We start from the raw sequence: 112,268 nt of genomic DNA, 5'->3' as shown, positions 1-112,268 counted from the left end.
GGCCAACCCCAGCCATTTGGAGGGGGCACTGACCGACCTGCGCCGGGCCTGCCGGAGGGTGTCCCTGAGGCAGGGCCCGGACCGGCGCACCGGGCGCCCTCCCTCGAAGCGGTGGGTCAAGGCCAACCGGGCCCGCAACAGGGTGCACCACCGGGTGGCCAACCTGCGCACCGACGCGCTGCACCACCTGACCACTGCGTTGGCGGGCGAGTACGGCACTCTGGTGGTGGAGGATCTGAACGTGGCCGGGATGGTGAAGAACCGGCGTCTGGCCCGGCGTATCGCTGATGCGGGGTTCGGGCAGATCCGCCGCCAGCTGGACTACAAAACCACCTGGAATGGCGGGCGCTTGGTGGTGGCCGACCGGTGGTTCGCCAGTAGTAAGACCTGCTCGGGGTGCGGGGCGACGAAAGCCAAGTTGGCGGTGCACGTGCGGGTGTTCGACTGCGATGAGTGTCCCCTGGTGTTGGATCGGGACGTCAACGCAGCGCGCAACCTCGCCGCCTTGGCGGCGCAGGTGGGCAGTACCGGTACCGGAGTGGCCGGGGACCGGGGAGCGAGGGCTCTGAAGGCCCGTGGAGCCGACCGTAGGACCCGCACTACCCGCACCCGCCGCGGGGCGGGTGCGGGGCGGGCCGGTGGCGCAAGACCGCGAAGGCGGAAGGAATCGGGACACCGTCGTCAGGACACCCAGCTGAGGTTGTGGTGACACCGTCACGGACCTTTCGTGCACACATGCACGGGATGCTGATGTTTGCCTAAGACATCAGCAACGGTATGGAGCTGGTCGAGCCGGGTGTGGTGCCCGCGCTGGAGTGGCGCCGGGGCACCATCGACGTCTGCACGGGGGACGGGGTGCCCACCGCCGCCGACGAGTACTGCGGACTGGCCCGCACGCGTTAAACGCGGCGTGGGGTCATGGTCGATGGTTCGGCGCCCATGACCCCTGGACCGGGCTGGGGCCCCGACGGCCGGGCATGCCTGTCGGGACGCTCGCGGCGTCTCAGCGCTCGGTGGGTTCTCGTGCGGCTGCCGCGGCCCCCTTCTCCGAGCCGGGCTCGTCGCCCACTTGGCCCGGCTCCGGCTCCTCTACCGGGTTCTCCGTCGGCGCGGGGAAGGCCAGGAACCTGGTCAGCACTACCCGAGCACCCTCGGAGGCCTCTTCCGCAGGGCGGTCATAGGACTGCATGAGGGCGATGTAGTCCTCGAAGAACGCCAGCAACTCCTCGGGGTTGACCCTGATCTGCCCGCGCGAGTAGGGGAAGGCATCCGTCCAGAACCCCGGCCCCTGGGCTTCCCGCTGGGCGCGGCGGAACTGCTCGATGTCGTACTCGTAGGCGATGTCCTCGATCGCGTCCATCGCCGCACGCATGCCCTCGTCCTGCTCACTGCGCAGCGGGAAGCGGATGTCTTGGTGGGCAACGCGCCACCAGCGCTCACGGCCGTGTGCGTGTTCGGGGGCCTCGACGACGAAACCGTGCCTGGCCAGCTCACGCAGGTGGTAGCTCGTGGCCCCGGTGTTCAGGTCCAGGTCCCGGGCCAGGCGCGCCGATGTCGCCGGCCCGTTGCGGCCCAGGTGGTCGATGATGCGTTGCCGACGCGGGTGGGCCAGTGCCTTGAGGGCCGCCAAGTCGGTGACCTTATGCGGTCCGAGCGATTCCATGGCGTAACGCTAGGTCTCGGCCGGTAGGGCAAGCAACTCCGCTCCGGGTGGTGCAGGCACGCCTCCTCGGCCATGACCGGGAAACCCGCTTGCACAAAAAACTGTGCACAGATTATTGTGCACACATTGGACCCGACCTGGAGCCCCCCATGCAGCAGCAGACGCACCCACCCGGACTCAGAGCCAGCGCCCTCGTCGCCCTGGCACTCATCGCCGCCCTGATCGCCGGCGCGGTCATCACCCACCGCCCACCGCCCGAACCCGCCACACCCACCGCCGACGCCTTCGACACCCAGCGCGCCATGGACCACCTGGACGAGATCGCCCAGGAGGCCAGCCCCATCGGCAGCGCCGCCAACGACCGCAACCGCGACTACCTGCAACGGCAACTCCAGGAACTGGGTCTGGAGACCGAGGTCCACAGCGCCGTGGGCGCCCGCGCCTTCGGTGATCAGGTCGTCTCCGGCCTGGCCCACAACGTCGTCGCCACCGTCCCGGGCACCGACCCCACCGGGCAGCTCGTGCTTGCCGCGCACTACGACTCCACACCCACCACCCCCGGAGCCAGCGACGACAAGATGAGCGTCGCGGTCATCCTGGAGATCGCCCGCCACCTGGCCGAGGGCGCACCGCCCCGCAACGACATCGTGCTCCTGCTCAGCGACGGCGAGGAACCCGGACTCATCGGGGCCGAGGCCTTCGCCGAGCACCACCCCGCCACCGAACAAGGTGGTGTCCTCATCAACCTGGAGGGCCCCGGCAACTCCGGCCCCTCCGTCCTGTACAACACCTCAGCCGACAACGCCGCCCTGGTCGACCTGCACGCCAGTGCCGCACCCCACCCCGCCGGCGAATCGGCCATGGCCAGTGTGTACGAGCTCATGCCCGCCAACAGCGACTTCACCACGCTGACCGAACACGGGTTCACCGGACTGGAGTACGGCCCCCTGGACGGGCGCGTGTACTACCACCACCCGCGCGACACCGTCGAGGCCCTGGACCGCGACACCCTCCACCAGCACGGAGCCAACACCCTGGCCCTGACCCGCGAACTCGTGGACACCGACCTGGCCCGATCGAAAGCCGACACCAGCGCCACCTACTTCACCGTGGCCGGAACAGTCGTGCACTACCCGGGCACACTGGTCTGGCCGCTGGCCCTGATCGCCACCCTGGCCGTGGCCGCACTGGGCCTGATGAGCCGCCTCACCGGCACCGCGACCACACCCCGCCTGCTGGCGGCCGCCGCCACCGGCATCGTTCCCCTACTCGGTGCCCTCGGGGCGGGGTGGGCGCTCTGGCAGGCCCTGACCCTGATCCGCCCCGAGTACGGCGACCTTCTGCCCGCCGACCCCTCCTACCGGCCCGAGCTCTACCGCTTCGCCGTGCTCGCGGTCGTCGTGGCCGTGGTCTGGGCCTGGCACCTGCTGGCCCGGCGCTGGTTCGGCGCTCAGGCGAGCGCGGTGGGTGTCCTGTTCTGGCCCGCCCTGTTCGGTGTGGCCATGGCCGCCCTGGCCCCCGGCGCCGCCTACGTGGGTACCCTGCCCGCCCTCGCAGCAGCCCTTGCGGGGATGGCCGCCCTGGCCATCGGTCCGGCACGCCCCAGGTGGCGGCTGGCGGCCCTGGCCACGGGCATCGTGCCCGGCGCGGCCCTGGCCGCCCTCACCGGCTACCTGTTCGCCGCTGCCGTGGGCATGGACATGGGTACCCCCATCGCCGCACTGGGTTTCAGCATGGCCGCGGTGCTCACCCTGCCCTTGCTGGAGGCGGCCCTGCCCGGCCCCGGCGCTCGCGCACGAAAGCGCGTGCTGGCGCCGCTGACCGCACTGGCCACCGCCGCCGCACTGGCCGCAACGGGCCTGGTCGTGGACCGTTACGACGACGACCACCCGCGCATGGCACACCTGGTACACATCACCGACGCCGACACCGGCACCGCCCAGTGGGCCAGCTACAACACCGCCCCCAGCGCGTGGGTGCAGGACTACGTCTCCCAGGAACAGACCCACGAGGACAGCGGCCTCACCGTGCCGCGCGGAGTCTGGTTCGAACAGGTGGGCCCGGCACCCGACCTCCAGGAGCCAGCACCGGAGATCGAAGTGGACGAGGTGCGCACCCAGGACGGCGACACCGTCATGGACCTGACCCTGCGCTCGCACCGCGACGCCTTCGCCCTGGTCCTGCACCTGGACCGCAGGATCACCGACGGCACGCTCCAGGTCCCCGACCTGCCCCAGAGCCAACTGCCCGCGCTGGAGCCCACCGACGACACCCAGGACCTGCCCTACGAGGTCCACTTCTACAACCCACCCGAGGAGGGCCTGGCCATGACCGTGCACGTGGAGGGCACCGACCGGCCCGAGCTCGCCGTCTCCGACGCCACGCTGGGTCTGGAGGACATCCCCGGCTTCGAGCCCCGACCCTACGACGTCGACCTCGCACCCTCCCTCGGCGTCATCGGCAGCGACACCGCAGTCATCACCCGCGCCCACCACTGGTAGAGCCCGCTGGCAGAACGGTCCCGGCCAGGTGTGCGGCCCGCGCGCACCCGGCCGGGACCGCCCCTGGCGCGTGCCGAGGGCCCTGAGGCCTGGGCCCCCGACGAAGGTCGCACCCACCGCGGCCTCGCCACCGACCTTCGTCGTGAACCACCCCCGCGCACGCACCCGCCGCCCTAGGCTGAATCCCATGCGACTCGGCCTGCCCCCTCCCGACCGGCACACCCTGCTTGACCTGTTCACCGTCGGCGTCAGTGCCCTGATGGGAGTCGCTCTGGCCCTGGCCGTGCCCCACGACGCACCCGTGACGGCCGAAGCGCTCCTCACCGCCTGCCTGCTGCTCTCCGCAACCCTGCTGTGGCGGCGCACCGCACCCCTGACCGTTCTGTGGATCACCACCGCCGCGGGCCTGCTCGCCATCGCCACCGCCCTGACCGCCGGTCCCCTCTTCGGCACCGAAGGCGCAGCCCACACCGTGGCCTGGTTCCCGCCCACAGCACCCTTCGCCGCCTACGCCGCCGCCACACGCCGCCCACTCGACCCCGTCTTCTGGATCTCGCTGTCCGCCCTGTCCCTGGCCTGCCTCCTGGCCGCCGACCCCACCACCATCAGCGGCACCGGGGTACGCACCCTCCTGTTCGCGGACCTGGCCGCCACCCTCGGCCTGTACCTGGCCACCCACCAACGCCTGGTCGCGGCCCTGCGCGAACGGGCCCAGCGCGCCGAGAACGAACAGCACCTGATGGCCGAGCGCGCCCGCGGGGAAGAACGCGCGCGCCTGGCCACCGAGATGCACGACATCGTCTCCCACCGGGTCAGCCTCATGGTGCTCCAGGCCGGGGCCCTGCGCGTGACCGCCCCCGACGACACCGTCCGCTCCACAGCCGAGGAACTTCGCGCCACCGGCCACCGCGCCTTGGGCGAACTCCGCGACCTCACCGGTGTCCTCTCCCAAGGCGGCGACCTCGACCCCCTCACCGACCCCGACCCCCTCCCCCTGGTCGAGGACGCCCGCGCCACAGGAACCCCCGTCGACCTCGACACCCAGGGCGACCCCGCACTGGCCTCACCCCTGGTCGCCGCCACCGTGGCCCGCGTCCTCCAAGAAGCCCTGACCAACACCCGCAAACACGCACCCGGGGCGCGGGTTCGGGTACAACTCAGCTACACGCCCACCGCGATCCACGTCCGGGTCCACAACGGCGCACCCACCGGCGCACCCGACCCCGACCTGGTCGCCTCCGGATCAAGCTGCGGCCTGGACGGTCTGCGCCGCCGGGCCGAACTCCTGGGCGGCGCCCTGACCGCCCGCCCCACCGACACAGGAGGGTTCGAGACCGCCGCCACACTCCCCAGCCACGTCCCCGTCACCGAAAGAACCGGCCGTTGACCACCGAACCCGCACACCCGCTCCGCGTCCTGGTCGTGGACGACGACCCCCTGGTCTGCGCCCACTTGCGCACCATCCTGGGCGCGGACCCCCACGTCACCGTCGTCGACCAGGCCCACGACGGACAGGCCGCCGTCGAGGCGGCCCGCAGCCACACACCCGACCTCGTCCTGATGGACCTGCGCATGCCCGTCCGCGACGGCATCAGCGCGACGGAGGAGATCGCCACCCTGCCCCACCCACCCGTCGTGGTCGCCCTGACCACCTTCGACGCCGACGAGTACGTCCTTCGTGCCCTGCGCGCCGGCGCGGCCGGGTTCCTCCTCAAATCCACACCCCCCGAAGAGCTCACCTCGCTGCTCCGGGTCGCCGCCCTCGGCCACACGGTGATGTCGCCCGAGGCCACCCGCCGCCTGCTCACCCACGCCCACACCGACCACAGCGCCCGACTGGACCGCGACACCCTCGTCGCTGGACTCACCGAACGCGAAACCGAGGTCCTGGCCTGCCTGGGAGCGGGCATGAGCAACAGCCAGACCGCCCGACAGCTCTTCCTGAGCGAGGCCACCGTCAAGGGCCACGTCTCCCGACTGTTGGACAAACTCAGCTGCGACAACCGCACCCAGGCCGGGCTCCTCGCTCACGAGGCGGGTCTGGACCGGAAGTCAACGTGACCCGGCCCTACACGAAGACCTTGCCCGGGTTGAAGATGCCCCGCGGGTCCAACGCCCCCTTGACCGCCCGGTGCATCTGGAGCACCTGCGGGCCCAGCTCATCGGCGGCGCCGCGCATCTTGAGCAAACCCACCCCGTGCTCGCCGGTCACCGTGCCGCCCATCGCCAGCGCCTCGTCCACGATCGCCTCGAAGGCCTGCTTGGCCCGCTTCTTGGCCGCCTCGTCACCGGCGGGCACGATGAACAGCGGGTGCAGGTTGCCGTCACCGGCGTGCGCGATATTGCCGATCTTGGTCTCGAAGCGCTCCCCCGCCGCCTCGATCGCCGCCAACATCTCCGGCACTCTGCCCTTGGGCACGCACACGTCCTCGGTCAGCAACGGACCCAGGCGCTCCAGCGCCGGGTAGGCCAGGCGGCGCGCCTGGAAAAGGGCCTCGGCCTCCTCACCGTCGGTGGAGCGCACCGCGTACACCGCCTTCTCCTGCTCGAAGCACTCCAGGATCCGGTCGGCCTCCTCCTGGCCCGAAGCACCCGGCGAGTCGCTCCTAGCCAACAACAGCACCTCGCCCTCCGCGGACAGGCCCATGTTCTTCCACTCGTCCACAGCCAGCAGACAGAACCGGTCGATGAGTTCCAGGGCCGAGGGAACGATGCCCGCGGCCGAGACCGCGGCGACAGCGCGCCCCGCGTCCAGCAACGAGTCGAAATAGCCCACCACGGTGTGCTCCACGCCCCTGCGCAGCGGCACCAACCGCAAGGTCACCTCGGTGACCAGGCCCAACGTTCCCTCCGAACCCACCATGAGCCCGGCCAAGTCGTAGCCGGTCACACCTTTGGCGGTGGTCTTGCCCAGGCGCACCACCTCGCCGGAACCCACGACCGCCTCCATGCCCAGCACGTAGTCACGGGTGACCCCGTACTTGACGCAGCACAGCCCACCGGCGTTGGTGGCCACGTTCCCGCCGATGGTCGACCACGGCGCCGAGGCCGGGTCCGGCGGGTACCACAGCCCGTCCTGGGCGACCCGCTCACGCAGGTCGTCATTGACCACGCCCGGCTGCACCGTCACGGTCTGCTGCACGGGGTCGACCTCCAGGACGCGGTCCATCCGCTCGAAGGAGACCACCACCCACCCCGACTCGGAGTTGGCCGCACCCGACAGTCCCGTCCCGGCACCCCGCCCCACCACGGGCACGCCCCGATCGGCGCAGATCCGCACCACCTCGGCCACGTCGGCGGTCCCGCGAGGACGCACCACCGCGGCCGGTCCACCGTAGGGCGCCCACTCGGCCTCGTCGTGGGCGTAGCCCTCCGTCACGGCGGAATCGGTAACCACCTGATCCGCACCGATCGCGACCCTCAACTCCTCGGCGACCCCGGACATGGACGACTCCTCCCTCACCGGCACCGACAGCCCGTTGCGTCCGTGCTGCCAGCACACTAAACCCGGGCCTTCACCACGCACACACCCGAGTCGGACAAAACAGCATTTCCGGGGCGCGCGATGTTAGCGTAAACCCTGGTCATCGGCCAAAGCGGCCTCGGAGGTGGACATGAGCACGATCCTGGTCACCGGCGCCACCGGCACCCTCGGCAGACCCCTCGTCGAACAACTACGCCGAACCAACCACCACATCCACACCCTCAGCCGCCACCCCGCAAGCCTGGCCGACACCGCACACCCCGTCGACCTGCGCAACGGATCCGGCCTGGACCACGCACTCCACGGCGTCAACACCATCGTCCACTGCGCCAGCACCCCCACCGGCGGAGACATCGGCTCCGCCACCCACCTCATCCGCGCCGCCCGCGCGGCCGACGTCTCCCACCTGGTCTACGTCTCCATCGTCGGCACCAACCAGATCCCCCTGGCCTACTACCGCACCAAACACACCGTCGAAGAGGCACTCCTGGCCTCCGGCCTGGGCGTCACCATCCTGCGCACCACCCAGTTCCACACCCTGGTCCAGAGCATCTGCGCCCGCCTGGCCCTCGCACCCGCCATGCCCTACCCCGACATCGACGTCCAGCCCATCGACCCCGCCGAAGTCGCCCTGCGCCTGACCCGACTTGCCCAGGAAGAACCCGCCGGACGCGTCCCCGACCTGGGCGGCCCCCAAGTGGAACCCTTCCACGACCTGGCCCGCGCCTATCTGGACGCCACCCACACCCGCCGCCTCCTGTGGCCCCTGCACCTGCCCGGTCCCACCTTCGCCGCCTACCGCTCCGGCGCCCACCTGGCACCCGACCGCGCAGTGGGCCGCACCACCTTCGCCCAGTACCTCACCCGCACCTGACCGCAGCCGCGCTCTTGCACCTGACACCGTGTCAACCCCTGTACTGGGAAGCGCCATGTTGAGCATCGGAGAGTTCGCCAAACACGGAGGGGTGTCGGTGCGCATGCTCCGGCACTACGACTCCACCGGTCTGCTGCGCCCAGCCCGCACCGACCCCTTCACCGGCCACCGCCACTACGAGGCGGCCCAACTGGCCCGCCTCAACCGGGTGATCGCGCTCAAGGACCTGGGCTTCAACCTGGAACAGGTCGCCGCCGTCCTCGACGAACGCGTCAGCGCCACCGAACTGCGCGGCATGCTGCGCCTGCGCCGCGCCGAGCTCGCCGAGGCCGCAACCGCAGCCGAGACCCGCCTGGCCCAGGTCGAGGCACGACTGCGCATCATCGAAAGCGAGGGCACCATGCCCACCGAAGACGTCGTCACCAAGCCACTGCCCGCCGTCCACCTGGCCGAACTGACCGGCACCGCCGCCACGTTCGTGCCCGCCGACATCGGCCCGGTCATCGGCCCCCTCTTCGAGCAACTGTGCCAGCGCCTGGAAGCAGCGCACACCACCCCGGTCGGACCGGGCCATGCCCGCTACGAGGAAGCACCCGACGGAGGCATCCTCGTACACGCCGCCATGCCGGTGCCCGCCGACGTCCACCACATCGAGGGCCTCCAGATCGTCGACCTGCCCGCCGTGGAACAGGCCGCCACCATCGTGCACCGCGGCCCCATGGCCGAGGTCCTGCCCACGGTCCAAGCCCTGGCCCACTGGATCGAGGACAACGGCCACACCACCGATGGCTATACCCGGGAAGTCACCCTAGCCGCACCGGAGAACCTCCAGGAGTGGGTGACCGAGATCCAGGCCCCGCTGACCAATCGCTGACCCACGACCGCACCTGGAAGGGCGGGCCCACCCCACCCACCCCTTCCGGGCACCTCCCCTCAGCACCCAACACACAACAGGGACAATCGACGGGTGCCCACTCGTCGCCTGCGTTCCCTGGCCGTCCTGGAACACCTCAACATCGCCCTGTACGCCGCGATCCTCTTCGGGGTCCTCGGCATGCCCGCCACCCCCGCCAACCTGGCCGGGTTCGGGCTCTTCGCCCTGCTCCTCCTCCAGGGCGGCGCCTACTGGTGGCTCAAGCTCCGCCAGCTCAGGAACCGCACACCCCACCCTCCCGGGATCGGCATCCTCGCCCGGTGCCAACCCCTCAACCTGGCCCTCTTCACCCTGGGCGGAACCGTCATCGCCTGGGCCGCGGCCACGGGAGCCACCGGCACGCACCTGTGGCCCGGCCTGGCCCTGTGGGCGTTCGCGGCCTTGGAACACGTCAACTACTTCCACCTACAGCTCTCCCACGACAACCGCGCCGACCTGGCACGCCTGTGCCACACCCGCCGACTGCACCGCTCACACCTGGCCCGCGACCTGCAAAGGCACCGCGCTCAGCGGCTCAACCTGCGGTAACGCCCCAGAGCCAACGGCACGAACACCGCCAACAGCACCAGCGGCCACACCACCGCCATCAACAGCGCGTTCTGCGCCACCCACGACTCACCCACCACCATGGTGTTTCCGAACAGCTCACGGCAGGCCAACACCGTCGCCGACAGCGGGTTCCACTCGGCAACCGGCGCCAACCACCCCGGGATCATCTCGGTGGGCACGAACGTCTCGGCCACCATCGCCAGCGGAAACACCAGCGAGAAGAACTTCATCGCCGCCTCAGGGCTGCGCACCAACAACCCCAGGTAGATCCCGATCCAGGTGAACGCCAACCGCAACAACAGCAACAACCCCAGTGCCGCCAACGCCGCCACGGGCCCGTTGTGCCACTGCCACCCGATCAGCAGGCCCATCCCCACCAGGACCGCCAGGTCCACCACCGCCGAGACCACGTCGGCCATGCTGCGCCCCACCAAAAGCGCCGACGGCGCCATCGGCAGGGTCCGGAACCGGTCCACCACCCCGCGGCCCACATCCGCAACCACGGCGATGGTCGTGTTCCCGATCCCGAAGGCCATGGTCAGCGCGAACAAGCCCGGCAGGAGGAAGTCGCGGTAGTCATCGCCGCCCAACCCCATGGCCGCGCCCATCGCCTCACCGAAGACGAAACCGAACAACAGCACCGCCAGCACCGGGATCAGCAGCGTGCCGACCACCTCGTCGGGCTTGTGCACCAGGTGCGACAGGTAGCGCCGCGCCACCACCGCCGAATCGGCCACCGCCCACCCGGCACGCCCAACCCACGCGCCCACCCCCGCGGGCCCGCCCTCCCACTCGCCCTCGACGGCCCCGCCAGGAGACCTGTCCGCAACCGGTTCGGTGACCGTCATGACCGCGCTCCGTCCCGCTGCCCGTCCTCCTGCCGACCACCGCACTGGTGCCCGGTCAGGCTCAAGAACACGTCGTCCAACGTCGGGCGGCGCAACGCGATGTCCTCCACGTCCAACCCCGCCTCGTCCAGGGCCCGCACCACCTTGGTCAGCGCAGCACCCCGCCCACCGAGCGAGACCCGAACACTCAGCGCTTCCCGGTCGACCTCCGGCGGCGCCCCCGCCATACGGCCCAGCACGTCCGTGGCCACCGGCAGCTCCGCCGCGTCAGAGACCACGACCTCCACGCGGCCGCCGCCCACCCGCGACTTCAGCTCCTCCGGGCTGCCCTCGGCGATCACCCGACCGGCATCGATCACCGACACCCGGTCGGCCAACCGGTCGGCCTCCTCCAGGTACTGGGTGGTCAACAGCACTGTGGTGCCCGCCGCGACCAGCTCCCGCACGGCACCCCACACCTCCTGGCGGCTGCGCGGATCCAACCCCGTGGTCGGCTCGTCCAGGAACAGCACCCTCGGGTCCAGCACCAATCCGGCAGCCAGGTCCAGCCGGCGGCGCATCCCACCCGAGTACGTGCGCACCGACCGGTCCGCAGCACCCGTGAGGTCGAAACGCTCCAACAGCTCTTCGGCCCGCTGCTTCGAACGCCGCCGACCCAGGTGGTAGAGCCTGCCGAACATCTCCAGGTTGCGCCGCCCGGTCAGGAGCTCGTCGACCGCGGCGTACTGGCCCACGAACCCGATCCGCCTGCGCACCCACCTCGCCTGGGTCGCCACGTCGGCCCCGGCCACCCGGGCCCGGCCCCCGTCGAAACGCAGCAGTGTGGCCAGTACCCGCACCATCGTGGTCTTTCCGGCCCCGTTGGGCCCCAAGAGCCCGTGTACCGTCCCCGGCGCCACCGCCAGGTCCACCCCGGCCAACGCCACCTTGCCGTTCGGGTAGTGCTTGCGCAGCCCCTGGGCCAGGATCACCGGTGCGCCGCTCATGAGACCACCGCCTCCTTGACCCCCGCTTCCCCGGGACCACGCGGTGCGGGCACCATCGCGCGCACCGTGCTCACCTGCTCATAGCGACCCACGGCGATCCGCGCGACATTGCGCACCGACTCACTGCCCTCCCGGTAATAGGCGCAGTGCCCCGGAATGTCCCCGGTGGCGAAGACCCGCGCACCGAAACCCCGCCGCAGCGGCGAAGGGCCGTGCCCGATCTCGCCCACATGCCCCCGCGGGAAGAACCGGATCCAGTCAGCAGGGCCCAACCCGGCCCACAGGTTCCCGGAAAAACCCAGTTCAGTGCGGCTGCGCACCCCCATCCCGGGGCTGCCCAACGCCACGCAGTCACTGACCCGGGCCCGCCGCAGGGCCAGACCGCACACCACCGTGCCGTAGCTGTGCCCCACCAGTGTCACCCGCGCCGACCGCGGCAGGAACTCCGTCAACCGGGCCAGGTCCGCGGCACCCTCCAGCGCCGGGCGGCGCGACACCGCCTCACCGAATCCGCGCGGGGTCCGGTACCCCACCCACACCACCACCGCCACACGCTCGCCCGGAGCGACCTGCCCCATCGTGCGCAGCAGCGTCGCACCGTTGGCACGCGGCCGGGTGGCGCGCTGCTGGTTGAAGTAGTTGCCCAGGTAGTTGTCATTGCCCGGGACCAGGACCGCGATGTGTTCCGCGGTGGCCGCGTCCCCCAACTCCTCCACGATCCGGCCGTCCTCGCGCCCGTCACAGGCCAGCACACGAACACCGAACCTTCGCGCGCGCTCATAGTGCAGGGGATCGGTGACCGAAACGCTGGTTGGGCCCGCCGTGACCATGACTTCCCCCGAAAATCCCCGTACCGCAGCTTCTCTGACCCATTCCACGCTAGACAGGGGCGACTGTCGCCGCGATGACGCTGACACCCGCTTCCCAGTCCAGCCGCACCCACCAACGGCAGTGGTGTCAGCACTACCTCCCACCGGACCTACCGGACCTGAACAGGGAAAATCGACTTGCCCACCGCAATCGCCCCTGGGAGCATGCGCTCCATGCAGATCGTGCCCCTGGCCCAGCGGCCCCACCTCGCCGAGGTCCTGGACAACCCCGAACTCATGTTCCACGACACGGTGGCCCAGGCCCTGTGCCGGACCGCGCCGAGCACGGCCTGAGCACGCTCGCCGCACCCCTGCGCCCCACCCTCAAACACCGGTACCCGCTGCCCTGACCACCCGCGCCAGTGCGACTACGACAACGGACCTCGACCCGACCACCCGACCGCAGGAGCACCTCCATGACGCCGCCGCCCCATCCCCAGGGCCTGCACCCCGACGGCACCATCGCCCGCGAAGGCGCACTCGCCCGGATTCCCGCGGCCTTCACCCCCGTCGTGGACGCTCTACGCACCCGCTTGCCCGAGGTCTTCGGCCCCCGCCTGCACAGCGCCTATCTGTACGGCAGCATCCCCCGCGGCACCGCCCGACCCGGCATCTCGGACCTGGACGCCCTCGCCGTCCTGCACACCCACCCCGACCGCGCCGAACGAGAACGCACCCGCGCCCTGGAACGCGAACTCGACACCGCCTTCGCCCAGATCGACGGCGGCGGCATCCTGCTCGACAGCGTCCCCACCCTGACCAGCGCACTCGAACGCCACGACGGCGGGTTCTTCGTCGCCTGCCTGTGCACCCCGCTGCACGGCCCCGACCTGGCCGAACACCTCCCCGCCTACCGGCCCACCACCCTGCTGGCCCGCGAGACCAACGGCGACCTGCACCTGGCCATCCCCCACTGGCGCACCCGCATCGCCCACGCCACCACCGAGGCCGAACGCCTACGCCTGTGCCGCAGCGTCTCCCGCCGCCTCACCCGAGCGGCCTTCACCCTGGTCATGCCCTCCTGGGGCGGCTGGACCAGCGACCTGGACCTGGCCGCCGACATCTTCGGGCACTACCACCCCCAGCACCACCACCAGGTGCACGCGGCCGCCCACACCGCACACCACCCCACGCCCGACCCCGACCACCTGCACGAACTCGTCGAGGACCTGGCGCCCTGGCTGGCCGCCGAGTACACCGTCACCCACGGGACCAAGACGCCCCGACCCGAACACACCAGCCCTTGAACGACCCGGCTCAGACCCGCTCCAGGGGTACGTGCGCGCCACCGGGCTCACGCACACCGACCGTCATCCCGGGCTCCACCACCCCGCCGTCCAACACCACACCCATGATCCCGGCCCGGCGCACCAACCCACCCAGCTCGTCCCGGTACACCATCTGCTTGAGCAGCCCCTGGGAGAGCCCGTCGATCTGCGCACACGGGTTACGCAACCCGGTGACCTCCACGCGCGCCCGCCCGAAGCTCAGCACCGTGCCCGTGGACAGTCCCAACAGGTCCACGCCCCGGGTCAGGACGTTCTCGCCCAACTGCCCCGGCCTCACCGAGTACCCGGCCAGGGCCACCTCCTCGAAGAGTTCGGCGTGGATCAGGTGCACCTGGCGCAGGTTGGGCTGGGTGGGGTCGGCCGCCACCCGCGAACGGTGCTTGACCCTCCGGCCCAGGTGCGCGTCCCCCTCCACCCCCAGCCCGGCCACCAGGCGGATCCGAGGCCGGACCGGCTTGCTGAACGTGTGCTCGGGGCTGCTGCTGACCGACTCCACGACGGGGGCCATCGCCGTCCTCCACAACTGATCGCGCAATGGACGACCCCAGCATAGAGACCGCGATTCCGGTGATCCGCGCCCGGGCCCCCGGGGCAGGCGCGGTTCGGCCTTCGAAGGCTAGGGGCGTGTTCGGTGGATGCTGCCCGTCGCGAGCGGCGTATCCAGTGGTGCTGGCACAAGGCCGAAGAAGGAGTTCCCCTACTGTGCGCTGCCTCGCAAGCTCGGCAGCATCGCACAGCGGGGGCCCGCCCGGGTTTGGCTGTCGACTGAGAGATGCGCAGTGCAAGTGCCGCTGGGGCGACGCGCAGCAGGGTATGTGTCCGCCGAACATGCCCTAGGTGCCCACCGCTCGCAACCCGGTCCGGTTCAGCCGGTCCAGCGCCGCGGCGGCCGCCTCGTCGGCGGGCAGGTAGACCACCAGATACTGGCCCTGGGCATCCAAGCGCTCATAGGACAACCGCAGCTCACCCACCTCCGGGTGGGCCAACCGCTCCACACCGGTACTCGACGGAGCCGCCGGAGCGGCCGCCATCCGCCCGGTGAACTCCTCCGCGCCCACGATCGACAACTCCTCCACCAGATGGGCCAGGTGCGGATCCTCCGGGGCCGCCTCCGCCCGCAACTCCGCCAACCGCGCCTCGGCCACCGCCGCCCAGTCCGGATAGGCCGACCGTGCCCGGTCATCGGCGAAGACGAACCACACCCGGTTCGCGGGCTGGTCGTCCTCCACGTCCAACAACCCCAACGGACCCACCAGACGTTCATAACCCGACGTGTGGGCGAGCGTCTCACCCAACCGGTTGAACAGCGCCGCCGGAGCCGGCTCCAAACGGTCCAGCAGCGCCCGCATCGTCGCACGCACCTCACGCTCGGGCGGCATCCCGCCCGGACACAGCGCACCGGCCCCCGACGCCACCTTCGACAGGTTGCGCAACCTCACCCGATCGCCCACCGACAACCCCAACGCGTCGGCCAACGCCACCAGCACCTGCGGCGAGGGGTTGCGGTCACGCCCCTGCTCCAACCGGGTCAGGTAGTCCACACTCACACCCGACAGCGTGGCCAGCTCGGCCCGGCGCAGCCCCGGGGTGCGGCGGCGCGCCCCCACCGGCAGACCCACCCGCTCCGGCGGGGTCGACTCACGACACTCACGCAGGAACGCGCCCATTCCGGTTTCGTCCATGCGTATGAGTCTACGAGCCGGAGCCCCCTCTCATCCTGGCCCTGTCAGGGCCAGCCCCCACGCGGCCTTCCCCCGCACCGGGGCACGCAGCACACTGACACCCATGACCACACACACCACCGGAAGGACCACCTGATGCGCTATCAGATCCTCGGGCCCTCGGGCCTGCGCGTGTCCCAACTCTTCCTGGGCGCGATGACCTTCGCCGACCGCGACGAGGCACGCCGCATGATCGACGTCTACCGGGACGCGGGCGGCAACACCATCGACACCGCCTCCGCCTACGGCGACAGCGAGGAGATCCTCGGCGGCATCCTCCACAACCACCGCGACCGGTTCGTCCTGGCCACCAAATACACGCTGCCCCGCGACCCCACCGACCCCAACACCGGGGGCAGCCACCGCAAGAACCTCGCACTCACCCTGGACCGGAGCCTGCGACGGCTGCGCACCGACCACGTCGACCTGCTGTGGGTGCACTCCTGGGACGAGCACACCCCGATCGATGCCACCATGCGGGCCCTGGACGACGTCGTCCGCGCGGGCAAGGCCCTGAGCCTGGGCGCCTCCAACATGCCCGCATGGGTCGTCGCCGAAGCCAACACCCTGGCCCGGCACCACGGGTGGACGCCGTTCGCCGCCCTCCAGGTGCCCTACAACCCGCTGCGACGCGACATCGAACGCGAACTCCTGCCCATGGCCCGCTCCCACGGTCTGAGCCTGGCCACCTACAACGGTCTGGCCGCCGGGGTCCTCTCGGGCCGCTTCACCGGCCCCCGCGCCGAGGGGGCCAGCCACCGCGTGGACCCCGCCTCCCTCACCGAACGCGAGCACAGGGCCGCCCGCGTGATCCAACAGGTCGCCGAGGAACTGGACGCCACCCCCGCCACGGTCGCCATCGCCTGGGCCCTGCAGCGCTCACCCCGCATCCACCCGATCATCGGCGCCAGCAGCGCACGACAGCTCAAGGACAACCTGGGGGCCGCGGACCTGTCCCTACCACCAGGGGCCGTGGAGCGCCTGGACGCAGTGGCCGACTTCGACATCGGTTACCCCGGCGACCAGCACGCACAGACGCAGGCCTGGTTCGACGGCCACCACCCAGTAGAACAGCCCACCCGGGAGCGCCCTTTCGGTCACCCGCCAGGGCGCGCTTAGGCGGCCTCGGGCTGATCGCACGATCGGTCCCGACCCCGGCCTGATCGGGACCGCACCCCCTTCACCCGTCCGCGGGGGTGGGGGGGACCAGATCCTTCACTACTCGGGTGGGCTTTCCGGAGATCTGCGTCGCCACCAGCCGGTCCACCCCCGGTAGGGACGCCAGGCGCAAAAACATCCGCCGCAACCGCAGCCGGCCGGGGGTCGAGGGCAGGAACCAGGAGGTCCCGGTACGGGCCGCACGCTGGCGTTCCTCCACGACCGGCCGCCACCGGTCCTCGTACCTCTGAAGCCCAGCCCCGACGCTGTCGCCCCGCGCTAGTTCCTCCCCCAGGACGAAGGCACCGCCCACTCCCATCGAGGCGCCCTGGCCCGCCAGCAAAGACACCGCCTGGCAGGCGTCACCGAGCAGCACTGTGCGCCCCCGGCTCCAGCGCCCCATCCGGATCTGGGCGACGTGGTCGTAGTAAACCTGCTCGGACGGCGGACAGAGCTCCAAGGCCCGGGGTACCACCCAGCCCAGCCCTGCGTAGGCGCCGCGCATCACGGCCCGCGGATCCTGCGGCAGGCGCGTGTCCTCGGTGCGGTGCACAGTGAAGGCCGCCACCCGGTCACCCTCCAGCGCGTAAAGTCCCATCTGCGCCCCCAAACTGTCGGTAAGCAGGAAGCGCCCCTGAGTCTCCGCGTGTACACGGGCGTCGTTGAAGGTATAGGCAGCGGTGTGAAAGCCCAGGTGGTGCAAGTACTGCTCCTCCGGGCCGAACACCAGGCGGCGCACGGTGGAGTGGATGCCGTCGGCCCCCGCCAGCAGGTCGGCCTCCACCACCTGGCCGTCTGCCAGGCGCACCCGAACCCCGTCGGCGTGTTCGTGGATCTCCTCCGGAGCGCTGTTGTAGCGCAACTCCACCCGGTGGGGCAGCGACTCGCGCAGGGCCAGTTCCAGGTCGGGGCGCATGAGGGAGACCAAGGACCCGCCCAGTGACCGGGCGAAGCGCTCGAACCCCACCGCTGCTGTCCTGCGGCCGCGCTCGTCGACCAAGACCGCTTCGGTGAAGTGGTGGCCCAGTTCCCTCAGCCGACCCATGAGCCCCATGGCCTCGGCGGCGTCGTAACCGGGCCCGAAGAAGTCGATCATGTAGCCCTGCGGGCGCGGCCCTGGGGCCCGCTCCAGCACGGTCACCTCCCACCCGTGGTGGGACAGGCGCTGGGCCAGGGCCAGCCCGGCGATCCCAGCGCCCACGATCACCGCGCGCATCGGCCTGTGAGAGGGCGCGCGGCTGGTCCCGCTTGAGGGTGTGGTGCTCACGCCTGCCCCCGGGCGGTGTCCAGGACGCGGCGCAGGACGGGTGCGACCTCCTGCGAGGTGAGGCCGGGGTCCAGCGGTCGATGGAGCATGATGCCGTCCGCGGCCGATGCCAGCACCCGGGCCGTGGCTTCGGGTTCGGCGATCCCGCACGAGCGCAACCAGTCGGCCAGTGATGCGCGGAATCGCTCCAGGACCTGGGTGATACCTCGGCGCAGGTGTTCGTCGCGCCCGGCCGCCAGGTAGGCCTCTATGAACAGCGCCGAGTCGGGGTCGTCACCGGGGTAGGCGTCCAATGCGCCCAGCATCAAATCCAGCCCTTGCTCGGGGCCGGTTCCCTCAAGGTGGGCGGCGGCCTGGTCGGCCACCTGCACCATCGCACCCAGGGCGGCTTCGTTGAGCAGGGAGTCCAGCGAAGGGAAATGGTAGTGCACGAGCCCGGGCCCGACCCCCGCCCGCTCGGCCACGGCCCGTGTGCTCACTGCGGACCAGCCCCGTTCGGCGATGAGCTCTGTGGCCGCTCCGAGTAGGCGCTCGCGCACCTGCCGTCCCCGTTCCGTCGTCATTCCGCCCCCTTGTTGGCCCACCCGAACCACGCGGTCGGCCGATCGACTTGGGCATTCGCATTGGACGACCGCCCAAAAACAAGGATGGCACGGATCAGGGACCGCTGTACACGCCCAAGGATCGGACCCCTCAGAGAAAGCCGGAGCCCGCAAGCGCCAGAGGCGCCCTTACCCGGCCCACAGCAGGAAACTGACGTCGGTCTCCTCGGGCCCGGCAGGACCTCCGTCGGGACCGGTCACCGAGGCCACCCGCAGGCCCGCCCGGCCGACCAGGTGTTCGAACCCGGCGCGCGTGTACCAGTGCAGCACCCAGGGCTGCTCCTGCACGGTGCGCTCACCATCGCGAAGGCGCTCGTAGCGCAGCGTGCTGCGCTGGACGCGCGCGTGCTCGTCGCGCTCCTCAGCCACCACCGACACCCGCAGCTCAGCACCATCGACACCGGCCACCCGCGCCTGTCCGATCCGCTCGGCCGGGGTGGGTTCGGGAACGGCCAGGGGCACCAGTGCCATCCCGCCCTCGCGCAGGTGGGCGCGGATACGGCGCAGTGCGGCCAAGGCGGTGGCGTCGTCGGCCAGCAGCGTGAAGGTGGGCCCGGCCAGGAAGATCGAGGCGTAGCGGCGCGGCAGGTCCAGCTCCTCCATGCGCTGGCAGTGCACGCGCACCTCCACCCCCGCCTGGTCGGCCCGCCGGCGGCAGCGCTCGAGCATGTCCGCCGAGGAGTCCACGCCTTCCACGTTCAGCCCGCGCTGCCGCAGTTCGATCAACGGGTCTCCGTCCCCGCACCCCAACTCCAGCGCGGGCTCGCCCCGCTCCCGGACGAAGGCCGCATAGGGCTCCGGATCATAGGAGGCGCCCTTCAACGGGCTGTAGAGGTCGGCGACGAGTCCGGTGTAGAAGTCCGCAGGCTGCATGGCGAGCACCCTAGGGTTCGCGCGAGCGCGACCGCCACTCAATTTATCGGCGCGCACCCCGACCGCGCTACGCAGGCCGGGCGGGACGGGCAGGGGCACAAGCACGTGACCGTGGAACGAAAAAATCGCCCACCGGAGGCGGGCGACCGCAGGGGCAGGAGGGTTTTGGTAACTCTCCGCCACTCTTAATTTATAGCGCACCCCCGGGCTTGCGGCAAGACCCGGGTCATGGCGGACAATCATCGATCGTGAACACCCAACGCCACACGGGAGACGCCGTGAAACCCACCGCCACCAGCGCGTTCGCCCTCCCGGAGCACCTTGCCGCCAAGGCCGAACCGGACCTGATCGCCAACGACGAGCGCCACTTCGCCGCCATCGCCACCACCCTCGAACAGACCATCGCCGACCTGTCCGACCGCCTCGACACCGAGCGTCAGACCACCGGGGGTAACATCCGCGAAGTGGTCGAGCGCGACCAGGAGGTCCGTCGCCTCTCCGCCCGACTGCGCACCCTGCGCCGCTTCAGCCTGGACCTGTGCCTGGGACACATCGTCCACGACAACGACCCCGAGCCCGTCTACATCGGCCGACTCGGCCTGACCGACAGCGACGGCAACCGCCTGCTGGTCGACTGGCGATCCCCCGCTGCCGAACCGTTCTTCGCCGCCACCCACGCCCACCCCATGGGGCTGACCAGCCGCCGCAGGTACCGCTGGAACCAAGGCCGCATCAGCGACTACTGGGACGAGGTCTTCACCGAGGACGGGTTCGAAGGCCACGCCGCCCTCGACGACCAGTCCGCCTTCATCGCCAGCCTGGGCGCCCACCGTTCCGACCGCATGCGCGACGTGCTCGGCACCATCCAGGCCGACCAAGACGCCATCATCCGCACGGGATCACGCGGAGCCCTCGTGGTCGACGGCGGCCCCGGCACCGGCAAGACCGTCGTGGCCCTGCACCGCACCGCCCACCTGCTCTACTCCGACCCGCGCCTGGGACACCGCCGCGGCGGCGTGCTCTTCATCGGCCCGCACCAGCCCTACCTGGCCTACGTCGCCGACGTCCTGCCCAGCCTCGGAGAGGAGGGCGTACAAACCTGCACCCTGCGCGACCTGGTCCCCGAGGGCGCCACAGCAGCGCCCGACACCGACCCGCACACCGCCCGCCTCAAAGCGTCGGCCCGCCCGGACCAGGTGATCGAGGCTGCCGTGCGCTTCTACGAGAAACCGCCCAAACAGGGCATGACCGTCGCCACACCCTGGTTCGACCTGCACCTGAGCGCCCAGGACTGGGCCGAGGCCTTCAGCTCCGTCGACGCAGGCACCCCCCACAACGAAGCCCGCGAACACCTCCTGGAGGAGCTGACCGCGATCCTGTCCGACCAGCACGACGATGAAGAGGTCTCAACCGAGATGCTCCACGCCGCACTGGCCCAGGACCGCGAGCTCCTGGAAACGCTCTACCGCTCCTGGCCGATCCTGGAGCCGACCGACCTGGTCGGTGACCTGTGGTCGGTGCCCGCCTACCTGCGCCTGTGCGCCCCCTGGCTCCACCCCGACGACATCCACCGGCTCCAACGTCACGACGCCCACGCCTGGACCGTCTCCGACCTGCCGTTCCTGGACGCCGCACGCCTGCGCCTGGGCGACCCGCACGCCTCCCGGCGCAAACGCCACTACAACGCCTCGGCCGCCGCCGAACGCGAGCGCATGTCCACCGTCATCGACAACCTCCTGGCCGCCGACGACGACGGCGAGGGCTTGGTGACGATGCTGCACCAAGAGGACCTGCGCGAGGACCTGGTCGACGAGGCCGCCCTGCCCACCGCCGAACGCGACCGCCTGGCCGGGACCTTCGCGCACATCGTCGTGGACGAGGCCCAGGAACTGACCGATGCCGAGTGGCAGATGCTCCTGCAGCGCTGCCCCTCCCGGAGCATGACCATCGTCGGGGACCGCGCACAGGCCCGGCACGGCTTCACCGAGTCCTGGCACGAGCGGCTCAAGCGGGTCGGGTTCGACCAGGTCGACCTGGCCTCCCTGAGCGTCAACTACCGCACCCCAGAAGAGGTCATGGCCGAGGCCGAGCCCGTCATCAGGGCCGCGCTGCCCGACGCCAACGTGCCCACCTCCATCCGCAGCGGCGGTGTGCCCGTCCTGCACCAATCCACCGGACAGCTCGACTCGATCCTGACGACCTGGCTGGCCGAGAACACCGAAGGCAGCGCCTGCGTCATCGGCGACCCGGCCTTCGAGGAGCGGCCGCGCGTGCGCTCGCTCACTCCGAGCCTGGCCAAGGGGCTCGAGTTCGACCTGGTCGTCCTCGTGGACCCGCAGGGGTTCGGCGAAGGCGTCGAGGGGGCCGTGGACCGCTACGTCGCGATGACCCGGGCCACGCAGCAGCTCGTCATCCTCAGCGGGAGCGGCCGTCGGTGAAGGCGCCGTCGGCGAACGGCATCGCGCGCCAGTGCTCGACCGCGGGTGTCAGGTAGTCCATCAGCTCGGGCAGTTGCGGTACCAGCGCCAGGGTGGTGACGGCGCGCAGCATCCCGACGCTGTTCACGAAGCGCAGGACACCGGCGTCCAGCTCCCGCAGGCCCGCCCGGCGGGCACCGCGGTTGTAGGCGGCCTCGTGCTCGGGGCCAAGGGCTGCCAGGTCCCACTCCACGGGGCCCAACGAGACCAGTTCGAAGTCGGAGTACAGGTCGCCGGCCACCCCGGAGAAGATGTTCGCGGGAGGGGAGTCGCCGTGGACGGGCTGCAGGCCGGTGCCGGGGAAGGCGGCCTCGAAGGCCGTACGTGAGCTCACCAGGGGTTCCAGGACCTGCCATTGACGGCGCGCACGGTCCACATCGGCTGCGGCGATGAGGTCGGGACGGTCGGCGAGCAGTACCAGGTCCTGGGACAGGCCACGGGGTTCGGCCGCGCCCAGGAACGACAGGCGGCCCGGGTAGGTGCGCATCGCGGCGTGCAGGTCGGCGGTGCTCTCGGCGTTGGCGACGTAGTCGGGCTCTGTGCCGTGGTCCTCCTCGACGAACTGCCAGAAGGTGATCGAGAACCCGTCGCGCTGGACGGGCTCGCGCGGAACGAGGGGGCTGGGTGCGATCACGGGGGTGCCCTGGTCGGCGAGCCAGCGCGTGACGTCCAGTTCCGCCTGCTGGCGCAGTGCCAGGGAACCCGGGTCCTGGGAGTGGGACAGGACCGTGGGGATGCGGGCCACGACCGGTGCGGGCGCCAGGTGGACCACGACCGAGAACAGGTCGTGGAGCACGGAGGCGTCGGTGACGGTGAGGCCGAGGTCGCGCCCTGCCCCCACGGCGGCGTCGAGCGCTGCGCGGGTGCGGGAATTGCGCTGTTGTGGTGTCAGGAAGTCGTTCACCGGTCGATCATGGCACGTCAGGCGGTATCGGACGGGGCGGCGTGTGTGCTGTGTCGCGGCCCTGACGGTGGTGGCCGGGGCGGTGCGCGCCGCCCCGGCCACCGGGTGAGGGTTGCGGTCACACCACGACGAAGTTGAAATCCCGCGTGGTCCTGCGCTTCAGCGGGATGTCGATCTTGATTCGCCGGGCGACTTCACTGCGGCTGATCCCCAGCCCATGGGCGATGAGCTGTTCGGGGCGCACCGGCACGGGTGCGTCGAAGGACACGCTGACCGGCAGGGGCCACGGGTCCTCGGGAACCGGGGGTGCGTGGAGTTGCCAGCACCCGTCCCAGTCGAGCGCGAACCGGTTGCGGCGGGACAGCACGGGGTTGAGGAGGGTGTCGGCGATCAGGTCGGGGGCGTTGGCGGTGTAGTCGGCCAGGAGCTGGGCTGGCAGGGAGCGCACGGGGACTCGGTGGTGGACGGTGAGCTTGCTGGTCCGGTCACAGCCAACGCAGTTGACCAGGAGCCAGACGTCGAGAAGCTTGCCGTTGGCGTTGACGCGGAACCTGCCGTCGCCGGTGGTGGCGTGCCCGCAAGGGCAGTCCACGCAGGGGAAAGCGAGCAGGGGCAGACGGGTGCGTCGCACGGCCCAGGGCAGCACGAAAGAAAGCGCAGACATAATCTCTCTGAAGATCTGACGCAGAGCACGGGGAAGAGAGCCGACGGCGACGTCGGCTGACCGATGCGTAGGAAAGTCAGATCTACAGAGCGGGGGGCGTCATGTGCGCGCGTGATCCTCTCGTGGGGTGCGGAGTCAATCTAGAACTCCGCGCCCCGGGGGCGCCACTCATTTTTCACGCGCCGCTTCGGCGTCAGCTCGGGGTGAGGACGCAGAATTCGTTGCCTTCGGGGTCGGCCAGGACCGTCCAGGGCACGTCGCCCTGGCCGATGTCGACAGGGGTGGCACCGAGGGTGCGCAGTCGGGCCACTTCCGCCGCTGGGTCGCCGCCGGGGTAGGGCCGCAGGTCCAGGTGGAGGCGGTTCTTCGCGGTCTTCGCCTCGGGGGTTCGGACGAACTCCAGGTAGGGGCCGACGCCTGCGGAAGAGCGCAGCACCGCGTGGTCGTCGGTCACCTCGTGCAGGGTCCAGTCCATCGCCTGGTCCCAGAACCGGGCCATGGCCCGCGGGTCGCTGCAGTCGACCACCGCGGCGGCCATGGGCCCGGTGTCGATGTAGGCGGGGCGGGGCTCCAGCACGCAGAATTCGTTGCCTTCGGGGTCGGCCAGGACCGTCCAGGGCACGTCGCCCTGGCCGATGTCGACGGGAACGGCGCCCAGATCCTTCAGGCGCGCGACCAACTCGGCCTGGTGGGCCGCGGAGGTGGTGGCCAGGTCGAGGTGTACACGGTTCTTGACCGTCTTGGCTTCGGGGACGGCAACGATGTCCACGCAGAGTGCGGTCGGGTCCGGGTAGTCGAAGTTCTCGGGTTCCAGGTTGGTCACGCTTGGGCCCTCGCTGTGGGTACTCCAGCCGAGCACCTGTGCCCAGAACCGTCCGAGCGCGGAGTCGTCCAGGGCGCTCATGTGGATTTGCACCAGTCGAGTCGTCATGGCGGAAACCCTATGCCTGTTGGCCTCCCGGGCCTACGGCTTTTCCGTGTCGGCACATCCTTCCTAGATAACGTTTGGTTTGTAACGTTACTGGAAAACGTTAATCATTCTATGCAACGAAACGAATCCCGCGAGGGGCGGAAACCCTGACTTCCGATAAGTCAACCTTCTAGGAAGCCAGACCCTCAGGGGTGCCTGAAGCCCCTCCGCCGCCGCCACAGAGCCCGCCAACGTTATTGCGCCCGCTCGTCGGCCCCCGAAAACGAGACGGATACACCCACTGCTGTATGGTCCAGCGGTCGGATCTGAAGGGATTCCGCCCGGTCAGACACCGCACTGACAAACGCGCCCTGTGCGCGGGCGCCGGTAGCGTGCTTGCGCCCACGGGTACGTCTTCCCACCCCGGCACCGGAGGAGGCACGGCCATGGGTTCGGTCCACACGCGCACCCCGCTACGACGGGCTACGTCCCTGGCCCTGCTGACCGCATGCGCCGGCGGCATGGACCTGCTCTCCATCGCGGTCCTGGGCGGGGTCTTCAGCGGCATCATCACTGGCAACCTGGTGCACGCTGGCCAGAACCTGGGCTCGGGCCACTGGCTCGTGGCGGCCACAGCCCTGGCGGCCGTGGCCGCCTTCGGAGCGGGGGTGTGGGTGTGGGCCCGCCTCCTGGGGCCAGCCGACCGGGTCAACCCCCGCCGCGAGAGCGCCCTGTTGGCCACCGAGGTGGCACTGCTCACCGTCTTCACCACCGCCTGGATCCTGCTCGCGGGCGCACCGCCCCACCACACGGCGGCCACGGCCCTGCTGGTTCTGGCCGCTTTCTGCATGGGCGCCCAGAGCGCCTGGGCCCGCACCACGGGCACCTCCACCACCTACCTGACCGGAACCCTGACCGCAGCCTTGGCCGGGTGGGCGACCGGGGATCCCTTGCGCGCCCACCGGGCGGCCATCACCCGGTTGAGTACCTTGTTCGTCGGCGCGCTGGCCACCATGCTCGTGTTGCTCACCTGGCCCTGGGCCGCCGCCCTGCCGCCCCTGGGGTGTGCGCTCACCGCCCTGGCCCTGTGGCGGTCCCCGTGACGGAGCCCCAGCCCCGTGCCCGTGCCTGCTCGCGGGCCGAAAAGCAGCGGCGGCCCCGCATCGGTCCGTGCCATCATCGCCACCCATGGAACCGACCGACACCGCCCGCGCGCTCGCTGCCCGCCACGGGCTCTCACCCGAACACGTGCACCCGCTGCCCCAAGGCGTAGCCAACCACGTGTTGGCCTTGGGCCCAGGCCTGGTCCTGCGCATCCCCCGCTCCCCCGGCTTCGCCGAGGATCTGCGCAAGGAAGCGGCGCTGATCCCCCTCGCCCACCGTGCCGGGGTGCGCACCCCCGCCCTGGTCGACTTCGCCGATCCTCACGGCGGTCTGCCTTACCTGCTGTTGGAGCGCCTGCCCGGCACCGATCTGGCCGACCACGAACCTCCGCCTCGGACCCTGGTGGAGCTGGGCCGACAGCTGGCCCGCGTGCACCGCATCCCCACCGCGGGACTGCCCGAACTCCCCCTGGACCACGGTGTCAGCGACACCGCGCCCCTGCTGGAGCGTTTGCACCACCAGGGCCGCATCGACGCCGGGTCCGCCGACTGGCTGCGGTCCTGGTGCGAACACCTGGCCGCCCGCGTCCCCGCGACCGTCACCCCCACGCTGGTGCACGGCGACGTGGCCCCGCAGAACCTCGTGGTCACCGCCACCGGTGACCTGGGCGGGATCGTGGACTGGGGTGACGCCGCTCTGGCCGATGCGGCCACCGACTTCGCCAAGCTCCCGCCGCACTGGCTGCCCCCGGTCCTGGAGGGCTACCGCAGCGAACGCGGCGAGTCGGCCGCTCATCCGTGGGAGGCCCGCATCCTGTGGCACCACCTGACCTGGGCGCTGGGCAGGTTGGCCGACCCCTCACCCCAGCCCGGTCTGCGCCACTGGACCGCTCCGCCCGCCAGTCGGCTGCTCGGTCTGCTGCGCCTGTTCTCCTCGCGCCCGCCCGCCCCGTGGCCCGACTTGGCGCCGCCCGCCTCTCCCGGCCGGTGAGCGCCGGGGGTCAGTGGGCCGGGTGACCGTAGCGGTCCAGTAGCGCGCGGGAGTGGTCCAGGATCCCGTGTGCGTCGGTGCGTACCGGGCCCGCTCCGTCGCGCAGGAAGGCGTCGGCGCGTTCGGTGAGCTGCTGGTCGAGCCACCGGCCCGCCGGGCCCGGATCGACCAGGGCCTGGTCCAGCCCCTGCCCCCACAACTGCCACCGGGACCGGTAGTAGCCGCCCACCAGCCCCGACCAGAGCCTTCCGGCGTAGTCGTGCAGGAAAGGGCTGTCGGGGGTGTCCCACACCGTGATGATGCGCCGGGCGTTGTCGGCCAGCACGTGGTGTTCTTCGGTGCTGGTGGCCCAGGAGGTCGCCTTGTGCTCCCAGTTCTGGAAGCGGTACTCGGGTCGGGTGGCCAGCAGGGCGTCCAGGTCCTCGAACAGGCCCAGGAAGTACTCGAGCGACTGGGGGCGGTGGGCGCCTTCGCTCACGGCCTCCTGCACCAATGTCAGGTAGGAGTGGTCGGCCACCCGGGCCATCACGGCCATGGCCACGTCGGCCAGGTCGCGGCCCAGCGGCCCCTGGACGAGTTCGGGGCGGCGCTCGCCCGCACTGACCAGGTCCTGCCAGGCCCGCACCAGGACCGGCCAGTCGTACCAGACCAGCGCGCTGGCCTCGGTGCGCAGCCGCTCGGTTTCGGCCAGGTCGCGGTAGTGGGGCTTGGTGGTGATGATGCCGTTGAACTGTTCGGGGAAGATCCGCACCCCCGAGGCGCCGTAGATCGTGGCCAGCAGTCCCCGCCACCCGCGCAGGAGGGCCGGGTCCGCGCCGGGTCCGTAGCGTTGGGCTACGAACGCGGGCAGCCAGTCGCCTGCGACGTCCTCCACCCGGTTCCAGGCCTGGTCGGCCACCAGCTCGAAGAAGGCGGGGTTGTTTCCGGTGGCCTCCATGGCCAGGCCCAGGCCCACCGGCGGGGCTTCGGTGTCCTTGGCCTTGTTGATCGCCTCGGTGGTGCCCTGCAGGTCGCCGAGGGGGTCGGTTCTGCCGCCGAAGTTCAACAGCGCGCACCACACCCAGGGTGTGCCGCCGAAGGAGTCGAAGCGGCTCCACTGCGGGTCGTGTTCGGCCCACAGGTCCAACACGAGCAGGCGCTGGTCCTCGATGGCGCCCAGGAACGCGGTGACGCGCTCGGTGGTCCAGAAGTGGCTCTGGTAGGAGAAGGGCCAGGCCTGCATGACCCACACGGCTTCGGGGTCGGTGCGCCTCAGCCCGTCCAGGGTCGCTTGGGCCACCGCGCCGGGAAAGGCGGGGTCGGCCTCGACCGGCGGCATCTCGATGAAGGGGTCGATCGCGTACAGGTGGTCGGTGCCCAGCAGGTCCTGTTGGGCGGCGGTGATCTGGGCGCCCACGTGGGCGTAGAGCGCGTCGTGGGGGTCCAGGACGTGGGTGGTGAACCCCTGCCAGGGGCGCGGAGTGACCTGGTCGGGGGCCAGCACGCGGGGCACGTGGCCGGTGAATCCGGGCAGCACGGGCCGCATCCCGAAGGAGCGCTGCCGGTCCAGGACGCGGCGGGCCAGTTCCAGGTGGCCCTCGATCCAGGCCTGGGGAAGGGGGCCGACGAAGGAGTCCAGGTTGCCCATGTACTGCCAGGGCAGGTAGCCGGGCCCGCCCAGGAAGGTGCGGATCACGTCGTCGTCCAGGCCCAGGCCGGTGTAGGCCCGGTGCAGGACCGCTTCGTGGCCCAGGATCGTCAGCGGCATGGTGACGCCGTGCAGCGCCATCCAGTCGCACTCGCGTTCCCAGTCGTCCCAGTCCCAGTAGGGCGCCGTGTAGCCCTGGGTGCAGAAGTTGAGGTAGTAGCTCTGGTCGACCTCGGCGGTGCGGTGGGTGGTGGGTGCGTCGGCAAAGGCGGTCACCGGCAGGGGCAGGCGGGTGTCCCAGGCCACCATCACCCCGCAGGCCCGGCGCAGGTAGGTGTGCAGTCCCACGGCCGCGGCCACCCCGTCGGTGGCTCCGAGGGTGAGCACGCCCTGGTCGGCCCGGTACTCGAAGGATCTCCTATCGTGGGAGAGCTGGCTCAGGCGCAGTGGCGGGTGCGTGCGCCCCAGGATTCTGCGGGCCAGGCCGCGCACCGTGGCCCCCCAGTCGGGTTCGCCTCGGGTCCGTGCCGCCATCGGGTCTCCCCTGCTTGCCTGGGCGCCAATTAGTTCCGTACAGTACATAACTAATTTGGTTTCGGGCAAGACCCGCACGAGCACAGAGGAGGGCGCGTGAGCGCACCGGTCGCCGCCGACACACGGCTCATGCGCGAGATCAACGCGACCGCGGTCCTGACCCAACTTCGCCAGGTCGACCACACCAGCGTGCCCGCCCTGGCCAAGGCCACCGGACTGTCCCGCCAGGCCATCACCCGCTCCCTGACCACCCTGGAGGAGACCGGTCTGGTCCAACTCCTCGAACCCGCACGCACCAGCGGCCGGTCAGGTCGTCCCGCCCAACGCGTGCGCTTCCGCGCCGAGGCCGGCCACATCCTGGGCCTGTCGGTCACCCCCACCGAGGTCAGAGTCGCCCTGGCCGACCTGGCCGGCACCACCCTGGCCACCACCGCCACCCCCCTGACCGCACCCCACACACCCCTGATCACCCAGGCCCTGACCACCACCGTGCACCAAGCCCTGCGCGAGGCGGACTCGGCACCCGACCGCATCTGGCACGCCGCCATCGGCGCACCCGGCATCGTCGACCCCCACACCCAGCACGTGCAGTTCACCGCCAGCATGCCCGACATCACCGGCGACGTCCTGGTCACAACCCTGGGCGATCTCCTGCCCTGCGACATCTACCTCGACAACGACGTCAAACTCGCCACCGAAGGCGAACGCTGGCGCGGCAGCCCCCACCACGAAGAGTCCATGGTCCTCATCCACTGGGGAGAGCGTGTGGGCGCCGGGGTGGTGGTCGGCGGCCAACTCCACCGAGGCGCCTCCAACGACGCCGGAGACCTGGGCTTCCTCGACCTGTTCGCCGAAGAACCCACCGACCACCCGCCCACCGACCCACCCCAACTGGGGCGTTTCGAAGCCTGGGTGGGCTCGGCCGAACTGCACCGCCTCACCCGCCAAGCCGCCCACCGCCAGGGCGAGCACGACCTGCACCAACGCCTGGGCCACACCCCCGACCTGACCGCACTGGCCCAGGCCGTCCACGACCGCGCCCCCGCGGCGCTGGAAGGCCTCCAGGAGATCACCCGCCGGTTCGCCCACGGCATCGGTGCCATTCGCGCACTCCTGGACCCCCAGGTCGTGGTCATCGGCGGCCCGATGTCCCGGTGCGGCCCCGCCCTGCTGGAGGCCCTGGAAGGCCACCTGGAGCACCAACGCCTGACCCCGCCCGCGTTGGAGTTGGCCCGCCTGGGTGAGGACGCCATCGTCCAAGGCGCACTCCACCACTGCCTGAGTGCGGTGGAAGCCACCCGGTTGCGGATCCCGCCGACCCGCGCCTGAAGGCCTACGCCCCCAACCGCACCGGCCCGCGAGCGTTACAGGCCGATGCCCTGGCCGGCCAGGGCATCGGCGCGCGTACTCCGCGAACTCGCCGGCCCGCGGGTGCCAGGAGTCGGTGGGAAGCACCACGGAGACGGTGACCGGCTTGTCGGCGCCGTCGGCGACGAATCCTCCCGACACCTCGCCCAGGGCGCCGCCGAGGACCCGCGCCGAAGACGTGCGGCCACTTACACCTGGGCGTATCCGCCGTCGGCGTGGAACTCGGCACCGTTGATGTAGCTCGACGCGTCTGAGGCGAGGAACGTCGTCAGGGCGGCGATCTCCTCGGGCTCGGCGAGCCGACCGAGGGGAACGTCGGCTTCGGCCTGGGCGAGCATTTCGGGTGGGACAAGCTCCAACATACCCGCGGTGCGTGTACCACCAGGGGATACGACGTTGACACGGAAGCCATGTGCGCGCGCGCTGAGGGCCCAACCGCGAGCGAGGGTGCGAACCGCGGCTTTTGAGGCCGCGTAGATCTCAAGTCCCTGGTTGGGCCGGGTCGAGGCGGTCGAGCCTGTCAGGACCACCGAAGCGTTCTTGCTGAGCAGCGGTAGCGCCTGCTGGAACGTGAACACCGTTCCCTTGAAATTGGTGGCGAATACCGAGTCGATCAGCTCCTCGGTCACCTCGCCGAACGGAGCCGCAGTGCCCACGCCAGCGTTGGCGACCAACACGTCGATACGTCCGGCCTGGTCCCGCACGGTGCTGTAGAACGCGTCGAGTTCGGAGGACACCGAAACGTCACAGATGACGCCTGTGACGCGGTCGCCGAGCTCGGCGACCGCGGCGTCGAGCACGTGCTTGCGGCGACCGGTGATGAACACCGTGGCGCCCGCGTCGCGGAATGCGCGAGCGGTCGCAAACCCGATGCCCGTGCCCGCCCCGGTAACGACCGCGACCTTACCTTCCAAGACGGCCATGCCGCCCTCCTCTTAATTATGGACTGATACGTCAAGAATCATAGCCGTCTTATGGACCGGTCGGTCCAATTTGGATCGTCCAAGTATCCCGGCTCCGCACTCGGGCTCACCCCGTCTCCGGCAGCGGCATCCCGAAGCTACCGGTCACCGATCGGGCCGACCGGCAACCGGCAGCACACAGGGGGTCTGCAGCCCGACCGTGTTCCCCTGGAAGCAGCGGCGCGCAGCTTGAGGGCGCGCCGCAGGGCGCCAGGCCGACCGCGGACTGCGACGGTAGGGCGCGGCCGGTGGCTACTGCACGGGTGTGGGCAGCAGTCGTGCCAGAGTGGAGTGAGCAACCGTGGTCAGCGCGCCGATATCCATGCCGGTGCGCCCAAGGGAGATGAGACCGAGCTGCGCGACAAGGGCCGCACGGGCGGTCTCGGAAGGATCGGCACCGGGATCGAGGTCGCCTTCGCTCCGGGCGCGCTCCAGCGCCGCGGTGAGGACGACGGTGATCTCCTCGTAGCTGCGGCGGACCTCAGCAGCGACATCCGGGGTGCTAGCGGCAAGCTCGGCGTTGCTGTTGGCTAGCAGGCAGCCCCGGCGAGCAACCGCCCCGGTCGGGTCACCGGTCAGGCCGAGGACGAACTCGCGCACCACGTCGACCCCCTTCGCCGCACAAGCCAGACGCTCGCGCAGTGCCAGCAGGTTCGCGTCGTCGTACTCCCGCAGCACCCGAAGAAACAAGCTCCGCTTATCCCCGAACGCCCCGTAGAGGCTGCCCTTGCCCAGCCCGCTCACGCGCAGCAGGTCGTCCATCGACGTCGCCGCGTACCCCTTGTCCCAGAACTCGTCGCGGACAGCGAGAAGCACGCGCTTTTCGTCGAACTCACGAGGTCGCGCCATCCGCCCAGCCTACTGGTTCTGGACTATGCGGACCACAGCGCGGCTCCGCCTCGGCGAACGCCCCTCCATCGAGGGCGCCCCCACCGTGGCCAGGCCCACGTCCCCTGACCGCCAAGGCCGCATACGCTGCTCACACGTAAGCCAGGACCCGCCCCAAGTGGTGCTCGGCGATCTGCAGCATCACCTCGCGGTCCGGGAAATCACCGTCCAACAACCGCAGCGGGCCCGCCACCAGCGACAGGTGCTGGCCCAGCAGGTACAGATCCGTGCGGGCCTGGTCCAGGCCCGCAACGGCCAAACGCCCATACAGCCCGCCGAAGCGCAGGCGCAGGAACGCGTGCTCCCACTCGGCGTCGAAGTACATCAGCCCCTCGATGTCGATGAGCACCGGGGTCCCGCCCTGTCCCACCAGGACGTGGTCGGGGCCCAGCTCACCGTGGACCAGCCCGTGCCCGGAACGCGGCCGGACCCGCCGCGCCAGTTCGTGCAACCGCTCGACCACACGGTCCGCGGCCCGAGCCAGCTCCACCCGCCGCTGGGCCCCCTCGGCCACGTCGTTCAGCGCCCGCTCCAGCACCAGGTCCTGACACGTACGGTCCCGCACCAGGGGCCGCGACACCTTGCCCAGCCCCGTCTCGGCCCGGGTGGCCATAGCACCCAGCGCCGCACCCAACTTCTCCAGCACACCGTCCACCCACACCGGGGCACTGTGGGCGATGTGCTCCTCCAACGTGGGACCGCGCACGTCCTCCACGATCGCCACGTCGGCGTCCAACTCCCGCCGCTCACGGTCGACCAGGTGCACCCGCGGGGTGCGCACCCCCACCTGCGCCAACGACGCGGCGGCGCCCACGAACAGCTCCAGGCCGTCGGCGTCGGCGAAGGGGTCCTGCTCTTCGCGGCCCCCGGTACGGGGGCGTTCGGGCCAGAAGTTCTCCGCCGCGGCCCACACGTAGGCGACCACGGCGGGCCCCTCGTTCAGGTGCAACCGGTAGACGCCCTTCTTGGTGCCTCCGGGCAACCGCTCCACTCCCCTTACGCGCACGTGCGGGCCCAGGGCGCGGCGCGCCAAGCTCTCCAACGGTCGGATCTGGGCGAACTCACGCGGCACGGTCACCGGGGCTCCAAAAGGTGGAAGAGGCGGTGGGCTGGGCCAGCCTAAGCCCGGACGGCCCCGGCCTCATGGGCCGACGGCCACCGCCACCCACACCGGGACGGGACGGGACCTGCCCGAACCGCCGGGCACGGCCGCGATCACACCAGCGCCCCGTGCTGTTAGCGTCAGAGGCCCGACCCTGCCCCGCCACTGCCACCCCCTCCGGGAGACGGCGATGCCCCGACCAGGACCACCGGCCACCCCACCCCTGATCCGTTCGCTGGCCCTGGTCCTGGGCCCGGCACTGCTGACCGTGACGGCCCTGATCCACCCCACCGGCACCGACCTGGTCCACATGGCCACCCACCAACCACAGCTGTGGTTGACCGTGCACGTCATCCAACTGCCCTTGTTCGGCCTGGTGGCGGTGTCCCTGTTCCTGTTGTCCCGCTCCGGGAGCGGGTGGGCGCGCGCCGTCAACCTGGTGGGGCTGTGGCTGTTCGTGGTCTTCTACACGGCGATGGACACCCTGGCAGGGATCGCCAGCGGCCTGCTGGCCCTGCACTCCCAAGACCTACCTGCCGACGAACGCCGGGCGGTCCTGGACCAGATCAGCGCCTTCAGCGCCGACTTCTCCGCCCCACTGGCCAACGCGGGCTGGGCGGCCTTCACCCTGACCCTGCTGGGCGGTCTGGGGTGGGTGGCCGCCACCCTGGGCGCCGCCGTGTGCCTGTGGCGCTCCCCCGTCCACAACGGGGCGGCGGTCCTGGTGGCGCTGAGCGCGATCTACTTCGTGCACGACGCCCCCACCGCACCTGCGGCGATGGCGCTGCTCACCGCGGGGGCCGTGTGGGCGGCACTGTCCCCACACGACCCCACCAACCCCGGCCCCGCCGGGCCACCCTCCGGCCAGACCGGGACCTGAGCAAGGACCCTCAGGCGGAAACGGACCCGGCCTCGGAGACGGCCCGCTCGGCCTCGGTGAAGACCAGGTCGGCGTTGATCGCCGCCCCGGCCCGACCACCCGCGGCAGCCGACCCCACCACCTGCTCCGACACCGAGGCGATGTTGCCCGCCACCCACACCCCGGGCACCCCCGTGGCGCCCATGGGCCCCGACTCCACATAAGTGCCCATCACGTGCTCACCCATCCTCTGCTCGACCACCTCAAGCCCCAGGCCCACCAGCAGATCCGCGCGCGCACGCATGAACGTGGGCACCACCACCGCACGCACCGCCACCACCGACCCAACGGCGGTGCGCACCCCGCTCACCCCAAAATCGTCGGACTCCACCGCCACCACCGGCTCGTCCACCACGGTGATCCCTCGCGCGGCCAGCTTGGCCCGGTCCTGGGCGCCCACGTCCTGTCCGGGGTGGGCGAACACCGTCACCTGCTCGGTCCACTGCCGCCACATCAGGCCCGCGTGCACGGCCACGGGACCACTGGCCAGCACCCCCACGCTCTGGTCGCGCACCTCCCACCCGTGGCAGTAGGGGCAGTGCAACACCCCGCTGCCCCAGTGCTCGGCCAGCCCGGGAACGTCGGGCAACTCGTCGACCAGCCCGGTGGTGACCAGCAACCGCTGGGCCGCCACCACCGCACCGTTCTCACACTCGATCCGAAAACCCTCCCCAGCCCCTGCGGGGGCGCGCTCGACGGCCACCACGCGGCCGTGCTCGACCACACCCCCGTAGGACTCGACCTCCGCACGCCCCCGCGCCACCAGTTCCGTCGGCGCAATGCCCTCGTTGCCCAGGCAGGCGTGTACTCCTTGGGCGGGGGCGTTGCGCGGCTGGCCCGCGTCGAAGACCAGCACCGAACGCCGCGCCCGGGCCAGGGTCAGCGCCCCGCTCAACCCGGCGGCGCCGCCGCCGACGACCACGACCTCGAATGCGCGTGTGGGCTCGTTCATGGGTGTCCTCCCTTGTTCGTGCCCCCATCCTGCGCACCACCCCACCAACTGACAATCAATGTTGCCAATCCAGCAAAACCCGCGCCGGAGCAGCACCCCCACCCTCCTCTACCGTCGGCACCCGCCCCAGCCCAGCACCGGCCGCTAGGCTCCCCAACCATGAACCACCTGTTCAACACCGACACCGTCTGGCTCAACACCGCCCAATACGGCATCCCACCCACCACCGCCCACCAGGCCCTGACCGACGCCCTCCACAGCTGGCACCACGCCACCGGCGACCCCCGCCACTGGTTCGAAGCCGTCGAAGCCACCCGCACCCGCTTCGCCCACCTGCTCAACGCCCCCACAGACGACATCACCCTGGGCGCCACCACCGCCCAGATCATCGGCACCATCGCCGCCTCCCTCCCCCACGGCGCCCACATCCTGGTCCCCGAAGGCGAATACACCTCCGCCACCTTCCCCTTCCACGCCCAAACCGACCGCGACATCACCGTGCACACCGCACCCCTGCACGCCCTGGCCGACCACATCACCCCCACCACCCACCTCGTGGCCTTCAGCCCGGTACAGTCCGCCAACGGCGCCCTGGCCCCCACCGACCAGATCCTGACCGCCGCCCGCACCCACCACACCCTCGTCGTGGCCGACGCCACCCAAGCCGCGGGCTGGCACCCCCTGGACGCCACCCGCTTCGACGCCCTGGTCTGCTCGGCCTACAAATGGCTCATGGCACCCCGCGGCCTGGCCCTGGCCTACCTCGCCCCCACCCTGCGCACCCACCTGCGCCCCACCAACGCCGGACCCATGGCCGACGCCACACCCGCCACCGCCTTCTACCGCGACCACTTCCAGGCCGCACCCACCGCCCGCGCCTTCGACCTGTCACCCAACTGGTTCGCCGCCGTGGCCGCCGCACCCTCCCTACAGGTACTCCTGGACCAAGGTGTGGAACACATCCACACCCACAACACCCGCCTGGCCGACCGCCTGCGCGCCCACCTGGACCAGCCCCCGGCCCACTCGGCCATCACCACCGTGGACACCCCCGGCGCCCTCGACAAGCTGCACCAAGCAGGCATCACGGCCACCGAACGCGGCGGCCGCACCCGCCTGGCCTTCCACCTGTACAACACCGAAGCCGACGCCGACCTGGCCGCCAAGGCCCTCACCGGATGACCCCCGCAGCCCCTCCACAGGGCAACCCTGGGCCCAGCACACACCAGCGGGGGCTGGTGTGCCCCGAACACGCCAACCCCCGCGGCCCCGGGCGGAACCAGTCCCCCGCTGTCAGGGAATGATCCCCTCACTCTCGGGGCGCACGTTGCCCAGCACCCGCTTGACGGCGATCTCGATCACCACCCGGTCCGGGTTGGGGCGCGGCTGCCGGTACCGCTCGGCATAGCGGCGCACCGCCTCGGCCACCGCACCCTCCTCGTGGGAAACCGAAGCCTCACCCTCCAGGGTCGACCACCGCCCCCGGTCCACCTGGCACACCGACACCCGCGTACCCGGGCGCGCACCCAGGTTGCGTGCCTTGAAACTGGAGGCGAAGGTGATCACCCGCGCCAGATGCCGCTCAGGGTCATAGGTCACCCCCACCGGAACCTGGTGGATGCTGCCGTCCGGACGCGGCGAAGCCAACGTACACAGGTGGTACTCACCCCAAAACGCCAGAAAGGGGTCTCGGGGCCCGGGCCCTTCGGTCGACGAACCGGGCTCCGGGGGAACTGTCTGGTCGGGCACAGGGACTCTTCTCCATGATCAGCGGGCATGCCAGAACACCAGCTTCCCAGCCCCCTCCGCCGAAGCTATTTCGACCAAGGCAGAAACGGGGCGAATCGAGACCAATCGCCCCGCTTTTCGACGCCGCCGCGCTCACGCACCGCCTACGCCACGTGGGTGACCGGGTTGAGCTGCACCACCACCTCCAGCCACCGGGGCAGGGTCTGCGCGAGCACGAACACGCTGCTCAGGAAGATCAGCGAGAACAGCAGCGACGTCACGCAGGGGCGCCGAGCGGCGGGCGCTCGAGCACGCGTGGCTTGTACTCGACCAGCTGGATGCGGCCGTCGAAGGTCCGGTGCTCGATCATCTCCAGAGCGACGTCCGGGTAGCCGTCGTAGATGCGTTCTGCGCCCGTGGCCCCGGTGATCACCGGGAACATCACGACTCGGAAGCGGTCGACGAGTCCAGCCCGTAGCAGGGACCGGCACAGGCTGAGGCTTCCGATCGTGCTGAGGAGCCCCGAGCCACCCGACTTCATGGCGCGGACCGTCTCGACGGCGTCGTCGCGGACGAGCGTGGAGTTGGCCCACGTCAGAGGCTCCTCGAGCGAGGAGGAGAACACCACCTTGGACGCTTGAGTGAGCTCGTCGACAGACGCCTCCTCTTCGGGCCTGAATTCGTCTTGGCCAGGGGGGACCTCGCCGGCGGCAAAGCCGGACATCAGGCGGTAGGTGTTCGCTCCCATGAGGTGGGTGACCTCGGGCTGCTCGCCGAGCCAAGCGAGGTACTCCGGACCCTCGAGGCCCCAGAACCCGGGCCACCCCTCTCCCGATGCGTTGCCGTCGAGGGAGGTGATGAAGTCAACGAGAAGCTCTGACATGGCGGTGTCCTTTCCTCGGGTGTCACTTACTGAGACCGGCCGCGGGCCATGAACTCATCGGGTCCGTTCGGTTGTTTCGATGAATTCTCCTCAACTTGCCCTTGGTGGCCCCGAGGCGTTGACGGACAGGACGACAGCGGTCGACCTGCACACACCACTCGACCTACCGGTAGGTAGAGAAAAAATCGGAACCACGGCCACTCACCCCACACCTCAGGCCCCCGCACACCCAGCCCGCCACCCCCACCACAGGCAGACCGGGCTCACAAGCGCGGCTCGGCCACCCGCGAGACCAGATCCACCCACCCCCGGTACCCCGACGGCGAACCGCAGTACACCCGACCCCGCGGATTCAACCGCCCGTCCCGCCAAAACCACTCCGCCAACGCCTCCTCCGCACCCCCATCCCCCGCATCCGCGCCCACCACCAACCCCGCCACCTCATCGGTCAACTCGTTCTCACCCCACCGACCCATCGCACCCCACTGGTCCCACAACAACGTCTCCACACCCAGCCGATGCGCCACCTCCAACCACACGTAGTCACGCACCAACCACCCACCCCGCAGCATCGGCAACTCCGGAGCCACCCCGAAATCGGACCCGTCCACCTCACCGGAACGCACCGCCAACCACACCGCCGACGCCCCCGAGAACGCCACCTGACCCACCGCACCCTCATGCGACAGATCCAACACGTCCACACCCCACCCACCAGCCGGATCCAACTGGGTGTCCACCCACACCCACCGCCGCCCGTCCCAGTACTCCACCACCACGTGATCAGTACCAAAACCCGCGTTCAGATACGACGCGAACCCCACCCGCGTCCGTGCCGCCACCCCGTGCTCACGCAACGCCGCCACCGTCACCAACGCAAAATCCCGACAACACCCCACCAGCGGCACCGACCGCCCCACCGACCAAGCCCGCCCGCCGCGCACCGCGTCGGTGGCCAACATCGCCTCCACCCACCGAAGGTCGATCTCCTCCCACCGCTCACCCACACCCACCCGGCCCCCGTACACGTAATGCGTCAACACCCCACGCAACCGCGCACCGATCCCCGCCACATCCCCCGGCAGGGCCGCCAACACCTCCCGATAGGCACCCGGGTCGGTAAAGGGCGTGTGCGCACGCCACCGCTCCACACCCACACCGTCAACCGGCCCGTCACCGCTCATCCCGCCACCTCCACCGGCCGCGCCACCCACGCAAACGTCTCCCGCTCACCCACCCGCTCGAAGGGACGCAGATACACCTCCCGAAACACCTCCACCGGCCGCAACCCCCGCTCCCCCACACCCCGCTCCACAGCCGCATACGCCCCCATAATCCGCGGATAGAAACAATCCCGCCGCTCCACCGCGGCCACCAACCACACCCCACCCGGCTCCCACCGCAACGACACCCGCCCCTCCGGCCACGCCACCCCCGCATACGGCACCGCCACCTCGATCAACGCCGCCCCATCCGGCGACGGCGTCCCGTGAAACAGCACCCACGTGGCCTCACCGGCCCGCGCACCCTGCCGCGCCAACACCCGCCGCACCCCAGCGGCCAACCCCAGGTAGGTCTCCACCAGGTCCTGCACACCCACATACGCCCGCGCGCACGCCACCCTCTCCCCGGGCACCGACTCCACCGACGTCTGCCAGGCCGGACCACCCCCACCAAGGTCACCCGAACCGCCGGGGCCCTGCAGACCCTGCTCGCCGCCCACCAGAGCACACACCCCTTCCACCATGGCTTCTCGCGAACGCTCCACCTCCCGGCGCACCCGCCACCAGGCCCGCACCAACCCCACGGCCTCCTCGGGCGGGGCGGCCACCACCTCGGCCACCGTCGACAACGGCATGTCCATCCGCCGCAGCGCACGCACCCGCACCGCCACCTCCAACTGCTCGGGCAGGTAGCGCCGGTACCCGTTGTCGGGATCCACCCGGTGCGGCACCAACAACCCCGACCGCTCATACAGCCGCAACGCCTTGGGCGACAGACCACTGCGCCGAGAGAACTCGCCCCGCGAGAGCCCCGACCTCTCCTGTGCCTCGTCCATGGCCCCGAGTCTGGCCCCTGCCCCAAGGGCACGGTCAAGGCACCCAACCGTTTCCCGCACTCACCGCCACACCCCCGGGCGCCGCCCACATAGGGAGTGGGAACGCCAAGCACCCGCCGATAGCATCGGGGGCCAACCCGACCGGCCCCGGGCCCCGCACCAAGGCCGCGCCAGCACGGCGCCCGAACGGATGGCGGGCCAGTTCCGGATCGACGCCCCAGCACCGCCGCGGCCCCGCACCAGGGCCGCCCCATCACCCTGCCCACCACACGCCGAACAGGAGCCCCCACCATGTACCCCGCCAACACCCCCCACACCAGCGGCTACCTGCCCCGCCCCGACGGCCACCGCCTGTTCTGGCAAGAATGCGGAAACCCCCACGGCACCCCCGTCCTGGCCGTCCACGGCGGCCCCGGCTCCGGATCCCACCCCCAGTGGTCACGCTTCACCGACCCCGACCACTACCGCATGATCCTGCTCGACCAACGCGGCACCGGCCACAGCACCCCCAACGCCGGTGAACACACCACCGACCTGTCCACCAACACCACCCCCCACCTCATCGACGACTTCGAAGCCCTACGCACCCACCTGGGCATCGACCGCTGGCACGTCCTCGGGGCCTCCTGGGGCTCCTGCCTGGGCCTGGCCTACGCCCAAGCCCACCCCGACCACGTCATCTCCCTGGTGCTGTTCGCCGTCACCGCCGGCACTCGCCGCGAGATCACCTGGATCACCCACGACATGCGCCGCATCTTCCCCGAAGCCTGGGAAAGCTTCCGCGCCGACGCCGGCCCCGACGCCGACCCCCACCACCTGCCCGCCGCCTACGCCCGGCTCCTGGCCGGCCCCGACCCCAAGGTGCGCCACGACGCCGCCCAAGCCTGGTGCCGGTGGGAGGACACCCACGTGGCCACCGTCCCCGGCTTCACCCCCAACCCCCGCTTCGAGGACCCCGACTTCCGCCTGACCTTCGCCCGCACCGTCACCCACTACTGGGCCAACGACTGCTTCCTGGCCCCCCACCAACTCCTGGACCACATCCCGCGCGTGGCCCACATCCCCGCCGCCCTCATCACCGGCCGCCTGGACATCAGCGGCCCCAGCGACACCGCCTACGACCTGGCCCGCCACTGGACCGCCGCCGAACTCGTCATCGTCGACGACGCCGCCCACACCGCCAACACCTCCGGGATCGGCGCCTCCGTCGTGGCCGCCACCGACCGCTTCACCCACCTGCACTAGCCCGCGAACCACCGCGGGCCAGCGGGGCGGCGCGCCCGATCCGGCCACCGCCCCGCGGGGTTGAGGCGCACGGGTCAGGCCAGCTCGGCCACCAACCCCGCCAACACGTCCACTTCCTCCTCGGTGTTGTAGTAGTGCACCGAAGCACGCACCACCGCACGTGCGGGCCCACCCCACCCGTCCCACACCTGCGCCCCCGGGTGCGAGACCGTCGTGCTCACCCCGCGCTCACGCAACGCCTTCGACACCCGCACCGCCTCACGCCCGGTCACCGCGAACGTCACGATCCCTGACAGCTCACGCCCCCGGTCACACACCTGCACACCCGCGACCCGCCCCAGCGCCGAACGCAGCCGGTGCGACAACACCCCGATCCGCTCACGCGCCCACCCCATCCCCACCTGGCGGGCGTACCGGGCGGCCACCCCCAACCCGATCTGGGCCGCCGCCGCGTGCTCGAAGGACGCAAAACCCGCCGCGCCGGGCAGCACCCGGTACTGCCCCGGCCCGGTCCACTCACCCCCGATGTGGTTGACCAGCAACGGCTCACCCAACCGGGCCCCCGACCGCACATACAAAAACCCCGACCCGCGCGGGCCTCGCAGGAACTTGCGGCCGGTCGCCGAGAGCAGATCACACCCGATCCGCTCCACGTCCACCTCCCACTGGCCCACCGACTGGCACGCGTCCAGCAGATAGGTCACACCGAACCGCCCACAAACCGCCCCCACCTGCTCGGCCGGGTTCACCAACCCGTTGTGCGTGGGCATGTGGTTGATCGCCACCAACCCCACATCCCCGCGCCCCAGCTCCTCCTCCAAGGCGCCCACGTCCAGCACCCCGTCGGCGTCATCGGACACCACCTCCACCCGCACCCCGCGCAGAGCCGCCGCCCGCAACAACCCCACCCCGTTGCTGGCGTACTCGCTGGTGGTCGTCAGCACCCGCTGGCCCGGCGCCAACTCCACCGCACCCAGGGCCTGCGACCACGCCTGGGAAGCCCCCTCGAAGAACACCACCTCCTCCGGCGCGGCCCCGATCAGGCCCGCCACCTGCCCCATACCCTCCTCCAGCTGGGCCTGCGCCAGGTCCATGGCCTCATAACCACCCACCCGCGCCTCCAACTCCAAGTGCGCCACCATCGCCTCGGTCACCTGCCGGGGCACCAACGCCGCACCCGCGTTGTCGAAGAACGCCAGCTCCGCACACCCCGGAGTGTGCGCACGCAACCCGGCCACATCCACACCCACCACAGCACTCCCCCATCTCTGAGCGGCCCAGGACAGCCACCAACGCGAAGCACTCTGCCACCACACCCCACGCTCACACCGGAGCGGCCCCACCACCCGCACACCCCTCAGCCCGATGTGGCACACATCAACCCCACCACCGCCCCACCCACCCCCTCCCATCAGCCACAATGGCCACCAACCCACACACATCCCACGAAAGGGCGCCCGGCTGCCATGGCCATCCCCAAAGCCGAACTCCACCTGCACATCGAAGGCACCCTGGAGCCCGAACTCGCCTTCCACCTCGCCGAGCGCAACAACATCACCCTCCCCCACCCCGACATCGCCGCCCTACGCGCCGCCTACTCCTTCACCGACCTCCAATCCTTCCTCGACCTCTACTACGCCCTCATGGACGTCCTACGCACCGAGGACGACTTCCGCGACCTGACCGAGGCCTACCTGACCCGCGCCGCAGCCCAAGGGGTCCGCCACGCCGAGATCTTCTTCGACCCCCAAGCCCACACCAGCCGCGGCATCCCCCTGGACACCGTCATCAACGGCCTCACCACCGCCCTGGACACCAGCCTGGCGCGCCACAACATCTCCACCAGCCTCATCCTGTGCTTCCTGCGCGACCGCCCCGCCACCGAAGCCATGAACACCCTGGCCGCCGCCCGCCCCCACCTGGACCGCATCACCGCCGTCGGACTCGACTCCGCCGAAGTCGGCAACCCACCCGAGAAGTTCACCGAGGTCTTCACCGCCGCCGCCCAGCTCGGCCTGCGCCGCGTCGCCCACGCCGGAGAAGAAGGCCCCGCCGACTACATCTGGCAAGCCCTCAACCTCCTGGGCGCCGAACGCATCGACCACGGCATCCGCGCCCTGGACGACCCCGCCCTGATCACCCACCTGGCCACCACACAGACCCCCCTGACCGTGTGCCCCTTCTCCAACGTGCGCCTGCGCGCCGTCCCCGCCCTGGCCGACCACCCCCTGCCCGCCCTCATGGACGCCGGACTCCTGGTCACCGTCAACTCCGACGACCCCTCCTACTTCGGCGGCTACGTCCACGACAACTACCGGGGCCTCCAAGAGCACCTGGGCCTGACCAACGAACAGCTGCGCACCCTGGCCCGCAACTCCTTCACCGCCTCCTTCCTCACCCCCCAACGCCGCGACGCACTCCTGGCCCAGGTCGACGCCCACACCTTCTAACCCACACACAAAGAAGGGGGCTGCGCACCTGAGTGCCAACCCCCCACGTGTTCTCCGGATGTCCTACCGCCACGTCAACGACTGGCCGTGCTCACCCGCATACGCCACCACACGACCATCCACACCCACCGTGAAATCGGTCTCCACCTCCGGCCGCGCATACTCCCAGTCCGGGAAGGACCGCCACCCCTCATTCGACACCCAGTGCCCCGGCAACCCCCGCACCAGCTCAGCGAACCGAACCCGCTGCGCCGCCGACAGATACGACACCACCGCACTGTGGAACACCACCAGCGTGGCCCCCCGCGGCGCCTGCCCCGCCAACCGAGGCAACTCCTCCATCAGGTCCCCCGACACCAACCGCGCCGGATCGGCCGCGACCACCGACGCCGCCGCCCGCAACCGCTCCACCCGCACCCGCTGAGTGCGCCCCGGCCACACCAACGACTCCAACCACCGCACATCACCCTCATCACCCGCATCCAGCGGGTTCAGATCGACCCCCGCCCGCCACACCACCTCGGGCGGCGCCCCCGGAACCGGCACCCCGCCCCGGGTGGAACACTCCAACAGCACCGGGCTGCCCACAGGCCCGATCGGCCCCGCCCCGTCAAAGGAATACCGGTACCGGTCCGGATACAGGCACAACCCCGCCGACGCCCCCACCTCGATCAGCGCCAAAGGCCCCTCGAACCGCGCCAGCACCGGCAACAGCGTCGCACACCGCCGCACCTCGTTGGTCTGGGTCATGCGCTCCGACACCACCTGGCGCACCGCATCCCAGTGCCCCACCAACCAGCCCCGAAACCCCTCCCAGGAGTCGGTGGGCCCGCCCAAGTACCGCACCGCTCCCAACAACAGGTTGGGCTGGCGCTTATTGCCCTCGGGCAACGACAACACCAGGTCCAGCACCCGCTCGTCCCCGGCCAACCCCAGAGCGATCCGCTCATAGTCCGCCGAACCACCGCGGGCGAAATTCACCGCGAACCGCCGATACCGCTCAGCGATCCGCTCCCGCTCCGCACCCGGCTCCACAGTCACGTCCACAGACAACCCTCCACACACGAACACGTGTGCGGCAACCTACCCGCCGCTCCCCCGGCCAGCCGAGCCCGCCCCCACCCGAAACCGCTCCCGGTACTCGGCCGGAGCACACCCCAGCGTGCGCACGAACGCCCGCCGCATCGCCTCGGCCGTACCGAACCCGCACCCGCGCGCGATCGCCACCACCGGAGCCGACCCCTCCTCCAACCGGCGCCGCGCCCACTCCACACGCACCCGCTCCACATACCGGCCAGGCGTGGCCCCCACCTGCTCGGCGAACACCCTCGAGAACTGGCGCACCGACAATCCCGCCCGCTCAGCCAACACCGCCAACGACCACCCCCGACCCGGGTCGGCATCCACCAGGTGCTGCACCGCACGCACCTCGGCCCGCTCAGCCCGCTGGGTGGCCAACTGGGTGGAGAACTGCGCCTGACCACCCGGGCGGGCCAGGAACACCACCAGGTTGCGCGCCAACGACAACGCCACCTCACGGCCCAGGTCCTCCTCCACCACCGCCAACGCCAGATCGATCCCCGACGTCACCCCCGCCGACGTCCACACCCGCCCCGAACGCACGAACACCGGGTCCCGCTCCACCCGCACGCCCGGAAACTCCGCCGCCAACCGGTCGCAGTGCCGCCAGTGCGTGGTCACCACCAACCCCTCCAGCAGCCCCGCATGGGCCAACACGAACGCCCCCGAACACACCGACGCCACCCGGCCCGACCGCCCGGCCACCTGGCGCACCACCTCCACCAGCGCCGGATCCGGGTCGTGGGCGCCCTGCCCGCCGGCCACCACCAAAGTGTCCACCCACCCCAGGTCCTCCAACGCCACCGACGGCACCAACCCCACCCCGCTGGAGGCATGCGCCACCGCCCCGCCCAACGAGGCCGTACGCACCCGGTACCGCGACCCCCGCGCCCGAGCCGCCCCGGCGAACACCTCCAACGGACCCGTCGCATCCAGACTCTGCACACCGTCGAAGACGACGATGACCACCTCATGATGTGTGCTCTGCTCCATACACCCCACCCAACCGGGCACCGCACACGGCCACAAGGTCACACACCCCACCCATCCAGCCACCCACCCATCCAGCCACCCACCCACCGCCACCACCCCTCACCCACAGTGCACCCAACCTGACACCATTCTGATCCGCCCGCGCCTACCCTGGACCAACGAGACCAAGGACACGAACAGATAACGAGAACTCTCACACGCCCGGGACAATCCCAGGCAGGTGACGACCACTCACACGAACGGACACCCGTGAGGCTCTCCCACCGCCAACACCTGCGCCACAGCACCACACCCACCCACACACCGGCCCCACCGCTCGTCGAGCTGCACGACGTGTCCCTCACCCACGCCCACCACACCCTCCTCCACCACCTCGACCTCACCATCCGCCCCGGCCAACACATCGCCCTCGTCGGCCTGCCCCCCACCGCCGCCACCGCACTCGCCGACCTCCTCACCGGCCACACCCACCCCACCCACGGTCACATCACCACCCACACACCCATCCACACCACCCACCCCGACCCCACCCTCGCCCAAGCCATCACCGGCCACACCCACCCCACCCCCCACGACCCCCACCTCACCCACGCCCTCACCACCACCGGACTGAACACCCACGCCCACCACACCCCCCTAGCCGACCTCGACCCCGCACTCACCCCCCACATCCACCACGCCCGCACCCTCTACACCCACCACACCGGAGCCCACCTCCTCCTCATCAACCAACCCACCACACCCACCCCCAACCCCACACCCGACACCGCCCACCTCACCCTCACCAACCAACCCACCCTCGCCCGCACCGCCCACCGCATCCTCCTCTTCCACCACGGACACCCCACCGAAACCGGCACCCACCACCAACTCCTCATCCGCGGCGGCGCCTACGCACGCCTCTACGCCCTCCAAACCAACCGGAACACCACCCCCACCAGGCCCTAGGATGGGCACCGTGCCGCCCATCACCAAGGAACTCACCGTCGGACAGGTCGCCGAACGCGCCGGGGTCGCCGTCTCCGCCCTGCACTTCTACGAGCGCCAAGGCCTCATCCACAGCCGCCGCACCACCGGCAACCAACGCCGCTACCGCCGCGACACCCTGCGCCGCGTCTCCTTCATCCGCATCTCCCAGCGAGTCGGCATCCCCCTCGCCCGCATCCGCCAGGCCCTCGACCAACTCCCCGAGAACCGCACTCCCACCCGCAACGACTGGGCCAACGTCTCCGCCCAATGGCGCGACGAACTCGACGCACGCATCTCCCAGCTCATCCGCCTGCGCGACGACCTCACCGGATGCATCGGCTGCGGCTGCCTGTCCCTGGACACCTGCGTGCTCTCCAACCCCGAAGACGAACTCGCCACCGCCGGCCCCGGCCCCCGCCGCCTCCTCGTCGACCCCTTCAAAGACGAAGACCACAACTAGTCCCCCACACAGGGGAGCCACACCCCACCCCAGAGGGAAGCCCCACCCGCCCGGCCACCCCCACGCTGGGACCATGCCCACCACCGCCGCAGCACCCAGCACCGCCACACCCCACACCCTGGCCCGCCTCACCCTGACCTGGGCCGCCCTCCACACCGCCCTACGCCTGTACTGGACCCTCACCGACACCCGCCCCCACCTGCCACCCATGGGCGACGACCTCCTCATCGCCTCCGACTGGGGCATCATCACCCTGGGCGCCGCCACCCTCCTACTCACCCCCGCCCTGGCCCGCACCCACCCACCACGCACCCCCCGCCTCCTGCTGGCCACCGCGGCCACCACCGCCGCCCTGACCACCGCCACCGCCGTCCTCCTCCTACTGGACGTCGTCGGACTCCTCCTCCTGGGCACCTCCGGCATCCCCCTGCACCCCCTGGCCATCACCACCCGCCTCGGCGCCCTCACCCTGGCCCTCCTCCTAGCCGCCACCACCCGCGCCGCCCACCACCGCTGGATCGCCCTCTGCACCACCTGCGGACGCACCCCCCGCACCCGCCCCGCCCTGGACACCACACCCACCTGGGCCTACGCCGCCGCCTACCTCACCGCCACCGCCTGCCTGACCCGACTGGCCGCCCAAGCCGCCACCACCGGAACCGACAGCCCCCTCAGCCCCAACGACCCCCTCGGCGCCGCCGCCGTCATGACCGCACTCGTCCTCCTCCTCAGCACCGCAGGCATCCTGCTCCCACTGGCCCTGGTCCACCGCTTCGGACGCACCTGGCCCGCAGGGATCCCCCACCTGGCCCACCGCACCGTCCCCCGCATGCTCGTCCTCGGCCCCGCCCTCTTCGCCGCCATCGGCATGAACCTCTACTTCGGCCTCAACCTCGCCGGCCTCCTCCTGCACGGCACCGCCGCTTACGGCCCCGGCTACCCCGACTGGTTCTACTGGGTCAGCGTCGGCGCCTACGTCACCTGGGGCGCCGGACTATCCCTGACCACCGCCGCCTACGCCCGCCTGACCCGACCCACCTGCCCCGCGTGCCACCACCGCTAGGCAGCACGAAGCGGCGGCACCCCACCGGGTACCGCCGCCACCCCCCACACCCGCCCGCCGAACCCGAGCGGCACCGGAGGCGCTCTAAAGCCCGCCGGCCTCGTCGCGGCCGCGCCGGGCCAGCTCGTCGGCGCGGTCGTTGCCCTCGTCGCCGCTGTGCCCGCGCACCCACTTCCACTCGACGTCGTAACGCGAGGCCACCTCGTCCAGGCGCTGCCACAGGTCCACGTTCTTGACGGGTTTCTTGTCGGCGGTCTTCCAGCCGCGCTTCTTCCACCCGTGCACCCAGGAGGTGATGCCGTTGCGCACGTAGGAGGAGTCGGTGTGCAACAACACCGGCACGTCCCGCTTCAGGCTCTCCAGTGCCTGGATGGCCGCCATCAGCTCCATCCGGTTGTTGGTGGTCTGCTCCTCACCGCCGAACAGCTCGCGTTCGTGTTCCTTGTAGCGCAACCACACCCCCCAGCCCCCCGGGCCGGGGTTGCCGCTGCACGCCCCGTCGGTGTAGATGACCACGCGTTCCGTCGACTGCTGGTCGACCTCTTCCCCGTTGTCCATGCGGGGCAATCTACCGCTCTGGCGGGTCACGAAAAGGCCACAGCGATCAGATGAAGGTCCAGATCCAGGGCCAATAAACACCAATGGCGCCACCAAACCGACCATTTCGGACTACAGGACCGACCAAAGGCACCCCCACACCTCCACCCCACCAGCCAGGAAACCCGCACCCCGAACCACCACCCACGGTAAAACCCTGAGTACACAACGACGGGGGCGCACCGGAAAAACCAGTACGCCCCCGCACACGACCGCGAAACGGCCCTAGCCCGCCAGCTCGCGCTCCAACTCCTCAGCACGCTCCTCCCGGCGGGCGAACACGTCGTCAGCCATCTCGTTCATCTTCTTCAGCACCCGCTTGCGCTCCCGCTTGGAGAGCCGATCCACATACACCCGGCCGAAGGTGTGGTCGGTCTCATGCTGCAGACACCGCGCGAAATAACCGCTCCCGGTCAACACGACCTCATGGCCGTCCTTGTCCACCCCGCGCACCGTGGCGTGCTCAGCACGCCCCAACTCCGCGTGCGGCCCCGGCACCGACAAGCACCCCTCGTTCTCCACCACCACCGGATCATCCAGGTCACGCTCGTCCAGCACCGGATTGATCACGTGCCCCACATGCCGCACCCCGTCATCGTCAGGGCAGTCATAGACGAACAACCGCAGATCCACACCGATCTGGTTGCCGGCCAGGCCCACACCCTCAGCCGCATACATCGTCACGAACAAGTCATCCACCAGCTGCGCCAGCTCCGCACTGCCCAGCATCGACTCCGCGACATCGGCATTGACCCGGTGCAGAACCTCCTCACCGGTCACCGTGACCCTCCGGACACGACCCCGAGCGGCCTCAGGCGCCAACTCAGGAAAATCCGACACCGCCCGACCCTGGACATAGGTAACGGGCACGGGCATGGGCTGCTCCGACATGGTCCTTCTCTCAAGGCGGGCTCAAGGGGAAACGGCGGCACCAACACCACCGACCACGAAAAATAGCACGACCGGCCAGCTCACCCCGGCACTAACGGAACCACGCGTTGCCCTGGATGAAACACCGCGCCAGATAGTCACGCAACGACACCACCACCAGCCGCCGCCGGTCACTCTCATGATCCCACACCACGATCCCCGGACCGTAGTCCGTGTGCACGTAGGCGAACTGCGGCCCCATATCCGAGTCACCGAAGAAGATCATCTCACCGAACGGCGCGTACAACTCCCGATAGTCCGGCTCCCCACGCATCGCCAGGTTGTCCTCCACCAACCGGCGCGCACTCCACACCACCGCATCCCCGTACTCATTGGTCACCCCGTCCGTCTCCCGCAACAGAGAAGCCAACTCGAACGGCAAAGGCAGCATCAATAGCTTCTCGACCTCGGCAAGGGTCGCCTCATCGGCCGGATCACTCAGATCGGCCTCGGGGTACATCTCCAGGATCAGTTCACGCCACACACACACGATCATCACAGGTCGTGGCAAGACACGGGAAATCGCGGTCGGCGAGTTGCCCCGAAAATCCACCCCACCACGCCACACACCCCACCACCACACCCACCCCAAAACCCCAAAAACACCTCAAAAGACACCCCGCGTGTCCACCCCACCACCAAAAGCACACACCCCAGACAGACCCAACCCACACCCCACCACCCCAAACCGGGGAGCCACCACCACCGCAACCACCCACCACCACACCCCAAAATAGAAACGAGGAGACCACACCCACAGGAAGAGACCCACCATGGCCACCCCCAACCCACACAAAACAGGCCCCCTCACCACACTCGCCTACCTCTTCCTCCTCGTCTCCCAAAACATCGCCGCCCTACTCCTCCTCCCCCTCGTCATCGCCTCCGCCGTCCTCACCCTCATCTGGATCGGCCTCCCCTTCACCATCCTCACCGCCACCACCCTCCGCACCATCGCCAACGCCCAACGCACCACCCTCGGCCACCTCCTCCCCAACGGACCCGTCCCCACCGCCTACCGCCCCATACCCCCCACCGGCGTCCACGCCCGCGTCCGCGTCATCCTCACCGACCCCGCCACCTGGCGTGACCTCCTCTGGCTCACCAGCGCACCCCTCCTCATCACCCTCGGCCTCATCGGCTACACCCTCTACGCCCACGCCCTCTTCCAAACCACCTACGCCCTCATCCTCTGGCGCACCCTCCCCGACCTCTACGGATTCATCACCCCCACCACCCAAGGCCAAGCCCTCCTCATCCTCATCCCCGCCGCCATCACCCTCCTCATCGCCCACACCCTCACCCCCCTCGCCACCAACGCCTACACACACCTCAACCGACTCATCCTCGCCCCCTCCGAAAAAGCCCGACTCACCGCACGCGTCGCCCACCTCGCCACCACCCGCGCCGACACCATCGACACCCAAGCCGCCGAAATCCGCCGCATCGAACGCGACCTCCACGACGGCGCCCAAGCCCGCCTCGTCGCCCTCGGCATGAACCTCGGCATGGCCGAACAAATCGTCGAAACCAACCCCACCAACGCCAAAAACATGCTCGCCGAAGCCCGCGAAACCACCCGCCACGCCCTCACCGAACTCCGCGACCTCGTCCGAGGCATCCACCCACCCGTCCTCGTCGAACGCGGACTCGACGGAGCCGTCCACGCCCTCGCCCTCACCCACCACCTCCCCATCACCGTCACCACCCACCTCCAAGGCCGCCCCGGCGACCCCGTCGAATCCGCCGCCTACTTCGCCATCGCCGAACTCCTCACCAACTCCGCCAAACACGCCCAAGCAACCCACGCCTGGGTCCACATCAACCACGGCCGCCAACGCCTCGTCATCACCATCACCGACAACGGAAAAGGCGGCGCCCACCCCACCCCCGAAAGCGGACTCTCCGGCATCGCACGCCGACTCGACGCATTCGATGGCACGATGAACATCACCAGCCCACCGGGCGGACCCACCATCGTGACCCTGGAGATCCCGTGCGCGTTGTCATCGCCGAAGACCTTGCCCTCCTCCGCGACGGACTGATCCGGCTCCTCGAAGCCCACAACTTCACCGTCGTAGCCGCCGTCGACAACGGCCCCGACCTCCACACCGCCCTCACCGAACACAAACCCGACGTCGCCGTCGTCGACGTCCGCCTACCCCCCACCTTCACCGACGAAGGCCTCCAAGCAGCCATAGGAGCCCGCACCCACGTCCCCGGCCTCCCCATCCTCGTGCTCTCCCAGCACGTCGAACAGCTCTACGCCCGCGAACTCCTCTCCGACGACGTCGGCGCCGTCGGATACCTCCTCAAAGACCGCGTCTTCGACATAGGCCAGTTCATCGAAGCCATCCGCCGCGTCGCCGACGGCGGCACCGCCATGGACCCCGCCGTCATCTCCCAGCTCCTGGCCCGCCAAGACCAGAGCGGCCCCCTCGCCGAACTCACCCCCCGAGAACGCGAAGTCCTCGCCGAAATGGCCGAAGGCCGCTCCAACTCCGCCATCGCCGGACGCCTCTACATCACCGAAAAAGCCGTCAGCAAACACATCAACAACATCTTCACCAAACTCGAACTCCCACCCTCCTCCGACGACAGCCGCCGCGTCCTCGCCGTCCTCGCCTACCTCAACGGCGAGCACTAAGCACGAGCAACAACAAAGGCCGCGACCCCACAGGGACCGCGGCCACCACCACAAAACCTCAACAACTACTCACGACGCACCCGGTACAGGCCGTCGATCTCCTCGGAGAACGCCCTCAGCACCGCCTCACGCCGCAACTCCCCCGACCCGTGCACCAAACCCGACTGCACCGTGAACTCCTCCGCCAACACGTGGAACGACCGCACCGCCAAATGCCTCGGCACACTCCGATTGGCCTCGTACACCAACCCCTGCACCTCACGCAGCAGATCACGATCCCCCGCGATCTCCTCCGGCGCCATCGACAACGGCCGCCCGTTCACCAACCGCCAGTACTCCAACTGGTCACGCACCAGCGTCACCAACGCACTCGCGAACGGACGCCCCTCCACGATCACCAACACCTGACTGATCAACGGATGAGCCCGCAACCGTGCCTCGAACTCCGCCACCACATCGATATCCCGAGGCCGCTCCGGACCTGACGGCACCGCAACGAACTCACCGGCACCCGACCTCGTCTCCGGAGCCCCCGCCACGGGAGCCTCAGCGGCTTCCAGGGCCTCGGAAGGCCCCTGCTCCACCGGAGTAGGAACAACAGGCGGGGCCGCACGCTCCACCTCGGACGGTGCGGCCGCCAACTCAGGCACAGCCCGCTCCAACACAGGAGCCGAACCCCGGGGCACGAACCGTCCCGGCACCTCAGCAAGGGACGCCTGCGGCCGTGAGCGGCCACGCACCCGCACGAAACCCTCGTCGTCCACGTGGGCCACAACGCCGGTCGCCAACCAGCCCTGACGGAACGCCGCCTGCGCCCCCTCACCGTCGGCCCAGTAACCCGAGAACACCGCACCACCGCGCACGTACAGCTCACCCTCGGACGAAGCCCACACCTCGCGTCCCGGCATCGCCCGACCCACCGTGCCCGGCGAACGGTCACCGACCGCGTTGGCTGTGAACACCCCGGCCGTCTCCGGAATGCCGAACACCTGCATCACCGGCACACCCACACCGCCGAAGTAGCTGTCCAACCGTTCTGAAAGCCCACCGCCCCAGCACACCGCCAGGTGCACGCGACCACCCAGCATGTCCCGCACCTTCGCGAACGACCAGTCGTACATCGAGCGCGACAGCCGCCGCCAGGCACCCTTCTTAGGCGCCTGGTCGAACTGCACCGCGGCGTCCATCGCCGCGTTGAACGTGCCCACCGAGTCCCAGTCCGTGGAGTGGGCGCTCTCGCGCTCCGAACCGTGAACCCGTTCGAACAGCTTCGGCGTGCATACCAGCACCGTCGGCCGGAACCGCTCCAGTTCACGCAATAGGGAACCCGGGGCCGTCATCCCCACCCGGACCCGGCCCACCACGCAGGCCACCAGCGTGGCCAACCCGGGCAGCTCCGACAGGTGCTGGTCCAACACCGTGCTCGCCCGGTTCGCGTCCAGCTCCGACAGCCGTGGCCACATTCGGTCAACCAGGTCGGCAGCGGCGGTCAGAAGCGCACCGTGCGAGAGCACCACACCCCGAGTCCTCCTCGAGACCGTGCTCATCGGGTACAGGATCACCGCCGGGTCCTCGGAGACCACCTCGTCCCGTCGGAACCGCACCGCCGATGCGTCCATGTACGCACCCAGGCTCACGATGTCGGGCAGCCCCTCCTCCAGGCGCCACACGCGGCCCATGTCCGGCAGCTCGCGCTGCAATGCCGTCACGGTGCGGTGCTGCCGCTCTCCCTGCACCACAGCGGCCGCTGGACGGATCTGGCGCACCACGTGTGACACCCGCTCCGCCGAGGCGAACTCGGGCAGAGGCACCAGCACCGCTCTGACCGACCACACGGCGTAGGCCACCCGCACCCAGTCATGGTGCGAGCCGGCCACCAACAATACCCGGTCGCCCTCGGTCACACCGGCTGCAACCAGTCCCTTGGCCAGGGACGTCACCTCGGTGGCGAACTCGCCGGCCGTCAGGCGCTCCCAGCCTCCACTCCCCAGGACCGAGAACACGTGCGCGTGCGCGTCGGAGGTCGCCACCTCATAGACCACATCGCTCAACCCGGAGTGCCCTCGAGCCAACGAACCGGGTGTCTCGCCCATACCCACTCATCCTCTGCCGCATCAGAAGGCGGGCACGGCACGATTCCTACCCGCCTCAAACTGGGAATCGTGCCCTACTGTGCCCATTTCCCCACGGAAGGGCAACCTCAGGATTTCGGACGAAAGTCCAGCACACCTGGACTCATCGGACCTTAGAACGAGCCGACCACACGAAAGCCACCATGGACAGTGCCGCCACCGACACCATCACCACGGCCATACTCACCAACGAGGCCTCACCCGAAGGCGTCAGCCCGGCCATCGCGGCCACCGAACCGCCCAAAGCGAACTGCAACGAACCCATCAGAGCCGAAGCCGTCCCCGCCACAGCCACCGGCTGACCGTCCAGGGCCGACACCGTCGCGTTCGGCATGATGAACCCGACGCTGAACATCATCACAGCCAGCAGAGCGGACACCATCCACAGCTGAGCGACCCCGGCCAACGCCAACACCAGCAGCACGAGCACCGCTGCCAGCGCCAGGACCAACCCCATGAACAACCGCCGAGGGGTGTCGATCCGGCCCACCAGCAGGCCGTTGCCCTGGGTGCCCGCCATCGAAGCCAAGGCGTTCAGCGCGAACAGCCACGCGTACGTCTGGGGCGACACGCCGAACTCCTGCTGGGACACGAACGAGAACGCCGACACGTACGTGAACAGCATCCCGAAGCTCAGCCCGAGTGTCAGAACCGGCCCCACGAACCTCGGGTTGCGCACCAGCGCCAGCACGGTCGTCGCCAGCTGACGCGGCCCCTGACTCCGACGGGCCTCCCGCGGCAGGCTCTCCGGCAGCCACAGCAGAACCAGCACGAAACTCAGCGCCGACATCGCGGCCAGCACCCAGAAACTCAACTGCCACGGGCCCACCAGCAACAACTGCGCACCCACCAGGGGCGCCAGCAGTGGAGCCAGCATCATCACGAGCGCCAGCCGGGAGAAGAACCGCACCGCGTCGTCACCCTGGAACAGGTCGCGCACCACGGCTCGAGCCACCACAGCACCCGCGGCCCCGGCCACACCCTGCACGAACCGCAGCACGACGAACACTGTCACGTTCGGCACGAACACACACAGCACCGACGTGACCGTGAACAGCGCGACACCCACGAGCAGGGGGCCGCGACGGCCCCAAGCATCGCTCATCGGACCGATGATCAGCTGACCGACCGCCAGCCCCAGCATGATCGCGGTCAGGGTCAGCCCGATCTGCCCCTCGGTCGCCCCCAGCTCCTGCGTGATCTGCGGGAAGGCCGGGAGGTACATGTCGGTCGCCAACGGCCCGGTGGCCGTCAGTACACCGAGGACCAGCACCAACAGCGCGATCGACTTACGCGACCGCAGAGGGTTCGGGCCTACCCCTTGCGCGGAGGCGGTGGACGGGGACGGAGGGGACTGCACAGGTACTCCAGTTCAAAAAGACGGGTGGGTGGGAGCGCGCCCAGCGGCACGGACCACTCCATACCAACACCGGAAGGGGACGATTCGCTCCCCACCCAACCATCCGAATTCCTGTGATGTCGCTTACGTTGGGGCCCGGTTCACTGCACCAAGCGGTCCAGCAACCTCTCCACCTCGGCCTCGGGGTCCCCCGTCAGTCCGCCGTGGATCGGCCCCGGTTGCACGATCGTGCTCCTCGGAGCGGTCAACCACCGGAAACGCTGTCCCTGCCGCTCACGGCCGGCGAATCCGGCCTCGGAGCCGCCACGGCACATCACCTCGATCGTCTCCAGGGCCCGCCGGACCCCCTCGACGTCCACCTGCGGGTCCACGGCCAGCAGACGGGACTCGTCCAAGGCCGTACGGCACGCCAGGAAGGCCCGCTCCTGGCAGTACAGGATCACCCCGGCGTTCATGCACTCACCGCGCTCCAACCGCGGGATCACCCGCAACAGTGCGTACTCGAACACCGCGCGCTCACGCTCCACACCCACCTGCCCGGTGGTCACTGTGGTGTACCGCTGGGTCACGCCCCCACCTCCGGCAGCCAGGAACGGTCGGCCATCCTGGCGACCAAGTGCTTCACGTAGGCCTCACGCACGTCCTCCGCCGAGGCGAACCCCGGCTCGTCCGCCAGCCACTCGTCGGGCACCAGCGCGACCACGCCACGCAGCAGGCCCTCGTCCACCAACGGCGCGAAGGCGGCGTCGGCCGCCGCCAGGTCAGGGGAGGACGCCGACAGGACGTGGTCGGAGGCGTCGTAGAGGCGCCTCACGAACCTGTCCGCGTGTGACCAGCTGTGGTGGAAGATCAGCGTCGCACCGTGATCGATCAGGTACGGCTGCCCATGCCACAGGAGCATGTTCGGATTGCGCCAGGAACGGTCCACGTTCCCGGTCAACGCGTCCAGCCACAGCACCCGGCCGGCGAACCCCGGGTCCACTTCGAACGCCAGCGGGTCGAACCCCAGTGAACCCGGCAGGAAGTCCATCCCGAGGTTCAGACCTCCGCTGGCCTTGAGCAGCTCCTGGACCTCCTGATCCGGTTCACCGCGGGCGATGACCGCGTCGAACTCGACCAGGGCCAACTCGGGAACCGGCAGCCCCAAGGCCCGGGCGAGCTCACCGGTAATGACCTCCGACACCAGAGTCTTGCGCCCCTGACCGGCACCGATGAACTTGACCACGTACATTCCCAGGTCGTCGGCCTCGACCAATCCCGGGAGCGAACCTCCTTCGCGCAGCGGCAGTACGTACCGCGTCGCGACCACGTTTTTCAGCACGCTGGCCAGCATAGGCACCGATCCGCGGGGCTGTGCTCGGCGGACACTCCCGAGCGGGCTCGAAGCTGACCGTGGACCGGCGCGCTGAAGCGGACGCAGCGGCCCGCGTTCCTCCGGGCAGCGGGGCGGCCAACACCGCATGCTCCCGACTCGGCTAAACGAGGCTGAACACGTTCTAGATACCGGCAGCCGCCGGGCACGACACGCCGAATCGACCCGCCACGAAATGGGAGGGAACGGGCGGCGTAGCCGCGCGAATACTTTTTGGTTGAACGTGGTTCTACAGAAGCGCTACACCACCTTTACGACGTAGATTTTAGACAGAGAAGCCATCAGAACCCGAATCCGGAGGTTCACCTTCGCCCCAAAGCACGTGCCGAGGGCAGGGCCGCGCTTGCCGGCCCTCCCCTCCTCCCCGTCACTCTCCCTCGCGTGCCCGCACTCCCCTACCCCACAGGGGCTGTCCCCCTGTGGGGACGCTCCCCCGCCGGCGTCCCCGGGCATCGGCCCTGCTGGCAGACCCCGCTCCCCTGGTCCCTGCTTTTTGAATCATTCCGCGCGCCTGCGGGCCCGCACCACGGCATCGACGATCGTCAGCTCCTCGCCGCCATGGCGGTGCACCGCACGGGAACGGTCCTCGGCAACCAGGACCTCCCACCGTTCCGGATCCAGGTCCCCCGCCACCTCCTCCGCCGTGAAGTGCACTTCCGGATCCGAACCGTGCGCGTGCGTGCTGTGCCCGTCCCCCGGGTGGTGACCGACGATGACCAGTGTTCCGCCCGGTGCGACCGCCGAGGCCAACCTCCCGAACAGCTCCCGGCGCGGACCCGTCGTGTGCACGTACTGGGTGGAGACCAGGTCGTACTGCCCCTCAGGCGCAGACCAGACGGTCAAGTCGGCCCGCTCCCACTCGATCCGGTCCGCGACGCCGTCGCCGAGGCCGCGTGCCCGCTCGCGCCCCTGGTCCAGGGCGGTGGCCGAGACGTCCACCGCGTGCACCCGCCAGCCGCGCGAGGCCAGCCATACGGCGTCGCCGCCACGACCGCATCCCGCGTCCAACGCCGTGCCCGGCTCCAGGTCGGCGGCCTCCGCGGCCAACTGTGGACTGGCCCACCGGTCCAGGGACGGTCCGCCTTCACCGCGGTCCTGGTACCGCTCCTCCCAGTACTCCCTGCCGAACGTCTTGGCCACCGCATCCCCCTTGTTCACCATGAACACCTCCGCCGAGAGCATGCGCCACGGGCCGCCCCTGAGGCAATCTCTGTTGCCATTCTGGCAAGCTGGGGGCATGGACGAAGCCCTCGACGACACCCTGTCCGCGGTCGGCCCCCGGCTGCGTGCTCTACGCGGCCAACGCGGGACCACACTGGCCGACCTGTCCACCGCGACCGGTATCTCGGTGAGCACCCTGTCCCGGCTGGAGTCCGGCGCCCGCAAGCCCACACTCGAGCTCCTGCTCCCCCTGGCCAAGGCGCACGGCGTCACGCTCGACGAACTCGTCGACGCCCCGCCCACGGGGGATCCGCGCATCCACATGCGCCCGGTCACCCGGCACGGCATGACCATGGTGCCCCTCACCCGCAGGGCGGGCGGGATCCAGGCCTACAAGCTCGTAATCCCCGCGGAGAGCCACCGCAAGGAACCCGCCCCCCAGACCCACGAGGGCTACGAGTGGCTCTACGTCCTCAACGGACGTCTCCGCTGCGTGCTCGGCACGCACGACCTGGTGCTCGTCCCCGGGGAGGCCGCGGAGATCGACACGCGTCTCCCCCACTGGTTCGGGGCCGCCGACCACGAGGCGGTCGAGTTCCTCAGCCTGTTCGGCCGCCAGGGCGAACGAGCCCACCTGCGCGCCCGACCCAAGCAGAGGCACTCCCACAAGGACAGCGCACCGGAAACCTAGAGGTTGTCCTCGGGCAGCTCGCCCCAGCCCTCGCCCCCGTCCTCACCGGGGCTCGGGACGGAGGGCACCGGGGTGCTCGGGTCGTCTTCGTCCTCGCCCGGGGAAGGGCTCGGCTCGGTCTCGTCGGCCGGTTCGGACTGCTCGAAGTCCGGCTGGCCGGTCGTGGGCATCTCCGGGGGCGGGAACTGCAGCATCCACATGTACAGCAGGAACACCAGTAGCAAGAGCAGCGCCAACACGACGCCGAGGGCGCCGATCAACCACCAGTTGGCATCCCCCGAGGCCACCGCGCTGTCCCTGCGAACGGACCAGGGTGTCCAGCGCACCGCCGAACCGCCGCGCTCCCCCGCCCAGTGCGGCATCACCAAGGGGCCCTGTGCGACCACCGGACCGCCGCGCCCGGCCTCTTCCAGGAAGTGGGCCGCGCCGGAGCCGCCGCCCCCGTAGGGCACCGCCACCCACAGCGCCGAACGCCCGCTGGTCCGCGCGGCGGCCACACCCTCACCGTCGCGCACCGCCCGCGCGAACCGCTCACGGGTCGGCTCGTCGATACCGGAGGCGTCGTTGAGCATCGCCACGCTCATCCGCTCACCGGACGCGTCCTTGCCGAGGTAGACCACGCCGAGCCGGGACTCGTTCAACCGCCCCAGCAGCCGGTACCCCCCGAGCTGGGGAGGGTCGACCTCCTGCAGCCCCCTCGTGGGAACCGTCATGAAACTTCGCCCCCTTGCCGACTCGTCCCCGTGCCCCTGTCGCGTCGTCTACCGAACCGCGGGCGCCGGAACGGGTAGTGTCGCCAACAGGTGATCCACAACCTATCTCCTACCGGTGCCACGCACGGGGCACCCAATCTGGGAAGGCGGGACATGGCAGATACCTCACCTGGTAACGGCTCCGCTCCCTCGTCCGGGTCGGAGAGCAGTCCGGGCGAGCCGACCCGGTTGCTGCGCGCGGCTCTGCACGAGGTCTCGACGGTCATCGTCGGCCAGGAGCGGATGGTGGAGCGTTCACTCATCGCCTTGGTGGCCCAGGGGCACTGCCTCATCGAGGGGGTCCCCGGAATCGCCAAGACCCTGGCGGTGTCGACCTTGGCCAAGGTCACCGGAGGGTCCTTCTCCCGGGTGCAGTTCACCCCGGACCTGGTGCCCTCCGACATCGTCGGCACGCGCATCTACCACCCCTCCACCGAGCGGTTCGACGTGGAGCTCGGACCGGTCTTCGCCAACTTCGTGCTCGCCGACGAGATCAACCGCGCCCCCGCCAAGGTGCAGTCGGCCCTCCTCGAGGTCATGGCCGAACGGCAGGTGTCCATCGGCGGGACCACCTACCCGCTCCCATCCCCCTTCATCGTCATCGCCACACAGAACCCGGTGGAGTCCGAGGGGGTCTACCCGCTCCCGGAAGCCCAGCGCGACCGCTTTCTGATGAAGGTCAACGTGGGCCATCCCCAGGCACACGAGGAGATGGAGATCCTCCGTCGGATGAGCTCCACTCCGCCGACCGCGCACCAGATCCTGGACCCGGTCACCCTCAGCGAGCTCCAGGCCGACGCCGAACGCGTGCACGTCCACCAGCTCATCGCCGACTACGTCGTGCGCCTGGTCATGGCCACACGGGAGCCGCAGGAATACCAGATGCCGGACCTGCGCGAGGCCCTGGAGGTCGGTGCCAGTCCACGCGCCACGCTCGGCCTGGTGTCGTCGGCCCGGGCGCTGGCGCTGCTGCGCGGGCGCGACTACGTGCTGCCGGACGACGTCCGAGTCCTCGCCCACGACGTCATCGCGCACCGTCTGGTGCTCACCTTCGACGCCTTGGCCGACGGGATCACCCCTGACCAGGTGGTCGACCGCATCCTTTCCACCGTCCCGGCCCCCCGGGTGATCTGGGACGAACCGCCAAGCGGCGAGACCGCATCCTTCGCTGCGCAGAGTTGATCTTGTGAACACACCCGCCATCGGTACCGATCCCCGTCTTCGCGCGGCGCTAAGGCGGCTGGATCTACGCATCGTGCACCGGTTGGACGGCCTGCTGCACGGCGAACACCTGGGGCTGCGTCTGGGGCCCGGCTCCGAGGCGGCCGAGGCCCGCCTGTACCAGCCGGGCGAGGACGACGTCCGCCACATGGACTGGGCGGTCACCGCCCGCACCGACACCCCTCACGTGCGAGACCTGGTCGCCGACCGGGAATTGGAGAGCTGGACGCTGCTGGACCTGTCTCCGAGCATGGACTTCGGCACGGGGCTGCGCTCGAAGCGCGACGTGGCGGTGGGTTCGCTGGTGGCCGCCAACGTGCTCACCCAGCGGGTGGGCGACCGGTTCGGTGCCCACTTCCTGCACCAGGGGCGCGTCCGGCGCTGGCCGGCGCGGTCGGGCAAGGAGGCCCTCCTGGCTTTGCTGGCGACAGTGGCCGCCGCGCCCCAAGGCGACCAGCGTGTGCCGGACCCGGAGCGCGCCAGCCTGGCCGACGCGATCAGCGACCTGGTGCGCACCCGGCGCCGGCGCGGACTGCGTGTCGTCATCTCCGACTTCCTTGACACACCCGCATTCGGCGGCGAGGTCACCTGGGAGCGTCCTCTGCGCCAACTGGCCTCGCGGCACCAAGTACTGGTGGTGGAGGTCCTGGACCCGCTTGAGCTGGACGTGCCCGACGTCGGCGACGTGACCCTGCGCGACCCCTCCTCAGGACGGATCCGCGACGTGCGCCTGACCCGTGCGGTGCGGGAACGCTACCGAAAGGCAGCCGACAGCCAACGGTCCGCCATCCGATCCTCCCTACGCCGCTGCGGGGTCCACCACCTGGTGTTGCGCACAGACCGGGACTGGGTACTGGATACCGCGCGGTTCGTGATCAATCAGCGCCGGACGGCGCACCACATGGCCCGGCACACCCCGGGGGTGCCGAGGTGACCGGGGCGGCGGCAACGGCGGCAGCGACGGCGACCAGAACGCGGGCGGTTCCCGCGGCACGACTGGCACGGGGGACGTGAGACCACCATGACCTTCACCTTCCTTGAACCCCACCGGCTGTGGTTGCTGCTGCTCATCCTGCTCTTGGTGGGCGCCTACGTCTTCGCGCAGAGGCAGCGGCGCCAGTACTCGATGCGCTTCACCAACTTGGAGCTGCTGAACCAGGTTGCGCCGCACCGGCCGGACATCCGCAGGCACACCCCCGCGGCGCTGTTCACCCTCACCCTGGCGGTACTCATCGCCGCGCTGGCGGTGCCCGCCATGCCGGTGGAGTCGCCACGGGAACGGGCCACGATCATGGTGGCGGTGGACGTGTCGCTGTCGATGGCCGCCACCGACATCGAGCCGGACCGGCTGCAGGCGGCCAAAGACTCCGCCCAAGGCTTCGTGGAGACGCTCCCCGAGCGGTTCAACGTGGGGTTGGTGTCGTTCTCCTCCACTGCGACGGTGGTGGCCCCGCCGACGCAGGACCACGAGTCCGTGATCGCATCCATCGAGAACCTGCGGCTGGGGCCGGGGACCGCGATCGGTGAGGGGGTGTTCGCGTCCATGGAGGCCATCCGCAGCTTCGACGAGGACGCTGAGGAGGACCCGCCGCCGTCAGCGATCGTGCTGCTCTCCGACGGTGAGAACACCAGTGGGCGCGACATCCCACAGGCCTCAGCCGTGGCCGCGGAAGAGGAGGTGCCGGTGTCCACGATCGCCTTCGGCACCGGGGCGGCGATGATCGAGATCGACGGCTACCAGGTGCCGGCCGATATCGACAAGGAAGCGCTGAACGGGCTGGCCGAGGACACCGGGGGGAACTTCTACGAGGCCGAAAGCGACACCGAGCTCGACGAGGTCTACAACGACATCGGGTCCTCACTCGGCACGGAGTACGTGCATGAGGAGATCGTCACCCGGTTCGTCATGGTGGCGATCGTCCTGGCGGTGGCAACCGCATTGACCTCACTACTGTGGTTCCAGCGCCTTCCCTGAGGACAGGTGACCCAATCCCCCCTATTAGTGACTTTGGTCACACCCCTTAAGTCGGGGTTTACACCTTTTCCGACATGGTCACCAGTTAGCGTTGGCATGTTTGTCATGCCCATCTACATCGAGGAACGATGCCGAATACACCCGCACCCCCGGCCGCGATCTGCTTCGACCTGGACGACACCCTCATCGACGACGTCGCCGCGTCGTCCTCGGGGTTGCAGGCTGTCATGGAGCGGATCGGCCACACCGACTTCGGCGCCGCCCGCGCACTCTGGGCCACACAGACCGAGATCTCCTTCGGCGCCTACCTGCGCGGCCAGCTCAACCTTGAGGAGCAGCGCCGCGAGCGCATCCGCGCCCTGGCCGTCCAAGCCGGCCACAACGACATCGCAGACCAGCACTGCGACGAGCTCTACCAGCTCTACCTGGACGGGCACCGCACAGGCTGGCAGGTCTTCCCCGAGACCTTCCCGGTGCTGAGCGCCCTGGGTTCGGCCGGCTACCGCCTGGCGATCCTCACCAACGGTGTGGAGGCACTCCAGCACGCCAAGCTCCAGGCCCTGGAACTGACGCCCTACTTCCACGCCGTGGTCTGCGCCGACACCGCCGGTGCCGGCAAGCCGGAACCGCGCATCTTCCAGATCACCGCCCAGCGCCTGGGCGTCGAGCCCGGTGCCTGCTGGCACGTGGGCGACCAGGTCCAGGCCGACGGCGTCGGGGCCGCGAGCTCGGGCATGCGTCCGATCATTGTCGACCGGCGGGCCCGCCAGCCCGTGGACGGCATCACCACACTGCCCGACCTGGACGGACTTCTGGGGATGGTGGGCCTGCCCAGTGCGGCAACCACAGGCACGCTGTGACCCCGGCCGACGACTGGATGGTCCGTCGGGTCACCGCGCACCTGATCACCTCCGGCCCTGAGGGGCCGACCCTGCTCGGCGCCCGTGTGCTGTTCGGCGAGGATCCCGAGGACGTGGCACGCGGCCTGGGACGGTTGGCGCCGGACGCGCCGCTGGTGGCCGTGGACGTGCTCACCGAGGTCGTGAGCCTGCACCGGGGCCGAGCACTGCACGTGGACCGCCTGGTCTTCGCCGAACCCCGCCTGGCGTCCGCCTGGCCCGGGGTCGTACCCGCCGAGGGCCTGACTCCCGTGGTGCCCGCACTGGTGGACGAGGAGGAGGCCCCGCCACCGGACACGGCCCCCCGCATGCGCCGGTTCGCCTCCTACGGGATCGTCACCGACCCCGCCGGGCGCGTGCTGCTGACCCAGATCGCCGAGGGCTTCCCCGCGGCCGGAACCTGGCACCTGCCCGGCGGCGGTGTGGACACAGGTGAGGACGTGCGTGCCGCGCTGCGGCGCGAGGTACTCGAGGAGACCGGTCAGTACGGCGTGGTCGGTGAGCTCATCACCGTGGCCAGCCACCGCCGGACCCAGAGCTCGGGTACCGACATCTACTCGGTATGGGTGTTCTCCCACGTTCACGTGGGAGAACCAAGCCCACCCCACGTGACCGAGGTGGACGGTTCCACCGCCGACTGCGGCTGGTTCAGCCCGGTCGAGCTGACCGAACTGCGGCTGTCCACCACCGCCAGGCGCGGCCTGGACTTCCTGGTGCGGCACAACCAGCGCTGAGCGCTCTCGCGCGGCGGGTAGGGCCTTGGGCGCCGCCGGTGATTGCTACGGGGCCGTGCGGTCTAGACACCGGTGCGGTGGCGCAACCACCACAGGCCCGCACCCATGCCCAGGACCAGCACGCCGGTGCCGACCACGGGCAGGGGCAGGCTGGTCGCCAGGACCACGCACCCGACCAGGCCGGTGATCGGGGCGAGGATCGGCGGACGGTTCTCCTCGGGGCCCAGCCGCAGCGCCGAGGCGTTGGTGATGGCGTAGTAGACCAGGACACCGAAGGCGGAGAACGCGATCGCCCCGTGGAGGTCGGCGACCAGGATCAGGGCAATCACCACGGCGGCCACCACGGCCTCGGCCCGGTGGGGTACGCCGTAGCGCTCGTGCACGGTGGCCAGCGGGCGCGGCAGGTGTCCGTCGGCGGCCATGGCCGCGGTGGTCCGGGAGATACCCATCAGCAGGGAAACCAAGGCGCCAAGGCTGGCGATGGCCGCACCCGCCACCACGAACGGCACCATCATGGGGAACCCGGCGACCTGGACGGCGTCGACCAAAGGGGCGGTGCTGCCGGTCAGGCGCTCACGCCCCAACACGATGAGCAGGGCGGTACCGATCGCCAGGTAGAGGCACAGGACCACGCTCAGGGAGAGGGTGATCGCCCGGGGGATCGTGGTCGTCGGGTCGCGGACCTCGCCGCCCAACGTGGCGATCCTGGCGTAACCCGCGAAGGCGAAGAAGATCATCCCGGCAGCACCGAGCACCCCGAAGGAGCCGGGCCACGGCCCCAGGCCCTCGACCTCGACGACCGCGGACAGGCGCCCGCTGAGGACCATCGCGGCGAACACCGCGGCCAGGACGGCCAGGACCAGGAGGAGCAGGACCTTGATGACGAAGGTCGACCTGCGCACGCCCCGGTAGTTCACCGCGGCCAGGACCACGACCGCGGCGACGGCTATCGGCTTCTCCCAGCCCGGGAGCGTGTACGCGGCGAAGGTCAGGGCCATCGCCGCACACGAAGCGACCTTGCCGACGACGAAGGACAAGCCCGCCAAGTACCCCCAGAGTTCACCCAGGCGTTCGCGCCCGTAGATGTAGGTTCCGCCGTTCTCGGGGTGGCGGGCGGCCAATCGGGCGGAGGACACGGCGTTGCAGTAGGCGACCAGTCCCGCGATGAGAATGGCGACGGGCAGCCAGGCCCCAGCGCCCACCGCCGCCGGGGCGAAGACCGAGAACACGCCGGCGCCGAGCATCGCCGCGGCACCGATGGCGGCCGCGTCCACGGTGGTCAGCATCCGGGCGGGTCTGGCCTGCGGTCCGGAAGAAGTGGCCAACGGGTCTCCTTGAGTGAGTGCCTCCGACCCGGGTCGCGTCATCCTGGAACACCACAGGTTCGGTGTACGCGCCCCTCCCGGTCACCTCCGGCACGGGTCAAGGGCCGCCGGGACCGGGAGACCCGCCGGAGCGGGACGAAAGTCGAGTCCGACTTCCGAGTGTGCCCGATCCGGGTGACCGTCGGACGCGAACCCCCCTTCACGGAGTGTCCGGTAGCGGACGCGCGGAGATCAACTCGGCGCGGGAAGGGGTCGAAAAGGGGGCGGCAGCGGAGAACACAGCGAGGCCCCCGGCCGAAGCCGAGGGCCTGCTTGTCGTGGCCCATATCTCATGTGATCCGTCCGGCACGCTTCATCAGGTTGGGCGCCATGGTGTTCCGGTGTTGTCGTTGATGTCCTCCGCGGCCACCTGGCGCAGCTGCCGTGAGAGGTCGGACAGTGCCCGGGAGACGGCGAGCTCCTCGCCGATCTCCGGCACGTCCAGGTCAGACGGGTGTTTGCGGGCCATACCGTGGCCGCGCAGGGCCGTGCCGTCGTCGGCCATCATGCCCACTTCGGCCCAGGTGCGCGCGGTGTCCCCGTCACTCTCCTCCGCCACGACCAGGTCGACGTTCCACCGCTTCATCGTCTGCATGGCATCCGTTCCCTCTCCGTCCGCGCCCGGGCCGGGCGGGTGTTCGATGTGCGCGTCGGGCCCCGGGTAGACCAGGGCGTCGCGTCCCTGCTCTCTACCGAGCCAGTGCACTTGGTAGGGCGGTGTCCCCTCCGCACCCCGGACTTCGGTAACCACCCCCGTGCGTCGGTGGGTGTCGGCGCTCGGACTCTCGACGACCAGTCGGTCTCCTACCTCAGCTCGCATGGGTCCCCCACAAACCTCGCTTATGTCCATCATCCGCACTCCCCAGTGCTCCGACAGTGGCTTGGGCGTTTCGTTTCCCGTGTTATGCGAGGTTTTTGCCGGCCCGACCCGCAGAAGGGCCCTGGTAGCGTCACGGCGTGGCCCAGCACTACTTCGACTCCGATCCAGGCGCCGCCAGTCGGCCCTCCAGCGCCGACTTGGTCCTGCCCGACCTGCACCTGCGCCTGCACACCGACCGCGGCGTCTTCTCACCCGACAAGGTCGACCTCGGCACGCGGGTCCTGTTGGAGAGCGTCCCGGCACCACCTGCCGAGGGGCGCCTGCTCGACCTGGGATGCGGTTACGGGCCCATCTCCCTGACGATGGCCGCACGCGCCCCCGACGCCCAGGTCCTCGGCGTGGACGTCAACGCCCGGGCCGTGGGCCTGGCCCGCCGCAACGCCGCCGAGCACGATCTGGCGCACACGAGGTTCGCCGTGGTCTCCCCCGAGGGCGGCTTGGCCGTGGAACAGGGTGACGGGGGCGCACCCGCGACCCAGGACCTGCTGGGACCCTTCGACGCGATCTGGTCCAACCCGCCCATCCGCGTGGGCAAGATCGTGCTGCACTCGATGCTGCGTATCTGGCTCCACCGCCTCACCCCCACAGGCGTCGCCCACTTGGTGGTCCAGCGCCACCTCGGATCGGATTCACTGCAGAAGTGGCTCACGGACCAAGGCCTGCCGACCGAGCGGGCGGCCTCCCGCGCGGGCTTCCGTGTCCTGGCCGTGCGCCGGTCGCAGGGCACATGACTTCCAACGTGTCACAGGTCACGCGTGCGCGCGCGACCCCCGACCGGTAATCTGTACCGACCACCGCCGGAACCCCCGGCCCACACCACGAGGAACACACCGCAGTTGAGCACGCAGTTGCGTCCCACGGACGTCAAACGCCTGAACCGCCAGTGGCGCAGGCGCACCGAGGGGCGTCTGGCCCTTCTCGTCGAGTCCGTCACCCAGCCCTACAACCTGGGGTCGATTCTGCGCACCTGCGCGACGTTCGGGGTCGACCGGCTCTGGCTCACGGGAAACAGCGCCGACCCCGACGACCCCAAGGTCGGCAAGACCGCGTTGGGCACCGCCGCCAAGGTCGGCCACCAGAGGCTGGCTACCACCGCCGAAGGTCTGGACGCCGCGCGCTCCGACGGCTTCAAGGTGGTCGCGGTCGAACTCGCCAAGGGTGCGGTGCCCCTGCACGCGGCTCCGTTGGAGCCCGACGTGTGCCTGGCTGTGGGTGCCGAGGACCACGGCTGCTCCCCCGCCCTCTTGGCGGGCGCGGACGCCGTCACGTACATTCCCCAGATCGGCCGAGTCGGATCGCTGAACGTGGCCGTGGCCACCGCGATCGCCCTCGCCGAGGCCCGCCGCCGCGAGTGGGCCACCCTCGACGGAGAGACCGACGCCCCTGTCGAAAGCTGAGCGGGCGGGAATCTTTTCCCGGCTCCCAGCGTCTCCGAGTTGACACAGGCCACTCCCATCACATAACCAACGCGCGCAAGCGCAGAGAGAGGAACAGTGGACCCGTCTCGAAGTACCAGCAGCATCCCTCAGGGATGCTGTGACCCAGACTCCGACGAGCCCCCTTCTGTGAAGGGCGCGCACCTTCGTAGGAACCCTGCCACCGGGCAGAACCAGGCGGTGCGTGCCCGATGAGCACCGTCCTCAGTATCGCCTTCGGGGCACTGGTGGTCTTTCTGATCACCGTGGTGACGGGATACTTCGTCGCCCAGGAATTCGGCTACATGGCGGTCGACCGCTCGCGGCTGAAGGCGCGCGCCGCCGCGGGTGACACCGGCGCCAAACGCGCCCTGGCCATCACCAGTCGAACATCCTTCATGCTTTCCGGTGCCCAGCTGGGCATCACGGTCACCACCCTTCTGGTCGGTTACGTCGCCGAACCGATGATCGGCCAGGGTGTCGGTGAACTTCTCGGTGTCGCGGGTGTACCGGCTGGCACCGGCCTCGCCATCGGCATCGCCCTGGCCATCCTGTTCTCCACCGTCATCCAGATGGTGTTCGGCGAGCTCTTCGCCAAGAACCTGGCCATCGCCCGTCCCGAGCCGGTGGCCCGCTGGCTGGCCCTGTCCACCGGCATCTACCTCAAGGTCTTCGGCCCCGTCATCTGGCTGTTCGACCAGGCGGCGATCTGGCTGCTGAAACTGGTGAAGATCACCCCGGTGGAGGACGTCCAGCACGCGGCGACCCCGCGTGACCTGGAACGGATCATCGCTGAATCCCGTCAGACCGGCGACCTTCCCGCCGAGGTGTCCACCCTGCTGGACCGCACCCTGGACTTCCACGACCGCACCGCCGGGCACGCGATGATCCCGCGTCCCGAGGTGACCACCGTGGAGGAGGGCGAACCGGTCAGCCGGGTCGTGGAACTCATGGCCTCCGACCACTCCCGTTTCCCGGTCCTGGGCGACGGCGTGGACGACATCGTGGGCGTGATCTGCCTGCGCGACGTGCTCGCGCTGGGCGACCGCGACCTGTCCGGTGTCCGAGTCAGCGAGGTGGCGCGGGCGACCGTCATGGTCCCGGCCTCCCTCCCCCTGCCGGGCGTGCTGGACCAGCTCCGCGAGGCCGATGAGGAGTTCGCCTGCGTGGTGGACGAGTACGGCGGCCTGGCCGGCGTCATCACCACCGAGGACCTGGCCGAGGAGTTGGTCGGTGAGATCGCCGACGAGCACACCCCCGAAGAGGAGTCCCCCGCGCACTTGGACGGGGAGAACGGCTACGTCGTCCCCGGGGCGCTGCACATCGACGAGGTCGAGCGGTTGATCGGCCACGACCTACCCTCGGGTGACTACGAGACCATAGGGGGTCTGGTCATCCACGAGCTGCACCGCCTGCCGGGTGTGGGCGACCGCGTGGACCTGCCCCTGCCCCGGCCGGCCAGCGCCCATGACGGCGACCCCGACATGGCGCTGACCCTGACGGTGAACGCGGTCCAGCGGCACGTGCCGCACACGGTGGAGCTGCGGCTGCACGAGGCCGCTGACGAGGGCGCACGGGAGGTGCGGGCATGAGTGACATGAACGTGTGGTTGGCCATGGTGCTGACCGTGGTGTTCATCGCGCTGAGCGGCTTCTTCGTGGCGATCGAGTTCGCCTTGGTGGCGGCCCGGCGCTACCGGCTGGAGGAGGCCGCGCACAGCAGCGCCTCGGCACGGGCGGCGCTCAAGAGTGCCCGAGACCTGTCGCTGCTGCTGGCCGGCTCCCAACTGGGTATCACCCTGGCCACGCTGGCCCTGGGAGCGGTGTCCAAGCCGGCTTTCCACCAGCTGTTGGAGCCCTTGTTCGGCGGCCTGCCGACCGGTGTCTCCTACGTGCTGGCGTTCACCTTCTCCCTGATCATCGTGACGTTCCTGCACCTGGTCGTGGGCGAGATGGCCCCCAAGTCCTGGGCGATCTCGCACCCGGAGAAGTCCGCGACCATGCTGGCGATACCGATGCGGGCCTTCATGTGGGCGACCCGGCCGGCGATCGTGATGCTGAACGGCATGGCCAACTGGGTACTGCGCCGCTTCGGGGTGCAGGCGGTGGACGAGCTGGTAACCGGCCACAACCCGGAGGACGTGCGGGAGCTGGTCGAGCACTCGGCCAAGGCGGGCGCACTGGACTCGGAGCGCCGCGACCAGCTGGCCACGGCGCTGGAGGTCAACTCCCAGCCGCTGCACGAGCACGTCACCCCGCGCGCGGAGATCGCTTGGGTGGCACCGGAGGCGGGTTTGGACGAGATCAAGCGCGTCTCCCGTGAGTCCACGCACCTGCGGCTGGTCGTGATGGAGGGCGGTGAGCCCATCGGTGTCCTGCACGTGCGCGAGGTGCTCACGAGCCCAGCCGGGACCACCGCCGCCGACCTGATGCGCCCGGTGCTGACGTTGGCCGCGAGCACGCCGATGTACGCGGCCATGGGCATCATGCGGGAGAGCCGCAGCCACCTGGCCCTGGTCGAGGAGGAGGGTGAACTGGTGGGTCTGGTGACCCTCCAGGACATCCTGGACCGGCTTCTGCTGTTGGACACCGCTGCTTAGGAGCCGCGGTGCCGGTATCCCACGGGGAGGGTCTTTGGCCCTCCCCGTTTCGTGTCGCAGGACCCGTGTTCGGTGTCCTGTGCGGTGCTGACCTGCGGGTGCGGAATGACGTGGGGGGTAGGGCGTGTGGGCAGTGCCGGTTTTTGTGGTGGCGGTGCGTGCGCCACCACCGGTTGGCCGCGGCCGCGGAGCGGTGGGGCGCGGGCCGCGCACACGTCGGGCCGGCCACACCTGGGTGTGGCCGGCCCTCGGTTCGCGGTCCCGCCGGGCGGGAGACCTAGGCGGTCTTCGTGGTCAGCTTGACCTCGATGTTGCCGCGGGTGGCGCGGGAGTAGGGGCACATCTGGTGGGCGTCGGCCACGAGCTTCTCCGCCTCGGCCTGCTCCAGGCCCGGGATGGTGACGGTCAGCTCGACCGCGATGTCCAGGCCCTCGTCACCCTTGCCCAGGCTGACCTGGGCGTCGATGGTGGAGCTGTCGACGTTGGCCTTGGCCTGGCGGGCGACGTTCTTCAGGGCACCGTGGAAACAGGCACCGTAACCGACGGCGAAGAGCTGCTCGGGGTTGGTGCCCGGGCCGTCGTCACCGCCCAGGCCCTTGGGCACGGACAGGTCGACCGAGAGGCGGTCGTCGTCGGTCCGCCCGAAGCCCTTGCGGCCCTCGCCGGAGACGCTGGCGTTGGCGGTGTAGAGAACGTTGTAGGCCATACTGATCCCTCTCTCGGGCCCGACCGTTCGCCGGGCCCCGTGTTGAGCTGGTGTGGTGTGGTTCAGCTTCCGGCGTCGGCGCCGCGGTCGGTTCGCTTGGCGGACCCCTCCACGGCGTCCGTCACCGAACGGGTGACGTGGTCGAGCAGCGCGCGCAGGTCTTTCACCCGTTCTGGGGGCAGGTCGGTCGCGCACAGGACTCGTTCGGGGATCTCCCCGGCCCGGTCGCGCAGTTTGGCACCCTGCTCGGTGATGCTGACGTGGACGATGCGTTCGTCTTCGGGCCCCCGTCTGCGGGTGAGGAGCCCGGCGCTCTCCATCCGGCGCAGCAGTGGTGAGAGCGTGCCCGTGTCCAGGCTCAGGGCCCGACCCAGTTCCTTGACCGGGAGGGTGCTCCGTTCCCAGAGCACGAGCAGCACCAGGTACTGCGGATAGGTGAGGTCCAGGTCGGTGAGGAGCTCCCGGTAGAGCCCGGTCAGTGCGCGGGACGCGGTGTAGAGGGAGAAGCACAGCTGCCGGTCCAGCGCGAGGGGGTTTCCCCCGTCGGCACCTGACATGGACCCTCCCTCTTGTACGTGGCTGCTCGGCACCACTGTACCAGAAACTAATTGCGCACAACATGGTTGGACACAACTAATATGGGACACAACGCCCCCCGGGGAGGGGGAGGCCCCGAGGTTACGGGCCCGCGCCAGCCGGCGCGGGCCCGACGTTTCAGAGGAAGCGCACGCCCTGGGCCAGGGGCAGCTCACCGCCGTAGTTGACGGTGTTGGTCGCCCGGCGCATGTACGCCTTCCAGGAGTCCGAACCCGACTCCCTGCCCCCGCCGGTGTCCTTCTCACCGCCGAAGGCGCCACCGATCTCCGCGCCGGAGGTACCGATGTTGACGTTGACGATGCCGCAGTCGGACCCGGCCGCGGCCAGGAAACGCTCGGCCTCGGCCTGGTCCTGGGTGAAGATCGCCGACGACAGGCCCTGCGGCACCCCGTTGTGCAGTTCCACCGCCTCATCGAAGGTGCGGTAGGTCAGCACGTACAGGATCGGCGCGAAGGTCTCCTCCCGCACCACCTCCGTCTGCCCCGGCATCCGTACGACCGCGGGCTCGACGTAGTAGGCCTCCGAGGCGTCCTTCTCCAGGCGCCGCTCACCACCCACCAGCACGTCGCCGCCGTCGGCCTTGGCCCTTTCCAAGGCGCCAAGCATGGCCTTGTGCCCGCGCTCCCCCACCAGCGGACCGACCAGGGTCGATTCCTCGTAGGGGTCCCCGATGCGCTCGCGCAGCTGTTTGTAGCCGTCCACGACCCGCTCGGTGACCTCGTCGACCACGTCCTCGTGCACGATCAGTCGGCGCAGCGTGGTGCAGCGCTGCCCGGCGGTCCCCGCCGCCGAGAACACACTGCCGCGCACCACCAGGTCCAGGTCCGCGGAGGGGCCCACCACAGCGGCGTTGTTCCCGCCCAGCTCCAACAGGTAGCGGCCCATCCGGGCGGCCACCTTGGGTGCCACGGTCCGGCCCATCGCGGTCGAGCCGGTGGCCGACAGCAACGACACCCGCTCGTCGCTCACCAGGACGTCGCCGACCTCGGCCCCGCCCAGCACCACCCGGTGGACGTCGGAGGGCGCACCGACCTCGGCCGCGGCACGCATGAGCAGCCCGTGGCAGCCCAGCGCGGTCAGGGAGGTCAGTTCCGAGGGCTTCCACACGACGGTGTTCCCGCACACCAGTGCCACGCAGGTGTTCCACGACCACACGGCGACGGGGAAGTTGAAGGCGGTGATCACACCGACCACGCCCAGCGGGTGCCAGGTCTCCATAAGCCGGTGCCCGGGCCGCTCGGAGGGCATGGTGCGCCCGTAGAGCTGCCGGGAAAGGCCCACGGCGAAGTCGCAGATGTCGATCATCTCCTGGACCTCGCCCAAGGCCTCGGAGCGGATCTTGCCCGCCTCGATGGTGACCAGCTCGGCCAGATCGGCCTTGTGCTCGCGCAGCAGCTCACCGAGCCGGTAGACGAGCTGTCCGCGCTCCGGGGCGGGGGTGTCCCGCCAGACAGAGGTGAAGGTGTCCCGCGCCGTCGCCACGGCACGCGTGGTGGACTCAGGGGTGTCGAACTCGACGGGGAACAAGTCCTGGCCGGTGATCGGCGTACGAGCCGCGCCGGGAGCCCCGAGAGGTTCGGGCAGATGGGTTACACCGCACCGTTCCAGAGCGGTCCTGGCCCGGTCGGCGAGGACCTCTGTGTCGGGGAGGGCACCATTGTGCATGTGTTTCTCTCTCCGTTGAGAGGGGGAGTCGGTCACCACTCACCCTGTCAACTCCGGGGCCCCCGGTCCACCCCCAGCGTCCAGACCCCGACCGTGGCGCGGCCCCGCCCCGGCGTGTCAGTGGGAAACGTTAGACTCGCACGGCCCGTACCCAACCCAGACAGCTGGCCCGTGCACCACGACACCACTCCCGAAGAGGACCGCGCTGAACTCCCCGAGCCCCGGCTGGTCCTGGCCCGCTCCGGATTCAGCGCGGCCGAGCCCCTGTTCGCCGCCGACCTGCGCGCGAGCACCGACCTGAGCCAGGCCAGGGAGGCGATCGCCTCGCACGCCTCCCGACTGTGGACCGAATCCACCCGCACCGGGAGCGGCCCCGTCGACGACCGCCCCCTGTACTGGACCCGCCTGGTGCTCTCCTCCCGTCTGCGCGCCTGGGAGCCCTCCTTCCCCCTGTCCGACGCGGAGCGCGACGAGCTCATCCACCTGCTCGACACCACGTCCCGCGGCATCACCGACCTGGACTTCCCCCCGGGTGACCGGTGGGTCCGAGTGGTGGTCACGGGGTTCGACCCCTTCCGCCTGGACGAGGACCTGGAGTGCTCCAACCCGTCCGGCGCCTCGGCCCTGGACCTCAACGGGTGGACCTTCCCCGTGGGGGAGCGCACCGCCGTGGTGCGCTCGGCCGTCTTCCCGGTGCGCTGGGCCGACTTCGACGCCGGACTGGTGGAAGAAGCCCTGGCCGGACAGTACGGGGTGGCCGACGCGGTCATCACTCTGAGCCGAGGCCGCCCCGACCGGTTCGACCTGGAGACCTGGAACGGCGTGTGGCGGGGAGGCGGCCGGGACAACCTGGGGGTGTCCCGGACCGGCCGAGCCCCGGTGCCCGGCCCCCAGGCACCGGAGTGGACGCGCTCCTCCCTGCCCGCGGAGCGGATCGTGGAGGCGGTGGCCGGACGCTACACGGTCGTGGCCAACACCGAGGTGACCGAGGTCCCCGTCGGCGGCGGCGAACCCGTGCGCCGCCCGCACGGCCCCAACCCTGATTCGTCAGCGCGGCGCGGGGGCGGCGGCGACTACCTGTCCAACGAGATCGCCTACCGGAACACGCTTCTGCGCGACCGCGCCGGGACCGAGACCGCCGCCGGGCACGTGCACCTGCCCAAGACCTCGCGGCCGGACGAGCACGTGGACGCGCTGGCACAGGTGAGGTCCATCGTGGCCTCCGTGGCCGGGCGAAGGCCACGGTGAGACACGCGCGGGCGCGGGGCGCGCGATATAATTCGCTTTGCACCCCAAAAGGGGCACTTTCTCACGCTGAGAAACCACACCATCGCCCTGAGGTTATCTTTCGGCGCCACAGCTCCGATATGGTCCCCTCGTGGCTGTCACCTCTCTGCGACGAAATCTCACCCTCAGCGCCGCCCTGGGTCTGCTGCTGATCCCAGGCTGTCACGCTGTGGAGAACGCCCTGCCCTACGCCGAGACCATCGAGTTCTCACCGGACGCCCTCGAGGCGCTGGAGACCCGCACCGTCTCAGTGGAGGCCGACAACAGCACCGTGCGCTACCGGTATCCGGTCCTGGGCGAGTCACACCCGCTGACCATGGCGACCCGGACCGCGATGGCCGAGCGCCAGACGGCGTTCCTGGAGAACCTGTCCGACCGCGGCAGCCCCGAGCTGACCCAGGACGTGGACCTCCTCGCCGTTTCCGACGACGTGCTCGGGGCCAGGGTCACCTCCCACTCCTCGGGCGTGCGCGACAGCGGCACCGAGTCATCCACGTTCTGGTACTCCGCCGCAAGCGACGACGTGCTGCCGTGGACCTCCCTGTTCCAGGACGAGGAAGCTCTGGAAGCCGCGCACCTGGCGGTCGCGGACGTTCTCCAGGACGGCTACGACATGCCGCTGCAAGAGCTGCCCGGCGTGATCGGCGGGGTCGCCGTGCGCGCCGAAGCCGAGGCCGACCCCGACTCCGTCTCGGCCGCCGCCTCCGACCCCCCCGAGGAAGAGACCGGCGGAGAGGAGACCGGCGATACGGGCGACGTGGACGACGGTTCGGCCGACGACGGAGAGGACGGTTCCGCGGACCGGGCACCCGAGCCCGGCGACACCGACCTGACCGACTCGGAGGAGGCTTGGGAGGCCGCTGAGCGCTGGTCGGCCTCTCCACTGGCCGACCTGGCCTTCAGCTCCGCCGGCGGCATGGCCGTGCGCATGGACCCCAGCGAGGTCCCGGGCGCCGGACGGGTCGACGAGGTCCTCCTGCCGGTCGAGCCTGAGGAGGCCGAGGACGTGCTCTCCCAGCTCGGCTACCAGGCCCGCAGCGCCGCCGTCGCCGGCAACGCCGACACCGAGGACTTCCCCTTCGACGGGTCCCTGAGCGCGGAGGGCCACACCTTGGACTGCGAGCAGCTCAAGTGTGTGGCACTGACCTTCGACGACGGCCCCGGCGAACACACCGAAGACCTCTTGGACATGCTCGACGGCTACGACGCCAAAGCCACCTTCTACGTGCTGGGGTCCCTGGTCAGTGAGTTCCCCGAGGTCGTGGAGCGCACCCACGCCGACGGCCACGAGATGGGCAACCACACCTGGAAGCACGACGACCTCACGACCCTGTCCGCCGACGAGGTGAACGCTGACCTGGACCGCACCGACGAGGCCGTCAGGGAGGTCACCGGCGAGGACCCCCTGACCATGCGCCCGCCCTACGGCGCGCTGGACGGAACCGTACGCGGAGCCACCAAGCACCCGATCATCCTGTGGGACGTGGACACCATGGACTGGCAGAGCCGCGACACCGGCGAAGTGGCCGGCCACGCGCTCACCGAGACCAAGCCCGGCAGCGTGGTCCTGTTCCACGACATCCACGAGACCAGCGTCGACGCCATTCCCGACATCCTCGAAGGGCTGCACGGGGAGGGGTACCACTTCGTGACCGTCAGCGACCTGTTCGGGCTGGAGGGCATGGAGCCGGGAGACGTCTACACCGACGCCCAGGTGAACTGAGGGACTGACCGGAAGAGCCGCCCGGTGAGCGCCGGGCGGCTCTCCTCTTCTCCACCGTGGCCTTCACGTCAGCATTGACGCTCGGTTTGAACGTACGTACACTCAATCCCTGGCATCAACTTACGATACCGTAGGTTTCGGTACCGTAAGTTACACAACCGTAGGTAGAACTGCGCACAGCCACGAGGTGAGAGATGACCACGACCCCCCAGAGCCCATCCCTCCAGCAGGATGAGGACCGCCGAAGCGACAGCGGGCTCGAACACGATCTGGATCCGGAGGAACGCGGCCGCGCGGAGCGGCTCACCGTGTTCGGCTACGCCCTGATCCCGCTGCTGGCATTGGCCGCCGCGGTGCCCTTCGCCTGGGGATGGGCTCTGAACTGGGTGGACATCACGATCGGTGCCGTCTACTACCTGATCGGCGGCCTGGGCATCACGGTCGGCTTCCACCGGCACTTCACCCACGGTTCCTTCAAGGCCAAGCGCCCGCTCCGGATCGCCTTGGCACTGGCCGGGACCATGGCCTTCCAGGGAAGTGTCATCAAGTGGGTGGCCGACCACCGCCGCCACCACAAGTACGCCGACGCCGAGGGCGACCCGCACTCCCCGTGGCGCTTCGGCGACGACTGGAAGTCCGTGGCCAAGGGCCTGTACTACGCGCACATGGGCTGGATCTACCTGGACCGGAGGCAGACCTCCCTGCGCCGTTTCGCACCGGACCTGCTCAAGGACAAGGACGTCGTGGCGGTCGACCGATGGGCCGGCACCGTCTTCCTGTTCTCCATGCTGTCCCCGGCGGTCATCGGTGGCCTGGTCACCATGTCCTGGTGGGGCGCGTTCACCGCGTTCTTCTGGGCGAGCCTGGTCCGCTTGGCGCTACAACAGCACGTGACCTGGTCCATCAACTCCATCTGCCACACCATCGGCGAGGAGAACTTCGAGGTCCGCGACCGCTCCCGCAACGTGTGGTGGCTGGCCATCCCGTCCTTCGGCGAGTCCTGGCACAACCTGCACCACGCCGACCCGACCTGCGCCCGCCACGGTGTGCTCAAGGGCCAGATCGACATCTCGGCCCGGGTCATCTGGATGTTCGAGAAGTTCGGCTGGGCCACCAAGGTCCGCTGGCCCAAGAGCGAACGGCTCGCAGCCAAGCGGGTCAAGGCCGCCTAGAACACAACCACCACCCGCCGACCTCTCCCATCCCCTGCCAGGTCGGGGCCGACGGGGTCCATTCCTGGGCCACCGTAAAGAGTCCTTACTCACTCCAAGGTCCTGACCTGGCCTTATCTTTGCCCTACTCGCCCGGGTCGCATACATTTCAACGCGTGAACGTTACCTCTTTGATGCACAAAACCCGTTTCGCTGCGGTCGGCGGGCTTCTGATCGCCTCGGGGTTGGTCGTGGGGCCTGCGGCACCCGCTGCGGCCGGACCCGCCGACGAGGCCCCGGACTGCACCGAGGACAAGTGTGTGGCACTGACCTTCGACGACGGCCCCGGCCAGTACACCGACGAGCTGCTCGACATGCTCGACGAGCACGACGCCAAGGCCACCTTCTACGTGCTGGGCTCCAACGTGGGCGGCTTCACCGATGAGGTGGAGCGCATGGCCGAGGACGGCCACGAGGTCGGCAACCACACCTGGGACCACGCCGACCTGACCACGCTCTCCGCCGAGGAGATCGGGGAGGACCTCGACCGCACCGACGAGGCCATCAGCGAGGTCACCGGCGAGGCCCCCCTGACCATGCGTCCGCCGTACGGGGCGCTCGACGACACCGCCCGCGACGCCGTCGACCACCCCGTGCTGCTGTGGGACGTGGACACCTTGGACTGGCAGAGCCGTGACAGCGACAAGATCCTCGACGTCACCTTGGACGAGACCTCCGACGGCAGCGTCGTCCTGTTCCACGACATCCACGAGACCAGCGTCGACGCCATCCCCGACGTCCTGGAGGAGCTGGAGGACGAGGACTACGAGTTCGTGACGGTCAGCGACCTGTTCGACGACGAACTCGAACCGGGCACGGCCTACACCGACGCCCGGTCCAAGTAGGCGGAGTCCTGCTGGGCCCCCGTCAGAGCATCGTCCGCAGGATCTTCTCCTTGACCTGGGTGATGGGTGCGTAGGCCACCCGCATGGTGTCCATCAGCAGGGACTTGTCCAGGACGGACTTGGTGTGGGAGAAGGTGTCGATGGACGCCGCCGAGTGGTAGGCGCCCATACCGCTCTCCCCCACCCCGCCGAAGGGCAGGTCCGGCACGGCCAGGTGGGCGATCGGCAGGCCGAAGCCCAGGCCGCCCGAGGAGGTCTCGGTGGTCAGTCGGCGCTTGGTGGCTTCGGAGTTGGTGAAGCCGTACAGGGCCAGGGGCTTGTCGCGCTCGTTGACGAACCTGATCGCCGCGTCCAGGTCCGGGACCCGCACGACCGGCAGGATCGGCCCGAAGATCTCCTCCGCCATCACCGGGGTGTCCGGCTGGACGTTGCCGAGCACGGTGGGCGCGATGTAGAGGTTCTCGCGGTTGGTCCGGCCGCCCGCGACCACGTCGCCGCTCTCCAGCAGCGCGCTGAGCCGGTCGAAGTGGCGCTCGTTGATGATGCGCCCGTAGTCAGCGCTCTGCGCGGGGTCGGAGCCGAACATCTCACTGATGGCTTCGGCCAGCTCCTTCTGGAGCTCCTCGGCGGTGTCCCCGACGGCGAGCACGTAGTCGGGCGCCACGCAGGTCTGGCCCGCGTTGGTGTACTTGCCCCACGCGAGTCGGCGGGCCGTGGTGGCCAGGTCGACACCCGGTTCGACGACCGCCGGGCTCTTGCCGCCCAGTTCCAGGGTCACCGGCGTCAGGTGCTTGACCGCGGCGGACATGACGATGCGCGCCACCGCCGAGTTCCCGGTGTAGAAGATGTGGTCGAAGCGTTCTTCCAGCAGGGCGGTGCTTTCCGCGATGCCGCCCTCCACCACGGCGACCGCCTCGCTGTCCAGGTAGCGCGGGATCAGGTCGGCCAGCGCGCTCGAGGTCGCCGGGGAGATCTCGCTGGGCTTGACGACGGCGCTGTTGCCAGCGGCGATCGCACCGACCAGAGGGGACAGGGCCAGGTTGATCGGGTAGTTCCAGGGGCTGACGATCAGCACGGTGCCCAGGGGTTCGCGCACTCGGCGGGCTTTGGCCGGGGCCAGGCTCATCGGCACGGACACGCGCTGCGGGCGCAACCAGGAGGCCAGGTTCTTGAGCGTGTGGTCGATCTCGTTGACCACGAACCCGATCTCGGTGGTGTGGGCCTCCACGGCGGATTTGCCCAGGTCGGTCTTGAGTGCGCTCTCCAGGGTGGTGCGCTCCTCGGTGAGCATGCGCCGCAGGGCGCGCAGCTGGGCGCGGCGCCAGGAGAGCGGCTTGGTGCGGCCGCTGTCGAAGGTGGCGCGCAGCTTCGCGACGATCGGCGGGATCTCGGTGGTCAGAGTCAGGGGTTCAGGAGTCTGGGTGTTGGCCATGCCACAATGCTAAACGAAAATGTTTCGTTTCCAATAGGTGAACTGGCATAAGATTCACCCATGACGACGGACCATCTGCCGGACACCACCGCAAAGGCACCCAACCGGGGCCGGCCGCGGGACGTGAGCCGGGACCGCGCGCTGATGGACGCCACCCTCGCCGAACTCCAGCTGCACGGCTACAGCGGCCTGACCACCGCCGCCGTGGCCCGCCGGGCCGGGGTCTCCACAGCCACCCTCTACCGCCGCTGGCGGTCCAAGGAACACCTGGTCGTGGGGGCCGCACAGGCTTGGGCCGAGAACCTGGGCCCCGATGCCGACACCGGCTCCCTCCGCTCGGACCTGGGCAGGCTCCTGCACGACAAGGCCACCGCACTGGAAGGCTCTTCGGGCCGCCTACTGCGCGCCGTGCTCGGGGAAGCCGCCCACAACCGTGCGCTGGCCGACGTACTGTTCGAGCACTTCGTGCTCCCCCTGCAGGAACGGGTCCTCGCCCTGTTGGAGAGAGGCGTGCAGAGAGAGGAGATCCCGCCGGTGGACGATCCACTGGTCGTGGCGGAGATGGTCATCGGCCCGATGGTCAGCCACACCTTCCTCGTTCCGGCGCAGGCAAGCGGCGACCCCGAGACCAGCCCGGGTAGCGATATCGCCGAACGGCTGCTCCCCTATCTGCTCCGGGCCCTGGGGCACAGCTGAACTGATGGGGGATGAGAACTGGTGGAACGGCACCACCAGCACGACCACCTTTACGTCGTAGATTATGATGCGCGGCCCGTGCGCCCAGTCAGGACCTGGATCCGCACGCGGAGCAGCCTTTGGAGCATGACCGGGTACACGTGCAGGAGGACCCCTAAGCCCAGCAGCCACAGGGCACCCGTCCAGGAGCCCATGGATACGGCGGCCGCGGCCAGGGCCAAGGCGACCGCCAGGCACAGCAGGTGCCCGGCCTCCGAGCTCCGGGTGTGCTGGTCGAGGCCGGTCAGCCCTGCCCGTGTGCCGTCGAACCCGCGGCCGCGTTCAACAACCCTGTTCCACCCGACCGCGCCCAGGACTCGCCCGTACAGGCGCGCGCCGAGCCTCCCGTACAAGGGGACTTCCCAGCGGCGTACGCGGAACCACGCGTGTTGGAGCGGCCCGCTGCGAGCGTCGAGGGCCACGGAGACCCCGGCCATCAGCATGAAGTGCGCGATCCAGGCGAAGACGAAGCCCGTCGGGCCGATCATGATCCACGCGGCGGCGACGGCGGCCGCGGTGCTCACGGCGGCGGCCACGGAGACGATGGCGGCCCGTGCCCGTGACGGAGGCGCGACCGCCTCGCGCACCGTGCCCTCGTCCCGGTCGCCTTGCCCGCCACTCCCCCACCTCGTCATCCGGGACAGCCTACCGACCGGCCTGGTCAACGCGCCGACAGCGGTCCCGTTTCCGGTACGGCGGGCCCCGGGAGAGGAGGATGGTGGTGGATGCACGAGAACGGACCCTCGGAGGGCTGCCACCATGGCCGAGCACAAACCTGAGCGCCCCCTGGTCATGCGGATCGGCCACCACGAACTGGTCGTCCGGCAGCGCTACGAGGCGGTGAGCATCGCCAACGACCTCCTCATCGCGCTGTGGTTCATCGCGGGCAGCATCCTGTTCTTCTTCCCGGACCAGATGACCCTCGGAACGTGGTGCTTCCTGGCGGGCAGCGTGGAATTGCTCATCCGGCCCCTTATCCGACTCAGCCGCCAAGTCCACCTGCGGCGCATGCGGGCACGAGGCCGGCTCCACGGCCTGCCGCCGGAATCGGCACTCGACTACTGAACGCGGCGGCCACCGGACTCAGGCCGCGGATTCATCGGTCGTTCCTCCGCCCCATGCCGAGCACGGCCAGCGCTCCCTAGGGTCGGGAACATGGCAACCACACATTCCACCGAAGAGATCCGGCGCATAGCCATGGAACTCACCGCACAGTCGGAGTCGGGGCTCGCCTACTGCACCGACGGGTTCGACATCGAGCGCTTCCACCGCATCGGCGCACTGGCCCGCGACCTGATGCAGACGGTGGCGCGCGACGACCTCCCGGCCTACGAGCCCGACGTCGCCGCCAGCGCCGGCTACACCACCCCCAAACTCGACGTGCGCGCGGGTGTCTTCGACCCGTCCGGCCGGGTGCTCCTCGTCCGCGAGGTCTCCGACAGGGGCCGGTGGACCCTGCCCGGCGGCTGGTGCGACATCCTCGAGAGCCCCAGGGAGGCGATCGAGCGCGAGACCAAGGAGGAGGCCGGCCTGCCGGTGCGCGCGATCCATCTCGCGGGGGTCCTCGACCGCCACCGGTGGCCGCACGTACCCGTCTACGATCGGCACATCTACAAGCTCCTGTTCGTGTGCGAGCCCCTGGCCGAGCTCGATGCCGCCTTCACCAGCGCCGAGACCAGCGAGGTGGGGTGGTTCGCCATGGAGGACCTGCCGGAGTTGTCCGTGGCGCGGGTCCTGCCGGAGCAGATCGCCCTGCTGCACGAGCACTGGTCGTCGCCCGGCCCGGCGCACGTGGATTGAGCGCGCGCCATCCGGGGCGCGCGGTCAGCAGAGGGTGTCCGGTGCGGCCGGGGATCACGGAAACGGGAGAGCAGGACGCGGGGGATCAGGGAAACGACCAGTGTTGTGCTCCCCCGCCACAGCCCCCGTTGTGGGGGTTTTCGGGCCGCTGTACGTTCACCTCGCCAGGAGTAAACGGGCGCGCTCCCACCCACCGGAGGGGGCTCCCGCGCACCGGAAGGAAAAGGTGGTCGTCATGGCAGCACCCCGACAGGTCATGGGGGCGGTCGCCCTCGGTCTCGGACTCGCGATGACGGCCTCGACGGTCTCGGCCGCACCGGCCCCGGACGAACTCGTCCCCGTGCCGGCACCGGACGTGGAGGGCCCGCTGCCGGGAAGCGCGCCCGGCGACCCCGAGTCCGACGACATCGAGGACACCTACCCGTTCTTCGCAACCGACGCCGACCTGGAGGCGTACGGCTACGTCGAGGAGGAGTTCCTGGTCTCCGGCACCGCCAACAACTACTCCGACGGCGCCGTTGCCTCCGAGCACCCCTACCGGACCCGGGTGGTGGTGCGCCGCCCCGCCCAGGAGCGGGACTCCAACGCGACCGCCCTGGTCGAGTGGCAGAACGTGACCGCGGGCAACGACCTCGACGCGCTGTGGGCGCCCAGCGCCGACCACATCATGCGTTCGGGCTACACGTGGGTGGGGGTCTCTGCTCAGCACGTGGGGGTGTCCCAGCTGGCCGAGTGGAGCCCGGCACGCTACGGCGACCTGGACGTCACCGACGGCGGGGCGGTCGACGACGACCAGCTCTCCTACGACGTGTTCACGCAGGCGGCCCAGGCACTGCGGGTTCCCGGGGGCGGCCCCCTGGCCAGCGGACTCGAGTACGAACAGGTCCTGGCGATCGGCGCCTCCCAGTCGGCCAGCCGGATGACCGTCTACTACGACGAGGTCCTCCCCCACACCGAACCGGTCTTCGACGGCTACGGGTTCATGGTCGGCACCGCCCCCGAGGGCGACCGGCCCGAACCGGTCTTCCACGTGCTGGCGGAGACCGACGTGATCGGCACCGCTCCCCGCCAGGACACCGACACCTACCGCCAGTGGGAGGTGGCCGGTGCGGCGCACTCGGGCTGGGAGGGCAGGGAGGCCCGGGAGGACCTGGAGGAGCGCGACCTGGGCGGCCAGGACGAGTTCGACTGCACCGAACCGCCGTTCAGCCGGGTTCCGCTGCAGCACCCGCTCAACGCCTCCTACGACCACCTGCGGGACTGGGCCGCCGACGGGACGCTGCCGCCGTCCGCCGAGCCGATCGAGCGGAGCGCGACCGACGACGTCCGGCGTGCCGAGGACGGGCACGCCCTCGGCGGGATCCGGCTCTCCCAGCTGGAAGTGCCCACCGCGCTGAACACCGGCGTCAACGACGCCGCCAACCCCGAGAGCGCCTTCTGCTACCTGTTCGGATCCCATGAGCCCTACGGCGAGCAGGAGCTGGCCGAGCGGTACCCGGACCGCGGCTCCTACCTCTCCCAGGTGGTGCGCGTCGAGCAGGACAACCTGCGCTCGGGCTTCGTCACGCGCGAGGACTCCCGGGAGAACTGGCGTGAGGCCCGCGCGGCGGGTATCGGCGGCTGAGCCCGCCGGACGGGGAGCGAGCGCATGTCAGCCGGGCCGTCCGCGGCCCGCGCGGCTACTCTGGTGCCCGCTGTGTGACCAGGCGGTATCCCCGCCCCGGGCGGGAGCGACCCGGGCGGGCCCTGGCGCGCGGCGGCACCGATCCCGAGACGGGGGAACCCTGATGCGCTCACCGATCCTCGACTACCTCGACGGCATCATCGCCGGTACGGGCCACGTCGGCTCCGGGGCCCTGGCCGACTACATCCCCGAACTCGCAGCCGCGGACCCCGACCGGGCCGCGGTCGCGCTGTGCACCGTCAACGGCACCGTGTACGCCAGCGGGGACGCCGACCACCGGTTCAGCATCCAGTCGATGTCCAAGCCCTTCGCCTACGCGCTCGCGGTCGAAGACCGCGGACTCGACGACGTCCTGGACCGCATCGGCGTCGAGCCCAGCGGGGAGGCCTTCAACGAACTGTCGTTGGACCCGGAGACCGGCAAGCCCCGCAATCCCATGATCAACGCGGGGGCGATCGCCACCCACGCGCTCATCAGGCGGGACGACGAGCCCGCCGTGGACCGGGTACTCGCACTGTTCTCCCAGCTCGCCCAGCGGCCGGTCGGGATCGACGAGGCGCTGGCCGCATCCGAGCTCGCCACGGGTGACCGCAACCTCGGCCTCGCCTACCTGCTGCACGCCTCGGGCAGGCTGGACCACGACCCGGCCGCGGCCGTGGAGGGCTACATCCGCCAGTGCTCGGCGTCGGTGACCGTGCGCGACCTCGCGCTCATGGCGGCGACCCTGGCCAACGGCGGGGTCCAGCCCAACACCGGGCTACGGCTGTTCAGCAGGCGCAACACCAGGCACCTGCTCAGCGTGATGGCCTCGTGCGGTATGTACGACGCCGCTGGCGACTGGCTGACCAGCGTCGGCATCCCCGCCAAGAGCGGGGTCGCCGGAGGCATCATCGGGGTGCTGCCGGGCCAGGTGGGCGTGGCCGCGTTCTCGCCCCGCCTGGACGCCCACGGCAACAGCGCCCGGGGCGTGGTCATGATGGAGAAGCTGTCGGAGGATCTGGGCCTGCACCTGATGGAGGCGGGCCGGCCGGCGCGCTCGTCGCTGCGCGAGACCCGCGCGGTGCAGGTCGAGGGCCGTCCCGCGACCGTCTACGTGCTCCAGGGCGACATGGTGCTGAGCAGTATCGAGGCGCTGACCCACGAGCTCATCGAGAACCCGCCCAACACCGGCCTCGTGGTGTTCGACATGAGCCGCGTGGACGAGGTGCTGCCGGTGGCCCGCCGGACGTCGGCGGCGATGGCGGCCAAGCTCATCGACGCCGGACACCGGATCATACTGGTCGACCCCGAGGAGACCGTGGCCGGTTTCCAGGACAGCCAGGGCCGCGCGGTGGAGCGCTGGTCCAGTGAACGCCTGGAGCGCGGCCAAGACTCGTAGGCGGCCCCTTCCAGGGAGCTGCCCCTTCTGCGTCCGTCACCAGGACTCCATGACGGGGTCATCTTGCTCGCTCTGCCGCCACGACTCGGCGAAGCGCTCGAGCCTGTCCTGGGAGGCGACACCGACCACGTCCGCGATCCTTCCGTCCCGGGCCGCGAAAGCCACCACACCCAGGACCCGGTCGCCCAGGGCCGCGACCATGGCGGGGGATCCGTTGACCACGGCAGCGTGGATCGACGGGGAGCCGCCGACCAGTTTCCGCTTCGCGGGGGTGGGTTTGAAACCGGCCCGCAGGAAGGCGGCGGCCTTCTCCGCCCCCGAGCGCCGCCGCACTTTCCCATCGAGTCCCGCGGCGTCGCCGGTCACGGTGGCGTCATCGGTCAGCAGCGCCACCAGCCGTTCGGTCTGACCGGAGGAGGCAGCGTCGACGAACGCCTCCACCACGCGTCGGGCCGCAGCCTGGTCGGTCTTCCCGGACCTGCCGTCGGCCGCGACACGGCGCCGGGCACGGTGGGCGTGCTGCTGGCTGGCGGACTCGCTGATGTCGAGGATCTCGGCGACCTCGGCGTGCGTGTAGGAGAAGGCCTCCCGCAGAACGTAGACCGCCCGCTCCACCGGGGTCAGGCGTTCCATAAGCAGCAGCACCGCCAGGGTCACCGACTCGCGCTGTTCGACGGTCTCGGCCGGGCCCAGCATCGGGTCGCCGTCCAGGAGCGGTTCGGGAAGCCAGTCGCCGACCGCGCGTTCGCGCCGCGCGTTCGCCGACCGCAGGCGGTCCAGGGCCAGGTTGGTGACCACCTTGGTCAGCCAGGCCTCGGGCACCTCGATGTGCCCGGGGTCGGCCGCCTGCCAGCGCAGGTAGGCGTCCTGCACCGTGTCCTCGGCATCGGCGGCCGATCCGAGGAGGCGGTAGGCCAACGAGGCCAGCCGGTCCCGGTTGGCCTCGAAGCGCTCCACTGCGACGGTGTCCACGAAGGCCACGTTAGTCGGCGACCACCTTCCCGGTGCGGAAGGACTCGTCCGACAGCCGGCGCTTGCGCGTGGGCAGTCCGAAGGTCGGGTGGCCCATGGTCCAGGCGACGGTTCTGAGCACGAAGTTCTTGAACCTGGTGGCGGGCCAACCGCGCATCGCCCAGGACTTCGAGCGTGCCTGGCCGTCGACCACCTGGAAGAGCGCGTCCTTCTGTCCCAGGCTGACGCAGTTGCCGAAGTAGCCGAGCGGGACCTTGGCGGTCCGGTGGCCGGTCAGGTCACCGATGATCGCGGCTGTGGCCTGCAGCCTGGTGAATCCCGCCGTGGCGCAGGACATCGGTAGCGGCGCGCCGTTGTTCCCGATGGCGTGGGCGCTGTCGCCGGCGGCGTAGACCTGCGGGTGCGAGACCGAGCGCATCAGCCGGTCCACGATGATCTGGCCGTTGTCCTCCACGTGGAGTCCGCTCGCGGCGGCGAGGGGGTGGACGGCGAATCCGCCCGCCCACACCGTGACGTCGGTGTCGAGTACGTTGCCGTCGGCCGCGACGGCCTTGCCCTCTTCGACCCGATCGATACGGGCATGCTCGTGGAGCTCGATGCCCAGCCGGTCGAAGGCTTTCAGCAGGTGGCGGCGGGCCTTCTCGCCCAGCCAGCCGCCCGCCTCGCCGCTGGTGGCGAGCGAGACCTGAAGGTCGGGCCGGGATTCGGCGATCTCGGTGGCGGCCTCGATACCGGTCAGGTTGCCGCCCACGACCAGAACCCGGCCCTGATCGTCCAGCTGGTCCAGGCGCTGCCGCAACCGCAGGGCGGGGGCTCGCTCGGCGATGTGGAAGGCGTGGTCGCGCACCCCTGGGACGTCGCCGTCCGCGGTGGTGCTGCCCAGCGTGTACAGCAGGGTGTCGTACGACAGCCGTTCGGTGCCCTGGTGCCCGTCTACGGTGACCAGGCGTTGGTCGGCGTCGACCGCGCTGACCCGCGCGACCTTCAGCCGGATCCCGGTGCCCGCGAACATCTCCGCGAGCCCCATCCGGCGCAGTTCCTGTCCGGTGGCCAGCTGGTGCAGGCGCATCCGCTCCACAAAGTCGGGTTCGGCGTTGACGACGGTGATCTCGAAGTCGCCGGGGTGCAGGTGTCGAGCGAGGTATCCGGCCGCGGCGGCTCCGGCGTAGCCAGCCCCGAGGACGATGATGCGGTGCCGCATGTTCGTGCTCCTGTCCGTTCGCGTGTCCTTTGAACGGAGCAGCTCCCGGATCCCTGACAGGAGTGGGATGTGACATGGGTCACTTGAAATCGAAAGGTCACCTTTACGACGTAGATTCTCATGTGGGCTTCTGAGCTTCGGCCCCCTGTTGACGTCCCACCCGTCCAGATCTCCCCGCTCGAACTCCTTCGGCCGACTGATGAGGATCGCCAGCAGCCGAGCGGAGCTGTCGCCCGTCTTCCAGGGTTCACCCGCCAGGTCCTGCTGTATCTTCGGCCGCTTCGCCACTGCGCGCAGTTTGCCCAGGTTCACCGTCAAGTGCGGCCTACTCGGCTATGACCCCGTCCACCGTCGTCTCAGCCATCCCGGCCTCACCTGCACCCGCGTGCTTCAGTGTCGTCATGACACTAATCTCACACCGGCCAGACGTCATTTTTCGTCTATCGTGGAGGTATGGATGAGGACAAGCGCATCACACTGCGGCTCCCCGCGGACCTGCACGCGCGTCTGGCCGACCAGGCCAAGCACGAACGGCGGTCACTCAACTCAGAGATCGTGTACCTGCTGGAGACCGCGCTGGGAGGCGCCGGTTCGCCTGGCAGCGAATCGGCTTGACCTGACCCGCTACGCGGGAGAGCGGATTCCTCCCCGGCCTGAAGGCCGGGGCATCCTCCGAGAGATCAGGTGGGCTCGGGTCCAGCGCCGAGTCAGCGGGGGCCGGTTGTGCGCGGTGAGGGGCTCCTCCCCCAGCTCCTCGCGGCAGGCGTTGATCTCGGCGAGCACCAATTCGGGATAGTCCTCAGCCGGGACGAGGAGTTCCAGCACGCACGGCAGTTGGTAAACGGAGCGGCCGCGGTTGATGTCCTCGGCGAAGAAGTCGAGGGTCTCCGAACGGGTCAGTTTACGGACCACACCTGCCGCGGCCAGGTCATCGATGGCGCGCTTGAGGCTGCTGACGCTGAGGGTTCCGCCGGAGCGTCCGGCCAGGTTCTCCAGGAGAAAGAAGCACCAGCGGCCGTCCACGTCGACCGCGTCGGAGATGGCCATGAGTGCTGACAGGGAGCGTAGCGTGGGGATCAGACCAGCACGGTGCATCCGCTGCACCCAGTTCGCCAGGATGAACCCGACCCCCTTGAACGCACCCTGGGGACGCTTGCGGGGCGCAGAGAACCTGGCCGGATTCGGGGTTTCGGATGCGCTGGAGAGGTTCGAGGCGGTAGACTCCATGACGAGTCGCCTTTCTTGTTGAGAGGGTTTAGGTGGCTCAGTCGACAAACCTGTTGATGCAGGCGTCGGCCACAACCCGGCCAGGTGTTGACGCACCCGGTCGGGTTTTTTCTTGTCGGGATTCAAGTTAGCGGAACGAACAGGAGTTCGCCGGGGTTTCCCTCAAATCCGCACATGCGAGAGCATCGGCAAAACCCGCAGACCCGAAATGCGAAACTTCTCCGCCTTGTGTGATGCCTTTGGACGTCCGTCTCCGCTCGTCCTGCGGGATCCCTTCGCACACGCCTACATTGAAGGACGGGTTCGCGGCGACATCGTCGCCCGGGCCGTCGGCATCACCTCTGGCACCGCGCAAGGAGCCTCATAACCATCGCCGAACACCACCCACCGCAGGAGACTCCGAAACGCCCGATGCGCCCCGAGCTGTTCGAGCACCTCGCCGAGCAGGCGTTCGAGGCCGACCGCGTGCGGATGGAGATGTTCAACGGGAAGGTCTGGGTCCACAGGGTGACCGACGGAGCGCACGCCGGAATTCTCGCGTGGCTGATGCGCGAGTTCGTGGCGCATCGCCCCGACCTCGACCTGATCACCAGCGGACTGGGGCTCAAAGTCGATAGCTACCGCAAAGGGCGGTCCCGACCCGACGGCGTTCTCGTTCCGGTCGGCCATTTCGACGATGCGGGTGAGTGGGCCGACCCCGAAGGCGTCCTCGCCGTCGTCGAAGTGACCTCGTGGGACGCCGACACCCACGCCCGGAACCGCGTCGAGATGCCCGCCGCCTTCGCGGCGACGGTCATCGGCGTCTACCTGCTCGTGGACCGCGACGCCAACGCGGTCGTGGTCCACAGCCGTCCCGTCCAGGGCCAGTACCTGGATCGCAGTGCCCATCCCTACGGCGAGGCCGTCCCGGTCCCGGGCACCGGGGTCGTCCTGGACACCGGTCCTCTCGAACGCTTCACCCGCTGACGGCCAAGGCCTGGTCAGACAACCCCGCGCACGGTCCTGGGTGTCGCGCATATCCGTACCGGCCTCGAACTCACGGCCTTCGACGCAGTTGCGAGGCGGGACGCCGGGTCTTCAACCTGATCTAGCCAGGAATCCCGGCCCTTGAGGGCTCGGGAGGAATGGCTTCTCTGGATAGGGGCAACCCGCACCCAAGCACGGGTCTGCACGGTCCACCTCAGCCAGGCCGCTTCTGGCTCTCGATGTACTCCTGCACCACGGCCAGCGGTGCGCCGCCCGCGGACGCGGCGAAGTACGAGGGGGACCACAAGCGCTCGCCCCACAGGTACCGCTTGATGTGGTCGGCGTACTCCTTGCGCAGGTAGTGGGCGGAGACACCCTTGAGCGAGCCGACGAGCGTGGACAGCTTGACCTGCGGCGGGTAGTGGATGAGCAGGTGGACGTGATCGCGCTCGCCGTTGAACTCGCGCAGCTCCACCTTTGCCTTGGTACACACCTGCCTCATGATCTCCTCACACCTGGCCAGGATCTGGTCGGTGAAGACTGCGCGCCGGTACTTCGGGACGAAGACCAGATGCGCGTGCAGGGTATAAACGACGCTACGACCACGGCGGATATCGGGATTTGGTTCCCATCTAGGTGACATAGACACGATGCTATAGTGCTCGTATGAAGATCGTCGTGCAGGTGCGCCATGCCGAAGCCCGAGGTGGCCTCGGCTCTTGAGCACACCCTGCGCACGGCCAACGACGCGGCGAACTGGCTCTCGAGCCAAGCACACGCGCAAGGCCAGACCTCCCGCAAGGCATTGCAGGGCTTGGCCTACCTCGACCTGAAAGGACGGGGCCTGTCAGCTCAGCCCGCGCTGCACGTCCTGCGCAAGGTCGCCGACGCGTACTCGACGCTGAAGGCCAACATCGGGGCCGGAAACCTCGGCAAGCCGGGGTCGAAGCGGCGCCGCAAGGCCCAAGCGAAGCCCATCACGTTTGCAGGCGACGCTGCCCAGCCCTATGACGATCGCTGCCTCTCCTGGCAGGTGGACGAACAGACCGTAAGTATTTGGACCACGTCCGGGCGCATACGCGGGGTGCCCTTCGCCTGCTCCGAGCAGGCCCGCAAGCTCCTCGCAGAGCACCGCAAGGGCGAAAGCGACCTCGTCCACCGCGACGGTAGGTGGTTTCTCATCGCCACCTGCGAGGTTGCCGAAGCCGGGCAGTACGCTCCGGACGGCTTTATCGGCGTGGACCTGGGCATCACCAACATCGCCACCACCTCCACCGGCTATCGGGCCGCAGGACGGGGCCTGAACCGGCACCGCAAGCGGCAGCTCGACCTACGGGCCAAGCTCCAGAAGAAGCGCACCAAGAGCGCGAAGCGGCTCCTGAAGACCCGCGCCCGCAAAGAGGCGAGGCACGCCGCGAACGTCAACCCCATCATCTCGAAGAAGATCGTGACCGAGGCTGAACGCACCTCGAAGGGTCTGGCCCTGGAAGATCTGGGCGGTATCCGGCAGAGGGTACGGCTGAGGAAGCCCCAACGGGTCACGCTCCACTCATGGGCCTTCGCCCAGCTCGGCCAGTTCCTTGAGTACAAGGCCCGCCGCGCTGGCGTCCCGCTGGTGTACGTCGATCCGGCGTACACGAGCCAGGAATGCGCCGAGTGCCACCACATCGAGAAGGCCAACCGGGTCGGCCAGGCCCGCTTAATCTGCCGGGGGTGCGGGGTCGTTGCCCACGCCGACCGGAATGCTTCCCCCGTGATCGGCCACCGAGGCCAGACCGTGTGGAATGCGGGGCGTGAGTCACGCGTCCCGGCCACCCCGTAACGGGGTGTCTGGACGGAGGAGCCCATCCCAGCAGCCAGTTGGGCGTTACCTCCAAGCCCGGCCCTTCAGGGCTCGGGTGAAGTTGACCCACACCCGTCGGCCAGCAGTGCCTCACTCCTGAGGGCGGTAGCCGTGTTCGGCCAGCCATTGCCGGGCACGCCCCAGTGCACGCTCCTCACCGATGACCGTCCATGCGGACAACTGATCCCCTCCCTCGTCGTGGATCGTGTCCTTGAACCTGCGGAACGCCCCTCGCCCGTCCAGTGCTCTCCGCAGCCGCCCCCGCAGTTGAGGGTCCGCGACCGTCTCTGCGAAGTCCACCATGTCCAGGTAGACCTCCCGGCTTCCGGGAACGATCTCGATCCGCCGCTCTTCGACCGTCTCGTCGAGGTCCTCGTCCTCGTCCTCGAAGTCACCGAAGGACAGCACGCCCAACAGGACTTCACCGGTCAGCGGGTCGAAGGAGCCCGCACCCTCGGCGGGGTCGGTATCCAGGGCTTCGACGAGCATCTCCAAGTCCACGGGGGTAGGGGCCAGTTCACCCTCCCCTGGCTTGTCCCCCAGGGCCCGCTCCAGTTCTTCGGCGAGAACGTCGTCCCCGACCCAGTCCCGTTGGCGCAGCCCGGCCGCGCACCGCCGCGCCAGTGCGGTCAGCCCGGTCGATCCGGAGTTCAAACGGCTGAGCACCGCGGAACCCGCACGCTGCAACACCGGTTCAAGCGGCCGACCTTCCAGCGAGTCGGCGAGGTCTGGAGCACTGGCCCGAAGCCGACGGTACTGCTCGGGCACCCACTGTCGGCGGGTCTCGTCACTTCCAACTACCGGATCCACCGATTCAACGAACCATTCCGTCAGCTTCGGATGCATACGTCCCGGCAGCACGGAGATGATCTCGTAGGTCGCTATCCCGTGGCGAACGAAGGGGTCCTCTGCGGCGATCCGTTCAACACGGGCACGATCGCCCCGGGCCAGGATCACGCCGCCATCCTCAACCGGTTCGGTCTGTCCTGAGAGCAGGAAGAAACCATGGGAATGGTGGCGTTCCAGGTAGGCAACATGTCCGTCAACATGGGGCGTGGCGTCAATCGGCGAGCCGGAATAGCGCAATATCAGCACGTGAAGCATGCGAACCATCATCCCTCGCTTCACTGCGACCCGAACACACGGCGGAGGGAACTCTCCATCGCTTGCCCGGCGGGGCAGCGCGGGGCGGTTGTACTCCGGTCGCGTCCGGAGAGAATCGGGTGCACGGTCGTTGCCGTCTGCCAGAAGGGTCCAGCCATGTCCATCCGCCGGGTCATGCCCGATATCCGTTCCGAGGCCATGGAGGAGAGCCAGGAATTCTACGGCCTGCTGGGGTTCGAGACCGTCATGAACCTCGGGTGGGTCATGACGCTCGCCTCACCCGCCAATCCCACGGCACAGGTCACGTTCATGAGCGAGGACGAGTCCGCCCCTGTCGTACCCGACATGAGCGTCGAGGTAGACGACGTGGACGCCGTCTACGCGGTCATGCGGGAGAAGGGTGCGGAGATCGTGCACCCGTTGCAGGACGAGGAGTGGGGCGTGCGCCGGTTTTTCGTGCGCGACCCCAACGGGCAGGTGGTCAACGTGCTGAGCCACCGGTGAGCCCTTCCGGGTGTCGATACAGGCCAACGGCCACGTCCTGAGGCTCCATGGTGTCGATACTCCAGAGCCCGGGGGGCTGGGATCACCCTTCCAGCCAGGCATTTATGGGAGTCCGACGTTTAAGGTCGGCCCATGAGCGACGTCGAACACCTGATACGCACGGCCGCACCTGCCGGCGTAGAGCGCCTGAATCCGGTCGATCCGCTGCCTCCGACGCTGTGCGGGACCGAATTGGAGAGCATGCGCGTGGTGCCCGACGCGCGCGGCGGCGGGGTGGGTTCAGCACTGGTCCGCTGCTTCCTGGACTGGACGGCCGGGCGCGGCGTGAACGAGGTGCGGGTGCGGGCGTTCGCGGCCAGCGCCCGGGCCCTGGAGTTCTACCACCGATGGGGGTTCGTCTCCACCCGCATGGACCTGGCCCTACGTTCCGGGGTCCTGCGTGGGGCAGCTGCTCCCCAGCGCTTCTGAGAATCCCCGAGAAAGACTCTCCCGGAGTTTCTGGGCGGCGGGATGTCCCGGACCGAACCAGCCGGCGGTCGGCCTCAGATTACGGCAATACAGAAGAGGAAATGTATGATGGGATCGCGAACTATTAAGCTCGATATCGTCGCCTCCCGACCTGCTCGGCGCTCCACCCCCGCCTGGGATATAATCGCCCCGACCCGTAACTCATTCGAGAGTCGCCTGAACGATCAGTGATTCCCGTCGACACAGGATCACCAGAACACAGAGAACGGAACTATCTTGGATCGAGAAGACCGCCTGTCGCGACTGATCGACTACATTGTCGCGGAGGGTTCGGTGAGAATCGAGGAGATCACCGAGAAGTTCGGTGTCTCCATGCCCACCGCCAGGAGGGACCTGGATGCACTCGCTTCCCAGCAGCTCATCGTGCGGACCCGCGGCGGGGCGATGGCCAACAGCAGCTCCGGCGATATCCCGTTGCGTTATCGCACCTCACGCCAGTGGCGTGAGAAGAACACGATCGCCCGCAAGGTCGCGGAGATGGTCGAGCCGGGCAGCATCATCGCGTTCAACGGCGGCACCACGACCACGGCCGCCGCGTTCGAGGTGGGGATCCGCGCGGCCGCCGAGGAGCGGTTCGCGGATTCGGAGACGACCGTGGTCACCAACGCGGTCAATATCGCCAACGACCTCATCGTGCGGCCTCAATTGCGCATCGTGGTACTCGGCGGAGTGGCCAGAATGCGTTCCTACGAGCTCACCGGACCACTGACCTCCCTCATTCTTCCGGAAATTACGATCAACACGCTTTTCCTCGGGGTCACCTCGATCGACCTACAGAACGGCTTGTTCACCCATGACGAGGGCGAGGCCGCGATCAACGCCGCCCTGGCGAAAACAGCCCGGCGCGTGATCGTGGTCGCGGATTCGACGAAGTTTCACACCACGTCCTTCGCGAGGATCTGTGAGCTCGACGCCGTCGATGCTCTGGTCACTGACTCCGGTGTGGAATCCGCAACCGTGCGGGAACTCGAAAAGCGCGGCATCGAAGTCGTCACCGCTTGAGCGGTCAGGCCCGCTCCTCCCCGTCCGCGGCGATGACCCGCAGCATCCGCTCGGTGGCCGCCGTCATCGCGGCCCGTCCCGCCCCGAGGTACTTGCGCGGATCCACCAGGTCGGGGTCGTCGCCCAGCCGCTCACGGACCGCTCCGGTGAAGGCGCCGTTGAGGTAGGTGGAGACGTTCACCTTGACGATCCCGGACCGGATCGCGTCGCGGATTCCCCGGTCCGGCACCCCGGATGAACCGTGGAGGACCAGCGGTACCGGCACCGCCTCGCGAAGTTCTCCGATGAGCTCGTTGTCGAGCGCGGCCTCGCGCCGGGTCATCGCGTGGGCGGAGCCGACCGCCACTGCCAGGGCGTCCATTCCGGTTTCGCGCACGAAATCGGCGGCCTCGCCGGGGTCGGTGCGCACCCCCGGTGTGTGGGCACCGTTCTTGCCGCCGATCTCGCCGAGTTCGGCCTCGACGACGGCGCCCGCCCGGTGCGCGTACTCCACCACGTCCCGTGTGGTGGCCACGTTTTCCTCGTAGGGCAGGGCCGCGCCGTCGTACATGACCGAACCGAACCCGAAGTCGACCGCGGCGCGTGCGAGTCCGGCGTCCTCGGCGTGGTCGAGGTGGAGGGCGAGGGTCGCGGTCGACTCGTCCGCGAGCTTGGCGACCGCTGCGGCCAGCGGCTCCAGGCGGCCTTGGTGGTAGGTGACGCAGTTCTGGGAGATCTGGAGGATGAGGGGGAGGGCGCTCGACTCCGCGGCGCCGACGAGTGCTTGCGCCGTCTCCAGGTTGAGGACGTTGAAGGCCCCCACGCCGACGCCGCGGCTACCGGCGTCAGCGAGGAGGTTGGCTGTCGGGGAAAGTGGCACGGGTCCCTCTTTTCAGATCTCGGAGACGACGACCTCGTGGCGGAGGTCCGGGTAGCTCTCGTGGAGTGTTCCGGCGAGCGGGGCGAGCACCGCGGCGGCGGACCAGGCGACCGCGCGGCGCAGTACCTCGGGAAGTTCTGCGCGGGTGACGCAGGTCGCGATGGCGGCGACGGCGGCGTCACCCGCTCCGGTGGGGTTTCCTTGCAGGGTGCGTCCCAAGCGGGCGTGCAGTACGGCGGCGGTCCGGGCGGCGGGAACGGCGAGCATCCCTTCGTCGCCGAGCGAGACGATCACGAGGCCCGCACCCTCGCTCTGCAGGGTTCGGGCGCCCGTGACCGGGTCGGTGGCCCCGGTCGCCGCGCGCAGCTCGTCGAGGTTCGGTTTGAGGGTGTGCGCTCCGGCACGGGCCGCCGACACGAGGGCGCGGCCGTTGACGTCGGCGATGACGCGGGCACCCGCACCGTGTCCGAGGCCGACGATCTCGGAGACGAGGTTCTCGGGATGTGCGGGCGGGAGCGACCCGCTCAGAACCAGAGCGTCCGCCTTGTGGGCGTTCCGCTTGACCAGGTCGATGAGCTGCCGCCACTCGGCGTCCGTTCGTTCGGGCCCGGACTCCGTGACCATGGAGGTGCGCCCGGTTTCGGATTCCACGAGGGCGTAGGTGCGCCTCGTGACCCCCGCGCATGGCAGGAGTTCGGTCGCCGGTCCCTGGCCGACGCCGGTCTCCGATCCTTGGCTGAGGTCGGCGGCGAACCAGGCGGCGTCGTCGTGGCCGACGGGGGCGATGGCCCGGGTGGTGAACCCGGTCTGGGAGAGGACCCGCGCCACGTTCAGGCCCTTGCCGCCCGCGCGCTGGCGTGCCGGTGGCACCACGTGGGTGGTTCCGGGAGCGAACACCGGTGTGGTGATGGTGAGGTCGATCGCCGGGTTGGGGGTGATGGTGAGGATCATCCGTGTGGCCCGCCCGCCTGTTCCACACCGCGGAGATCGCCTTCCCTCGCGCCGACGGCGGCGCCGATGACGCCGGCGTCCTCGCCGAGGAACGCTCGCAGGAGCGGGGTGGGCCGGAGCCGGAAGCGCTCGTTCAGGCGTTCCTGGAGGGGCACGAACAGGGCGTCGCCCGCTTCGGAGAGGCCACCGCCGATGACGATCGCCTGCGGCGCGATCACGGCGCTGAGGTGCGATATCCCCAAGGCGAGCGCGTCGATCGCCGACGACCAGATCCTCTGTGCCGTTGGGTTGCCGGACTGGGCGCGTTCGAGGACGTCCCTGGCGCCTGCGACGGGGGTTCCGGACGCGTCGCGGTAGCGGCGTGCGATCGCGGCCGCGGACGCTGTGGCCTCCAGGCAACCGCGGTTCCCGCACAGGCAGGGCTCTCCGGCCGGGTCGACGACGGCGTGGCCGATCTCCCCGGCGTATCCGCCGGAGACACGGGGTGTGCCGTCGACGATGACAGCGGCGGCGATCCCGGTCCCCAGGGTGATGACGGCGACGTCACGCAGGCCGGTGGCCGCGCCGAGGCGTAGTTCGGCCAGGGCCGCCGCGCGTACGTCATGGGACACGGTGCTCGGGAGTTGGAGGCGTTCCGGCACGAGGGACCGGAAGTCGACGTCGTGCCAGTCCAGGTTCTCCGACCAGACCCCGATCCCGCGCTCTTCGTCGAAGATCCCGGGCAGGGCCACCCCGGCGGCCGTCACCCGGTCGGCACCCGGGATGGTCGAGGCCGTGGCGGAGACGGCGTCCAGGATGTCCCTCGGGGTGTCGGGGGTTCCCGACGGGGTCCGGATGCGCACGGGCGGGAAGACGCGGCCGGTCTCGTCCACCACGCTGACCTTCGTGACGGTCCCGCCCACATCGGCGGCCAGAACCGGTGCGCCTTCTCCGAGGGTGACGTGGTTCGCCATGGGTCACTGCTCGTTGAGGACGACGGAGCGGGTGAGCCCCCGGGGACGGTCGGGGTCGAGCCCGTTGCGTTTGGCGAGGGCCACGGCGAAGCGCTGTGCGACGATCAGGCTCGCCATCGCGTCGAATCCGTGGTGGACGAAGGTCGCGCCGGTGCCGGACACCTCGTCCGCGAGTCCTGCGGGGGTTTCGCCGAGCGCCCACACGAGTCGGCCCGGCTGGGCGATGGCGACGGGGCCGTGGCGGTAGTCCATGGCCGGGTAGGACTCGGCCCAGAACTGGGCGGCCTCGCGGGTCTTCAGCGCGGCTTCGGAGGCCAGGCCGACGCTCCAGCCGCGGCCCAGGAAGGTGACCTGCTCGGCGTCCAGGAGCGGGGACAGATCGGTTTCCAGGGCGCGCAGTCCGTCTTCGGCCACCTCGTCGATGTCCTCGCCGAGGTGGCTTCTGAGCAGTGCCAGCGTCGACGTCGCGAAGCGCGTCTGCACGACGGACTGCTCGTCGGCGAACGACAGCACGATCGTCTCGTCGGCCAGGCTTGCGGCGGGAGAGTCGTGGACGCCGGTGATGAGCAGTCTGGGGACCCCGTCGAGAGCGCGGAGGAAGTCGATGATCTCCGTGGTCGTTCCGGACCGCGAGATCGCCACGACCCCGTCGTAGTGGCGCCCGGTGGGAAATTCTGAGGCCGTGAAGGAGTCGGTGACCCCCGCGCCGCGCGCTTCGCGCAACGCCGCGTAGCTCTGGGCGACGAACCAGCTCGTGCCGCAGCCGACGGCGGCGACGCGCTGTCCGCTTCGGGGGAGTCGGCCCTCGACCTCCGGAAGGAGCGCGGAGGCTCGCTGCCATAGCTCGGGCTGGGACGCGATCTCTACATCGACGAAGGTGCCTGGCATGGATCCCACTTCTCTCGACAGCACGACGTCACCATAAGATGACGCTATCTGACTCTAATGTAGAAAACCAATCAAAATCAATCACATCATCGTATCTGCAATCGTGCCTCCCCACAGGGTCTGCTCAGCGGTGGCTCACAGGGTCTCGACGTACTCCTCGATCGGCCCGAGCTCGGGCCTGTCGCGCAGCTCGATCTCGTTGCCCCGGTGCTCCAGTTCGAGCACCGCGATATCGTTGTCACCCGCTCTGAGCAGGGGTTCGGGCACGTATAGGGTCCGCTGCGGCCCAACCTCCCAGTACCGGCCCAGAAGAAACCCGTTAACCCACAGGAACCCCTTCCCAAACCCGGGGAGGGCGAGGTGTGCGTTGGCCGGGGCGTCCAAACGGACGGTCGCGAACGCGAAACCGGCATTCGAAGGCTCCGAGTCCGTGGTCCCGGAGGCCGCCTCGCGGTCCCAGATGTGGAGGGGACACTCCGAGACCCGCCACCGCTGGATCATCCGGCGTTCGACGAGCACGGGACCGACGAGCCCCTTGCGCTCACCCAGACGGGGACCGTAGTTGATCTGCCCGAGACTCTCCACAACCAGGGTCAGCCGGTGGGAGCCCCCGCTCCCCCGCACCATCACCGAACCCGAACCGGTGACAGCGCCAGCGAACGCGCCATCGACGTACACCAGGGAACGGTCCCTGACCTCGTGGAACACCAAGGCGACCTCGTGCGCGGGCAGAAGCACATCGGTTTCGTACCGGGCAAGGGCACTGTCGAAGCCGAGCTCCTCGAAGGACCCGGTCGAGAACACCGCACTGGGTGGGGAACAGAGCGCCGCCAGCCCCGGCAGGAGACGGGCACCGGCCCGCACCGGAACAGTCGCGGGGGCGACCATCACCGGCTGCTCCGAACGCACCTCCCCGCGCGCTCCCAGCACCCTGCGCATCTCGTGGAACTTCTTCGTCAGTGTCCCGTCCTCGGCCACCGGCGCGTCAGAGTCGTAGCTGGTCACGGTCGGCCGCAGCTCCCCGTCCACCTCGTTGGCTCCCGCCCAGGTACCGAAATTGGTGCCGCCATGGGCCATATAGAGGCTCACGTTGCCGGAGCCGGCCACGATCCCGGCCAGTGTCTCGGCGGCATCGGCGGCGTCACGGACATGGTGGGGGTGCCCCCAGTGGTCGAACCAGCCGTTCCAGAACTCCCCGCAGAAGAAGGGTTCACCGGGCCTGCGCTGATCGGCGACGGCCCGTGCGGCACCTGGCCGCGACCCGAAGTTCAACGCCATGACGGCTCCGTCGACGGTCCCCGTGTCGAGCATGAGGTCCGTCGGGCCGTCGGCCGTGTAGAGGAGTTCGGAGATGCCCCCGCGAACGAGGAGGTCGCGGATGGCCGGCACGTAGTCGGGATCGTCGCCAAAGCTGCCGTACTCGTTCTCGACCTGCACCGCGACGACCGGCCCCCCGCGGTGGGCCTGGAGGTCGGCGATGACGGGGAGCAGGTAGTCGAACCAGGTAGCCACGGGTTCGAGGAACGACCTGTCACCGGTGCGGAGTGAGGTGTGTCCGGCCGTCAGCCACGTCGGCAACCCCCCGTTCGCCCACTCCGCGCAGATGTAGGGACCGGGGCGCACGATCGCGTCCAGGCCCACGTCCGACGCGGTTTCGAGGAAGCGCCGGAGATCCCGCCACCCGGTGAAATCCGGGACCGCGTCACTGCGCGGCTGGTGGAAGTTCCACGCGACATACGTGTCGACCGTGTTGAGCCCGAGGTCGACCAACCTCAGCAGTCGGTCGCGCCACTGGTCGGGGTGCACCCGGAAGTAGTGCATCGAGCCGGCGAGGATCCGATGGGGTTCGCCGTTGCGCAGGAAACGCCCGTCACGGAAGGTGAGGACGGCGGCGTCCGCATCTGCGGTGCGGGCTGGCTGGCTTTCCATTCGACTCCTAGCAGTTCAGCGGGCCCGGCAGGCCGCGCCCCCGGTTTCCGTGTACGGAGGCCGCGGGGAGCGGTGCGGCCCGGCGGGCGGGCGGGCCGCACCGCGGCGGTCTACTCTTCGCAGGCCACTGTCTCCTCCGACGGCCCGATGTCCTCGACGGCGAAGTTGTCGAGGACGAAGGAGGCGTCGTCGGACCCGGTGCGTTCCAGTCCGACCCAGACCGGGCCGCAGTCCCCGATGGACAAGGTCTGCTCGAAGCGCTCCGTCTCCAGTTGCTCAGCGAGCGGCTCCGAGCCCCGCACGGTCTGCCCGTCCTCAGCGTCGTCGTAGCCGTGTACCCACGCGTACGCATCGGCGCGGGTGGACTGGTAGTCGAAGCTGACGCGGTAGTCCCGCCCGGGTTCCAGCGGAACGGTGGCGGGGATGGTCCGGTAGACCAACCCGCTTCCCTCGTTGTGGCTCTTCAGCGACCAGGTACCGTCCAGCACGTCGTCGTACTGGTTATCGTTCCAGCCCGCCTGCGTATACGGCTCGTTGCGCTCGGACAGGTGCGTACGGGCATCGCTGTAGCCGCCGGCGTCACCGTTGACGAAGGGGCCCCAGCCCTGGTCGACGTTCTCGAAGTCCTCGTTCACCACGTCCTCGCCCGGGGAGTGCTCGGTGGCGACCACACGGACGTCGTCCACGCGTACTTCCGCGTCACCGGCCTCCGCGCCGATGGAGACCGTGGGGCGGGCTCCTCCTTCGGGGACGTCCACCAGCACGCGCACCTTTTGGAAGTGTGTTCCGTGCTTCTCGTCCGCGCCGACGTAGTTGTGCGCCCCGGAACGGTCGATGGTGTTGGAGTCGCCCGTACCGCCGGGTACCGACGCGCTGACGGTGGTCTCACGGGTCTTGCCGGGCTCGACCTCCAACCACGCGCTCACCGAATAGGTCCCCTCGGGGAGTTCGCCGAGCTCCTGAGAGATGGCGGATTCGTCCGGCCCGAAGGAGACGATCCGGTGCCCGTCGTCGGTCACGTCGTTCTGCGCGTCGCCGACGGGGTTCCACGCGTCCAAGTCCCCGGCGTTGAAACCTGGGTCGTCCACGGAGGTACCAGCCCCCCAGTCGGGGTCGCCGGGAACCTGGGTGCTGTCCGGGTCCGCGACGAGGACGTAGGGCTGCCCCGCGTCGGCGGAGACGCTCACCTCGCCGTCCACCACCTCCAGCTCTTCGACCATGTCCCGACCGTTGTCGGTCAGTTCGTACTGGTACAGGACCTCGGAGTCGGCGAAGTCGTCGGTGAGCGTCCAGCTGGACGTGCCGCCCTCCGCTGAGTGGTGGTACAGCCGGTCAGGTTCGGTCGGGTCCCACGGAAGCAGGTAGGTGTCACCGTCCAGCACGGTGGTGCCCCCGGCGGTGATGACCCGGTCCTCTTCCGAGGTTCCTTCCACCCGAACGTCGCCGTCCAGCTGGATGGCCTCGTCGCCCCACCTCATGATGTCGAAGTGCTGGAGGTACTTGGTGGCGAGGTTGTTCTCCCAGACGTTGGCGACGAAGGCGTTCCAGTCCGTGCCCTGGGACCAGCCCTCGAACTCCACGACCTGGGCGTTGCCGAGCAGCGGATGCGGGTTCCACACGTCCCTGTTGGTGTTGTGCGCCATCCGGATGATCTCGGAGTTGATGCCCTTGTTGTCCGGTCCGCCGTAGTCTTCGTCGCTGGCCCAGTGGGACCAGGTGCTGTGCCGGTCGAAGGTGTAGGACCACTCGGTGGTGACGGTGAAGTCGTTGGCGATGAGTTCGCGCTGGATCTGGTCGGCGAGCCAGCCGAACTCGTAGTAGACGTCCACGTAGACCATCGACAGGTTGTCGTGGGTCTCCTCGTTCAGCTGCTCGATCCGAGAGGCCAGGTGGCCGGAGTTCAGATCGTGGTACTGGTCGATGTAGTACGACTGGTCGAGCCAGCTCCAGCCGAGGTCGTCCTGGTCGACGAAGTCATCGGAGAAGGAGTTCGCTTCCGGATAGGCTTCGGTCGCGTTGATGTGCACCCCGAACCCGGCGTTCCACTCGTCCCCCTCGGCCAGGAGGTGGTTGAGGTCCTCCAGGCCGCCGGCGCGTTCGTTGTAGTTGCCTCCGTAGTCGGTGTTGGCGGAGTCGTGACCCTCGGAGGTGTACCCCTTGAGCAGGGCCATCTGTCCCAGGCCGTCGGTCGCGAGCGAGATCCGCTTGGCGTCGTCCAGGGTCCGCAGGAACGGATGGGTCGCCTGGCTGGCGAAGTTGAACGGAATGTGCGTGATCACCTGGCCGGGTACCTCCTCGCCCCCGTAGGGCTGGACCGCGATGTCGCGCAGCGCGATCGCACCGTCCTGCCAGTCGACGCGGTCGTCGTCGTTGGCGTCGGAGGTGATGGCCACCCGCGCCCAGGGCAGTTCTTCGGTGTGCTCTGACCCCTGGCCGCGGTGGGTCCACTGGCCGCTGGATATACCGATCCGGACGTCGTCGCCGTCGGCACGCGCCTGCCGCTGGAAGCGGTTGGACTCCCGGTGGGCCATGTCGGAGTCGTCGTAGATGGAGTTGGTCTCCAGGGCGGCGGCGAGGTCGTCGGTGTGGGCCAGCGCGTAGGCGGAGCCCTGGGGTTCGTCGTCGATGCCGGTGTCTTCGGTGACCTCGATGAACTCGTCTCCGGTGACGTCGCGGTCCGGTGACAGGTCCGCCACGGCCACCTGTGCGCCCGGGTCCGCGGAGGAGACCGAGACCAGGTCGTGGTCGGGGATCTGCAGGTTCCGTACCGGGTTCTCCGCGGAATCCTCGAGCTGGGTCACCTCGAACGTGACCACGTTGTCGTCGACCCCCAGCCGTGCCCGGAACCGTACGCCGGCGAGCCCGGCCGGTTCCAGGACGTAGTCCACGTGGGAGCCGGTCTGCGTGTCCACGTCGACCGAGACAGAGTGCTCTTCCTCGTTGATCAGAACGGTGTCCATCGCCTCGGAGCTACCCGCCAAGGATGCTCCGGTGCCGAGGTCGGTGTACTGCACGACCTGCGGGAAGTCCGCGGACACCTCGACCTCGAGCACCTCGGAACCGATCGTGATGGGTTCGGGCGGGCCTGGGGAGGCGGACGCACCTCCGGCTCCCAGGGGGATACACAGGACACTCACTGCGACCACGGTCAGTAACCGACAGAGCCGGTAGCGGGTACTGGAAGCACGGTGCACGGCTGACTCTCCTCAGTGCGGGGGGGGCAAGAGTGGTAGGACACTATGATCGATTTCGCTCACTTGTCCACAGTTTCGCGCAGAAAACTTCATCATGGCCGTTCACGCGCACCCCGGAGTCCGCACCGGGAACCCACCCCGTGCGGAGCGCCCACTCGGGGCGGCCGCAGCCCGAAAGACGTAACAGATTGATTAATTATGATTGAAATTGGCAATTATCGATCGTAATGTTCCATCCACCTGACGCCGTCGCCAAGGCGTGGGCGCCTATCACGCAGAGCGACTCGAAGAGGAGAGTGGGCATGAGAACCTTCGCCCGATCCCGCACGGCCATGACCTGTGCCGTCTTAAGTTCCGGTGCACTGCTGCTCGCGGGATGCGGCAACGGGGCGGGCGGCGGGAGCTCGGACGGCGAGCCCCTCACCATCGCCTACCACCACCGCCTCCCCGACGGCGAAGGCATGACGCCGGTGAACGACATCGTGGCCCAGTGGAACGAGGAAAACCCCGGAATCCAGGTCGAGGCGACCAAGTTCGACGGCGACGCCAACGAGATGGCCCTGAAACTGGAGACCGACATCAACTCCGGTGTGGGGCCCTGCCTCGCACAGGTGGGCTACGGCGAAGTCCCCGACCTGTACGTAAAGGGTCTGCTCCAGGACGTGGGAGAAGAGGCGGACCGGTACGAGGACAACTACGCCGCCGGTGCGTACTCCCTGATGGACGTCGGGAACACGGTCGTCGGGCTGCCCCAGGACACCGGCCCGCTCGTCTACTTCTACAACGAGGCCGCCTTCGACGAACTCGGCGTCGAGGTCCCGACCACCCTCGACGAACTGAGCGAAGCCGCCTCGGAGGCCGCCACCGAAGACCAGTACGCCGTGGCGTTCACGCCTGACGAGGCCCAGTACTGGCTGTCCGGGCAGGCCGCCGCGGCCGGCGCCACCTGGTACGCACCCGACGGCGAGGAGTGGGCCGTCGACACGACCGGCGGAGGCACCGAGGTGGTGGCCGACTTCTGGCAGGAGCTGATCGACAACGATGAGACGCTCGTGCAGGAGCGGTGGGGTGACGGGTTCACCCAGGCCCTCACCGACGGTTCCCTCATCGGCCACATCGGCGGGGCGTGGGAAGCCGGTTTCCTCCTCGACCCCCTCGATGACACCGAAGCCGAAGGCCAGTGGCGCGTCGCGCAGCTGCCCAGCTTCGGCGATGGAGACGCCACCGGCCCCAACGGAGGTTCCGGCGTCGCGGTGACGGCGGACTGCGAGCACCCCGCCGAGGCCATGGAATTCAACGACTGGTTCAACACCCAGGTCGACGACCTGGCCACCCAAGGCCTCGTCGTCGCCGCCGACAGCACGCCGTCAACGCCCGAGAAAATGACGCGGCAGTTCGGCGGCCAGGACGTCCTCGAGGAACTGAACACCGCGAACGACGCCCTCACCCCTGACTTCGTGTACGCGCCCGGCTTTTCCACCCTTTCGGAGATCAACAGCACGGCATCACACGCCGGCGACGGATCGGTACCGGTCGCGGAGGTCTTCGACACCGCACAGACGACGAGCGTCGAAGCGCTCGAGAACCTCGGCCTTTCCGTAGCCGACAGCTAGACAGAGTCAGGGAACTACCGGCGTGCGGGTTCGGTCGACAGGCCGGACAGGAATCGCCCCGGCACCACTGCGGCCGTTCCGGGAGTAGCGAACCCCGCTTCTCCTGGAACGGCCCGGAGAAGAGAGTCCATGCCAGTCACCCCTCGAGCGCAGCGCGAAAGACCGCGCCGCGGCCCAAAGATCAACCGGCAGGGCATCACGGGTTTCCTGTTCCTGACCCCATTCCTCGCCCTGTTCGTCGTCGTGTTCCTCATCCCGATCATCGTCTCGATTCGCTCCGCGCTCTTCGCGCAGGTACCCACCGGTGACGGGCTGTACGGAGGCGGCGAGCTCGTCGACCAATTCGTCGGCCTCGACAACATCGTCGCGGCAGCAAAGGACAGTGCCTTCTGGTCCGGTATGGGCCGGGTCGCCCTGTTCGGGATGATCCAGATCCCGCTCATGATCGGCAGCGGACTGGTTCTGGCCCTTCTCCTGGATTCCTTCATCGTGCGCAGGGTCAGTTTCTTCCGCCTCGCGTTCTTCCTCCCCTACGCCATTCCCGGTGTCATCGCCGCGATGATGTGGGTGTACCTGTACACACCGCAACTGTCTCCCTTTATGGAATACCTGCCAGAGGGAACGGACTTCATGGCGCCCAACGTCATCCTGCTGTCGATGGCGAACATGACGACATGGACCTTCACCGGGTACAACATGCTGATCTTTCTCGCCGCGCTGCAAGCGGTACCGCGAGAGCTGTACGAAGCCGCCCGTATAGACGGGGCCACGGGACTCCAGATAGCGACGCACATCAAGATCCCGCTCATGCGCGGGGCCGCACTGCTCGCCATTCTGCTCTCGATCATCGGGACCGTACAGCTCTTCAACGAGCCGGTCATCATGCAGACCGTCAACCAGTGGATGGGCCATGACTACACCCCGATGATGCTCGCATACAACAGCCTCATGGGACAGGTCACCCCCTCAGGGAGCGGACCGGCGTCAGCCGTCTCGCTGTTGATGGCCGTCATCGCCGGCGCCCTCGCCGGCATCTACGCATTCGCGCAACGACGGAAGGGCGACTGACCTTGTCCGCCACGGCCACTCGCACAGAGCTCAGATCACGTCGGCGCAAGGCGAGTCCGGAGCTCCCTCCGGCGTCGTTCGCCCCGTCCCCGCTCGCCCGCGTCACCGGCACTTTGGTCCTCACCATCGCGTGCCTGTACTTCCTCACACCCGTGTTCTGGCTGGTTGTCGCGTCGACCAAGAGCAACGCCGACCTCGCGTCGACTTTCGGTTTCTGGTTCGCCGACAACAACCTCGTCGACAACTACGAGAGCCTCATGCACTGGTCCCAGGGCCTGTTCTGGCGCTGGGTCGCCAATTCGATCCTGTATTCCGGGGCAGCCGGTCTGATCGGAACGCTCTTTTCGATCATGGCGGGATACGGCATCGCCAAGTTCGACTTCCCGGGAAAAAGGATCTTCGTCGGAATGATCATGGGCGGGCTACTCATGCCCATCGCCCTCCTGACCGTTCCCCTTTACATCGAGTTCGACGCGGTGGGGCTCACGAACACCATCTGGGCTGTCATCATCCCGTCCGCGGCTTCCCCGTTCGGCGTGTTCCTCGGCATCATCTTCGCCAGGAGTTCGATACCGACCGAGCTGATCGAGGCAGCCAGAATCGACGGCGCCGGTGAAGTGCGGATCTTCTTCACCGTTGTGCTCCGGCTGCTCGGTCCCGCGATGGTGACGATCTTCCTCTTCATCTTCGTGGCCACCTGGAACAACTTCCTGCTTCCGTTGCTCATGGTGTCCTCCCCCGAACTGAAACCCGTCACCCTGGGCCTGTACGGGATGATGAGCTACTTCTCCCCCGACAAGGGCGCGGTCATGTTGGGTGCGCTCCTGGGAATCGTCCCCCTCATCATCCTGTTCTTCGCGCTTCAGCGATACTGGCGTTCAGGCCTCGCAGCGGGCGCCGTCAAGGGTTAGGAAGTGCTTCTTTGGTCCATTCCGGTCGGGTTCAGCGCGATGGCCCTTGCCATGAGCCGAATCCTGTAACGGGCCATAGGGCAAGTTCGGCGGGCGAAGTACTCGCCCGGGGCATGCCGAAGTGGCACTTGAACACCCGGCGGAACGCGCTGGTGTTGGTGTGGCCGCGTGGCCAAAACTGGGCGTTCCTCGATCAGGGCGAGTATCTGCCCGGGCGAGGTTGGTCTGGCTGCTGGTCCGCGCAGCCCGGAGACAGGCGGTCCAACCGCCGAGAAGCGAAGTCGGGGCCGACGTGGTCGGGCGTGCACGGTCGGCCTTCTCAAGGACTCAGTGAGTAGTGCGAGCCCCAGGCGATGACGAGGAAGGACAGCAGGGGAATCACGAACGCCGCCAGGTTGTACCTGGTCTGTTCCGGTGGCGGTTCCTCCTCCGGCGGCGGGCGGCGGTGCCCCTCGGCGAGGACCTGGTTCATCGCCCGCAGGGCGCGTTGGGCGGACGTGCCGTACAGCGCGCGGGCCAGCTTGGTGTCGGGGACGTTGGTGAAGCCGGGGACAGTGCGGCGTCGGCCGTCGGTCAGTACCAGCTGGATCCGGTATTCGGTCCCGATCTCCGCGACCCGGTGGTAGGGCACCACCGCCTCCGTGAGGAAGCCCCGCAACACGAAGCCCCGCGGGGTGAGGGCCACCCCCAGGCGGGACAGTTTGAAGGCGGCCCAGAAACACAGGGCGGCGCCCAACGAAACCGACGAGTAGAACAGCGGTCCCACCTCGCCCTGCTGGGCACGTGCGGCGAAGACCACCAGCACGAACAGGCCGAGCGCGAACATGATCACCAGCCCGCGGTCGGTGATGTAGGACTCGTTGAGCTCGACCGTGTCGGACACGGCGGAATCCTTCCTGTCGGGCGTCGTCACCCTGAGCCTTCCCGGAGGCGGCTCCGTCATGTGGGCGGTCGGGGTGACCCGGGTGGCGGCCCACCGGCGTGTGTCACCGACGAGCGCGCCGCCCAGGATCACTCCGGCTCGCTGGGGTCTGCGGGCCACACCGCCGCCCGTTTCCCCTACTTGGCCGGGAGGATCCTTCCGGTGACCTCGCCGAAGTCGATCCGCGCGCCGTCCGGCCCCGGCGCGGTCGCCGAGATGGTGACCTCGTCGCCGTCCTCCAGGAAGGTGCGCTCGGTGCCGTCGGGCAGCTTGATCGGTTCCTTCCCGGCCCAGGTCAGTTCCAGGAAGCAGCCCCGCTGGCCCGGTTCCGGGCCGCTCACGGTGCCCGACGCGTAGACGTCGCCGGTGCGCAGGGAGGCGCCGTTGACGGTCATGTGCGCGAGCTGCTGCGCCGCCGTCCAGTACATCTGGTCGAAGGGCGGGCTGGCGACCAGGTGCCCGTTGAGCCGGACCTCCAGGCGCAGGTCCAGGCCCCACGGCTGTGTCCCCCGGAGGTAGGGCAGCGGCTCGGGGTCCTGGGCGGGCTGCTCGACACGGGCCTGCTCCAAGGCGGAGACGGGGACGATCCACGGCGAGACGGAGGTGGCGAACGACTTGCCGAGGAACGGGCCGAGCGGCACGTACTCCCAGGCCTGGAGGTCGCGCGAGGACCAGTCGTTGAGCAGGAACACCCCGAACACGTGGTCGGCGAAGTCGTCCACCGCCACGCGGTCGCCCATGGCGCTGGGCGTGCCGACGACGAAGCCGACCTCGGCCTCGATGTCCAGGCGCGCGGAGGGGCCGAAGACGGGCGTGGACTCCGCCGGGGGTTTGCGCTGGCCTGTGGGGCGGACGATGTCGGTGCCCGAGGCCACGACGGTGCCCGCGCGGCCGTGGTAGCCGATGGGCAGGTGCTTCCAGTTGGGGGTGAGCGGCTCCTGGTCGGGGCGGAACATGCGGCCGACGTTCGTGGCGTGGTGCTCCGAGGAGTAGAAGTCCACGTAGTCGGCCACGGTGAACGGCAGGTGCAGCGACACCGAGGCGCGCTCCACCAGGTGGGGGCGGACGGCCTCCTCGTGGCCGGAGTCGGTGAACCAGGACGTGAGCGCCGCGCGGACCTGGTCCCATACGGGCCGCCCGGCCGCCAAGAGGCCGTCCAGGTTGGGCCCGGAGACGGCGTCGGCGAACGGCGCGCCGAGGGCGCGGGCGGCCGCGCCCAGGTCCAGAACGTGGTCGCCGATGGCCACGCCGGTGCGGGTGGCGGGGTCGGCCTCGGTGGAGAAGACCCCGTAGGGCAGGGTGGCCGGGCCGAACTGCGTGTCCGGGGCGATGTCGAGCCAGCTGTCGGGCATGGAGTGGAGCTTTCTGCGAGTGGGTTGCGCGTGCGTGCGGTCAGGCGGGGAGCGCCCCGAGGACGACGAGGTCCTCCAGGGGCTCGACGATGCTGCAGGTACCGAAGGAGCGGAAACGCGACCGGATCCCCTCCGCCTCGGTGGCGGTGAGTGCCGCTGCGCGGGCCGCCAGGGCGCGGCCGTCGCGGTCGGCGAGCACGTCGGCGGCGTCCGCGGCCCCGCCCCCGGTGGCCAGGGTGTGGGCGGCCAGCAGCACGTTGAGGAAACCGTGCTGTTCGAAGCCCTCGGCCGTGGTGTGCCGGATGGCGTGGTGCAGGCCGGCCGTGCACTTGAAGGGCACCCCGGCCCTGACCGCGGCGGCGAGGAGGGAGGCGAGTTCGGTCTCGGAGGGGTGGGCCTCGGCCCGTACCCCGCCGGGGCGGGACTCCGGGCTGGCACCGGTCCCGGCCAGGGCCTCGATGTCCGAGTCGGCCCGTTCCCCGCGGGCGACCTCCACGTAGGCGCCGGTGCCCTCCGGGAGGGTTTTCGCGAGGACGGCGGCGGTGCCGGCGGTCTGTCCGGGTGGGGCGGCCACCTCGACCCCGGACAGGCTCAGCGCGGGGCTGGCGCGGACCGCGTCCACCGCCGGGGCGACCCCGTCCGGCCCGCCGGGGACGGTGACTACCAGGGGCAGCAGAGCCTGGCCCTTGGTCGGGTCCTCTCCCCCGCTCCGGTCGCCGTGTTCGCGGGACGGCACTGCACCGTCCTCACGGGACAGCAGGGCGCGTAGCTCGCCCAGTCGGCCGTCGGAGACCAGGAACGGTCCCACGTAGGGCGCGCGGTTCGAGGCGCGGTGGGCCCGGTGGGCGGGCACGGCCTCGCCCATGGGCGCGTTGCCGGGCGGGAACAGCGCGGCGTCGTCGAACAGCTGGCGGTAGAGGACGTCGCTCACACTTGCCCCTGTCCCTTGGCCCAGGTCCAGGCGTACGAGCGGTCGTCGCTGGCGGTACCGCCCTCGCCTAGGTCGAGCGGGCGGAAGGTGTCGACCATGACGGCGAGCTCGTCGAAGGCCTCGGCGCCCACGCTGCGCTCGTAGGCTCCCGGTTGGGGGCCGTGCGAGTGGCCGCCGGGGTGCAGGGAGATGGAGCCCTGTCCGATGCCCGATCCCTTGCGGGCCTCGTAGTCGCCGCCGCAGTAGAACATGACCTCGTCCGAGTCCACGTTGGAGTGGTAGTACGGCACCGGGATGGCGCTGGGGTGGTAGTCGACCTTGCGCGGCACGAAGTTGCAGATGACGAAGTTGTGGCCCTCGAACACCTGGTGGACGGGCGGCGGCTGGTGGACGCGCCCGGTGATGGGCTGGAAGTCGTCGATGTTGAAGGCGTAGGGGTACAGGCAGCCGTCCCAGCCCACCACGTCGAAGGGGTGCGTGGGGTAGGTGTAGCGGGTGCCGGAGATCCCGCCGGGGCCGTCGCCGCGGTGCTTGATGAGCACGTCCACGTTCTCGCCCTCGGCGAGCAGGGGCTCGGTGGGTCCGCGCAGGTCGCGCTCGCAGTAGGGCGCGTGTTCCAGGAGCTGTCCGTAGCGGGACAGGTAGCGCTTGGGCGGCGCGATGTGGCTGTTGGCCTCCATCGCGTAGGCGCGCAGGGGTTCGTCTCCGGTGGGCACCCAGCGGTGGGTGGTGGCGCGCGGCAGAATGACGTAGTCGCCGCGGCCCACTTCCAGGGCCCCGAAGACCGTCTCCACGCGGGCGGTTCCGGACTCGATGTAGACACACTCGTCGCCGAGGCCGTTGCGGTACAGCTCCGAGGGCGCTCCGGCCACGACGTAGGAGATGCGTACGTCGTCGTTGCCGAGCACGAGGCGGCGCGACTCGACGACGTCGTTGGCCTTCCACTCCTGGCCCTGGAACAGGTCGTGGAGCTTGAGGTGGCGCGGCACCATCGGGGCGTTGCGCTTGCGGGACTGGTCGGGGACCTCCCACTCGGCGGCGTCGACGATCGCCGAGGGGATCGCGCGGTGGTAGAGCAGCGAGGAATCGGAGGAGAAGCCCTCCTCCCCCATCAGCTCCTCGTAGTAGAGGCCGCCTTCGGGGTTGTGGTGCTGGGTGTGGCGGGTGCGGGGCACCTCGCCGACCTGGCGGTAGTAGGCCATGTCCGGGTCCTCCTTCGTGGTCGGGTCAGGCTGGAACGGTGCTGGCTGTGTCGGTGGCCGGGTGACCGAGGGCGGCGCGGACCGCTCTGCGGACGGCATCCGGGTCGCTCCCGGGGACGACGGCGGCGACGTGGGCGTCGGGGCGTACCAGCCAGACCTGGCCGGGTTCCGGGGTCAGGGCGCGGCGCAGGGCACCGGTCGCGTCGATCTCGTCGATGTGGAGGGTGGTGACGGGGGCCGGTGTGGCCTCGGTGGCGGCGGTGTGCACGGCGTCGCGGAGGAGTGCGCCGTCGCTGCCCTCGGGGGCGGCGCCCACCAGCAGCGTCAGGCCCTCGCGCAGGAGCGGCCGGAGCCGGTCCAGGTCGGGGCGGTGGGGCAGGGCGGCGGGCCGGGCCTTCGCCGAGGAG

108 protein-coding genes and 1 pseudogene (1 of these 109 running past the window's edge) are annotated in these 112,268 nt (G+C 69.6%); 52 read left to right on the top strand and 57 right to left on the bottom strand.

Annotated features, from left to right (window positions below; all coding sequences use genetic code 11):
- Both tnpB and ACYVD1_RS03870 read left to right on the top strand, forming a co-directional pair.
- Positions 1 to 709, top strand: partial view of an IS607 family element RNA-guided endonuclease TnpB gene (gene tnpB, locus ACYVD1_RS03875; protein WP_460767797.1) — the 3' portion only. Its footprint begins 788 nt before the window's first position; 709 of the gene's 1,497 nt are visible here — the last part of the coding sequence; its start codon lies beyond the left edge, outside the window; the stop codon is at positions 707 to 709.
- Between the two features lie 68 nt (positions 710 to 777).
- Positions 778 to 903 (top strand): hypothetical protein, encoded by a 126-nt coding sequence (locus ACYVD1_RS03870; RefSeq protein WP_460767794.1) that lies wholly within the window; start codon positions 778 to 780, stop codon positions 901 to 903.
- Between the two features lie 100 nt (positions 904 to 1,003).
- On the opposite strand, the gene ACYVD1_RS03865 is transcribed toward ACYVD1_RS03870, so the two are convergent.
- Positions 1,004 to 1,663, bottom strand: a complete 660-nt coding sequence (locus ACYVD1_RS03865; RefSeq protein WP_460767791.1) for an ArsR/SmtB family transcription factor — start codon at positions 1,661 to 1,663, stop codon at positions 1,004 to 1,006.
- A gap of 149 nt (positions 1,664 to 1,812) precedes the next feature.
- Between ACYVD1_RS03865 and ACYVD1_RS03860 the strand changes: the two genes are divergently transcribed.
- The 3 genes from ACYVD1_RS03860 to ACYVD1_RS03850 all read left to right on the top strand — a co-directional run bounded on the left by ACYVD1_RS03860 (position 1,813) and on the right by ACYVD1_RS03850 (position 6,225).
- A complete protein-coding gene (locus tag ACYVD1_RS03860) occupies positions 1,813 to 4,164 on the top strand; it encodes a M28 family peptidase (RefSeq protein ID WP_460767788.1) in 2,352 nt (783 codons plus the stop codon).
- 187 nt (positions 4,165 to 4,351) lie between these two features.
- On the top strand, positions 4,352 to 5,551 hold the full coding sequence (locus tag ACYVD1_RS03855) for a sensor histidine kinase (RefSeq protein ID WP_460767785.1): 1,200 nt from the start codon (positions 4,352 to 4,354) through the stop codon (positions 5,549 to 5,551).
- A complete protein-coding gene (locus ACYVD1_RS03850; RefSeq protein WP_460767782.1) occupies positions 5,548 to 6,225 on the top strand; it encodes a response regulator in 678 nt (225 codons plus the stop codon). The genes ACYVD1_RS03855 and ACYVD1_RS03850 overlap by 4 nt, the downstream gene beginning before the upstream one ends.
- Before the next feature lie 7 nt (positions 6,226 to 6,232).
- On the opposite strand, the gene ACYVD1_RS03845 is transcribed toward ACYVD1_RS03850, so the two are convergent.
- Positions 6,233 to 7,609, bottom strand: a complete 1,377-nt coding sequence (locus tag ACYVD1_RS03845; RefSeq protein ID WP_460767779.1) for an FAD-binding oxidoreductase — start codon at positions 7,607 to 7,609, stop codon at positions 6,233 to 6,235.
- A 169-nt stretch (positions 7,610 to 7,778) separates the two neighbouring features.
- Here ACYVD1_RS03845 and ACYVD1_RS03840 point away from each other — a divergent pair, with 169 nt between their 5' ends.
- From ACYVD1_RS03840 to ACYVD1_RS03830, 3 genes are all read left to right on the top strand, one after another.
- Positions 7,779 to 8,522, top strand: a complete 744-nt coding sequence (locus ACYVD1_RS03840) for an SDR family oxidoreductase (protein ID WP_460767776.1) — start codon at positions 7,779 to 7,781, stop codon at positions 8,520 to 8,522.
- 55 nt (positions 8,523 to 8,577) lie between these two features.
- Positions 8,578 to 9,396 carry a MerR family transcriptional regulator gene (locus tag ACYVD1_RS03835; protein ID WP_460767773.1) on the top strand — a complete coding sequence of 273 codons (819 nt, stop codon included), beginning with the start codon at positions 8,578 to 8,580 and terminating at the stop codon, positions 9,394 to 9,396.
- Between the two features lie 93 nt (positions 9,397 to 9,489).
- Positions 9,490 to 9,984, top strand: coding sequence for a hypothetical protein (locus ACYVD1_RS03830; protein WP_460767770.1), 495 nt, complete (start codon positions 9,490 to 9,492; stop codon positions 9,982 to 9,984).
- On the opposite strand, the gene ACYVD1_RS03825 is transcribed toward ACYVD1_RS03830, so the two are convergent.
- From ACYVD1_RS03825 to ACYVD1_RS03815, 3 genes are read right to left on the bottom strand one after another with little or no spacing between them, the layout of a single operon-like run.
- On the bottom strand, positions 9,963 to 10,853 hold the full coding sequence (locus ACYVD1_RS03825) for an ABC transporter permease (RefSeq protein WP_460767767.1): 891 nt from the start codon (positions 10,851 to 10,853) through the stop codon (positions 9,963 to 9,965). The two genes, ACYVD1_RS03830 and ACYVD1_RS03825, sit on opposite strands and share 22 nt — an antisense overlap.
- Entirely contained in the window at positions 10,850 to 11,839 is a 990-nt protein-coding gene (locus ACYVD1_RS03820) for an ATP-binding cassette domain-containing protein (RefSeq protein WP_460767764.1), read from the bottom strand. Before ACYVD1_RS03820 ends, ACYVD1_RS03825 begins: the two co-directional genes overlap by 4 nt.
- Positions 11,836 to 12,669: an alpha/beta hydrolase gene (locus ACYVD1_RS03815; RefSeq protein ID WP_460767761.1), complete on the bottom strand. Its 834-nt coding sequence runs from the start codon at positions 12,667 to 12,669 to the stop codon at positions 11,836 to 11,838. Before ACYVD1_RS03815 ends, ACYVD1_RS03820 begins: the two co-directional genes overlap by 4 nt.
- A 177-nt stretch (positions 12,670 to 12,846) precedes the next feature.
- On the opposite strand from ACYVD1_RS03815, the gene ACYVD1_RS03810 reads away from it, so the two are divergent.
- Both ACYVD1_RS03810 and ACYVD1_RS03805 read left to right on the top strand, forming a co-directional pair.
- Positions 12,847 to 13,002 (top strand): hypothetical protein, encoded by a 156-nt coding sequence (locus tag ACYVD1_RS03810; protein ID WP_460767759.1) that lies wholly within the window; start codon positions 12,847 to 12,849, stop codon positions 13,000 to 13,002.
- Positions 13,003 to 13,124: 122 nt separating this feature from the next.
- Positions 13,125 to 13,955, top strand: a complete 831-nt coding sequence (locus ACYVD1_RS03805; protein WP_460767756.1) for a nucleotidyltransferase domain-containing protein — start codon at positions 13,125 to 13,127, stop codon at positions 13,953 to 13,955.
- 10 nt (positions 13,956 to 13,965) lie between these two features.
- On the opposite strand, the gene ACYVD1_RS03800 is transcribed toward ACYVD1_RS03805, so the two are convergent.
- Positions 13,966 to 14,505: an MOSC domain-containing protein gene (locus ACYVD1_RS03800; protein ID WP_460767754.1), complete on the bottom strand. Its 540-nt coding sequence runs from the start codon at positions 14,503 to 14,505 to the stop codon at positions 13,966 to 13,968.
- Positions 14,506 to 14,830: 325 nt separating this feature from the next.
- Positions 14,831 to 15,679 carry a helix-turn-helix domain-containing protein gene (locus tag ACYVD1_RS03795; protein WP_460767750.1) on the bottom strand — a complete coding sequence of 283 codons (849 nt, stop codon included), beginning with the start codon at positions 15,677 to 15,679 and terminating at the stop codon, positions 14,831 to 14,833.
- A 135-nt stretch (positions 15,680 to 15,814) separates the two neighbouring features.
- Between ACYVD1_RS03795 and ACYVD1_RS03790 the strand changes: the two genes are divergently transcribed.
- Positions 15,815 to 16,837 (top strand): aldo/keto reductase, encoded by a 1,023-nt coding sequence (locus ACYVD1_RS03790; protein WP_460767747.1) that lies wholly within the window; start codon positions 15,815 to 15,817, stop codon positions 16,835 to 16,837.
- Positions 16,838 to 16,898: 61 nt separating this feature from the next.
- On the opposite strand, the gene ACYVD1_RS03785 is transcribed toward ACYVD1_RS03790, so the two are convergent.
- From ACYVD1_RS03785 to ACYVD1_RS03775, 3 genes are all read right to left on the bottom strand, one after another.
- Positions 16,899 to 18,092: an FAD-dependent oxidoreductase gene (locus tag ACYVD1_RS03785; RefSeq protein ID WP_460767744.1), complete on the bottom strand. Its 1,194-nt coding sequence runs from the start codon at positions 18,090 to 18,092 to the stop codon at positions 16,899 to 16,901.
- Positions 18,093 to 18,139: 47 nt separating this feature from the next.
- On the bottom strand, positions 18,140 to 18,706 hold the full coding sequence (locus tag ACYVD1_RS03780) for a TetR/AcrR family transcriptional regulator (RefSeq protein WP_460767741.1): 567 nt from the start codon (positions 18,704 to 18,706) through the stop codon (positions 18,140 to 18,142).
- Between the two features lie 168 nt (positions 18,707 to 18,874).
- Positions 18,875 to 19,618 (bottom strand): class I SAM-dependent methyltransferase, encoded by a 744-nt coding sequence (locus ACYVD1_RS03775; RefSeq protein WP_460767738.1) that lies wholly within the window; start codon positions 19,616 to 19,618, stop codon positions 18,875 to 18,877.
- 278 nt (positions 19,619 to 19,896) lie between these two features.
- On the opposite strand from ACYVD1_RS03775, the gene helR reads away from it, so the two are divergent.
- Complete coding sequence (gene helR, locus ACYVD1_RS03770) at positions 19,897 to 22,056, top strand: RNA polymerase recycling motor ATPase HelR (protein WP_460767933.1); 2,160 nt, start codon at positions 19,897 to 19,899, stop codon at positions 22,054 to 22,056.
- On the opposite strand, the gene ACYVD1_RS03765 is transcribed toward helR, so the two are convergent.
- The 3 genes from ACYVD1_RS03765 to ACYVD1_RS03755 all read right to left on the bottom strand — a co-directional run bounded on the left by ACYVD1_RS03765 (position 22,034) and on the right by ACYVD1_RS03755 (position 24,594).
- Positions 22,034 to 22,999: an aminoglycoside phosphotransferase family protein gene (locus ACYVD1_RS03765; protein ID WP_460767736.1), complete on the bottom strand. Its 966-nt coding sequence runs from the start codon at positions 22,997 to 22,999 to the stop codon at positions 22,034 to 22,036. The genes helR and ACYVD1_RS03765 overlap by 23 nt on opposite strands.
- A 118-nt stretch (positions 23,000 to 23,117) precedes the next feature.
- A complete protein-coding gene (locus ACYVD1_RS03760; RefSeq protein WP_460767733.1) occupies positions 23,118 to 23,663 on the bottom strand; it encodes a DUF1062 domain-containing protein in 546 nt (181 codons plus the stop codon).
- A 193-nt stretch (positions 23,664 to 23,856) separates the two neighbouring features.
- Complete coding sequence (locus ACYVD1_RS03755) at positions 23,857 to 24,594, bottom strand: VOC family protein (RefSeq protein WP_460767730.1); 738 nt, start codon at positions 24,592 to 24,594, stop codon at positions 23,857 to 23,859.
- Positions 24,595 to 25,019: 425 nt separating this feature from the next.
- Here ACYVD1_RS03755 and ACYVD1_RS03750 point away from each other — a divergent pair, with 425 nt between their 5' ends.
- Complete coding sequence (locus tag ACYVD1_RS03750) at positions 25,020 to 25,676, top strand: DUF1275 family protein (protein ID WP_460767727.1); 657 nt, start codon at positions 25,020 to 25,022, stop codon at positions 25,674 to 25,676.
- Between the two features lie 85 nt (positions 25,677 to 25,761).
- Entirely contained in the window at positions 25,762 to 26,667 is a 906-nt protein-coding gene (locus ACYVD1_RS03745; protein WP_460767724.1) for a phosphotransferase family protein, read from the top strand.
- 10 nt (positions 26,668 to 26,677) lie between these two features.
- Here the strand turns inward: ACYVD1_RS03745 and ACYVD1_RS03740 are convergent, their stop codons facing one another.
- A complete protein-coding gene (locus ACYVD1_RS03740) occupies positions 26,678 to 28,828 on the bottom strand; it encodes an alpha-N-acetylglucosaminidase (protein ID WP_460767721.1) in 2,151 nt (716 codons plus the stop codon).
- Between the two features lie 96 nt (positions 28,829 to 28,924).
- Between ACYVD1_RS03740 and ACYVD1_RS03735 the strand changes: the two genes are divergently transcribed.
- Positions 28,925 to 30,157 carry an ROK family transcriptional regulator gene (locus ACYVD1_RS03735; RefSeq protein ID WP_460767718.1) on the top strand — a complete coding sequence of 411 codons (1,233 nt, stop codon included), beginning with the start codon at positions 28,925 to 28,927 and terminating at the stop codon, positions 30,155 to 30,157.
- Between the two features lie 227 nt (positions 30,158 to 30,384).
- Here ACYVD1_RS03735 and ACYVD1_RS03730 read toward each other — a convergent pair whose 3' ends face one another.
- From ACYVD1_RS03730 to ACYVD1_RS03720, 3 genes are all read right to left on the bottom strand, one after another.
- The gene (locus tag ACYVD1_RS03730; protein WP_460767715.1) at positions 30,385 to 31,119 is read right to left on the bottom strand and encodes an SDR family NAD(P)-dependent oxidoreductase; all 735 of its coding nucleotides are present in this window, start codon (positions 31,117 to 31,119) and stop codon (positions 30,385 to 30,387) included.
- A gap of 291 nt (positions 31,120 to 31,410) precedes the next feature.
- Positions 31,411 to 32,007 carry a TetR/AcrR family transcriptional regulator gene (locus tag ACYVD1_RS03725; RefSeq protein WP_460767712.1) on the bottom strand — a complete coding sequence of 199 codons (597 nt, stop codon included), beginning with the start codon at positions 32,005 to 32,007 and terminating at the stop codon, positions 31,411 to 31,413.
- A 130-nt stretch (positions 32,008 to 32,137) separates the two neighbouring features.
- Complete coding sequence (locus ACYVD1_RS03720; RefSeq protein WP_460767709.1) at positions 32,138 to 33,124, bottom strand: phosphotransferase family protein; 987 nt, start codon at positions 33,122 to 33,124, stop codon at positions 32,138 to 32,140.
- A 214-nt stretch (positions 33,125 to 33,338) separates the two neighbouring features.
- Here ACYVD1_RS03720 and ACYVD1_RS03715 point away from each other — a divergent pair, with 214 nt between their 5' ends.
- A complete protein-coding gene (locus ACYVD1_RS03715; RefSeq protein WP_460767706.1) occupies positions 33,339 to 34,028 on the top strand; it encodes a hypothetical protein in 690 nt (229 codons plus the stop codon).
- A 10-nt stretch (positions 34,029 to 34,038) separates the two neighbouring features.
- Here ACYVD1_RS03715 and ACYVD1_RS03710 read toward each other — a convergent pair whose 3' ends face one another.
- Positions 34,039 to 35,019 carry an NAD(P)/FAD-dependent oxidoreductase gene (locus ACYVD1_RS03710; protein ID WP_460767703.1) on the bottom strand — a complete coding sequence of 327 codons (981 nt, stop codon included), beginning with the start codon at positions 35,017 to 35,019 and terminating at the stop codon, positions 34,039 to 34,041.
- Between the two features lie 159 nt (positions 35,020 to 35,178).
- Here ACYVD1_RS03710 and ACYVD1_RS03705 point away from each other — a divergent pair, with 159 nt between their 5' ends.
- Entirely contained in the window at positions 35,179 to 36,201 is a 1,023-nt protein-coding gene (locus ACYVD1_RS03705) for an aminotransferase class V-fold PLP-dependent enzyme (RefSeq protein WP_460767700.1), read from the top strand.
- A gap of 111 nt (positions 36,202 to 36,312) precedes the next feature.
- On the opposite strand, the gene ACYVD1_RS03700 is transcribed toward ACYVD1_RS03705, so the two are convergent.
- The 4 genes from ACYVD1_RS03700 to ACYVD1_RS03685 form a co-directional block, all read right to left on the bottom strand.
- Complete coding sequence (locus ACYVD1_RS03700) at positions 36,313 to 36,768, bottom strand: TIGR03618 family F420-dependent PPOX class oxidoreductase (protein ID WP_460767697.1); 456 nt, start codon at positions 36,766 to 36,768, stop codon at positions 36,313 to 36,315.
- 256 nt (positions 36,769 to 37,024) lie between these two features.
- A complete protein-coding gene (locus ACYVD1_RS03695; RefSeq protein ID WP_460767693.1) occupies positions 37,025 to 37,630 on the bottom strand; it encodes a dihydrofolate reductase family protein in 606 nt (201 codons plus the stop codon).
- Positions 37,631 to 37,893: 263 nt separating this feature from the next.
- Positions 37,894 to 38,814 (bottom strand): transglutaminase-like domain-containing protein, encoded by a 921-nt coding sequence (locus ACYVD1_RS03690; protein WP_460767690.1) that lies wholly within the window; start codon positions 38,812 to 38,814, stop codon positions 37,894 to 37,896.
- Entirely contained in the window at positions 38,811 to 39,689 is an 879-nt protein-coding gene (locus tag ACYVD1_RS03685) for a MerR family transcriptional regulator (RefSeq protein ID WP_460767687.1), read from the bottom strand. Before ACYVD1_RS03685 ends, ACYVD1_RS03690 begins: the two co-directional genes overlap by 4 nt.
- Positions 39,690 to 39,980: 291 nt before the next feature.
- Between ACYVD1_RS03685 and pip the strand changes: the two genes are divergently transcribed.
- Positions 39,981 to 40,934: a prolyl aminopeptidase gene (gene pip / locus ACYVD1_RS03680; protein ID WP_460767684.1), complete on the top strand. Its 954-nt coding sequence runs from the start codon at positions 39,981 to 39,983 to the stop codon at positions 40,932 to 40,934.
- A 74-nt stretch (positions 40,935 to 41,008) separates the two neighbouring features.
- On the opposite strand, the gene ACYVD1_RS03675 is transcribed toward pip, so the two are convergent.
- Complete coding sequence (locus tag ACYVD1_RS03675; RefSeq protein WP_460767930.1) at positions 41,009 to 42,184, bottom strand: aminotransferase class V-fold PLP-dependent enzyme; 1,176 nt, start codon at positions 42,182 to 42,184, stop codon at positions 41,009 to 41,011.
- Between the two features lie 216 nt (positions 42,185 to 42,400).
- Here ACYVD1_RS03675 and ACYVD1_RS03670 point away from each other — a divergent pair, with 216 nt between their 5' ends.
- Complete coding sequence (locus ACYVD1_RS03670; protein ID WP_460767681.1) at positions 42,401 to 43,384, top strand: adenosine deaminase; 984 nt, start codon at positions 42,401 to 42,403, stop codon at positions 43,382 to 43,384.
- A gap of 63 nt (positions 43,385 to 43,447) precedes the next feature.
- On the opposite strand, the gene ACYVD1_RS03665 is transcribed toward ACYVD1_RS03670, so the two are convergent.
- Together ACYVD1_RS03665 and ACYVD1_RS03660 are read right to left on the bottom strand one after the other, a co-directional pair.
- Positions 43,448 to 44,431, bottom strand: coding sequence for a DUF2332 domain-containing protein (locus ACYVD1_RS03665; RefSeq protein WP_460767678.1), 984 nt, complete (start codon positions 44,429 to 44,431; stop codon positions 43,448 to 43,450).
- A gap of 36 nt (positions 44,432 to 44,467) precedes the next feature.
- A complete protein-coding gene (locus ACYVD1_RS03660) occupies positions 44,468 to 45,457 on the bottom strand; it encodes a GlxA family transcriptional regulator (RefSeq protein WP_460767675.1) in 990 nt (329 codons plus the stop codon).
- A gap of 249 nt (positions 45,458 to 45,706) precedes the next feature.
- Between ACYVD1_RS03660 and ACYVD1_RS03655 the strand changes: the two genes are divergently transcribed.
- The 3 genes from ACYVD1_RS03655 to ACYVD1_RS03645 all read left to right on the top strand — a co-directional run bounded on the left by ACYVD1_RS03655 (position 45,707) and on the right by ACYVD1_RS03645 (position 47,949).
- A complete protein-coding gene (locus ACYVD1_RS03655; protein WP_460767672.1) occupies positions 45,707 to 46,405 on the top strand; it encodes an ABC transporter ATP-binding protein in 699 nt (232 codons plus the stop codon).
- Between the two features lie 10 nt (positions 46,406 to 46,415).
- The gene (soxR, locus tag ACYVD1_RS03650) at positions 46,416 to 46,886 is read left to right on the top strand and encodes a redox-sensitive transcriptional activator SoxR (RefSeq protein WP_460767669.1); all 471 of its coding nucleotides are present in this window, start codon (positions 46,416 to 46,418) and stop codon (positions 46,884 to 46,886) included.
- A gap of 73 nt (positions 46,887 to 46,959) precedes the next feature.
- On the top strand, positions 46,960 to 47,949 hold the full coding sequence (locus tag ACYVD1_RS03645) for a hypothetical protein (protein ID WP_460767666.1): 990 nt from the start codon (positions 46,960 to 46,962) through the stop codon (positions 47,947 to 47,949).
- Positions 47,950 to 48,033: 84 nt separating this feature from the next.
- Here the strand turns inward: ACYVD1_RS03645 and rnhA are convergent, their stop codons facing one another.
- The 3 genes from rnhA to ACYVD1_RS03630 all read right to left on the bottom strand — a co-directional run bounded on the left by rnhA (position 48,034) and on the right by ACYVD1_RS03630 (position 49,972).
- Positions 48,034 to 48,507, bottom strand: coding sequence for a ribonuclease HI (rnhA, locus tag ACYVD1_RS03640; protein WP_460767664.1), 474 nt, complete (start codon positions 48,505 to 48,507; stop codon positions 48,034 to 48,036).
- Positions 48,508 to 48,771: 264 nt separating this feature from the next.
- A complete protein-coding gene (gene def / locus ACYVD1_RS03635) occupies positions 48,772 to 49,437 on the bottom strand; it encodes a peptide deformylase (protein ID WP_460767661.1) in 666 nt (221 codons plus the stop codon).
- A 91-nt stretch (positions 49,438 to 49,528) separates the two neighbouring features.
- Entirely contained in the window at positions 49,529 to 49,972 is a 444-nt protein-coding gene (locus tag ACYVD1_RS03630; RefSeq protein WP_460767927.1) for an SMI1/KNR4 family protein, read from the bottom strand.
- Positions 49,973 to 50,249: 277 nt separating this feature from the next.
- Between ACYVD1_RS03630 and ACYVD1_RS03625 the strand changes: the two genes are divergently transcribed.
- Both ACYVD1_RS03625 and ACYVD1_RS03620 read left to right on the top strand, forming a co-directional pair.
- Positions 50,250 to 51,521: a sensor histidine kinase gene (locus tag ACYVD1_RS03625; RefSeq protein WP_460767658.1), complete on the top strand. Its 1,272-nt coding sequence runs from the start codon at positions 50,250 to 50,252 to the stop codon at positions 51,519 to 51,521.
- Positions 51,473 to 52,123 (top strand): response regulator, encoded by a 651-nt coding sequence (locus ACYVD1_RS03620; protein ID WP_460767655.1) that lies wholly within the window; start codon positions 51,473 to 51,475, stop codon positions 52,121 to 52,123. The genes ACYVD1_RS03625 and ACYVD1_RS03620 overlap by 49 nt, the downstream gene beginning before the upstream one ends.
- A 65-nt stretch (positions 52,124 to 52,188) precedes the next feature.
- On the opposite strand, the gene ACYVD1_RS03615 is transcribed toward ACYVD1_RS03620, so the two are convergent.
- From ACYVD1_RS03615 to ACYVD1_RS03595, 5 genes are all read right to left on the bottom strand, one after another.
- Entirely contained in the window at positions 52,189 to 54,216 is a 2,028-nt protein-coding gene (locus tag ACYVD1_RS03615) for an AMP-binding protein (RefSeq protein WP_460767652.1), read from the bottom strand.
- A gap of 142 nt (positions 54,217 to 54,358) precedes the next feature.
- Positions 54,359 to 55,615: a multidrug effflux MFS transporter gene (locus ACYVD1_RS03610; protein ID WP_460767649.1), complete on the bottom strand. Its 1,257-nt coding sequence runs from the start codon at positions 55,613 to 55,615 to the stop codon at positions 54,359 to 54,361.
- 140 nt (positions 55,616 to 55,755) lie between these two features.
- Complete coding sequence (locus tag ACYVD1_RS03605; protein WP_460767646.1) at positions 55,756 to 56,184, bottom strand: DUF3037 domain-containing protein; 429 nt, start codon at positions 56,182 to 56,184, stop codon at positions 55,756 to 55,758.
- Complete coding sequence (locus ACYVD1_RS03600) at positions 56,181 to 56,948, bottom strand: HipA family kinase (RefSeq protein WP_460767643.1); 768 nt, start codon at positions 56,946 to 56,948, stop codon at positions 56,181 to 56,183. The genes ACYVD1_RS03605 and ACYVD1_RS03600 overlap by 4 nt, the downstream gene beginning before the upstream one ends.
- 537 nt (positions 56,949 to 57,485) lie before the next feature.
- Positions 57,486 to 58,148 (bottom strand): class I SAM-dependent methyltransferase, encoded by a 663-nt coding sequence (locus ACYVD1_RS03595; protein ID WP_460767640.1) that lies wholly within the window; start codon positions 58,146 to 58,148, stop codon positions 57,486 to 57,488.
- A 76-nt stretch (positions 58,149 to 58,224) separates the two neighbouring features.
- On the opposite strand from ACYVD1_RS03595, the gene ACYVD1_RS03590 reads away from it, so the two are divergent.
- Positions 58,225 to 58,839, top strand: a complete 615-nt coding sequence (locus ACYVD1_RS03590) for a helix-turn-helix domain-containing protein (protein ID WP_460767637.1) — start codon at positions 58,225 to 58,227, stop codon at positions 58,837 to 58,839.
- Here ACYVD1_RS03590 and ACYVD1_RS03585 read toward each other — a convergent pair.
- Positions 58,836 to 59,552, bottom strand: coding sequence for a hypothetical protein (locus tag ACYVD1_RS03585; RefSeq protein ID WP_460767635.1), 717 nt, complete (start codon positions 59,550 to 59,552; stop codon positions 58,836 to 58,838). The genes ACYVD1_RS03590 and ACYVD1_RS03585 overlap by 4 nt on opposite strands.
- A 153-nt stretch (positions 59,553 to 59,705) precedes the next feature.
- Between ACYVD1_RS03585 and ACYVD1_RS03580 the strand changes: the two genes are divergently transcribed.
- The 5 genes from ACYVD1_RS03580 (at position 59,706) to ACYVD1_RS03560 (ending at position 64,420) form a co-directional block, all read left to right on the top strand.
- Entirely contained in the window at positions 59,706 to 60,773 is a 1,068-nt protein-coding gene (locus ACYVD1_RS03580) for an AAA family ATPase (protein WP_460767633.1), read from the top strand.
- A 4-nt stretch (positions 60,774 to 60,777) separates the two neighbouring features.
- Positions 60,778 to 61,746 carry a DUF58 domain-containing protein gene (locus ACYVD1_RS03575; protein ID WP_460762895.1) on the top strand — a complete coding sequence of 323 codons (969 nt, stop codon included), beginning with the start codon at positions 60,778 to 60,780 and terminating at the stop codon, positions 61,744 to 61,746.
- 87 nt (positions 61,747 to 61,833) lie between these two features.
- A complete protein-coding gene (locus ACYVD1_RS03570) occupies positions 61,834 to 62,787 on the top strand; it encodes a VWA domain-containing protein (RefSeq protein ID WP_460762899.1) in 954 nt (317 codons plus the stop codon).
- A gap of 128 nt (positions 62,788 to 62,915) precedes the next feature.
- The gene (locus tag ACYVD1_RS03565) at positions 62,916 to 63,647 is read left to right on the top strand and encodes an HAD family hydrolase (protein ID WP_460767630.1); all 732 of its coding nucleotides are present in this window, start codon (positions 62,916 to 62,918) and stop codon (positions 63,645 to 63,647) included.
- Positions 63,644 to 64,420, top strand: coding sequence for an NUDIX hydrolase (locus ACYVD1_RS03560; protein ID WP_460767628.1), 777 nt, complete (start codon positions 63,644 to 63,646; stop codon positions 64,418 to 64,420). Before ACYVD1_RS03565 ends, ACYVD1_RS03560 begins: the two co-directional genes overlap by 4 nt.
- Positions 64,421 to 64,482: 62 nt before the next feature.
- Here ACYVD1_RS03560 and ACYVD1_RS03555 read toward each other — a convergent pair whose 3' ends face one another.
- Together ACYVD1_RS03555 and ACYVD1_RS03550 are read right to left on the bottom strand one after the other, a co-directional pair.
- Positions 64,483 to 65,745 (bottom strand): APC family permease, encoded by a 1,263-nt coding sequence (locus ACYVD1_RS03555; protein ID WP_460767625.1) that lies wholly within the window; start codon positions 65,743 to 65,745, stop codon positions 64,483 to 64,485.
- Between the two features lie 355 nt (positions 65,746 to 66,100).
- A complete protein-coding gene (locus ACYVD1_RS03550) occupies positions 66,101 to 66,604 on the bottom strand; it encodes a dsRBD fold-containing protein (protein ID WP_460767622.1) in 504 nt (167 codons plus the stop codon).
- A 137-nt stretch (positions 66,605 to 66,741) separates the two neighbouring features.
- On the opposite strand from ACYVD1_RS03550, the gene ACYVD1_RS03545 reads away from it, so the two are divergent.
- From ACYVD1_RS03545 to ACYVD1_RS03530, 4 genes are all read left to right on the top strand, one after another.
- Positions 66,742 to 67,395 carry a class I SAM-dependent methyltransferase gene (locus ACYVD1_RS03545; RefSeq protein ID WP_460767619.1) on the top strand — a complete coding sequence of 218 codons (654 nt, stop codon included), beginning with the start codon at positions 66,742 to 66,744 and terminating at the stop codon, positions 67,393 to 67,395.
- Positions 67,396 to 67,500: 105 nt separating this feature from the next.
- The gene (locus ACYVD1_RS03540; RefSeq protein ID WP_460767616.1) at positions 67,501 to 68,061 is read left to right on the top strand and encodes a TrmH family RNA methyltransferase; all 561 of its coding nucleotides are present in this window, start codon (positions 67,501 to 67,503) and stop codon (positions 68,059 to 68,061) included.
- A gap of 230 nt (positions 68,062 to 68,291) precedes the next feature.
- Positions 68,292 to 69,671 (top strand): hemolysin family protein, encoded by a 1,380-nt coding sequence (locus tag ACYVD1_RS03535; RefSeq protein WP_460767614.1) that lies wholly within the window; start codon positions 68,292 to 68,294, stop codon positions 69,669 to 69,671.
- A complete protein-coding gene (locus ACYVD1_RS03530) occupies positions 69,668 to 70,678 on the top strand; it encodes a hemolysin family protein (RefSeq protein WP_460767611.1) in 1,011 nt (336 codons plus the stop codon). Before ACYVD1_RS03535 ends, ACYVD1_RS03530 begins: the two co-directional genes overlap by 4 nt.
- Positions 70,679 to 70,955: 277 nt before the next feature.
- Here ACYVD1_RS03530 and ACYVD1_RS03525 read toward each other — a convergent pair whose 3' ends face one another.
- The 3 genes from ACYVD1_RS03525 to amaB all read right to left on the bottom strand — a co-directional run bounded on the left by ACYVD1_RS03525 (position 70,956) and on the right by amaB (position 73,646).
- On the bottom strand, positions 70,956 to 71,384 hold the full coding sequence (locus tag ACYVD1_RS03525) for an organic hydroperoxide resistance protein (RefSeq protein ID WP_460767609.1): 429 nt from the start codon (positions 71,382 to 71,384) through the stop codon (positions 70,956 to 70,958).
- Between the two features lie 62 nt (positions 71,385 to 71,446).
- On the bottom strand, positions 71,447 to 71,941 hold the full coding sequence (locus ACYVD1_RS03520; RefSeq protein WP_460767606.1) for a MarR family winged helix-turn-helix transcriptional regulator: 495 nt from the start codon (positions 71,939 to 71,941) through the stop codon (positions 71,447 to 71,449).
- 157 nt (positions 71,942 to 72,098) lie between these two features.
- Positions 72,099 to 73,646 carry an L-piperidine-6-carboxylate dehydrogenase gene (gene amaB, locus ACYVD1_RS03515; RefSeq protein WP_460767603.1) on the bottom strand — a complete coding sequence of 516 codons (1,548 nt, stop codon included), beginning with the start codon at positions 73,644 to 73,646 and terminating at the stop codon, positions 72,099 to 72,101.
- 171 nt (positions 73,647 to 73,817) lie between these two features.
- Here amaB and ACYVD1_RS03510 point away from each other — a divergent pair, with 171 nt between their 5' ends.
- From ACYVD1_RS03510 to ACYVD1_RS03495, 4 genes are all read left to right on the top strand, one after another.
- Entirely contained in the window at positions 73,818 to 74,894 is a 1,077-nt protein-coding gene (locus ACYVD1_RS03510) for a pyroglutamyl peptidase (RefSeq protein ID WP_460767600.1), read from the top strand.
- A gap of 130 nt (positions 74,895 to 75,024) precedes the next feature.
- Positions 75,025 to 76,656, top strand: a complete 1,632-nt coding sequence (locus ACYVD1_RS03505) for a polysaccharide deacetylase family protein (protein ID WP_460767597.1) — start codon at positions 75,025 to 75,027, stop codon at positions 76,654 to 76,656.
- A 194-nt stretch (positions 76,657 to 76,850) separates the two neighbouring features.
- Positions 76,851 to 77,828, top strand: a complete 978-nt coding sequence (locus ACYVD1_RS03500; protein ID WP_460767594.1) for an acyl-CoA desaturase — start codon at positions 76,851 to 76,853, stop codon at positions 77,826 to 77,828.
- Between the two features lie 155 nt (positions 77,829 to 77,983).
- Complete coding sequence (locus tag ACYVD1_RS03495; protein ID WP_460767590.1) at positions 77,984 to 78,712, top strand: polysaccharide deacetylase family protein; 729 nt, start codon at positions 77,984 to 77,986, stop codon at positions 78,710 to 78,712.
- 22 nt (positions 78,713 to 78,734) lie between these two features.
- On the opposite strand, the gene ACYVD1_RS03490 is transcribed toward ACYVD1_RS03495, so the two are convergent.
- Complete coding sequence (locus tag ACYVD1_RS03490; protein WP_460767587.1) at positions 78,735 to 80,144, bottom strand: aldehyde dehydrogenase family protein; 1,410 nt, start codon at positions 80,142 to 80,144, stop codon at positions 78,735 to 78,737.
- 60 nt (positions 80,145 to 80,204) lie between these two features.
- Here ACYVD1_RS03490 and ACYVD1_RS03485 point away from each other — a divergent pair, with 60 nt between their 5' ends.
- Positions 80,205 to 80,840, top strand: coding sequence for a TetR/AcrR family transcriptional regulator (locus ACYVD1_RS03485; RefSeq protein ID WP_460767584.1), 636 nt, complete (start codon positions 80,205 to 80,207; stop codon positions 80,838 to 80,840).
- 62 nt (positions 80,841 to 80,902) lie between these two features.
- Here the strand turns inward: ACYVD1_RS03485 and ACYVD1_RS03480 are convergent, their stop codons facing one another.
- Positions 80,903 to 81,514 carry a glycosyl-4,4'-diaponeurosporenoate acyltransferase CrtO family protein gene (locus ACYVD1_RS03480; RefSeq protein ID WP_460767581.1) on the bottom strand — a complete coding sequence of 204 codons (612 nt, stop codon included), beginning with the start codon at positions 81,512 to 81,514 and terminating at the stop codon, positions 80,903 to 80,905.
- 124 nt (positions 81,515 to 81,638) lie between these two features.
- Between ACYVD1_RS03480 and ACYVD1_RS03475 the strand changes: the two genes are divergently transcribed.
- From ACYVD1_RS03475 to glsA, 4 genes are all read left to right on the top strand, one after another.
- A complete protein-coding gene (locus ACYVD1_RS03475; protein WP_460767579.1) occupies positions 81,639 to 81,944 on the top strand; it encodes a YrhK family protein in 306 nt (101 codons plus the stop codon).
- 90 nt (positions 81,945 to 82,034) lie between these two features.
- Entirely contained in the window at positions 82,035 to 82,679 is a 645-nt protein-coding gene (locus tag ACYVD1_RS03470; RefSeq protein WP_460767576.1) for an NUDIX hydrolase N-terminal domain-containing protein, read from the top strand.
- Between the two features lie 235 nt (positions 82,680 to 82,914).
- Positions 82,915 to 84,303 carry an alpha/beta hydrolase domain-containing protein gene (locus ACYVD1_RS03465; RefSeq protein WP_460767573.1) on the top strand — a complete coding sequence of 463 codons (1,389 nt, stop codon included), beginning with the start codon at positions 82,915 to 82,917 and terminating at the stop codon, positions 84,301 to 84,303.
- 163 nt (positions 84,304 to 84,466) lie between these two features.
- Positions 84,467 to 85,741, top strand: a complete 1,275-nt coding sequence (gene glsA, locus ACYVD1_RS03460) for a glutaminase A (RefSeq protein WP_460767570.1) — start codon at positions 84,467 to 84,469, stop codon at positions 85,739 to 85,741.
- Positions 85,742 to 85,777: 36 nt separating this feature from the next.
- Here the strand turns inward: glsA and ACYVD1_RS03455 are convergent, their stop codons facing one another.
- Together ACYVD1_RS03455 and ACYVD1_RS03450 are read right to left on the bottom strand one after the other, a co-directional pair.
- Complete coding sequence (locus tag ACYVD1_RS03455; RefSeq protein WP_460767567.1) at positions 85,778 to 86,713, bottom strand: sigma-70 family RNA polymerase sigma factor; 936 nt, start codon at positions 86,711 to 86,713, stop codon at positions 85,778 to 85,780.
- Between the two features lie 10 nt (positions 86,714 to 86,723).
- Positions 86,724 to 87,914 carry an NAD(P)/FAD-dependent oxidoreductase gene (locus ACYVD1_RS03450; RefSeq protein WP_460767564.1) on the bottom strand — a complete coding sequence of 397 codons (1,191 nt, stop codon included), beginning with the start codon at positions 87,912 to 87,914 and terminating at the stop codon, positions 86,724 to 86,726.
- Between the two features lie 453 nt (positions 87,915 to 88,367).
- Between ACYVD1_RS03450 and ACYVD1_RS03445 the strand changes: the two genes are divergently transcribed.
- A complete protein-coding gene (locus ACYVD1_RS03445) occupies positions 88,368 to 88,529 on the top strand; it encodes a toxin-antitoxin system HicB family antitoxin (protein ID WP_460767561.1) in 162 nt (53 codons plus the stop codon).
- Positions 88,530 to 88,538: 9 nt separating this feature from the next.
- On the opposite strand, the gene ACYVD1_RS03440 is transcribed toward ACYVD1_RS03445, so the two are convergent.
- Positions 88,539 to 89,141, bottom strand: a complete 603-nt coding sequence (locus ACYVD1_RS03440) for a hypothetical protein (protein ID WP_460767558.1) — start codon at positions 89,139 to 89,141, stop codon at positions 88,539 to 88,541.
- Between the two features lie 411 nt (positions 89,142 to 89,552).
- Here ACYVD1_RS03440 and ACYVD1_RS03435 point away from each other — a divergent pair, with 411 nt between their 5' ends.
- Positions 89,553 to 90,107, top strand: a complete 555-nt coding sequence (locus ACYVD1_RS03435) for a Uma2 family endonuclease (RefSeq protein WP_460767555.1) — start codon at positions 89,553 to 89,555, stop codon at positions 90,105 to 90,107.
- Positions 90,108 to 90,321: 214 nt separating this feature from the next.
- On the opposite strand, the gene tnpA is transcribed toward ACYVD1_RS03435, so the two are convergent.
- A complete protein-coding gene (tnpA, locus tag ACYVD1_RS03430; RefSeq protein WP_460767552.1) occupies positions 90,322 to 90,750 on the bottom strand; it encodes an IS200/IS605 family transposase in 429 nt (142 codons plus the stop codon).
- A 48-nt stretch (positions 90,751 to 90,798) separates the two neighbouring features.
- Between tnpA and ACYVD1_RS03425 the strand changes: the two genes are divergently transcribed.
- Positions 90,799 to 91,929: an RNA-guided endonuclease InsQ/TnpB family protein gene (locus tag ACYVD1_RS03425; protein WP_460767548.1), complete on the top strand. Its 1,131-nt coding sequence runs from the start codon at positions 90,799 to 90,801 to the stop codon at positions 91,927 to 91,929.
- A 111-nt stretch (positions 91,930 to 92,040) separates the two neighbouring features.
- On the opposite strand, the gene ACYVD1_RS03420 is transcribed toward ACYVD1_RS03425, so the two are convergent.
- The gene (locus ACYVD1_RS03420) at positions 92,041 to 93,054 is read right to left on the bottom strand and encodes a YciI family protein (RefSeq protein WP_460767544.1); all 1,014 of its coding nucleotides are present in this window, start codon (positions 93,052 to 93,054) and stop codon (positions 92,041 to 92,043) included.
- Positions 93,055 to 93,210: 156 nt separating this feature from the next.
- Here ACYVD1_RS03420 and ACYVD1_RS03415 point away from each other — a divergent pair, with 156 nt between their 5' ends.
- The 3 genes from ACYVD1_RS03415 (at position 93,211) to ACYVD1_RS03405 (ending at position 95,088) form a co-directional block, all read left to right on the top strand.
- Complete coding sequence (locus ACYVD1_RS03415) at positions 93,211 to 93,558, top strand: VOC family protein (RefSeq protein ID WP_460767541.1); 348 nt, start codon at positions 93,211 to 93,213, stop codon at positions 93,556 to 93,558.
- A gap of 132 nt (positions 93,559 to 93,690) precedes the next feature.
- Positions 93,691 to 94,026: a GNAT family N-acetyltransferase gene (locus tag ACYVD1_RS03410; protein WP_460767538.1), complete on the top strand. Its 336-nt coding sequence runs from the start codon at positions 93,691 to 93,693 to the stop codon at positions 94,024 to 94,026.
- 276 nt (positions 94,027 to 94,302) lie between these two features.
- The gene (locus ACYVD1_RS03405; protein ID WP_460767536.1) at positions 94,303 to 95,088 is read left to right on the top strand and encodes a DeoR/GlpR family DNA-binding transcription regulator; all 786 of its coding nucleotides are present in this window, start codon (positions 94,303 to 94,305) and stop codon (positions 95,086 to 95,088) included.
- A 4-nt stretch (positions 95,089 to 95,092) separates the two neighbouring features.
- Here the strand turns inward: ACYVD1_RS03405 and ACYVD1_RS03400 are convergent, their stop codons facing one another.
- The 6 genes from ACYVD1_RS03400 to ACYVD1_RS03375 form a co-directional block, all read right to left on the bottom strand.
- Positions 95,093 to 95,947 carry a class II fructose-bisphosphate aldolase gene (locus tag ACYVD1_RS03400; RefSeq protein ID WP_460767533.1) on the bottom strand — a complete coding sequence of 285 codons (855 nt, stop codon included), beginning with the start codon at positions 95,945 to 95,947 and terminating at the stop codon, positions 95,093 to 95,095.
- Positions 95,948 to 95,959: 12 nt separating this feature from the next.
- Positions 95,960 to 96,898 carry a 1-phosphofructokinase family hexose kinase gene (locus tag ACYVD1_RS03395; protein ID WP_460767530.1) on the bottom strand — a complete coding sequence of 313 codons (939 nt, stop codon included), beginning with the start codon at positions 96,896 to 96,898 and terminating at the stop codon, positions 95,960 to 95,962.
- Complete coding sequence (locus tag ACYVD1_RS03390; protein ID WP_460767527.1) at positions 96,895 to 97,851, bottom strand: ROK family protein; 957 nt, start codon at positions 97,849 to 97,851, stop codon at positions 96,895 to 96,897. Before ACYVD1_RS03390 ends, ACYVD1_RS03395 begins: the two co-directional genes overlap by 4 nt.
- Before the next feature lie 3 nt (positions 97,852 to 97,854).
- Entirely contained in the window at positions 97,855 to 98,739 is an 885-nt protein-coding gene (locus ACYVD1_RS03385) for an SIS domain-containing protein (RefSeq protein WP_460767524.1), read from the bottom strand.
- A gap of 135 nt (positions 98,740 to 98,874) precedes the next feature.
- Positions 98,875 to 100,668: a glycoside hydrolase family 35 protein gene (locus tag ACYVD1_RS03380; RefSeq protein WP_460767521.1), complete on the bottom strand. Its 1,794-nt coding sequence runs from the start codon at positions 100,666 to 100,668 to the stop codon at positions 98,875 to 98,877.
- A gap of 110 nt (positions 100,669 to 100,778) precedes the next feature.
- Entirely contained in the window at positions 100,779 to 103,805 is a 3,027-nt protein-coding gene (locus ACYVD1_RS03375; RefSeq protein WP_460767518.1) for an endo-alpha-N-acetylgalactosaminidase family protein, read from the bottom strand.
- Positions 103,806 to 104,164: 359 nt separating this feature from the next.
- Between ACYVD1_RS03375 and ACYVD1_RS03370 the strand changes: the two genes are divergently transcribed.
- From ACYVD1_RS03370 to ACYVD1_RS03360, 3 genes are all read left to right on the top strand, one after another.
- Entirely contained in the window at positions 104,165 to 105,475 is a 1,311-nt protein-coding gene (locus ACYVD1_RS03370; RefSeq protein WP_460767515.1) for an ABC transporter substrate-binding protein, read from the top strand.
- Positions 105,476 to 105,604: 129 nt separating this feature from the next.
- Positions 105,605 to 106,543 (top strand): carbohydrate ABC transporter permease, encoded by a 939-nt coding sequence (locus tag ACYVD1_RS03365; protein ID WP_460767512.1) that lies wholly within the window; start codon positions 105,605 to 105,607, stop codon positions 106,541 to 106,543.
- A 2-nt stretch (positions 106,544 to 106,545) separates the two neighbouring features.
- Entirely contained in the window at positions 106,546 to 107,454 is a 909-nt protein-coding gene (locus ACYVD1_RS03360; protein WP_460767508.1) for a carbohydrate ABC transporter permease, read from the top strand.
- A 319-nt stretch (positions 107,455 to 107,773) separates the two neighbouring features.
- Here ACYVD1_RS03360 and ACYVD1_RS03355 read toward each other — a convergent pair whose 3' ends face one another.
- The 5 genes and pseudogenes from ACYVD1_RS03355 to ACYVD1_RS03335 form a co-directional block, all read right to left on the bottom strand.
- A complete protein-coding gene (locus tag ACYVD1_RS03355) occupies positions 107,774 to 108,337 on the bottom strand; it encodes a hypothetical protein (protein ID WP_460767505.1) in 564 nt (187 codons plus the stop codon).
- 176 nt (positions 108,338 to 108,513) lie between these two features.
- Positions 108,514 to 109,728 carry a fumarylacetoacetase gene (gene fahA / locus ACYVD1_RS03350; RefSeq protein ID WP_460767502.1) on the bottom strand — a complete coding sequence of 405 codons (1,215 nt, stop codon included), beginning with the start codon at positions 109,726 to 109,728 and terminating at the stop codon, positions 108,514 to 108,516.
- Between the two features lie 40 nt (positions 109,729 to 109,768).
- Positions 109,769 to 110,659 (bottom strand): hypothetical protein, encoded by an 891-nt coding sequence (locus ACYVD1_RS03345; RefSeq protein WP_460767500.1) that lies wholly within the window; start codon positions 110,657 to 110,659, stop codon positions 109,769 to 109,771.
- Positions 110,656 to 111,861 (bottom strand): cupin domain-containing protein, encoded by a 1,206-nt coding sequence (locus tag ACYVD1_RS03340; RefSeq protein WP_460767497.1) that lies wholly within the window; start codon positions 111,859 to 111,861, stop codon positions 110,656 to 110,658. Before ACYVD1_RS03340 ends, ACYVD1_RS03345 begins: the two co-directional genes overlap by 4 nt.
- Before the next feature lie 25 nt (positions 111,862 to 111,886).
- Positions 111,887 to 112,268: pseudogene (locus ACYVD1_RS03335) on the bottom strand (FAD-dependent monooxygenase); the annotation flags it as partial.

Source organism: Nocardiopsis nanhaiensis (genome assembly GCF_054778635.1).
The sequence above is the reverse complement of the archived record's forward strand: the minus strand, read 5'-3'. Positions and strand labels throughout refer to the sequence as shown.

What these genes read in the sequence shown, in the direction of transcription:
- ACYVD1_RS03870 (WP_460767794.1), top strand. Translation starts at nt 778, where the DNA reads ATGGAGCTGGTCGAGCCGGGTGTGGTGCCCGCGCTGGAGTGGCGCCGG.
- ACYVD1_RS03865 (WP_460767791.1), bottom strand. Translation starts at nt 1,663, where the DNA reads ATGGAATCGCTCGGACCGCATAAGGTCACCGACTTGGCGGCCCTCAAG.
- ACYVD1_RS03860 (WP_460767788.1), top strand. Translation starts at nt 1,813, where the DNA reads ATGCAGCAGCAGACGCACCCACCCGGACTCAGAGCCAGCGCCCTCGTC.
- ACYVD1_RS03855 (WP_460767785.1), top strand. Translation starts at nt 4,352, where the DNA reads ATGCGACTCGGCCTGCCCCCTCCCGACCGGCACACCCTGCTTGACCTG.
- ACYVD1_RS03845 (WP_460767779.1), bottom strand. Translation starts at nt 7,609, where the DNA reads ATGTCCGGGGTCGCCGAGGAGTTGAGGGTCGCGATCGGTGCGGATCAG.
- ACYVD1_RS03840 (WP_460767776.1), top strand. Translation starts at nt 7,779, where the DNA reads ATGAGCACGATCCTGGTCACCGGCGCCACCGGCACCCTCGGCAGACCC.
- ACYVD1_RS03835 (WP_460767773.1), top strand. Translation starts at nt 8,578, where the DNA reads ATGTTGAGCATCGGAGAGTTCGCCAAACACGGAGGGGTGTCGGTGCGC.
- ACYVD1_RS03825 (WP_460767767.1), bottom strand. Translation starts at nt 10,853, where the DNA reads ATGACGGTCACCGAACCGGTTGCGGACAGGTCTCCTGGCGGGGCCGTC.
- ACYVD1_RS03820 (WP_460767764.1), bottom strand. Translation starts at nt 11,839, where the DNA reads ATGAGCGGCGCACCGGTGATCCTGGCCCAGGGGCTGCGCAAGCACTAC.
- ACYVD1_RS03815 (WP_460767761.1), bottom strand. Translation starts at nt 12,669, where the DNA reads ATGGTCACGGCGGGCCCAACCAGCGTTTCGGTCACCGATCCCCTGCAC.
- ACYVD1_RS03805 (WP_460767756.1), top strand. Translation starts at nt 13,125, where the DNA reads ATGACGCCGCCGCCCCATCCCCAGGGCCTGCACCCCGACGGCACCATC.
- ACYVD1_RS03800 (WP_460767754.1), bottom strand. Translation starts at nt 14,505, where the DNA reads ATGGCCCCCGTCGTGGAGTCGGTCAGCAGCAGCCCCGAGCACACGTTC.
- ACYVD1_RS03795 (WP_460767750.1), bottom strand. Translation starts at nt 15,679, where the DNA reads ATGGACGAAACCGGAATGGGCGCGTTCCTGCGTGAGTGTCGTGAGTCG.
- ACYVD1_RS03790 (WP_460767747.1), top strand. Translation starts at nt 15,815, where the DNA reads ATGCGCTATCAGATCCTCGGGCCCTCGGGCCTGCGCGTGTCCCAACTC.
- ACYVD1_RS03785 (WP_460767744.1), bottom strand. Translation starts at nt 18,092, where the DNA reads ATGCGCGCGGTGATCGTGGGCGCTGGGATCGCCGGGCTGGCCCTGGCC.
- ACYVD1_RS03780 (WP_460767741.1), bottom strand. Translation starts at nt 18,706, where the DNA reads ATGACGACGGAACGGGGACGGCAGGTGCGCGAGCGCCTACTCGGAGCG.
- ACYVD1_RS03775 (WP_460767738.1), bottom strand. Translation starts at nt 19,618, where the DNA reads ATGCAGCCTGCGGACTTCTACACCGGACTCGTCGCCGACCTCTACAGC.
- ACYVD1_RS03760 (WP_460767733.1), bottom strand. Translation starts at nt 23,663, where the DNA reads ATGTCTGCGCTTTCTTTCGTGCTGCCCTGGGCCGTGCGACGCACCCGT.
- ACYVD1_RS03755 (WP_460767730.1), bottom strand. Translation starts at nt 24,594, where the DNA reads ATGACGACTCGACTGGTGCAAATCCACATGAGCGCCCTGGACGACTCC.
- ACYVD1_RS03750 (WP_460767727.1), top strand. Translation starts at nt 25,020, where the DNA reads ATGGGTTCGGTCCACACGCGCACCCCGCTACGACGGGCTACGTCCCTG.
- ACYVD1_RS03745 (WP_460767724.1), top strand. Translation starts at nt 25,762, where the DNA reads ATGGAACCGACCGACACCGCCCGCGCGCTCGCTGCCCGCCACGGGCTC.
- ACYVD1_RS03740 (WP_460767721.1), bottom strand. Translation starts at nt 28,828, where the DNA reads ATGGCGGCACGGACCCGAGGCGAACCCGACTGGGGGGCCACGGTGCGC.
- ACYVD1_RS03730 (WP_460767715.1), bottom strand. Translation starts at nt 31,119, where the DNA reads ATGGCCGTCTTGGAAGGTAAGGTCGCGGTCGTTACCGGGGCGGGCACG.
- ACYVD1_RS03725 (WP_460767712.1), bottom strand. Translation starts at nt 32,007, where the DNA reads ATGGCGCGACCTCGTGAGTTCGACGAAAAGCGCGTGCTTCTCGCTGTC.
- ACYVD1_RS03715 (WP_460767706.1), top strand. Translation starts at nt 33,339, where the DNA reads ATGCCCCGACCAGGACCACCGGCCACCCCACCCCTGATCCGTTCGCTG.
- ACYVD1_RS03710 (WP_460767703.1), bottom strand. Translation starts at nt 35,019, where the DNA reads ATGAACGAGCCCACACGCGCATTCGAGGTCGTGGTCGTCGGCGGCGGC.
- ACYVD1_RS03705 (WP_460767700.1), top strand. Translation starts at nt 35,179, where the DNA reads ATGAACCACCTGTTCAACACCGACACCGTCTGGCTCAACACCGCCCAA.
- ACYVD1_RS03695 (WP_460767693.1), bottom strand. Translation starts at nt 37,630, where the DNA reads ATGTCAGAGCTTCTCGTTGACTTCATCACCTCCCTCGACGGCAACGCA.
- ACYVD1_RS03690 (WP_460767690.1), bottom strand. Translation starts at nt 38,814, where the DNA reads ATGAGCGGTGACGGGCCGGTTGACGGTGTGGGTGTGGAGCGGTGGCGT.
- ACYVD1_RS03685 (WP_460767687.1), bottom strand. Translation starts at nt 39,689, where the DNA reads ATGGACGAGGCACAGGAGAGGTCGGGGCTCTCGCGGGGCGAGTTCTCT.
- pip (WP_460767684.1), top strand. Translation starts at nt 39,981, where the DNA reads ATGTACCCCGCCAACACCCCCCACACCAGCGGCTACCTGCCCCGCCCC.
- ACYVD1_RS03670 (WP_460767681.1), top strand. Translation starts at nt 42,401, where the DNA reads ATGGCCATCCCCAAAGCCGAACTCCACCTGCACATCGAAGGCACCCTG.
- ACYVD1_RS03660 (WP_460767675.1), bottom strand. Translation starts at nt 45,457, where the DNA reads ATGGAGCAGAGCACACATCATGAGGTGGTCATCGTCGTCTTCGACGGT.
- ACYVD1_RS03645 (WP_460767666.1), top strand. Translation starts at nt 46,960, where the DNA reads ATGCCCACCACCGCCGCAGCACCCAGCACCGCCACACCCCACACCCTG.
- rnhA (WP_460767664.1), bottom strand. Translation starts at nt 48,507, where the DNA reads ATGGACAACGGGGAAGAGGTCGACCAGCAGTCGACGGAACGCGTGGTC.
- def (WP_460767661.1), bottom strand. Translation starts at nt 49,437, where the DNA reads ATGTCGGAGCAGCCCATGCCCGTGCCCGTTACCTATGTCCAGGGTCGG.
- ACYVD1_RS03630 (WP_460767927.1), bottom strand. Translation starts at nt 49,972, where the DNA reads ATGATCGTGTGTGTGTGGCGTGAACTGATCCTGGAGATGTACCCCGAG.
- ACYVD1_RS03625 (WP_460767658.1), top strand. Translation starts at nt 50,250, where the DNA reads ATGGCCACCCCCAACCCACACAAAACAGGCCCCCTCACCACACTCGCC.
- ACYVD1_RS03615 (WP_460767652.1), bottom strand. Translation starts at nt 54,216, where the DNA reads ATGGGCGAGACACCCGGTTCGTTGGCTCGAGGGCACTCCGGGTTGAGC.
- ACYVD1_RS03600 (WP_460767643.1), bottom strand. Translation starts at nt 56,948, where the DNA reads ATGCTGGCCAGCGTGCTGAAAAACGTGGTCGCGACGCGGTACGTACTG.
- ACYVD1_RS03595 (WP_460767640.1), bottom strand. Translation starts at nt 58,148, where the DNA reads ATGGTGAACAAGGGGGATGCGGTGGCCAAGACGTTCGGCAGGGAGTAC.
- ACYVD1_RS03590 (WP_460767637.1), top strand. Translation starts at nt 58,225, where the DNA reads ATGGACGAAGCCCTCGACGACACCCTGTCCGCGGTCGGCCCCCGGCTG.
- ACYVD1_RS03585 (WP_460767635.1), bottom strand. Translation starts at nt 59,552, where the DNA reads ATGACGGTTCCCACGAGGGGGCTGCAGGAGGTCGACCCTCCCCAGCTC.
- ACYVD1_RS03580 (WP_460767633.1), top strand. Translation starts at nt 59,706, where the DNA reads ATGGCAGATACCTCACCTGGTAACGGCTCCGCTCCCTCGTCCGGGTCG.
- ACYVD1_RS03570 (WP_460762899.1), top strand. Translation starts at nt 61,834, where the DNA reads ATGACCTTCACCTTCCTTGAACCCCACCGGCTGTGGTTGCTGCTGCTC.
- ACYVD1_RS03565 (WP_460767630.1), top strand. Translation starts at nt 62,916, where the DNA reads ATGCCGAATACACCCGCACCCCCGGCCGCGATCTGCTTCGACCTGGAC.
- ACYVD1_RS03550 (WP_460767622.1), bottom strand. Translation starts at nt 66,604, where the DNA reads ATGCGAGCTGAGGTAGGAGACCGACTGGTCGTCGAGAGTCCGAGCGCC.
- ACYVD1_RS03535 (WP_460767614.1), top strand. Translation starts at nt 68,292, where the DNA reads ATGAGCACCGTCCTCAGTATCGCCTTCGGGGCACTGGTGGTCTTTCTG.
- ACYVD1_RS03530 (WP_460767611.1), top strand. Translation starts at nt 69,668, where the DNA reads ATGAGTGACATGAACGTGTGGTTGGCCATGGTGCTGACCGTGGTGTTC.
- ACYVD1_RS03525 (WP_460767609.1), bottom strand. Translation starts at nt 71,384, where the DNA reads ATGGCCTACAACGTTCTCTACACCGCCAACGCCAGCGTCTCCGGCGAG.
- ACYVD1_RS03520 (WP_460767606.1), bottom strand. Translation starts at nt 71,941, where the DNA reads ATGTCAGGTGCCGACGGGGGAAACCCCCTCGCGCTGGACCGGCAGCTG.
- amaB (WP_460767603.1), bottom strand. Translation starts at nt 73,646, where the DNA reads ATGCACAATGGTGCCCTCCCCGACACAGAGGTCCTCGCCGACCGGGCC.
- ACYVD1_RS03500 (WP_460767594.1), top strand. Translation starts at nt 76,851, where the DNA reads ATGACCACGACCCCCCAGAGCCCATCCCTCCAGCAGGATGAGGACCGC.
- ACYVD1_RS03490 (WP_460767587.1), bottom strand. Translation starts at nt 80,144, where the DNA reads ATGGCCAACACCCAGACTCCTGAACCCCTGACTCTGACCACCGAGATC.
- ACYVD1_RS03485 (WP_460767584.1), top strand. Translation starts at nt 80,205, where the DNA reads ATGACGACGGACCATCTGCCGGACACCACCGCAAAGGCACCCAACCGG.
- ACYVD1_RS03480 (WP_460767581.1), bottom strand. Translation starts at nt 81,514, where the DNA reads ATGACGAGGTGGGGGAGTGGCGGGCAAGGCGACCGGGACGAGGGCACG.
- ACYVD1_RS03475 (WP_460767579.1), top strand. Translation starts at nt 81,639, where the DNA reads ATGGCCGAGCACAAACCTGAGCGCCCCCTGGTCATGCGGATCGGCCAC.
- ACYVD1_RS03470 (WP_460767576.1), top strand. Translation starts at nt 82,035, where the DNA reads ATGGCAACCACACATTCCACCGAAGAGATCCGGCGCATAGCCATGGAA.
- ACYVD1_RS03465 (WP_460767573.1), top strand. Translation starts at nt 82,915, where the DNA reads ATGGCAGCACCCCGACAGGTCATGGGGGCGGTCGCCCTCGGTCTCGGA.
- glsA (WP_460767570.1), top strand. Translation starts at nt 84,467, where the DNA reads ATGCGCTCACCGATCCTCGACTACCTCGACGGCATCATCGCCGGTACG.
- ACYVD1_RS03450 (WP_460767564.1), bottom strand. Translation starts at nt 87,914, where the DNA reads ATGCGGCACCGCATCATCGTCCTCGGGGCTGGCTACGCCGGAGCCGCC.
- ACYVD1_RS03445 (WP_460767561.1), top strand. Translation starts at nt 88,368, where the DNA reads ATGGATGAGGACAAGCGCATCACACTGCGGCTCCCCGCGGACCTGCAC.
- ACYVD1_RS03440 (WP_460767558.1), bottom strand. Translation starts at nt 89,141, where the DNA reads ATGGAGTCTACCGCCTCGAACCTCTCCAGCGCATCCGAAACCCCGAAT.
- ACYVD1_RS03435 (WP_460767555.1), top strand. Translation starts at nt 89,553, where the DNA reads ATGCGCCCCGAGCTGTTCGAGCACCTCGCCGAGCAGGCGTTCGAGGCC.
- tnpA (WP_460767552.1), bottom strand. Translation starts at nt 90,750, where the DNA reads ATGTCACCTAGATGGGAACCAAATCCCGATATCCGCCGTGGTCGTAGC.
- ACYVD1_RS03425 (WP_460767548.1), top strand. Translation starts at nt 90,799, where the DNA reads ATGCCGAAGCCCGAGGTGGCCTCGGCTCTTGAGCACACCCTGCGCACG.
- ACYVD1_RS03420 (WP_460767544.1), bottom strand. Translation starts at nt 93,054, where the DNA reads ATGCTTCACGTGCTGATATTGCGCTATTCCGGCTCGCCGATTGACGCC.
- ACYVD1_RS03415 (WP_460767541.1), top strand. Translation starts at nt 93,211, where the DNA reads ATGTCCATCCGCCGGGTCATGCCCGATATCCGTTCCGAGGCCATGGAG.
- ACYVD1_RS03410 (WP_460767538.1), top strand. Translation starts at nt 93,691, where the DNA reads ATGAGCGACGTCGAACACCTGATACGCACGGCCGCACCTGCCGGCGTA.
- ACYVD1_RS03395 (WP_460767530.1), bottom strand. Translation starts at nt 96,898, where the DNA reads ATGATCCTCACCATCACCCCCAACCCGGCGATCGACCTCACCATCACC.
- ACYVD1_RS03390 (WP_460767527.1), bottom strand. Translation starts at nt 97,851, where the DNA reads ATGGCGAACCACGTCACCCTCGGAGAAGGCGCACCGGTTCTGGCCGCC.
- ACYVD1_RS03385 (WP_460767524.1), bottom strand. Translation starts at nt 98,739, where the DNA reads ATGCCAGGCACCTTCGTCGATGTAGAGATCGCGTCCCAGCCCGAGCTA.
- ACYVD1_RS03380 (WP_460767521.1), bottom strand. Translation starts at nt 100,668, where the DNA reads ATGGAAAGCCAGCCAGCCCGCACCGCAGATGCGGACGCCGCCGTCCTC.
- ACYVD1_RS03370 (WP_460767515.1), top strand. Translation starts at nt 104,165, where the DNA reads ATGAGAACCTTCGCCCGATCCCGCACGGCCATGACCTGTGCCGTCTTA.
- ACYVD1_RS03365 (WP_460767512.1), top strand. Translation starts at nt 105,605, where the DNA reads ATGCCAGTCACCCCTCGAGCGCAGCGCGAAAGACCGCGCCGCGGCCCA.
- fahA (WP_460767502.1), bottom strand. Translation starts at nt 109,728, where the DNA reads ATGCCCGACAGCTGGCTCGACATCGCCCCGGACACGCAGTTCGGCCCG.
- ACYVD1_RS03340 (WP_460767497.1), bottom strand. Translation starts at nt 111,861, where the DNA reads ATGGCCTACTACCGCCAGGTCGGCGAGGTGCCCCGCACCCGCCACACC.